104 protein-coding genes, 2 tRNA genes and 4 pseudogenes (2 of these 110 cut by a window edge) are annotated in these 114,283 nt (G+C 65.0%); 46 read left to right on the top strand and 64 right to left on the bottom strand.

Annotation, left to right across the window (positions count from 1 at the left end; all coding sequences use genetic code 11):
- Positions 1-465, bottom strand: the beginning of a protein-coding gene (locus TK49_RS10775) for a pyridoxal phosphate-dependent aminotransferase (RefSeq protein WP_045787846.1). 777 nt of this gene lie to the left of the window's left edge; only the first 465 of its 1,242 coding nucleotides appear in the window; it begins with the start codon at positions 463-465; the stop codon falls past the left edge of the window.
- Between the two features lie 290 nt (positions 466-755).
- Between TK49_RS10775 and TK49_RS10770 the strand changes: the two genes are divergently transcribed.
- From TK49_RS10770 to TK49_RS10715, 12 genes are all read left to right on the top strand, one after another.
- Positions 756-1,136, top strand: a complete 381-nt coding sequence (locus TK49_RS10770) for an Mth938-like domain-containing protein (RefSeq protein ID WP_045786685.1) — start codon at positions 756-758, stop codon at positions 1,134-1,136.
- Between the two features lie 4 nt (positions 1,137-1,140).
- Complete coding sequence (locus TK49_RS10765) at positions 1,141-2,811, top strand: glycosyltransferase family 39 protein (protein ID WP_045786684.1); 1,671 nt, start codon at positions 1,141-1,143, stop codon at positions 2,809-2,811.
- A gap of 112 nt (positions 2,812-2,923) precedes the next feature.
- On the top strand, positions 2,924-3,295 hold the full coding sequence (locus TK49_RS10760; RefSeq protein WP_045786683.1) for an SMR family transporter: 372 nt from the start codon (positions 2,924-2,926) through the stop codon (positions 3,293-3,295).
- Positions 3,296-3,324: 29 nt separating this feature from the next.
- Positions 3,325-4,482: a DegT/DnrJ/EryC1/StrS family aminotransferase gene (locus TK49_RS10755; protein WP_045786682.1), complete on the top strand. Its 1,158-nt coding sequence runs from the start codon at positions 3,325-3,327 to the stop codon at positions 4,480-4,482.
- A 7-nt stretch (positions 4,483-4,489) separates the two neighbouring features.
- Entirely contained in the window at positions 4,490-5,488 is a 999-nt protein-coding gene (locus TK49_RS10750) for a glycosyltransferase (protein WP_045786681.1), read from the top strand.
- Positions 5,485-6,414, top strand: a complete 930-nt coding sequence (locus tag TK49_RS10745) for a formyltransferase (RefSeq protein WP_045786680.1) — start codon at positions 5,485-5,487, stop codon at positions 6,412-6,414. The genes TK49_RS10750 and TK49_RS10745 overlap by 4 nt, the downstream gene beginning before the upstream one ends.
- A gap of 16 nt (positions 6,415-6,430) precedes the next feature.
- Complete coding sequence (locus TK49_RS10740; protein WP_052698604.1) at positions 6,431-7,489, top strand: bifunctional UDP-4-keto-pentose/UDP-xylose synthase; 1,059 nt, start codon at positions 6,431-6,433, stop codon at positions 7,487-7,489.
- 21 nt (positions 7,490-7,510) lie between these two features.
- The gene (locus tag TK49_RS10735; protein WP_045786679.1) at positions 7,511-8,404 is read left to right on the top strand and encodes a 4-deoxy-4-formamido-L-arabinose-phosphoundecaprenol deformylase; all 894 of its coding nucleotides are present in this window, start codon (positions 7,511-7,513) and stop codon (positions 8,402-8,404) included.
- A 94-nt stretch (positions 8,405-8,498) separates the two neighbouring features.
- Complete coding sequence (locus tag TK49_RS10730; RefSeq protein ID WP_045786678.1) at positions 8,499-8,963, top strand: peroxiredoxin; 465 nt, start codon at positions 8,499-8,501, stop codon at positions 8,961-8,963.
- A gap of 438 nt (positions 8,964-9,401) precedes the next feature.
- Positions 9,402-11,120: a PhoH family protein gene (locus TK49_RS10725; protein WP_045786677.1), complete on the top strand. Its 1,719-nt coding sequence runs from the start codon at positions 9,402-9,404 to the stop codon at positions 11,118-11,120.
- A gap of 119 nt (positions 11,121-11,239) precedes the next feature.
- Positions 11,240-11,665 carry a hypothetical protein gene (locus TK49_RS10720; protein ID WP_045786676.1) on the top strand — a complete coding sequence of 142 codons (426 nt, stop codon included), beginning with the start codon at positions 11,240-11,242 and terminating at the stop codon, positions 11,663-11,665.
- Positions 11,666-11,806: 141 nt separating this feature from the next.
- On the top strand, positions 11,807-12,556 hold the full coding sequence (locus TK49_RS10715) for a C40 family peptidase (RefSeq protein WP_045786675.1): 750 nt from the start codon (positions 11,807-11,809) through the stop codon (positions 12,554-12,556).
- Positions 12,557-12,625: 69 nt separating this feature from the next.
- Here TK49_RS10715 and TK49_RS10710 read toward each other — a convergent pair whose 3' ends face one another.
- The 9 genes from TK49_RS10710 to TK49_RS10670 form a co-directional block, all read right to left on the bottom strand.
- The gene (locus tag TK49_RS10710; RefSeq protein ID WP_045786674.1) at positions 12,626-13,636 is read right to left on the bottom strand and encodes an inorganic phosphate transporter; all 1,011 of its coding nucleotides are present in this window, start codon (positions 13,634-13,636) and stop codon (positions 12,626-12,628) included.
- Between the two features lie 14 nt (positions 13,637-13,650).
- Positions 13,651-14,277: a DUF47 domain-containing protein gene (locus TK49_RS10705; protein WP_045786673.1), complete on the bottom strand. Its 627-nt coding sequence runs from the start codon at positions 14,275-14,277 to the stop codon at positions 13,651-13,653.
- A 149-nt stretch (positions 14,278-14,426) separates the two neighbouring features.
- Positions 14,427-15,818 (bottom strand): replicative DNA helicase, encoded by a 1,392-nt coding sequence (locus tag TK49_RS10700; protein WP_045786672.1) that lies wholly within the window; start codon positions 15,816-15,818, stop codon positions 14,427-14,429.
- A gap of 142 nt (positions 15,819-15,960) precedes the next feature.
- A complete protein-coding gene (gene rplI / locus TK49_RS10695) occupies positions 15,961-16,413 on the bottom strand; it encodes a 50S ribosomal protein L9 (RefSeq protein ID WP_045786671.1) in 453 nt (150 codons plus the stop codon).
- A 24-nt stretch (positions 16,414-16,437) separates the two neighbouring features.
- Positions 16,438-16,716 (bottom strand): 30S ribosomal protein S18, encoded by a 279-nt coding sequence (gene rpsR, locus TK49_RS10690; RefSeq protein ID WP_180964250.1) that lies wholly within the window; start codon positions 16,714-16,716, stop codon positions 16,438-16,440.
- A 12-nt stretch (positions 16,717-16,728) separates the two neighbouring features.
- Positions 16,729-17,055 (bottom strand): primosomal replication protein N, encoded by a 327-nt coding sequence (priB, locus tag TK49_RS10685; protein WP_045786669.1) that lies wholly within the window; start codon positions 17,053-17,055, stop codon positions 16,729-16,731.
- A 41-nt stretch (positions 17,056-17,096) separates the two neighbouring features.
- A complete protein-coding gene (gene rpsF / locus TK49_RS10680; RefSeq protein WP_045786668.1) occupies positions 17,097-17,465 on the bottom strand; it encodes a 30S ribosomal protein S6 in 369 nt (122 codons plus the stop codon).
- A 93-nt stretch (positions 17,466-17,558) separates the two neighbouring features.
- On the bottom strand, positions 17,559-18,551 hold the full coding sequence (locus tag TK49_RS10675) for an asparaginase (RefSeq protein WP_045786667.1): 993 nt from the start codon (positions 18,549-18,551) through the stop codon (positions 17,559-17,561).
- A 139-nt stretch (positions 18,552-18,690) separates the two neighbouring features.
- Positions 18,691-19,467 carry a ferredoxin--NADP reductase gene (locus TK49_RS10670; protein WP_045787844.1) on the bottom strand — a complete coding sequence of 259 codons (777 nt, stop codon included), beginning with the start codon at positions 19,465-19,467 and terminating at the stop codon, positions 18,691-18,693.
- A gap of 243 nt (positions 19,468-19,710) precedes the next feature.
- On the opposite strand from TK49_RS10670, the gene lexA reads away from it, so the two are divergent.
- Positions 19,711-20,364 (top strand): transcriptional repressor LexA, encoded by a 654-nt coding sequence (lexA, locus tag TK49_RS10665; RefSeq protein WP_045786666.1) that lies wholly within the window; start codon positions 19,711-19,713, stop codon positions 20,362-20,364.
- A 136-nt stretch (positions 20,365-20,500) separates the two neighbouring features.
- Positions 20,501-20,686, top strand: a complete 186-nt coding sequence (locus TK49_RS10660; protein ID WP_045786665.1) for a hypothetical protein — start codon at positions 20,501-20,503, stop codon at positions 20,684-20,686.
- 309 nt (positions 20,687-20,995) lie between these two features.
- Here the strand turns inward: TK49_RS10660 and TK49_RS10655 are convergent, their stop codons facing one another.
- Entirely contained in the window at positions 20,996-21,307 is a 312-nt protein-coding gene (locus TK49_RS10655) for a cupin domain-containing protein (protein ID WP_045786664.1), read from the bottom strand.
- Positions 21,308-21,323: 16 nt separating this feature from the next.
- Positions 21,324-23,054, bottom strand: a complete 1,731-nt coding sequence (locus TK49_RS10650; protein ID WP_045786663.1) for a dipeptidase — start codon at positions 23,052-23,054, stop codon at positions 21,324-21,326.
- 134 nt (positions 23,055-23,188) lie between these two features.
- Between TK49_RS10650 and TK49_RS10645 the strand changes: the two genes are divergently transcribed.
- Positions 23,189-23,581 (top strand): nuclear transport factor 2 family protein, encoded by a 393-nt coding sequence (locus tag TK49_RS10645; protein WP_045786662.1) that lies wholly within the window; start codon positions 23,189-23,191, stop codon positions 23,579-23,581.
- 140 nt (positions 23,582-23,721) lie between these two features.
- Here the strand turns inward: TK49_RS10645 and TK49_RS24945 are convergent.
- Positions 23,722-23,826: pseudogene (locus TK49_RS24945) on the bottom strand (SDR family oxidoreductase); the annotation flags it as partial.
- Here TK49_RS24945 and TK49_RS10640 point away from each other — a divergent pair.
- Positions 23,824-24,081: pseudogene (locus TK49_RS10640) on the top strand (4-hydroxylaminobenzoate lyase); the annotation flags it as partial. The pseudogenes TK49_RS24945 and TK49_RS10640 sit on opposite strands and share 3 nt — an antisense overlap.
- A gap of 393 nt (positions 24,082-24,474) precedes the next feature.
- On the opposite strand, the gene TK49_RS10635 reads toward TK49_RS10640, so the two are convergent.
- The 3 genes from TK49_RS10635 to TK49_RS10625 form a co-directional block, all read right to left on the bottom strand.
- Positions 24,475-24,550, bottom strand: a tRNA-His gene (locus TK49_RS10635).
- Positions 24,551-24,636: 86 nt separating this feature from the next.
- Positions 24,637-25,671 (bottom strand): tRNA dihydrouridine(20/20a) synthase DusA, encoded by a 1,035-nt coding sequence (gene dusA / locus TK49_RS10630; RefSeq protein WP_082076306.1) that lies wholly within the window; start codon positions 25,669-25,671, stop codon positions 24,637-24,639.
- A gap of 42 nt (positions 25,672-25,713) precedes the next feature.
- Positions 25,714-26,823: an enoyl-CoA hydratase/isomerase family protein gene (locus TK49_RS10625; RefSeq protein WP_045786660.1), complete on the bottom strand. Its 1,110-nt coding sequence runs from the start codon at positions 26,821-26,823 to the stop codon at positions 25,714-25,716.
- 148 nt (positions 26,824-26,971) lie between these two features.
- Here TK49_RS10625 and TK49_RS10620 point away from each other — a divergent pair, with 148 nt between their 5' ends.
- Complete coding sequence (locus tag TK49_RS10620; RefSeq protein WP_045786659.1) at positions 26,972-27,886, top strand: sterol desaturase family protein; 915 nt, start codon at positions 26,972-26,974, stop codon at positions 27,884-27,886.
- A 56-nt stretch (positions 27,887-27,942) separates the two neighbouring features.
- Here TK49_RS10620 and typA read toward each other — a convergent pair whose 3' ends face one another.
- Positions 27,943-29,763: a translational GTPase TypA gene (gene typA / locus TK49_RS10615; RefSeq protein WP_045786658.1), complete on the bottom strand. Its 1,821-nt coding sequence runs from the start codon at positions 29,761-29,763 to the stop codon at positions 27,943-27,945.
- Positions 29,764-30,074: 311 nt separating this feature from the next.
- Between typA and TK49_RS10610 the strand changes: the two genes are divergently transcribed.
- The 4 genes from TK49_RS10610 to TK49_RS10595 are packed head-to-tail and all read left to right on the top strand — an operon-like array spanning position 30,075 to position 34,968.
- Entirely contained in the window at positions 30,075-30,524 is a 450-nt protein-coding gene (locus TK49_RS10610) for a MarR family winged helix-turn-helix transcriptional regulator (RefSeq protein WP_045787842.1), read from the top strand.
- 60 nt (positions 30,525-30,584) lie between these two features.
- Positions 30,585-32,096, top strand: coding sequence for an AdeC/AdeK/OprM family multidrug efflux complex outer membrane factor (locus TK49_RS10605; protein ID WP_045786657.1), 1,512 nt, complete (start codon positions 30,585-30,587; stop codon positions 32,094-32,096).
- Positions 32,097-32,145: 49 nt separating this feature from the next.
- The gene (locus tag TK49_RS10600) at positions 32,146-33,408 is read left to right on the top strand and encodes an HlyD/EmrA/EmrK family protein (protein ID WP_045786656.1); all 1,263 of its coding nucleotides are present in this window, start codon (positions 32,146-32,148) and stop codon (positions 33,406-33,408) included.
- 3 nt (positions 33,409-33,411) lie between these two features.
- Positions 33,412-34,968, top strand: a complete 1,557-nt coding sequence (locus TK49_RS10595) for a DHA2 family efflux MFS transporter permease subunit (protein ID WP_045786655.1) — start codon at positions 33,412-33,414, stop codon at positions 34,966-34,968.
- 62 nt (positions 34,969-35,030) lie between these two features.
- On the opposite strand, the gene truB is transcribed toward TK49_RS10595, so the two are convergent.
- The 8 genes from truB to TK49_RS10555 all read right to left on the bottom strand — a co-directional run bounded on the left by truB (position 35,031) and on the right by TK49_RS10555 (position 45,554).
- Complete coding sequence (gene truB / locus TK49_RS10590) at positions 35,031-35,975, bottom strand: tRNA pseudouridine(55) synthase TruB (RefSeq protein ID WP_045787841.1); 945 nt, start codon at positions 35,973-35,975, stop codon at positions 35,031-35,033.
- Positions 35,976-35,977: 2 nt separating this feature from the next.
- The gene (rbfA, locus tag TK49_RS10585) at positions 35,978-36,349 is read right to left on the bottom strand and encodes a 30S ribosome-binding factor RbfA (protein WP_045786654.1); all 372 of its coding nucleotides are present in this window, start codon (positions 36,347-36,349) and stop codon (positions 35,978-35,980) included.
- A gap of 128 nt (positions 36,350-36,477) precedes the next feature.
- Positions 36,478-39,366: a translation initiation factor IF-2 gene (gene infB / locus TK49_RS10580; protein WP_045786653.1), complete on the bottom strand. Its 2,889-nt coding sequence runs from the start codon at positions 39,364-39,366 to the stop codon at positions 36,478-36,480.
- 62 nt (positions 39,367-39,428) lie between these two features.
- On the bottom strand, positions 39,429-40,904 hold the full coding sequence (gene nusA, locus TK49_RS10575) for a transcription termination factor NusA (RefSeq protein WP_045786652.1): 1,476 nt from the start codon (positions 40,902-40,904) through the stop codon (positions 39,429-39,431).
- On the bottom strand, positions 40,901-41,389 hold the full coding sequence (gene rimP, locus TK49_RS10570; RefSeq protein WP_045786651.1) for a ribosome maturation factor RimP: 489 nt from the start codon (positions 41,387-41,389) through the stop codon (positions 40,901-40,903). The genes nusA and rimP overlap by 4 nt, the downstream gene beginning before the upstream one ends.
- A 212-nt stretch (positions 41,390-41,601) precedes the next feature.
- A complete protein-coding gene (locus TK49_RS10565) occupies positions 41,602-43,353 on the bottom strand; it encodes a pseudouridine synthase (protein ID WP_045786650.1) in 1,752 nt (583 codons plus the stop codon).
- 90 nt (positions 43,354-43,443) lie between these two features.
- On the bottom strand, positions 43,444-44,316 hold the full coding sequence (scpB, locus tag TK49_RS10560) for an SMC-Scp complex subunit ScpB (RefSeq protein ID WP_045787840.1): 873 nt from the start codon (positions 44,314-44,316) through the stop codon (positions 43,444-43,446).
- Positions 44,317-44,813: 497 nt separating this feature from the next.
- Positions 44,814-45,554, bottom strand: coding sequence for a sulfite exporter TauE/SafE family protein (locus TK49_RS10555; protein ID WP_045786649.1), 741 nt, complete (start codon positions 45,552-45,554; stop codon positions 44,814-44,816).
- A gap of 183 nt (positions 45,555-45,737) precedes the next feature.
- Between TK49_RS10555 and fnr the strand changes: the two genes are divergently transcribed.
- A complete protein-coding gene (fnr, locus tag TK49_RS10550; protein ID WP_082076305.1) occupies positions 45,738-46,466 on the top strand; it encodes a fumarate/nitrate reduction transcriptional regulator Fnr in 729 nt (242 codons plus the stop codon).
- A gap of 24 nt (positions 46,467-46,490) precedes the next feature.
- On the opposite strand, the gene TK49_RS10545 is transcribed toward fnr, so the two are convergent.
- From TK49_RS10545 to TK49_RS10505, 9 genes are all read right to left on the bottom strand, one after another.
- A complete protein-coding gene (locus TK49_RS10545) occupies positions 46,491-46,745 on the bottom strand; it encodes a hypothetical protein (protein WP_045786647.1) in 255 nt (84 codons plus the stop codon).
- Entirely contained in the window at positions 46,742-46,969 is a 228-nt protein-coding gene (locus TK49_RS10540) for a FixH family protein (protein WP_045786646.1), read from the bottom strand. The genes TK49_RS10545 and TK49_RS10540 overlap by 4 nt, the downstream gene beginning before the upstream one ends.
- Before the next feature lie 25 nt (positions 46,970-46,994).
- On the bottom strand, positions 46,995-48,458 hold the full coding sequence (gene ccoG, locus TK49_RS10535) for a cytochrome c oxidase accessory protein CcoG (protein ID WP_045786645.1): 1,464 nt from the start codon (positions 48,456-48,458) through the stop codon (positions 46,995-46,997).
- A complete protein-coding gene (gene ccoP / locus TK49_RS10530) occupies positions 48,455-49,378 on the bottom strand; it encodes a cytochrome-c oxidase, cbb3-type subunit III (RefSeq protein ID WP_045786644.1) in 924 nt (307 codons plus the stop codon). Before ccoP ends, ccoG begins: the two co-directional genes overlap by 4 nt.
- A 12-nt stretch (positions 49,379-49,390) precedes the next feature.
- Positions 49,391-49,573: a cbb3-type cytochrome oxidase subunit 3 gene (locus TK49_RS10525; protein WP_045786643.1), complete on the bottom strand. Its 183-nt coding sequence runs from the start codon at positions 49,571-49,573 to the stop codon at positions 49,391-49,393.
- A 3-nt stretch (positions 49,574-49,576) separates the two neighbouring features.
- Positions 49,577-50,254 (bottom strand): cytochrome-c oxidase, cbb3-type subunit II, encoded by a 678-nt coding sequence (ccoO, locus tag TK49_RS10520; protein ID WP_045786642.1) that lies wholly within the window; start codon positions 50,252-50,254, stop codon positions 49,577-49,579.
- Positions 50,255-50,264: 10 nt separating this feature from the next.
- On the bottom strand, positions 50,265-51,722 hold the full coding sequence (gene ccoN / locus TK49_RS10515) for a cytochrome-c oxidase, cbb3-type subunit I (RefSeq protein ID WP_045786641.1): 1,458 nt from the start codon (positions 51,720-51,722) through the stop codon (positions 50,265-50,267).
- A 95-nt stretch (positions 51,723-51,817) separates the two neighbouring features.
- The gene (ccoS, locus tag TK49_RS10510) at positions 51,818-51,997 is read right to left on the bottom strand and encodes a cbb3-type cytochrome oxidase assembly protein CcoS (protein ID WP_045786640.1); all 180 of its coding nucleotides are present in this window, start codon (positions 51,995-51,997) and stop codon (positions 51,818-51,820) included.
- Between the two features lie 8 nt (positions 51,998-52,005).
- On the bottom strand, positions 52,006-54,537 hold the full coding sequence (locus TK49_RS10505) for a heavy metal translocating P-type ATPase (protein ID WP_045787839.1): 2,532 nt from the start codon (positions 54,535-54,537) through the stop codon (positions 52,006-52,008).
- Between the two features lie 180 nt (positions 54,538-54,717).
- On the opposite strand from TK49_RS10505, the gene TK49_RS10500 reads away from it, so the two are divergent.
- Positions 54,718-55,557 (top strand): 2-phosphosulfolactate phosphatase, encoded by an 840-nt coding sequence (locus TK49_RS10500; protein WP_045786639.1) that lies wholly within the window; start codon positions 54,718-54,720, stop codon positions 55,555-55,557.
- Between the two features lie 29 nt (positions 55,558-55,586).
- Here the strand turns inward: TK49_RS10500 and zapE are convergent, their stop codons facing one another.
- The 9 genes from zapE to ugpB all read right to left on the bottom strand — a co-directional run bounded on the left by zapE (position 55,587) and on the right by ugpB (position 67,956).
- Positions 55,587-56,684 (bottom strand): cell division protein ZapE, encoded by a 1,098-nt coding sequence (zapE, locus tag TK49_RS10495; protein WP_045786638.1) that lies wholly within the window; start codon positions 56,682-56,684, stop codon positions 55,587-55,589.
- Between the two features lie 103 nt (positions 56,685-56,787).
- The gene (lpdA, locus tag TK49_RS10490) at positions 56,788-58,224 is read right to left on the bottom strand and encodes a dihydrolipoyl dehydrogenase (protein ID WP_045786637.1); all 1,437 of its coding nucleotides are present in this window, start codon (positions 58,222-58,224) and stop codon (positions 56,788-56,790) included.
- Positions 58,225-58,398: 174 nt separating this feature from the next.
- Positions 58,399-59,658, bottom strand: a complete 1,260-nt coding sequence (gene odhB / locus TK49_RS10485) for a 2-oxoglutarate dehydrogenase complex dihydrolipoyllysine-residue succinyltransferase (RefSeq protein WP_045786636.1) — start codon at positions 59,656-59,658, stop codon at positions 58,399-58,401.
- 137 nt (positions 59,659-59,795) lie between these two features.
- Entirely contained in the window at positions 59,796-62,660 is a 2,865-nt protein-coding gene (locus TK49_RS10480) for a 2-oxoglutarate dehydrogenase E1 component (protein ID WP_082062819.1), read from the bottom strand.
- A gap of 288 nt (positions 62,661-62,948) precedes the next feature.
- The gene (gene ugpQ / locus TK49_RS10475; RefSeq protein WP_045786635.1) at positions 62,949-63,707 is read right to left on the bottom strand and encodes a glycerophosphodiester phosphodiesterase; all 759 of its coding nucleotides are present in this window, start codon (positions 63,705-63,707) and stop codon (positions 62,949-62,951) included.
- Positions 63,704-64,801 (bottom strand): sn-glycerol-3-phosphate import ATP-binding protein UgpC, encoded by a 1,098-nt coding sequence (locus tag TK49_RS10470; RefSeq protein ID WP_045786634.1) that lies wholly within the window; start codon positions 64,799-64,801, stop codon positions 63,704-63,706. Before TK49_RS10470 ends, ugpQ begins: the two co-directional genes overlap by 4 nt.
- 18 nt (positions 64,802-64,819) lie before the next feature.
- A complete protein-coding gene (gene ugpE, locus TK49_RS10465; RefSeq protein ID WP_045786633.1) occupies positions 64,820-65,668 on the bottom strand; it encodes a sn-glycerol-3-phosphate ABC transporter permease UgpE in 849 nt (282 codons plus the stop codon).
- A 16-nt stretch (positions 65,669-65,684) separates the two neighbouring features.
- Complete coding sequence (gene ugpA / locus TK49_RS10460; RefSeq protein WP_045786632.1) at positions 65,685-66,566, bottom strand: sn-glycerol-3-phosphate ABC transporter permease UgpA; 882 nt, start codon at positions 66,564-66,566, stop codon at positions 65,685-65,687.
- A gap of 73 nt (positions 66,567-66,639) precedes the next feature.
- Entirely contained in the window at positions 66,640-67,956 is a 1,317-nt protein-coding gene (gene ugpB, locus TK49_RS10455; protein WP_045786631.1) for a sn-glycerol-3-phosphate ABC transporter substrate-binding protein UgpB, read from the bottom strand.
- A gap of 212 nt (positions 67,957-68,168) precedes the next feature.
- Here ugpB and TK49_RS10450 point away from each other — a divergent pair, with 212 nt between their 5' ends.
- Both TK49_RS10450 and TK49_RS10445 read left to right on the top strand, forming a co-directional pair.
- On the top strand, positions 68,169-69,062 hold the full coding sequence (locus TK49_RS10450) for an HAD family hydrolase (protein ID WP_045786630.1): 894 nt from the start codon (positions 68,169-68,171) through the stop codon (positions 69,060-69,062).
- A gap of 138 nt (positions 69,063-69,200) precedes the next feature.
- A complete protein-coding gene (locus tag TK49_RS10445) occupies positions 69,201-69,524 on the top strand; it encodes a hypothetical protein (RefSeq protein WP_045786629.1) in 324 nt (107 codons plus the stop codon).
- Positions 69,525-69,634: 110 nt separating this feature from the next.
- Here the strand turns inward: TK49_RS10445 and ntrC are convergent, their stop codons facing one another.
- The 4 genes from ntrC to TK49_RS10425 all read right to left on the bottom strand — a co-directional run bounded on the left by ntrC (position 69,635) and on the right by TK49_RS10425 (position 74,481).
- Complete coding sequence (ntrC, locus tag TK49_RS10440; RefSeq protein WP_045786628.1) at positions 69,635-71,137, bottom strand: nitrogen regulation protein NR(I); 1,503 nt, start codon at positions 71,135-71,137, stop codon at positions 69,635-69,637.
- A 49-nt stretch (positions 71,138-71,186) separates the two neighbouring features.
- On the bottom strand, positions 71,187-72,371 hold the full coding sequence (glnL, locus tag TK49_RS10435; RefSeq protein ID WP_045786627.1) for a nitrogen regulation protein NR(II): 1,185 nt from the start codon (positions 72,369-72,371) through the stop codon (positions 71,187-71,189).
- 4 nt (positions 72,372-72,375) lie between these two features.
- On the bottom strand, positions 72,376-72,891 hold the full coding sequence (locus TK49_RS10430; RefSeq protein ID WP_045786626.1) for a hypothetical protein: 516 nt from the start codon (positions 72,889-72,891) through the stop codon (positions 72,376-72,378).
- A 174-nt stretch (positions 72,892-73,065) separates the two neighbouring features.
- The gene (locus TK49_RS10425) at positions 73,066-74,481 is read right to left on the bottom strand and encodes a 3-hydroxylaminophenol mutase (protein ID WP_045786625.1); all 1,416 of its coding nucleotides are present in this window, start codon (positions 74,479-74,481) and stop codon (positions 73,066-73,068) included.
- Between the two features lie 470 nt (positions 74,482-74,951).
- Between TK49_RS10425 and TK49_RS10420 the strand changes: the two genes are divergently transcribed.
- The gene (locus TK49_RS10420) at positions 74,952-75,428 is read left to right on the top strand and encodes a rhodanese-like domain-containing protein (RefSeq protein ID WP_045786624.1); all 477 of its coding nucleotides are present in this window, start codon (positions 74,952-74,954) and stop codon (positions 75,426-75,428) included.
- A 16-nt stretch (positions 75,429-75,444) separates the two neighbouring features.
- On the opposite strand, the gene TK49_RS10415 is transcribed toward TK49_RS10420, so the two are convergent.
- From TK49_RS10415 to hrpA, 6 genes are all read right to left on the bottom strand, one after another.
- Positions 75,445-76,263 carry a competence/damage-inducible protein A gene (locus TK49_RS10415; RefSeq protein ID WP_045786623.1) on the bottom strand — a complete coding sequence of 273 codons (819 nt, stop codon included), beginning with the start codon at positions 76,261-76,263 and terminating at the stop codon, positions 75,445-75,447.
- A gap of 15 nt (positions 76,264-76,278) precedes the next feature.
- Positions 76,279-77,136, bottom strand: coding sequence for an EI24 domain-containing protein (locus tag TK49_RS10410; RefSeq protein WP_045786622.1), 858 nt, complete (start codon positions 77,134-77,136; stop codon positions 76,279-76,281).
- A 76-nt stretch (positions 77,137-77,212) separates the two neighbouring features.
- Entirely contained in the window at positions 77,213-78,187 is a 975-nt protein-coding gene (locus tag TK49_RS10405) for a sterol desaturase family protein (protein WP_045786621.1), read from the bottom strand.
- Between the two features lies 1 nt (position 78,188).
- Positions 78,189-79,010 carry a polysaccharide deacetylase family protein gene (locus TK49_RS10400; protein ID WP_045786620.1) on the bottom strand — a complete coding sequence of 274 codons (822 nt, stop codon included), beginning with the start codon at positions 79,008-79,010 and terminating at the stop codon, positions 78,189-78,191.
- A gap of 12 nt (positions 79,011-79,022) precedes the next feature.
- Positions 79,023-80,018 carry a YVTN family beta-propeller repeat protein gene (locus TK49_RS10395; RefSeq protein WP_045786619.1) on the bottom strand — a complete coding sequence of 332 codons (996 nt, stop codon included), beginning with the start codon at positions 80,016-80,018 and terminating at the stop codon, positions 79,023-79,025.
- Positions 80,019-80,134: 116 nt separating this feature from the next.
- Positions 80,135-84,103 carry an ATP-dependent RNA helicase HrpA gene (hrpA, locus tag TK49_RS10390; protein ID WP_045786618.1) on the bottom strand — a complete coding sequence of 1,323 codons (3,969 nt, stop codon included), beginning with the start codon at positions 84,101-84,103 and terminating at the stop codon, positions 80,135-80,137.
- A gap of 68 nt (positions 84,104-84,171) precedes the next feature.
- Here hrpA and argA point away from each other — a divergent pair, with 68 nt between their 5' ends.
- The 7 genes and pseudogenes from argA (at position 84,172) to TK49_RS10360 (ending at position 91,560) form a co-directional block, all read left to right on the top strand.
- A complete protein-coding gene (argA, locus tag TK49_RS10385; RefSeq protein ID WP_045786617.1) occupies positions 84,172-85,578 on the top strand; it encodes an amino-acid N-acetyltransferase in 1,407 nt (468 codons plus the stop codon).
- Positions 85,579-85,703: 125 nt separating this feature from the next.
- The gene (locus tag TK49_RS10380; protein ID WP_045786616.1) at positions 85,704-85,979 is read left to right on the top strand and encodes an oxidative damage protection protein; all 276 of its coding nucleotides are present in this window, start codon (positions 85,704-85,706) and stop codon (positions 85,977-85,979) included.
- Positions 85,980-86,092: 113 nt separating this feature from the next.
- Positions 86,093-87,073, top strand: a pseudogene (locus tag TK49_RS10375) (IS3 family transposase).
- 175 nt (positions 87,074-87,248) lie between these two features.
- On the top strand, positions 87,249-87,533 hold the full coding sequence (locus tag TK49_RS24140; protein WP_082076304.1) for a hypothetical protein: 285 nt from the start codon (positions 87,249-87,251) through the stop codon (positions 87,531-87,533).
- A 98-nt stretch (positions 87,534-87,631) separates the two neighbouring features.
- Positions 87,632-88,843 (top strand): DUF2863 family protein, encoded by a 1,212-nt coding sequence (locus TK49_RS10370; protein ID WP_045786615.1) that lies wholly within the window; start codon positions 87,632-87,634, stop codon positions 88,841-88,843.
- A 152-nt stretch (positions 88,844-88,995) separates the two neighbouring features.
- Positions 88,996-90,573 carry an ABC transporter substrate-binding protein gene (locus tag TK49_RS10365; RefSeq protein WP_045786614.1) on the top strand — a complete coding sequence of 526 codons (1,578 nt, stop codon included), beginning with the start codon at positions 88,996-88,998 and terminating at the stop codon, positions 90,571-90,573.
- A gap of 150 nt (positions 90,574-90,723) precedes the next feature.
- Complete coding sequence (locus tag TK49_RS10360) at positions 90,724-91,560, top strand: BspC domain-containing protein (RefSeq protein ID WP_045786613.1); 837 nt, start codon at positions 90,724-90,726, stop codon at positions 91,558-91,560.
- Between the two features lie 39 nt (positions 91,561-91,599).
- On the opposite strand, the gene TK49_RS10355 is transcribed toward TK49_RS10360, so the two are convergent.
- Positions 91,600-92,745 (bottom strand): M14 family metallopeptidase, encoded by a 1,146-nt coding sequence (locus TK49_RS10355; protein WP_045786612.1) that lies wholly within the window; start codon positions 92,743-92,745, stop codon positions 91,600-91,602.
- 14 nt (positions 92,746-92,759) lie between these two features.
- Positions 92,760-93,533, bottom strand: a complete 774-nt coding sequence (gene yaaA, locus TK49_RS10350) for a peroxide stress protein YaaA (protein ID WP_045787837.1) — start codon at positions 93,531-93,533, stop codon at positions 92,760-92,762.
- A gap of 37 nt (positions 93,534-93,570) precedes the next feature.
- Between yaaA and TK49_RS10345 the strand changes: the two genes are divergently transcribed.
- Both TK49_RS10345 and TK49_RS10340 read left to right on the top strand, forming a co-directional pair.
- Positions 93,571-94,068, top strand: coding sequence for a putative toxin-antitoxin system toxin component, PIN family (locus TK49_RS10345; protein ID WP_045786611.1), 498 nt, complete (start codon positions 93,571-93,573; stop codon positions 94,066-94,068).
- A gap of 25 nt (positions 94,069-94,093) precedes the next feature.
- Entirely contained in the window at positions 94,094-95,290 is a 1,197-nt protein-coding gene (locus tag TK49_RS10340) for a pyridoxal phosphate-dependent aminotransferase (protein ID WP_045786610.1), read from the top strand.
- Positions 95,291-95,305: 15 nt separating this feature from the next.
- Here TK49_RS10340 and TK49_RS10335 read toward each other — a convergent pair whose 3' ends face one another.
- Positions 95,306-95,959 (bottom strand): glutathione S-transferase, encoded by a 654-nt coding sequence (locus TK49_RS10335; RefSeq protein WP_045786609.1) that lies wholly within the window; start codon positions 95,957-95,959, stop codon positions 95,306-95,308.
- A 113-nt stretch (positions 95,960-96,072) separates the two neighbouring features.
- Between TK49_RS10335 and TK49_RS10330 the strand changes: the two genes are divergently transcribed.
- The 4 genes from TK49_RS10330 to TK49_RS10315 are packed head-to-tail and all read left to right on the top strand — an operon-like array spanning position 96,073 to position 100,251.
- Positions 96,073-97,581 (top strand): 3-hydroxyacyl-CoA dehydrogenase, encoded by a 1,509-nt coding sequence (locus TK49_RS10330; RefSeq protein WP_045786608.1) that lies wholly within the window; start codon positions 96,073-96,075, stop codon positions 97,579-97,581.
- Between the two features lie 26 nt (positions 97,582-97,607).
- Positions 97,608-98,387 carry an oxepin-CoA hydrolase, alternative type gene (locus TK49_RS10325; RefSeq protein ID WP_045786607.1) on the top strand — a complete coding sequence of 260 codons (780 nt, stop codon included), beginning with the start codon at positions 97,608-97,610 and terminating at the stop codon, positions 98,385-98,387.
- Positions 98,388-98,389: 2 nt separating this feature from the next.
- Positions 98,390-99,124: a histidine phosphatase family protein gene (locus TK49_RS10320; RefSeq protein ID WP_045786606.1), complete on the top strand. Its 735-nt coding sequence runs from the start codon at positions 98,390-98,392 to the stop codon at positions 99,122-99,124.
- 38 nt (positions 99,125-99,162) lie between these two features.
- Positions 99,163-100,251, top strand: a complete 1,089-nt coding sequence (locus TK49_RS10315; protein WP_045786605.1) for a phosphotransferase — start codon at positions 99,163-99,165, stop codon at positions 100,249-100,251.
- An 8-nt stretch (positions 100,252-100,259) separates the two neighbouring features.
- Here TK49_RS10315 and TK49_RS10310 read toward each other — a convergent pair whose 3' ends face one another.
- A complete protein-coding gene (locus TK49_RS10310) occupies positions 100,260-100,676 on the bottom strand; it encodes a VOC family protein (RefSeq protein WP_045786604.1) in 417 nt (138 codons plus the stop codon).
- 107 nt (positions 100,677-100,783) lie between these two features.
- Between TK49_RS10310 and TK49_RS10305 the strand changes: the two genes are divergently transcribed.
- A complete protein-coding gene (locus tag TK49_RS10305; RefSeq protein WP_045786603.1) occupies positions 100,784-101,752 on the top strand; it encodes a LysR family transcriptional regulator in 969 nt (322 codons plus the stop codon).
- On the opposite strand, the gene TK49_RS10300 is transcribed toward TK49_RS10305, so the two are convergent.
- Entirely contained in the window at positions 101,680-102,627 is a 948-nt protein-coding gene (locus TK49_RS10300) for a LysR family transcriptional regulator (protein ID WP_045787836.1), read from the bottom strand. The two genes, TK49_RS10305 and TK49_RS10300, sit on opposite strands and share 73 nt — an antisense overlap.
- A 67-nt stretch (positions 102,628-102,694) precedes the next feature.
- On the opposite strand from TK49_RS10300, the gene TK49_RS10295 reads away from it, so the two are divergent.
- From TK49_RS10295 to TK49_RS10275, 4 genes and pseudogenes are all read left to right on the top strand, one after another.
- Positions 102,695-103,135, top strand: coding sequence for a PaaI family thioesterase (locus tag TK49_RS10295; protein WP_045786602.1), 441 nt, complete (start codon positions 102,695-102,697; stop codon positions 103,133-103,135).
- Positions 103,136-103,213: 78 nt separating this feature from the next.
- A complete protein-coding gene (locus tag TK49_RS10290) occupies positions 103,214-104,473 on the top strand; it encodes an acyl-CoA dehydrogenase family protein (RefSeq protein ID WP_045786601.1) in 1,260 nt (419 codons plus the stop codon).
- Between the two features lie 169 nt (positions 104,474-104,642).
- Positions 104,643-105,335, top strand: a complete 693-nt coding sequence (locus tag TK49_RS10285) for a glutathione binding-like protein (RefSeq protein WP_045786600.1) — start codon at positions 104,643-104,645, stop codon at positions 105,333-105,335.
- A 114-nt stretch (positions 105,336-105,449) separates the two neighbouring features.
- Positions 105,450-106,432, top strand: a pseudogene (locus tag TK49_RS10275) (IS3 family transposase).
- Between the two features lie 62 nt (positions 106,433-106,494).
- On the opposite strand, the gene rpiA reads toward TK49_RS10275, so the two are convergent.
- Complete coding sequence (gene rpiA, locus TK49_RS10270) at positions 106,495-107,181, bottom strand: ribose-5-phosphate isomerase RpiA (RefSeq protein WP_045786598.1); 687 nt, start codon at positions 107,179-107,181, stop codon at positions 106,495-106,497.
- Positions 107,182-107,336: 155 nt separating this feature from the next.
- Here rpiA and tal point away from each other — a divergent pair, with 155 nt between their 5' ends.
- Positions 107,337-108,296 (top strand): transaldolase, encoded by a 960-nt coding sequence (tal, locus tag TK49_RS10265; RefSeq protein WP_045786597.1) that lies wholly within the window; start codon positions 107,337-107,339, stop codon positions 108,294-108,296.
- A 9-nt stretch (positions 108,297-108,305) separates the two neighbouring features.
- Here tal and TK49_RS10260 read toward each other — a convergent pair whose 3' ends face one another.
- Genes TK49_RS10260 through rnr form a run of 3 tightly spaced genes read right to left on the bottom strand, consistent with a single transcriptional unit; the run spans position 108,306 to position 112,435 of the window.
- Positions 108,306-109,055 carry an SIR2 family NAD-dependent protein deacylase gene (locus TK49_RS10260; RefSeq protein ID WP_045786596.1) on the bottom strand — a complete coding sequence of 250 codons (750 nt, stop codon included), beginning with the start codon at positions 109,053-109,055 and terminating at the stop codon, positions 108,306-108,308.
- A complete protein-coding gene (rlmB, locus tag TK49_RS10255; RefSeq protein ID WP_045786595.1) occupies positions 109,055-109,807 on the bottom strand; it encodes a 23S rRNA (guanosine(2251)-2'-O)-methyltransferase RlmB in 753 nt (250 codons plus the stop codon). Before rlmB ends, TK49_RS10260 begins: the two co-directional genes overlap by 1 nt.
- Before the next feature lie 39 nt (positions 109,808-109,846).
- The gene (gene rnr, locus TK49_RS10250) at positions 109,847-112,435 is read right to left on the bottom strand and encodes a ribonuclease R (protein WP_045786594.1); all 2,589 of its coding nucleotides are present in this window, start codon (positions 112,433-112,435) and stop codon (positions 109,847-109,849) included.
- 70 nt (positions 112,436-112,505) lie between these two features.
- Here rnr and TK49_RS10245 point away from each other — a divergent pair.
- A tRNA-Leu gene (locus TK49_RS10245) sits at positions 112,506-112,590 on the top strand.
- A gap of 368 nt (positions 112,591-112,958) precedes the next feature.
- Here TK49_RS10245 and TK49_RS10240 read toward each other — a convergent pair.
- Together TK49_RS10240 and TK49_RS10235 are read right to left on the bottom strand one after the other, a co-directional pair.
- Positions 112,959-113,531 carry a phosphoribosyltransferase gene (locus TK49_RS10240; RefSeq protein ID WP_045786593.1) on the bottom strand — a complete coding sequence of 191 codons (573 nt, stop codon included), beginning with the start codon at positions 113,529-113,531 and terminating at the stop codon, positions 112,959-112,961.
- A gap of 129 nt (positions 113,532-113,660) precedes the next feature.
- Positions 113,661-114,283 carry the end of an adenylosuccinate synthase gene (locus TK49_RS10235; RefSeq protein ID WP_045786592.1) on the bottom strand. The gene runs 718 nt beyond the window's last position, so the window shows 623 of its 1,341 coding nt (coding positions 719-1,341); the start codon falls outside the window, past its right edge; its stop codon occupies positions 113,661-113,663.

Genomic DNA, 114,283 nt, shown 5'->3' with positions numbered 1-114,283 from the left:
CATCCAGCCATTGGATTCGTCGCAGTAGTAGTGCACCGGCGTGCCGCCCGAGAGGCTCGTCACGGCGGTCCACAGCGGATAATCGGGAGCCGGCAGCAGCAGCTCGTCGCCCTCGTCGAGCAGCGCGTTGGTCGCCAGCGAGATCAGCTCGGACGCACCGTTGCCGAGATAGATGTCATCCAGCGTGACATTCTTGATGCCCTGCTCCTGCGTGTAGTGCATCACCGCCTTGCGCGCCGCGAAGATGCCCTTCGAATCCGAATAGCCTGCCGAATTCGGCAGGTTGCGGATCATGTCCTGCTGGATTTCTTCCGGAGCATCGAAGCCGAACGGGGCAAGGTTGCCGATGTTCAGCTTGATGATCTTGTGGCCCTCTTCCTCCATCTGCTTGGCCTTTTCGAGCACGGGGCCGCGAATGTCATAGCAGACGTTGTTGAGCTTGGCGGATTTTTGGATCGTTTTCACGGGCAAGGGACGATAAACGACGTCGAGCGGGCTTGGATTGCGACGGATCGGTGCAGCAAAGCGGCGACGGTGACACCGCCTGGCAGGAGAAAGCGCTGCGCTCTTCCTTGCCGGGCGTCGCTTGTGGCGCGGCGGGCAAAGGAGAGAAAAAGATATAATTTAGCCCATTATGACAGACTTCGGCGGGCATTTTTGCAACGCAGCGAGATCCGCCGGACAGTCCGAAACCGCGCCCTTGCCACCGTGTCGCCGCGTGCGCCGCAGCCATCGCGCCTGATGGGATTCCCGCCTTGAAGCTCCATTCGTCCGACCCGTCCGCCATTCTCAATACCGTCACCGCGTATGGCGACGGCTATATCGAAATCAACAAGGTGCGTTACACGCACTCCGTGCTGGTGATGCCCGAAGGCGCCATCGTGCCGTGGGACGTCGCGCGCTTTGAAGACCTGACGCCCGAACACTTCGCCCGCTTGCTCGAACTCGGCGCGGAGGTAGTGGTCTTCGGCACGGGAAGCCGGCTGCGCTTTCCCCACCCGCGACTCACTGCGCCGCTGACCGAGAAGCGTATCGGCGTGGAAGCGATGGACATGCAGGCCGCCGGCCGCACCTACAACATCCTGATGCTGGAAGGCCGCAAGGTGGCCGCGGCGCTGCTCATCGAAACCGCCTGAGCGCATGCCGATCGACCGCTCGACCAACGCGCCGGCCCTGCCCTGGCGCAACGCTTCCCTGTGGCTGCTCGCCACGGCACTGTTGGCCATCTGGCTCGGCACGCTGGGCTACCGCCACCTGATCCCCACCGACGAAGGCCGCTACGCCGAAATCGCCCGCGAGATGTTCACCTCCCGCGACTGGGTGACGATCCGCTACAACGGCCTCAAGTACTTCGAGAAACCGCCCCTGCAGATGTGGGGCACCGCGCTGGCCTACACGCTGTTCGGCGTTGGCGACTGGCAGGCGCGGCTGTTCACGGCGCTCTCGGGCATCGTCGGCATCGTCTTCACCATGCTGGCGGCGGCACGCTGGTGGGGCAAACGTGTGGCGGTCGTCAGCGGCCTGGTGCTCGTCAGCGCGCCGATGTGGAATGTGGGCGCGCATTTCAACTCGCTCGACATGGGCGTGGCCGGCTGCATGACGATGGCGCTGGCGGCGCTCCTCCTGGCCCAGCACCCGGACGCAAGCCGTGCCCAGCAGCGCGGATGGATGTGGGCGTGCTGGGCGTCCATGGCGCTGGCGGTGCTGAGCAAGGGGCTTATCGGCGTGGTGCTGCCCGGCTTCGTGCTTGTCGTCTATACGCTGGTCGCGCGGGACTGGGCGCTGTGGAAACGCCTGCATCTGGTGAGCGGCCTCGTCGTGTTCTGTGCCGTGGCAGCGCCCTGGTTTGTGCTGATCTCCGCTCGCAACCCGGAGTTCGCGTGGTTTTTCTTCGTGCACGAGCACTTCCAGCGCTTCACCTCGACTGTGCACAACCGCAATGCGCCGGTCTGGTATTTCGTGCCGCTGCTGCTGGCCGGCTTCCTGCCATGGCTTGCGCAGTTGCCCGGCGCCGCCAGGCTGACCTTCGCGCGCACCGAGACCGCGGCCAACGGCTTCCGCCCGACGCTCGTGCTTGGCCTGTGGGCGATCCTGATCTTCGTGTTCTTCAGCATTTCCGATTCGAAGCTGCCGGGCTACATCTTCCCGATCATCCCGGCGTTGGCGATGCTGGCTGCCCTGGTGCTCGAACACGCCAGCGAGCGTGCCTGGCGCTGGCAGCTCCGCGCTTTCCTGGCCTTGGCGCTGGTCGGGCTCGCCGCCAGCGGCTACGTGGCGACGATGTCGTCGGCGATGTATCCGAATGCGGTGTTCGCGCGGTTCGCGGTGTTCCTGGCCGTGGCGTTCGGGGCGGGCGCTGCGTTCACGTGGATCGCGTTGCGCCGGGCGAACGGGCGCTTTGAGAGCCTCGCCGCCTTTGCATGTGCGTGGTTCCTGACATTCACGGCGGCCACCCTCGGCCATGAAGCGTTCGGGCGCTCGATGTCGGGTATCGACCTCGTACCGGCCGTCAGACCGTGGCTCAAGCCGGATGTGCCGTTCTATGCGGTAGAGCGCCTGGACCATACAATGCCGTTCTACCTCGGCCGGCCGACCATCATGGTGCAGGAGCCTGACGAACTGGCCTTCGGCGTGCAGCAGGAGCCGGCCAAGTGGATTCCGACCACGGAGGCCTTCGTGGCCCGCTGGAAGGAGGGCGGCCAGGCCATCGCGATGATGGGCCCGGGCACGTATGACCGCCTGGCAGCCCAGGGCGTCCCGATGGTGCCGGTGGCCCGCGATGCCCGCCGCGTGATCGTTCGGCGCCAGTAGCGGGACCAAAGCGACGCGGCGAAAGAAGCGCGCAAGCGGAATTGTCGTAACATGCGGCCCGGCGGTGGGGTCTCGGGGAAGCCACCGCAGTCGGAACACTACAAAACAACCTATGAATCTGGTCACATTCGGGCTGATCCTGACAGGTGTCATGCTCAATGCCTGCGCTCAGCTCTTGCTCAAGGCGGGCGTCAACAATATCGGCCGCTTTGCGTTTTCGGCCGACAACATCGTGCCGATCGGCATCAAGCTTGCAACGCAGTGGCCCATCATCGGCGGGCTGTCGTGCTACGTGATCTCCGTGGTGGTGTGGATCCTCGGGCTCTCGCGCGTGGATGTGACCATTGCGTATCCGATGCTCTCGCTGGGCTACGTGGTCAATGCCTTCCTGGCGTGGTATCTGTTTGGCGAAGTGCTGTCGGTGCAGCGCCTGATCGGCATCGCCATCATCCTTGTCGGCGTTTTCGTGCTGGCTCGCTCATGAGCGGCGCGCGCCCAACCTTCTCTGCTGCCATGACGCAAACCAACGCCACCGAACTGCCTTTCCTGCCCTTCGTGCGTCCGACCATCGACGAGGCGACCATCGCCGCCGTCGCCGAGGTGCTGCGTTCGGGATGGATCACCTCGGGCCCCAAGGTTGCCGCCTTTGAAGCCGCACTGTCGGAGTACTTCGGCGGCCGCATCGTGCGGACGTTCGCCAATGGCACGGCCACGATGGAAGTCGCGCTGCGCATCGCAGGTATCGGCCCCGGGGATGAAGTCATCACCACGCCGATCTCGTGGGTCGCCACGTCGAACGTGGTGCTGACGGTCGGCGCCAAGCCGGTCTTCGTCGACGTGGACCCCGTCACGCGCAACATCGACCTGAGCAAGGTCGAAGCCGCCATCACGCCGCGCACGAAGGCGATCATCCCGGTGTACCTGTCCGGCCTGCCCGTCGACATGGACCGCCTGTACGACATCGCCCGCCGCCACAAGCTGCGCGTGGTGGAAGACGCCGCGCAGGCCATCGGCTCGCGCTGGGGCGACAAGCGCATCGGCGAGATCGGCGATCTCGTCAGCTTCAGCTTCCAGGCCAACAAGAACATCACGACCATCGAGGGTGGTGCGCTCGTCCTGAACACGCCCGAAGAAGCGGTGCTGGCCGAAAAGTACCGCCTGCAGGGCGTCGTGCGCACTGGCTTCGACGGCATGGAAGTCGACCTGGTGGGCGGCAAGTTCAACCTGACCGACGTGAACGCCGCCATCGGGCTGGGCCAGTTTGCGCAACTCGAAAACGTCACCGCGCGCCGCGCCGCGCTCGCCCGCCGTTACTTTGCCGCCATGCGCGCCGCCGACATCGAATCGTTCGGTGTCGAACTGCCGGTCGAGAATTTTACGAACACCAACTGGCACATGTTCCAGATCGTGCTCCCGCTCGATCGCCTGAAGGTCGATCGCGCCGGGTTCATGGCCGGCCTGAAGGCGCTGGGCATCGGCGCGGGCGTGCACTATCCGCCGATCCACCTGTTCAAGCTCTACCGCGAACTCGGCTGGAAGCCGGGCATGTTCCCGGTGGCCGAACGCATCGGCCGCGCCATCGTTACGCTGCCGATGTTTGCCGGCATGGAAGATTCCGACGTGGACCGCGTCGTCAACGCGGTCCGCCAACTTTGCGCCCAGTACCAATAATCCAATAATGAAGACACCTGCTCTCTCGGTTGTCATTCCTGTCTACAACGAAGAAGACGGGCTTGCCGCGCTGTTTGCGCGCCTGTACCCCGCGCTCGACGCACTCGGCATCTCGTATGAGGTGGTGTTTGTCAACGACGGCAGCCGCGACCGCTCCGCCGCCATGCTGGCCGAGCAATTCCGTGCGCGCCCCGACACGACGCGCGTCGTCCTGTTCAATGGCAACTATGGCCAGCACATGGCCATCCTGGCCGGCTTCGAACATGCGCGCGGCGAACGCGTCATCACGCTCGACGCCGACCTCCAGAATCCGCCTGAAGAAATCGGCCGCCTGGTCGAGAAGCTCGACGAAGGCTACGACTACGTCGGCACCATCCGCCGCAACCGCCAGGACAGCTGGTTCCGTCGTACCGCGTCGCGTGCCATGAACTCGCTGCGCGAGCGCATCACGCACATCAAGATGACCGACCAGGGCTGCATGCTGCGCGCGTACAGCCGCACCATCGTCGACACCATCAACCGCTGTCGCGAAGTCAACACGTTCATTCCGGCACTGGCCTACACGTTCAGCAAGAACCCGACGGAAATCGAAGTCGATCACGAGGAGCGGTTCGCGGGTGAATCGAAGTATTCGCTCTACAAGCTCGTACGCCTGAACTTCGACCTGGTGACGGGTTTCTCTGTGGTGCCGCTGCAGTGGTTTTCGGCGATCGGCATGCTGCTGTCGCTGGCCTCGGCCATCCTGTTCATCCTGCTGGTGGTACGGCGCTTCGTCCTTGGCGCGGAAGTCCAGGGTGTGTTCACCCTGTTCGCCATCACGTTCTTCCTGATCGGCGTGCTGCTGTTCGGCATCGGCCTGCTGGGCGAGTACATCGGCCGCATCTATCAGCAGGTGCGCGAGCGTCCGCGCTACCTTGTGCAGGGTGTGCTGGAAGACACGCCGCACCTGCACGAAGCCAGCGCGGCGGACCTGAAGGGCGGCGGCCCACAGCGAGGTGTGGCATGACCCGGCGTGCCGTCGTCTTTGCGTATCACAACGTCGGCGTGCGCTGCCTGCGCGTCCTGGCAGCGCGCGGCATCCGGGTCGAGCTCGTCGTCACGCACGAAGACAACGCGGCGGAGAACATCTGGTTCGGCAGTGTGCGCGCCACGGCGCAAGAGCTCGGCATCCCGTTCGTCACGCCGGACGACGCCCACGGTGAAGACCTGCACGCGCGCATCGCAGACATCGCGCCGGATTTCATCTTCTCGTTCTACTACCGGCACATGATCCCGATGCGCCTGTTGAGCCTGGCCAAACTTGGCGCGTTCAACATGCACGGTTCGCTGCTGCCCAAGTACCGCGGCCGCGTGCCGATCAACTGGGCGGTGCTCCACGGTGAAACCGAGACCGGCGCGACCCTGCACGAGATGGTCGAAAAGCCCGATGCCGGTTACATCGTCGACCAGACCGTCGTGCCGATCCTGCCGGACGACACCGCGCACGAAGTCTTCGAAAAAGCCACCGTTGCCGCCGAGCAGACGCTCTGGCGCGCCCTGCCCGCCATGATTGCCGGGCAGATTCCCAAGCACCCGAACGTGCTGGCCGAGGGCAGCTATTTCGGCGGCCGCAAGCCCGAAGACGGCCGCATCGACTGGTCCAGGCCGGCGCAGCAGGTCTACAACCTCATCCGGGCCGTCGCGCCGCCCTATCCTGGTGCATTCACGGACGTCGGCGGCGAGCGCTACGTCGTCGCGCGCGCCCGTCTGGCACATCAAATCTTTACGAATTTGCCGCCGGGCTTGCACGTCGTGGATAATGCGATGTTTGGCGTGTGCGGCGATGGAGCAGCCATCGCCATCCACGAGCTCTGGCGCGTGGACACCCAGGCTGCCGGCGGATCGTGCGCCGTGACTGCGCAGCAGCTCGCCAGCCAGCTTGCCCTCTCCTGATCTTGAGTTTGCCTTCATGAAAAAAGTACTGATCCTCGGCGTCAACGGCTTCATCGGCCACCACCTGTCCAAGCGCATCCTGGAGACCACCGACTGGGAGGTCTACGGCATGGACATGCAGACCGAGCGTCTGGGCGACCTGGTCAACCACCCGCGCATGCATTTCTTCGAGGGCGACATCACCATCAACAAGGAGTGGGTCGAGTATCACGTGAAGAAGTGCGACGTGATCCTGCCGCTCGTGGCCATCGCCACGCCGTCGACGTACGTGAAAGACCCGCTGCGCGTGTTCGAGCTGGACTTCGAAGCCAACCTGCCGATCGTTCGCTCGGCTGCCAAGTACGGCAAGCACCTCGTCTTCCCGTCGACCTCCGAGGTCTACGGCATGTGCAGCGATTCGGAATTCGATCCGGAAGCCTCGCCGCTGATCTACGGCCCCATCAACAAGCCGCGCTGGATCTACGCCTGCTCCAAGCAGCTGATGGACCGCGTGATCTGGGGTTACGGCATGGAAGGGCTGAACTTCACGCTGTTCCGTCCGTTCAACTGGATCGGCCCCGGCCTCGACTCGATCTACACCCCGAAGGAAGGTTCGTCGCGCGTGGTGACGCAATTCCTCGGCCACATCGTGCGCGGCGAGAACATCAAGCTTGTCGACGGCGGCAGCCAGAAGCGCGCCTTCACGTATATCGACGACGGCATCGACGCGCTGGTGCGCATCATCGCCAACAAGGACGGCGTGGCCTCGGGCAAGATCTACAACATCGGCAACCCGTCGAACAACTACTCGGTTCGCGAGCTGGCCAACATGATGCTCGAGCTGGCCGCCAACATCGACGAGTACAAAGACAGCGCCAAGCAGGTCCAGCTGGTGGAAACGACGTCCGGCGCCTACTACGGCAACGGCTACCAGGACGTGCAGAACCGCGTGCCGAAGATCGCCAACACCATGGAAGACCTCGGCTGGAAGCCGACGACCGTGATGAAGGACGCGCTGGCGAAGATCTTCGAAGCCTATCGCACGCACGTGGCCGAAGCACGCAGCCTGGTCGAAGAAGGCAACGGCAACAAGTAAGGCAATACCCGCGCAGGTTCAATGGCTCTCATCGTCCTCAAGATCGACGTCGACACCCTGCGCGGCACCCGCGAAGGCGTGCCCAATCTCGCGCGCATGCTGCGTGAGCACGAGGCGGGCGCGACCTTCCTCTTCAGCCTTGGCCCCGATCACACCGGCTGGGCGCTGCGCCGGGCGTTCCGCCCAGGCTTCCTCAAGAAGGTTTCGCGTACCTCCGTGGTGGAGCACTACGGCCTGCGCACGCTGATGTACGGCGTGCTGCTGCCCGGTCCTGACATCGGCCGCAAGGCTGCCGCCGAAATGCGCGCCATTGCCGAGGCAGGCTTCGAGGCCGGCATCCACACGTGGGACCACGTGCGCTGGCAAGACAACGTCCGCCAGCGCGACGCCGCGTGGACGGCCAACCAAATGCGCGCCGCACACGCACGCTTCGTGCAGATCTTCGGCAAGCCGCCCGTCACGCACGGCGCTGCCGGCTGGCAGATGAACAACCATGCCTTCCGCCAGATCGACGCCTGGGGCATGGCTTACGCCTCCGACGGCCGCGGCACGCATCCGTACATCCCGAGCGTCGGCGGTCAACCGCTGAACCACGTGCAGCTGCCAACCACGCTGCCCACACTGGATGAGCTGATCGGCGTGGACGGCCTGACGACGGACACCGTCGCGCGGCACATCCTGAACATGACCGAATCCGATCACGACCAGGTCTTTACCTTGCACGCCGAGCTTGAAGGACAGAAACTCGCCCCGATCTTCCGCGAGTTGCTGCGCGGCTGGCGCGCGCAGGGTCACAGGCTGGCTTCGATGGGCGACTACTATGCGACGCTGGATCGCAATACCCTGCCCGTGCAGCCCGTCACGTGGGGCGAGGTTGCCGGCCGCAGTGGCAGCCTGATCGTCCAGCCGACGTGAGCCCGCGCTGCCGCAAGCACGGCAGCCTACGGAGTTGTAGACGCGCCCGTCCGTGCGCCAGCAGTCTTTTTTCCGCGGTTTTCCGGATCACACCATGCCCGTCTCCCTCGACAAGCCCCTTCCCGATTTCTCCGCGCCCGCGACCAGCGGCGTCACCTTCTCGCCGGCTTCGCAGCGCGGCAAGATCGTCGTGCTGTATTTCTATCCGAAGGACAATACGCCCGGCTGCACGACCGAGGCGATGAACTTCCGCGACCAGTACGAGTTGTTCGAAGCCGCAGGCGCCGTGGTGTTTGGCATCTCTCGCGACAGCCTGAAGTCGCATGAGAACTTCAAGGCCAAGCTGGAACTGCCGTTTGAATTGATCTCCGACGCCGATGAAGCCGTATGCCATCTCTTCGACACCATCAAGATGAAGAAGATGTACGGCAAAGATGTGCGCGGCATCGAGCGCAGCACCTTCCTGATCGACGCCAAGGGCGTGCTGCGCCAGGAATGGCGCGGGGTTAGGGTGCCCAACCATGTGGAAGATGTGCTGACGGCGGTACGCGCCCTGTAAAAGGCGCTGCGGCAAGCGCCGGGCAGCGCACGCCCCGCTTGCCTTTCGCCACACTGTTTCATCCATTCGCGCTGTCGCCTCCACACCGGACGTCACATGTGACAGATTGCAAATCACAAAGGGTTCCGATACAGTCGGAACCGATGAGTACGAAATCCGGATGCCATTCCGATAGCCCACGACGGTACCGGCGGCCAAGTTGGCCGGATACCGCTTCAGCGTTTTTCCCGGCAGCCAGACTTGGGAGAACGTCTGAAACGTGCAGCCTGTTGTGGCGTTCATCCAGGCCGCCCCACCTCTCGCAGGTCATGGCGGCTTTTTTGTGGCCGTCATTCGCGCGGCGCTCCCGCATCCCCTCCCACGTTTCCCGCCAGCATCGCGCCGTGATCAACGGGCGTGGTGTTTTGTCGCTGTTCCACCCAGAGAGGTAATCGAAGCATGCCGCTGCCGACCATGCCCACCCAGCCAGCCCAGTTGCTTGACCCGGCTGAATTCAAGCCTTTCGGCAAAGCCGGAAAGCCCAAGGCGGGTCAGGAACCTCGAAAACCGGTGCCCGCACTCGAACGCGAAGCCTTGTCGGAAACCGGCCGTGCGCAGCCCAAACGCAACGTGACCCGCGCGCGTTCCGGCGAGGCATCGCCCATGGCAAAGGAAGAGTCGCGCGAACATGCCGGCATTCTTGCCAAGGCGGTCGACAAGGTCAGCGCCACGGGCGATTCGGCCGAAACCGCCGTGCGCCGCCGCACCCGCCGCGATGAAGGGCCGACCAAGCTGTTCGTGCTCGACACCAACGTGCTGATGCACGACCCCACCTCGCTGTTCCGCTTCGAAGAGCACGACGTCTATCTGCCGATGATGACGCTGGAAGAGCTCGACAACCACAAGAAGGGCATGAGCGAAGTGGCGCGCAACGCCCGGACGGTCAGCCGCACGCTCGACCAGCTCGTGGCCGGCACGGACGGCGTGATGGACGACGGTCTGCCGCTGGCCAAGCTCGGCAACCGCGATGCGCAGGGGCGCCTGTTCTTCCAGACACGCCTGAACGACATCAAGCTGCCCGACGGTCTGCCGCAAGGCAAGGCCGACAACCAGATCCTGGGCGTGGTGGCCGCGCTGCAGCAGCAGCGCCCCGACCGCAACGTCGTGCTGGTGTCCAAGGACATCAACATGCGGATCAAGGCGCGCGCGCTTGGCCTGCCGGCAGAGGATTATTTCAACGACCGCGTGCTGGAAGACACCGACCTGCTTTACAGCGGTGTCATGGCCTTGCCCGCCGATTTCTGGCAGAAGCACGGCAAGAACATCGAGAGCTGGCAGGACCCGAAGACCGGCACCACGTTCTATCGCCTGTCGGGCCCGCTCGTGCCCTCGTTCCTGGTCAACCAGTTCGTGTACCTGGAGCCCAACGACGGCAGCCTGCCCCTGTATGCACAGGTCAAGGAGCTCAACGGCAAGACCGCCGTGCTGCAGACGCTCAAGGATTTCACGCATCAGAAAAACAACGTCTGGGGGGTGACGGCGCGCAATCGCGAGCAGAACTTCGCGCTGAACCTGCTGATGCACCCGGAAGTCGATTTCGTGTCGCTGCTTGGCCAGGCGGGTACCGGCAAGACGCTGCTGGCCCTGGCCGCGGGCCTCGAGCAGGTGCTGGACCAGAAGCTTTACAACGAGATCATCATCACGCGCGCCACCGTGCCCGTGGGCGAAGACATCGGCTTCCTGCCCGGCACGGAGGAAGAGAAGATGCAGCCGTGGATGGGCGCCTTCGACGACAACCTCGAAGTGCTGCAGAAGTCGGACGACAACGCCGGTGAATGGGGTCGCGCAGCCACGCAGGAACTGATCCGTTCGCGGATCAAGGTCAAGAGCATGAACTTCATGCGCGGCCGCACGTTCGTCAACAAGTTCCTGATCATCGACGAGGCGCAGAATCTGACGCCCAAGCAGATGAAGACGCTGGTCACCCGCGCGGGCCCGGGCACCAAGATCGTGTGCCTAGGGAACATTGCGCAGATCGACACGCCGTATCTGACCGAAGGTTCGTCGGGCCTGACCTACGTGGTCGATCGCTTCAAGGGATGGAGCCATAGCGGGCACATCACGCTCGCGCGCGGCGAGCGCTCGCGACTGGCCGATCACGCCACTGACGTGCTGTAACCGTCACCACACGGCGAATCTGTCCGCCGCAAACCGTTGTGCCAAGGGGCCGCGCATGTGCGCGGCCCTTTTCTTGCTGCAGCGTCTAGGTCACTCCTTTCTTTTGACGGAGGCCCACGATGCCCATGCAGCGAAATCCGCACAACCGATCGCACTTCACCCTGACCTCGGCGGCGCTGGCGATGATGCTGTCCGCCGGCGCGTCCGTTGCGCTTGCCGGCAGCCAGACCCCGCAAACGGCTGGCCAGATCAGCTATGTCTGTGGCGGCGTTGCACAGGATGAACAGCAGGCGTTGAATGCCGAGGCACGCAATTACAACCTGTCCCTGCTCTTCACGCAGGGGCCGCGCGGCGAGTACCTTGCCGACGTCGACGTGAAACTCACGCGGCACGGCAAGGAGGTTGCAAGCTTCCGCGCCGATGGACCGCGCTGCCTGATCAAGGCCCCGCCGGCCAGCTACAACGTCATCGCCACATACGAAGGCACCACCAAGCGCGCAACCGTGCAGACCGGCAGTACGCGCAACGTCCAGCTGCGCTGGTAAAGCTTCCCGCAAAGCGCGACGCCATCGGGCCAGAATCCTGCGAGCCGCACCCCGCTTGGCGTTGCGCCTCGCCAACACGCCGTTTGGCTTTCCGACGCCGCACGCATAGCATGCGACCTATCCGGACTTTTCTGACGGCGCATGCTGACGCGGCACGGTTTTCACTCAGGCAATCTTCGACTGGCGGGCGCCGCCCTGCTGGCGCTGACGTGCCTGCTCTCTGCCTGTTCGTCGACGCCCTCCCGCCCCACCGCCTCGCGCGACATGGGGTTGCGCACGCGCGGCGCGCCTATCCAGGACCCGAGTGCCGGCCTGGAGGAAATCTCCATCGAGGCGATGGCCTTGGTAGGCACGCCGTACCGCTACGGCGGCAACACACCCGATAGCGGCTTCGATTGCAGTGGACTCGTGCGCTACGTGGTGCAACGCGCGGCCTCGGTGACGTTGCCCCGCACCGCCGCCGAGATGGGCCGGCGCGGCACGCCGCTGGACCGCAGTGAGGTCGCCTCGGGGGATCTCGTCTTCTTCAATACGACCGGCCAGCCGAACTCGCACGTCGGCATCTATGTCGGGCAGAACCGGTTTGTCCACGCGCCGGCCACGGGCGGCACGGTGCGTCTCGAAGACATGACGAAGTCCTACTGGGCGAGCCGCTACGCGGGGGCTCGCCGTGTGGTGGCGGCAGGCAACCTGCCCGATATCCCGGCCCCCGCTCCGACTGTCACGCCCAGCCCTGCGCCGGCCCCAGTGCGGCCAGTCGAGGAAGACCCGCTCGGCGCCCTGGCCCGCGCACGCAGCGCACAAGCGGACAGCTTGATGTCCACCCGTGCCCCCGCCGCTGCGACACCCGCCGTCGACGACGACCCCATCGCGCGGTTCGCAACCCAATAACGAATCGCTGGCTTCCATGCAAAACGCCCACCGTCTGGTGGGCGTTTCGTTGGGGTGCTGCAGACCCGCTTACAAGACGTGCTTGCCGATCCACCAGGCGATCGCAGCCATGAACGCCGAGGCGGGGATCGTCAGGATCCATGCCCACACGATGTTGCCTGCCACGCCCCAGCGCACGGCCGACGCCTTCTGCGCCGCGCCCACACCGACGATCGCACCCGTGATGGTATGCGTCGTCGATACCGGCACGCCCAGCGCGGAGGCGAAGAACAGCGTCAGCGCACCACCGGTTTCAGCGCAGAACCCCCCTACCGGCTTGAGCTTGGTGATTTTCTGACCCATCGTGCGCACGATGCGCCAGCCGCCGAGCAGCGTACCCAGGCCGATCGCCACGTAGCAGCAGACGATCACCCAGATCGGCGGCTCGTGCGTCGTCGCCGATGCATAACCGCCGGCAATGAGCAGCATCCAAATGATGCCGATGGTCTTCTGCGCGTCGTTACCGCCATGGCCGAGGCTGTACAGCGACGCCGACAGCAACTGCAGGCGCCGGAACCACCGGTCCACCTTGGACGGCGGCGTTCGGAAGAATAGCCATGACACCGCCACCATCAACAGCGAGCCGAGGATGAAACCCAGCAGCGGCGAAATGAGGATGAACGCGACCGTCTTGAGCAGCCCGCTTGCGACCAGGGAACCCGTGCCGGCCTTGGCCACGGCCGACCCGACCAGCCCGCCGATCAGCGCGTGCGACGAGCTCGACGGAATGCCGTAATACCACGTGATGATGTTCCACACGATGGCGCCCACAAGCGCGCCAAAAATGACGTAGTGATCCACGATCGCCGGGTCGATGGTGTCCCGCCCGACGGTGCTCGCCACCTTAAGGTGGAAGATGAAAATGGCGATCACGTTGCACGCGGCGGCCATGGCCACTGCCTGCTGCGGCTTGAGCACGCCCGTCGAGACCACCGTGGCGATAGAGTTGGCGGCATCGTGAAAGCCGTTCATGAAGTCGAACACGATGGCCAGCGCCACCAGCAGGACGACCACCCAGAGACTGATCTGAAGCGTATGCATGAGGCGTCGTCTCGTCAGGCGTTTTCGAGCACGATGCCTTCGATGATGTTGGCGACATCCTCGCAACAGTCGGTGATGCTCTCCAGCTGCTCATAGATGGCCTTGAGCTTGATGAGCAGCTTGATGTCGCTTTCTGTGCGGAACAGCTTGGCCATGGCGGCACGCATCACGCGGTCGGCCTCCGACTCGAGCCGATCGATCTCCTGCGCGATGGTCAGGATCTGGCGGCCGTTGTTCATGTCGCTGAGCAGCGCCACCGCCTTGCGGACTTCCTCGCAGCACGCCACGCAGATGCCCGCGAGCTGGCGGGCTTCATCCGTCACGTTGGTCACGTCGTACAGCGAGATCGTGAGCGACACGTCCTCCATCAGGTCGAGGATGTCGTCCATGGTGGTGATCAGCTTATGGATCTCGTCGCGGTCCAGCGGCGTAATGAACGTCTTGTGCAGCAGTTCCACCGTGTCATGCGTGATGCGGTCGGCCTTCTTCTCAAAGTTCTGCACATTGCGCGCATGCATTTCGGCATTGGGCAAGTCGTTGACCAACTCCTTGAGCGCGTGGGCCGCCTTGACGGCGCACTCTGCGTGCTGGTTGAAGTATTCGAAAAACTTGCCTTCGGTGGGCATGAAGCGACCGAACATGATGATCCTTGGAAACGGAAAAACGCAGGAGTCGTAGAAACAGCGCCAGTCGGGATCGCCGCTGGCGCTGTCATCAAAACGCAATATTTTACCGGAGCCAGCCGCGTGCCACGCGCGGCACGTTGTGGCAGGCCGACACGTCCGGCAGCTTACGTGTCGTTGTCAAAGAAGGCATTGCCTCCGGTGAAGTTGTCGAACTTCGTGTATTCACCCAGGAAGGTCAGCCGAACGGTACCGATCGGGCCGTTACGCTGCTTGCCGATAATGATTTCCGCCGTGCCCTTGTCCGGTGAATCGGGGTTGTACACCTGGTCACGATAGATGAACAGGATCACGTCGGCATCCTGTTCGATGGCGCCGGATTCACGCAAGTCCGACATCACCGGACGCTTGTTGGGACGCTGTTCCAGGCTTCGGTTCAGCTGCGACAGCGCAATCACCGGGCAATTGAGTTCCTTGGCCAAGCCCTTGAGCGAACGGGAAATTTCGGAGATTTCCGTCGCGCGGTTTTCGCCACCGCCGCCTGAGCCCGACATCAGTTGCAGGTAATCGATGATGATCAAGCCGAGCTGGCCGCACTGCCGTGCCAGCCGGCGCGAACGCGCGCGCAACTCCATCGGGTTGAGCGCTGGCGTTTCGTCGATGAAGAGCTGAGCATCGTTCATCTTCTGGATGGCGTGCGTCAGGCGCGGCCAGTCTTCGTCCAGCAGGCGCCCCGTGCGCAGACGGTGCTGATCCAGCCGGCCGACCGAACCCAGCATCCGCATGGCGAGCTGCGTGCCGGCCATTTCCATCGAGAACACCGCGACGGGCAAGCCCTGCTCCACGGCAACGTGTTCGCCGATGTTGAGCGAGAACGCGGTCTTACCCATCGACGGCCGGCCCGCGACGATGATGAGGTCGCCCGGCTGCATGCCGCTGGTCATGCGGTCCAGGTCGACGAACCCCGTCGGCACACCGGTGATGTCGTTCTGATTGTCGCGGTGATACAGCTCGTCGATGCGCTCGACGACCTGCGTAAGCAGCGGCTGGATTTCAAGAAAGCCCTTCTGCCCCCGTGCACCTTCTTCGGCAATCGCAAAGACCTTCGATTCGGCCTCGTCCAGCAGTTGGCGCACATCGCGGCCCTGCGGATTGAAGGCGCCCGCGGAAATCTCGTCGGCAATCGTCACCAGCTGGCGCAGCACGCCGCGGTCGCGGACGATCTCGGCATAGCGACGGATGTTGGCGGCACTCGGCGTGTTCTGCGCCAGTGCATTCAGGTACGCCAGGCCGCCTACCTCTTCCGCCTTGCCCGCGGCCTGCAGCTGCTCGTACACGGTGATTACGTCGGCCGGCTTGGCCTGCGAGATCAGCTTGCCGATGTGGTGAAAGATCAGCCGGTGGTCGTAGCGGTAGAAATCGTGCTCGTTGATGAAATCGGCAATGCGATCCCATGCGGCGTTATCCAGCAGCAACCCGCCGAGTACCGACTGTTCGGCCTCGATGGAATGCGGAGGCACCTTGAGGGAATCGAGCTGGGGATCGGAGGGCGCATTCATGGCGGGATTATAGCGGCGCTGCTCGGTCTTCAATCTGAACCCTCGATACAAAAGACAACAAAAAAAGGCAGAGACTTTCGTCCCTGCCTTCTTGACTCGCGCCAGCCAGTTACCCGGCCGTCACGAGGTACAGCGTACGTGCTTAGACAGCCTCGCCCAGCACCGACACGGTCACATCGACTGCCACATCGGTGTGCAGCGACACAACGACCGGGTGATCGCCAACGGTCTTCAGCGGACCGTTCGGCAGACGCACTTGACCCTTCTCGACCTTGAAGCCTTGCGCGTTCAGCGCCTCGGCGATGTCGTGGTTGGTGACGGAACCGAAGAGGCGACCATCCACACCTGCCTTTTGCGACAGTTGCAGCGTCAGGCCGTTGAGCTTCTCACCTTCGGCTTGTGCGGCGGCCAGCTTTTCAGCAGCCAGCTTTTCCAGCTCGGCGCGGCGGGCTTCGAATTCCTTGATGGCAGCTTCGGTAGCACGGCGGGCCTGCTTTTGCGGGATCAGGAAGTTACGGGCGTAACCGTCCTTCACGCGCACCACGTCGCCCAGGTTGCCAAGGTTGATGACCTTTTCCAGCAGAATGACTTGCATCGTTTGTTCTCCTTGTCCCGCCGATTACTTCTTGTGCTGATCGCTGTACGGCATCAGCGCAAGGAAACGCGCGCGCTTGATGGCCGTGTCGAGCTGGCGCTGGTAGTGAGCGCGCGTGCCGGTCAGGCGGGCCGGGGTGATCTTGCCGTTCTCGCCGATGAAGTCCTTCAGCGTTTCGACATCCTTGTAGTCGATCTGCTCAACGCCTGCCACCGTGAAGCGGCAGAACTTCTTGCGCTTGAACAGCGGGTTTTGCTGCTGGAAGCGCTTCTTGTTCTTCGCGTCGCGCTGCTTCTTGTTCATGAATGCCATGATTCAATCCTTTACGAATACGTTACATCCGGAGATGTGAAAGACCAGTGTCTTGCTGCTGCGGTGCTTGCGGGCCAGGAATCCGACGCAATCCAGGACAGTGCCTGGTGCAATGCGATCGACAACGGAAGCCACCTTGCCGGCCGCCAGCGCTTCGATCGAAAACTCGATCTGCCGCACTGTCTGCGCCTCCACCGCCGGCCCGCTATAGCTCAGCAGGCAATTGACGATGGGAACGCCGGCCGGGGTGTACCGCATGACCTCGCGCTCGACCAGCGTGGCGACGAGTTGCAGACGGTTGATGACGCTATTCCCCTGGATTCCGTCCATGGCCGCGGTGCGCGATCTAGATCACGCCGCACCGCGCGACATCAGGCGGCCTGTTCAGTTTGAGCGGCGGCCTTCTTGGCCTCTTCGCGCTGCACTTCCTTCATCATCGGCGACGGAGCCGTCTCAGCCTTCTTGGTCTGGACGATGAGGTGACGCAGCACGGCGTCGTTGAACTTGAATGCGTGCTCGAGCTCGGCCAGGGTTTCCTTGCCGCATTCGATGTTCATGCACACGTAGTGAGCCTTGGCGAGTTTCTGGATCATGTAGGCCAGTTGACGACGGCCCCAATCCTCGACGCGATGCACTTGACCGCCCTGCGCGGTGACCGTGCTCTTGTAGCGCTCGATCATCGCGGGCACTTGCTCGCTCTGGTCCGGATGGACGATGAAGACGATTTCGTAATGACGCATTGACGCTCCTTATGGATAAAGCCGCCCGGGCGTCACACTCCGGTGCGGCAAGGTTGAATAGCCTGCCATTATACGCAGACTCGGCGGATTTTTTCAATATCGATCAATGACTTGCTGCAGGGCGCCTGCTTCTTGCCCGATGCGGCCCGAGGCCAGAAGCAACGCGAGCAGCACACGTGCCTTGTACGGATTGAGCGAACCGCTCGACGCCCAGCCCTTTCCGTCGGGCTGCGCTGGCACCACGCCTGCGCCGGTGCGCGTCGACCGAACAACGAACACGCCCTGCTGGCTGGCCCGGTTGAGCGCCGCTTCGAGGTTCGCGTGGATGGAACCCGCGCCCGTTGCAGCAACCACGATGCCCTTCACGCCGGCGGCGACCAGCCCATCGACCAGGCGCGCATCGGGTTGGGCGTAGCTGGCAACCACCTCCACCCACGGCCACTGGCCGGCAGGCGGCATCGGCAAGACATCGGTGGCGGCAAGCGGGCGCGCAGACCGCTGAAACTGCACGTGCGAATCGAGCACGAAGCCCAGTGGGCCCATGTCGGGCGAAACGAAGGCCTCCACCGCGTACGTGTGCCCCTTCTGCACATCCCGCGCGGCGTGCACGCGCTGGTTGAGCGCCACCAGCACACCTTGCCCACGCGCGGCGGGACTGGCCGCCAGCCGCACCGCATTGAGCAGATTCAACGGACCGTCAGCGGAGAGCGAAGTCGAAGGCCGCATCGCGGCTGTCATGACGATGGGCGTATCGGTCTGCTGCGTCAGGTGCAGCAGCATCGCGGTTTCTTCGAGCGTATCGGTGCCATGCGTGACGACCACGCCGTCCACCCGTTCGACGTCGATCCAGTGCCGGATGCGCGAGACAAGCTTCTCCCACACGTCGAACGACACATCCTTGCTGTCGATCTGGGCGACCTGCTCGGCACGTATGTTGGCAATGCGCTCTAGGCCGAGCTTGCTCGCGGCCAGCAGTTGGTCGATGGGGACAGCGCCAGCGCGGTAGCGTGCGGCAGAGCCAGCGTCGTCAGCGGAACCGGCGATTGTGCCGCCGGTGGCGAGGATGGCAATGGTAGGCAGGGACATCGTTGCGGACATGCGTGGTGGGCAAGCCGCGCATTGTATCTGTCCGTCACGCCCTTGTTGACGGGGGATTGCCCTCGGCGAGGGCGGCCAAAAGAAAACGCCGGCACTCAGGCCGGCGTCTGCACGTGAAACACGCAGCTTACTTTTCGACGAAGGCGCGCTCGATCACGTAGTCGCCTGCTTCGCCCATGCGCGGCGAAATCTTGAAGCCGCGCGCATCGAGGAGCTTGCAGGTGTCTTCGAGCATGGCGGGGCTGCCGCAGATCATGGCACGGTCCACGGCAGGATCAAGCGGCGGCAGCCCGATGTCCGCCGAGAGCTTGCCGCTGTCGGCCAGATCGGTCAGGCGGCCCATGTTGCGGAACGGCTCGCGCGTGACGGTCGGGTAGTAGATCAGTTTTTCGCGTACCTGGTCGCCAAAGAACTCGTTGTTCGGCAGTTCGCTGGTGATGAAGTCGGCATAGGCCAGTTCGCTCACCTGGCGCACGCCGTGCAGCAGCACGACCTTTTCGAAGCGCTCGTAGGTTTCCGGATCCTGGATGATGCTCATGAACGGCGCCAGACCCGTGCCGGTGCCGAACAGGTACAGGTGCTTGCCGGGCAGCAGATCGTCCAGCACGAGCGTGCCGACCGGCTTCTTGCTGACGAGCACCTTGTCGCCCACCTTCAGGTGTTGCAGGCGGGAAGTCAGCGGGCCGTTCGGCACCTTGATGCTGAAGAACTCGAGATGCTCTTCGTAGTTCGGGCTGGCGATGCTGTACGCCCGCATCAGCGGCTTGCCCTCGACTTCCAGCCCGAGCATGACGAAGTGTCCGTTATGGAAGCGCAGTGCCTGGTCGCGCGTGGTCTTGAAGCTGAACAGCGAGTCGTTCCAGTGGTGGACGCTCAGAACGGTCTCTTGATTGAAAGCGGACATGGTGACGTTCGGGCCGGCCAATGAGGCTCTACGGCGGTGCAAAAATCGGTCAAGGCCTTGATTTTATGCGATTCTCCGCCGCCGCGCCTGCATGGATTGCGCATAAGCTTCTAACTGGCGGCACAGGTTTTGACCTGGATCAGGCGCGCTTCCGCACTCGCGCAACATGTTTCAACGAAATCACTTGCGCTTCCCACGCCACTGTATAAAATCACAGCACCTGTTCAGATATACAGTGCACCGATGGCCACCCTCACCGCCCGCCAGCAGCAGATTTTCGACTTGATCCGCCAGACGATCCAGCGCACCGGCTTTCCGCCTACACGCGCCGAGATCGCCGCGGAGTTCGGCTTCTCGTCGCCCAACGCGGCAGAAGAACACCTGCGGGCGCTGGCGCGCAAGGGGGTGATCGAACTCACGCCCGGCGCATCGCGCGGCATCCGCCTGCGCACGGCGGGCGACGAGGCCGGCCAGCACCAGTTTTCATTGCCGTCGATGGGCCTGATGCAGCTGACGCTTCCACTGGTCGGCCGCGTGGCCGCCGGCAGCCCGATCCTGGCGGCCGAGCATATCGACCGGCAATATCAGGTTGACCCGTCGCTGTTTTCCGCCCAGCCGGATTTCCTGCTCAAGGTGCGCGGCATGAGCATGCGCGACGCGGGCATCCTGGATGGCGACCTGCTGGCGGTACAGCGCGCCACGGAAGCCGCCAACGGCAAGATCGTCGTTGCCCGGCTGGGCGACGATGTCACGGTCAAGCGCTTCCAGCGCAAAGGCCGCCATGTCGAACTGATTGCCGAGAACCCGGATTTCGAACCGATCCACGTCGACCTGGATCGTGACGAATTCCACCTGGAGGGCTTGGCGGTCGGTCTGATCCGGCCTGCCGCCCCGTAACCCGACGGGCGCACGTCGCGACCTGAACTTCGGCGCCCACATTCTCCGTTGTTCCTCTCAACCCCGCAGGTGAGCCCCTGGCTCGCCAAGGCGGAGTTTTGCCGCCCGCTTTCCACCCGAACTCACGAGGTCTGCCATGCGACTCGGATCGATGTCCTCCCGCCGCCGCCCGGTGCATCCGGTGCCCTTTCGCCAAACCCAGGGCGTGCGTATCTATCAAGGGGAACAGCGCCGCACGATGGTAGGCAGCATGGCCGCCATCTGCCGCATGCTGGATGCCATTCCGGCAGCTTCGCGCGCAGCGGGCGCTGAAGGTTACTGAGCGATGGAATCCCGCCTTGGCAGCCGATCAGGGCATATCCCAATGCTGCCGCCGCAACTGATTTCATACACTGGCCGTGCCCTGAGGACAGGGCTTTCTTCAACTGATTTTCGGCCCGCCCTTTGAGCGGGCTGTTTTTTCAGGCCGCGTGTTGCCGCAGCGCCACATTCGCGGATGTTCCGTCAGCAAAACAGACGTTTACCCGGATTTTGTTTGGCGTGGGTGACAGTAGTATTGCCAGTGCCCTCAGGGGCAATTGAGATCGCTGAATTCGAAGCCCGCTGACTGCGGGCTTTTTTTTGCCCGCGGCTAGACGCTACCGGCAGTTTCCACGACGAGGATCCGCGCCGCGCCGCGCGGATGTGCGACGTGCTCGCATCCGACGCCGGCAAAGAAGATGTCGCCGACGGCCAGCGTAGCGACCTTCTCCTTGCCGGCCTCCCGGTAATGCATGTCGACGGTGCCGTCGAGCACCACGAAGACCTCCTCCCCGTCGTTCACGTGCCAGCGGTAAGGCTGATCCGTCCAATGCAGGCGCGTGGTGATGCCACCCATGTTGGCGATGTCCAGCGCGCCCCAGGCGCGATCGGCGGTGAATGACTTGGCGCGGATGATCTTCATGGCGATCGGCCGGTGCTTACTGCATCGACTGCAGGTTGCCGATACGCACGAGCATCTCGGTAAACATCTGCATGTCGAGGTCCAGGTCCGGCACTTCCTTGTACTCGTTGGCGTTGTGCGCGGTGTACTTCTTGCCCGGCATGGCCGGACCGAAGTTGATGGCATTCGGCATCAGCTTGGCGGTGGTGCTGCCCGCCGTCGGCACGGGCTTGGCGTCGAGGCCGGTGGTGTCGCCATAGATGTTGAGCAGCGTCGCCAGCCATGCGCCCTTCGGGTCGCGCGCCATCCAGTTGCCCTGGTCGTGCGTGATTTCAAGCGCGATGTGGTTGGCACTGGCCCAGGCGTTGATCTTGCCGGCAATCTCGCCGCGTAGCGCATCGGGCGTCTTGCCGCGCGGCATGCGTACGTTGGCGACGACCTCAACGCGGCCGTTCTTGTCGCCGATCACGTTGGGCGAGATGGTGAGCGGGCCCATGAAGTCGTCCTTGTAGGCCACGCCCATGGTGCTGCCGAGGTAATCGGTCCCGTAGAGATCGATGATGTAGCGCACCGCGTGGGCATACGCGTTGTCGGCCAGGCCGAGATCGCCTGAATTGAGGAACAACGCCAGGCGCGGCAGCGGGTTGACGCCCTCTTCCGGACGCGAGCCGTGAGCCGACGCTCCGGTGACCTTCACCACAACGGCATCCGCATTGCGCGTGATGTCGATGGAGAACTTGCCCTGGGCGGCCAGGCCGCTGACGAACGCGTCGCGCTTGGCTTCTAGCGCCGCGACGATCGCACCGAGATCGCCGCCCTTGAGCGTGGCGGTGGCCGTCTGCGGAACGGAGTTGGCCGACGCTGCGCCCGACATCGAAACGATGGCCGTGCGCGAGGCATCTCCGGCCTGCGCGGGGAATCCGACCTTCAGCGCGCCCGAGCCCTTTTCAGCCACCACGGCCGGGTACTTGCTGTCGAGGACGATGTTGTACGCGGGCAGTTGCGTGCGCTCACGGTAGTACTTCATGCCGTCGCCGCCGGTTTCCTCGGTGGTTTCGATCATCAGGCGAATGGTGCGGGCCAGCGGTACGCCGCTGTCCTTGACGGTCTTCATGGCATAGAGCGCGGCGGCAATCGAACCCTTGTCGTCAATCGTGCCGCGGCCGTACAGCAGGTTGCCGACACGCGTGACCTTGAACGGGTCGAGCTTGGTGCCGTCGCCGAGCACCCACTCCTCCGCCTTGGCGGGCACGACGTCGGCGTGCGTGAGGATGCCGAATTCGTCGGAGCCCGTGCCGGGCAGCGTCACCTCGAACACGCGGTTGTCGACGTTGCGATACTTCAGGCCGAAGTCCTGCGCCATGCCTTCGACCAGCTTGCCGAATGCGACGATGGCAGGGTTCTCGTGCTGCGGGATCTTGTCGTCGCGCACCGTCGGCAGGGCGACCATCTTCTCGATCGTGCCGATCACCGCCTGCTGGTTGTGCAGGCGGTTGTAAAGGCCGAGAAGCCGGCCGATGTTGACGAGGTCGTCGCCAGAGAGCGGCGCCTTCTTCTGGTACGCGGCCACGCTGCCCGCCACTTGCGGATCAGCCTTGGCGGCCGCGGCGAGGAAGCTGTTCAGGTCGGCCGACGCCTTGGATTGCTGGGCGGCGAGCAACGCATCGAGTTGCGGCTTCTGAAGCGTGGCGGCCAAGGCCCCGGCGCCGAACGTGAGGGACAGCGCGATGGTCAGGGCAGACAGGCCAATACGGGCAGGACGTTGCATCGAAACGGTTTCTGGAAAAGGCGAAGGCGCCATCATAGGGGCGAAGCGCACGGCATGCATTGTGCAGCGCGAAAAACACCGGCCGGGGCCCGCGCGCGTTATCGTTATGCTTGACGCTTTCCCAGGAGGCCTGCATGGAACCGTCTCTGGATACCGCCCCCGAGCTGCGCCACGTGCTCGAAGACCTGCGGCGGCGCGAGCCCATCTTCCACCGCCCGGAGTTCGGTACGCGTCGCGAAGATTTCGAGCGCATGACGACCGAAGACTTCTGGGAGGTCGGTGCCTCTGGGCAACGCTACAGCCGCAGCTATGTGCTAGGCGTGCTCGATGCCCGGCACGGGCACATCGGTGAGGACTTCTGGCAGACGCGCGATTTCCGCTGCCAGGAGATTGCGCCGGACAACTACTTGCTGACGTACACGCTGGTGCAGTCGAACCGCACCACACGGCGGGCGACGCTGTGGCGGCGTACGCAGGATGGATGGCAGGCGGTCTACCACCAGGGCACGGTGGTCGCCGACGTCTAGAGGCACGCGGCACGCAAACGCGGGCTTTTTTTCGGTGCATCACCGGCAGAGTTCAACCGACTGTGGCGTCGAAACTTTCACACCAGTTGCCGTACGACGCGTGGCCGCCCCAAGCCTTGAAGTGGCCCGCAGTCGGTCGATCAGAATGCCGCCTTGCCCACCGACGCGCCACCGTCAACGAACAACGTCTGGCGAGCGATAAAGCCGGCATCCTCTGACAAAAGAAATGCCACGGCCGCGACCACGGCGTCGACAGCCCGTTGTACAAGAACCTTGCGCGCCCCATCAAGCTGGGCGTGGAAGAAGGCTGGGCGGCCAACGTTGAAATAGCCGGCCCGAAATATCGCCGCGCAAGGCTCGTTTCGCCCGCTGAGGAAACACTCTTCTTCAGCGTGACCGCCGTGCTGATGAACCGCACCGGCAACACGCAGCGCAACCCGGAAGGCGCGTTCCGGGGTGACTACCACTCGCATCCTTATGGCGAGTTCAATCTCGTCGTGCAAACCGCCGGTTGGCTGAGTCAAACACCGACGCGCGCGTAGCATGTGCCAGACGTCGCGCGTCGTGGCCGGAGGCCGCTCTACAGTGGCTCGGGACCTATCCGCTTTCCGGTCGCCCTCGCTCGCGGCTGGACACAAGCACCAGCGCTTTCGGGCCTCCACGCTCGCACTTTCACGACGGTATCGACAACGGCTGGCTGGCGCTCGCGCCGGAACTGCGAAATGACCCTGTCGCACCGGCTATTCCGGAATCGCTTCGGCGACCACAACAGGAAGGGGACAATCAGGAGGCTCGCCGATGCTCTATTCCCATGGCGGGAATATTTCACGGGTTCGCGGCCCATAAAGAAAAACAGCGCCTTGTATAAGGCGCTGTTTCTTCAGGAAATTCGGTGGGGTGGCTGATGGGACTCGAACCCACGACGACCAGAATCACAATCTGGGACTCTACCAACTGAGCTACAGCCACCGTCGTCTAATCCGCCAGAACTGACTGACCGGCGAAAAACGCGATTATACAAACATTCTCCAGGCATGACTAGGGGGTGGCGCAATTTATGCGGCAACCGCCCCTTCGCCGGACTCCGCCCCGCGCCGCAGATGGCTGCGCGCCTCATCGAACAGCGCGTGGGCATCGGCCAGCGTCTTCACGCGGCCGAGCGCCTTGGCATCCGACAGCACGCGCCGCCAGCCGCGCGCACCGGCCACACCGCGGTACAGGCCGAGCATGTGCCGCACCGCTGCGCCGGCATAGCCACCCCGCTGCACCCAGCGGCCGACGTAGGCAATCATGGCGTCTTCGACATCGGCGCGCGTGAGCGCTTCGGTATCGGCGCCGTAGTAGCGCGCATCGAACGCGGCCATGAGGTACGGATGGTGATACGCCTCGCGGCCGATCATCACGCCGTCGACCTGCGCGAGATGCGCGTCGATCTGCTCCAGCGTCTGCACGCCGCCGTTGAGCAGGATTTCCAGGTGCGGGAAGTCGCGCTTGAGCTGGTAGACGACCTCGTAGCGCAGCGGCGGGATCTCGCGGTTCTCCTTCGGGCTCAGTCCCTTGAGGATGGCATTGCGCGCGTGGACGATGAAGGTCTCGCAGCCGGCTTCGGCGACCGTGCCGACGAAGTCGCGCACGAAGTCGTACGTCTCGATCGCATCGATGCCGATGCGGTGCTTGACCGTGACCGGTATCGACACCGCATCGCGCATCGCCTTCACGCCCTCGGCAACGAGCTTGGGCTCGGCCATCAGGCACGCACCGAACGCGCCGCGCTGCACCCGCTCGGACGGGCATCCGCAGTTGAGGTTGATCTCCTTGTAGCCCCACTGCTGGCCGAGGCGGGCGGCCTGAGCGAGGTCGTCCGGCTCGCTGCCGCCGAGCTGCAGCGCCACGGGGTGCTCCGCCTCGTCGAAATCGAGGTGGCGCGGCACATCACCGTGGAGCAGCGCGCCGGTGGTCACCATTTCCGTATAGAGCCAGGTGTGCTTTGAGATCTGGCGGTGGAAATAGCGGCAATGGCGATCGGTCCAGTCCATCATCGGAGCGACGGACAGTCGGCGCGGGTTCAACTCAGGGCGTTCAGCAGTCACAACAAGATCAGCGTTTCAACTCAGGCGCGCAGTTTACCGGTTCTAGTCCGACAGCCCCAACAAGGGATGCGCCTCGCGCCGCCACGGCGAGACGAAGAACGCCGCGACTTCGTCGTCGCGCACGCTGTCGATGCTGGCGTGCTTCCACTTGGGCGAGTGGTCCTTGTCGACGGCCAACGCGCGGATGCCTTCCACGCCATCGCCTTCGGCAAACACGTGAGTCATCATGTCGAGCTCGCGGCGCAGTTCGTCGGCCAGCGTGGTATGGCGGCCCCGGCGGATCAACTCCAGTGTCACGGCCATCATCAGCGGCGAGCGCTTGGCCATGTGGGCGGCCGTCTGCGCAGCCCATTCAGCATCGGGGCTGGCGGCCAGCGCGGCCAGGATGGCTTTGACGGTGCCCTGGCTGAAGCACGTGTCGATCGCTTCGCGATGGGGCACGATGACCGCGTGGGCGACGTCCGCCTCGGTGGCGACGTCGGTAAAACACGCTGCGACCTCGCCTGCGCTCGTCCAGTTGCCGTCGCGCAGGCGCTGCACGACGCTCGCAAGCGTCCCGGCCGGCACGTGGCAGTCGGCCAAGCCGATCGACAGCGCATCGGACGCCTGGATCACCTGCCCCGTCACGCCCAGGTATTCGCCCACGCTGCCCGGCACGCGCGCCAGGAACCATCCGCCACCCACGTCAGGGAACAGCCCGATGTTGGTTTCCGGCATGGCCATCTTCGTTCGCTCGGTGACCACGCGCAGCGAGGCCCCCTGCGAGATGCCCATGCCGCCGCCCATCACCACGCCGTCCATCAGCGCGATATAGGGCTTGGCATAGCGGAAGATGAGGTGGTTGAGGCGGTATTCCTCGGTAAAGAAGGTGACGAGTTGGGGGTCGCCGGCCGTGGCGGCGCGGTGGAAGAAGCGGATGTCACCCCCGGCGCACAGCGCCTTGCCGCCCTCGCCGCGCAGGATGACGGCATGGACTTCGGGATCATGCTGCCAGGCCAGCAGCGCGTGCGACATCGCGCGGATCATCTCCAGCGACAGCGCATTGAGCGCCTGCGGCCGGTTCAGCGTCAGCCAGCCGATGCCGCCGCGGACTTCGGCGATCACGTTCGGTTGCACATCGGACTGGGGCGCCTGGGAAACGGTGGATTCCATGTCTCTCGTGTTCTGTTTTGGGAATAACGGGACGCACTGTACACGAGCATGCCCGATTGCGAGGGAACGCTCTAACGGCCCCTCTTTTCCGACGAATCTGTTGGGCGTATACCTGCCGGTTGGAGACAACACACATCACAACAATCCCATGAACCCTGCCAATGGCGCCCCCGGCGCGTCCGGTTTCGACCCCGGCCTGATCCTGCTGGCGTTTGCCCCCGCCTTTCTGCTGACCATCGGCGCGGAGGCGTGGTATTGGCGCAAGCGCGATCCCTCCGTCTACAGCCTCAAGGACACCATTTCAAACGCCAGCCTCGCGCTCATGCACCAGGCGTCTGACGCGTTTTTCCTGTGGCTGATGATCAAGACGGTGTATGTGTGGACCTACAGCCATGGCCTGCGCGCCGTGCCCGAGACGTGGTGGTCGTTCGTGCTGCTTCTGCTGCTGCAGGATTTCCTGTACTACTTCTTCCACCGCGCGAGCCACCGCGTGCGATGGATGTGGGCCTCGCACGTGACGCACCACTCGTCGGAAGGGATGAACTTCTCGACGGCATTCCGCCAGAGCCTGACGTATCCGATTTCAGGCATGTGGCTGTTCTGGATTCCGCTCGCATGGATCGGCTTCACGCCCGATTGGGTGATCCTCGCCGTGGGGCTGAACCTGGCGTTCCAGTTCTTCGTGCATACACGGCTGGGCGCCCTTGATTCGCGCTACGCCGGCTTCTGGCGCCGACTGGGGCAGTACGTCAATACGCCGTCGGTGCATCGCGTGCACCACGCCAAGAACCCGCAGTACATCGACCGCAACTACGCCGGCGTGCTGACGATCTGGGACCGCATGTTCGGCAGCTTCGTCCCAGAGGAAGAGCCGCCCGCCTTCGGCATTACCCGACAGGTCCATACGCACAACCCGATCACCCTGACCTTTCACGAGTGGCGCGACATGTGGGCCGATGTGTTCCGCGATCGGGACATCCGCTACCTGTGGAAGCCGCCCGAGTGGCGCAGCCCGCGCAGCCAGCCCACGGCGATATTGCCGACCGCCGATTCGCATTCCTAGCGCAATAAAAAACGCCCCGGGTTCCGGGGCGTTTTTCTTGCCAGATCGACTGACGATCAGGCCGCTTCTTCGCGCGCAGCACGCTTGCGCTCATGCTCCTTCAGGTGGCGCTTGCGCAGGCGGATGCTCTTCGGCGTGATCTCGACCAGCTCGTCGTCGGCGATGAATTCGACCGCGTATTCCAGTGACATCTGGATCGGTGGCACCAGGCGCACGGCTTCGTCAGTGCCGGAGGCGCGCACGTTGGTCAGCTGCTTGCCCTTGATCGGGTTGACGACGAGGTCGTTGTCGCGGCTGTGGATACCGATGATCATGCCTTCGTACAACGCGTCGCCGGGCGACACGAACATGCGGCCGCGGTCCTGCAGCTTCCACAGTGCGTACGCCACCGCAGCACCGTCGTCCTGCGAGATCAGCACACCGTTGTGGCGCTCGCCGACGCCGCCTTCGCGGACCGGTGCGTACTCGTCAAAGATGTGGCTCATCAGGCCGGTGCCGCGCGTAAGCGTCAGGAATTCGCCCTGGAACCCGATCAGGCCGCGTGCCGGAATGCGGTATTCCAGGCGCGTGCGGCCCTTGCCGTCGGATTCCATGTTCAGCATTTCGCCCTTGCGTCGGCCGAGCTCTTCCATCACGCCGCCCTGGTGCGCGTCTTCAACGTCCACGGTCAGCAGCTCGAACGGCTCGCACTTCACACCGTCGATTTCCTTGAACACCACGCGCGGGCGCGACACGGCAAGCTCGTAGCCCTCGCGACGCATGTTTTCCAGCAGGATGGTCAGGTGCAGTTCGCCACGGCCGGACACTTCGAAGACCGTGTCGTCGCCCGTCTCCTTCACGCGCAGCGCGACGTTGGACTTGAGTTCGCGCTCCAGACGATCGCGCAACTGGCGGCTCGTCACGAACTTGCCTTCGCGGCCGGCCAGCGGCGAGGTGTTCACGCAGAAATTCATCGTGAGGGTCGGCTCGTCTACCTTCAGCATCGGCAGCGCGTCCGGTGCTTCGGGTGCGCACACCGTGCAGCCGATCCCGATGTCTTCAATGCCGTTGATCAGCACGATGTCGCCGGCTTCGGCTTCAGGCACGATCTCGCGCTCCAGGCCACGGAACTTCAGCACCTGGTTGATGCGGCCCTTGATCGGCGCACCTTCCGGGCCGAACTTGACCACCACATCCTGCAGCGGGCGCACACGGCCGCGCGTGATGCGGCCCACGCCGATCTTGCCGACATAGCTCGAATAATCGAGCGAGATGATCTGCAGCTGGAACGGGCCGTTCGGATCGTCGTCGCGCTGCGGCACCTTCTCGAGGATGGTCTCGAACAGCGGCTTCATGTCGCCGCTGCGCACGTCTTCGGTCAGGCCGGCATAGCCGTTCAGGCCCGAGGCGTACACGACCGGGAAGTCGAGCTGGTCGTCGTTCGCGCCGAGCTTGTCGAACAGGTCGAAGGTCTGGTTGATGACCCACTCCGGACGCGCGCCCGGGCGGTCGACCTTGTTGATCACGACGATCGGCTTCAGGCCCAGGGCCAGGGCCTTGCGCGTCACGAAACGCGTCTGCGGCATCGGCCCCTCCACGGCGTCGACCAGCAGCAGCACGCCATCGACCATCGACAGCACGCGCTCGACCTCGCCACCGAAGTCCGCGTGGCCCGGGGTGTCGACGATGTTGATGTGCGTGCCGTTGTACTCGACCGCGCAGTTCTTGGCCAGGATCGTGATGCCGCGCTCTTTTTCGATGTCGTTGGAGTCCATCACGCGCTCGGCGATCTGCTCGTTCTCGCGGAACGTACCGGACTGGCGGAGGAGCTGGTCGACCAGCGTGGTTTTGCCGTGGTCAACGTGGGCAATGATGGCGATGTTGCGAAGCGCGCGCATGGGATGTGAACTCGAAAAGACGTGGCGCGAGCCCGGAAATTCGCTCGCGGAATAACCTGACATTCTAGCATGCTGCAATGCGCAAGACGTGACACCCCCTGATGAATCTATGAGCCGATGTTGCCCGAGAGACGTTTCGCTCACTTATTATTTCCAAAACTGAAATCGCACATTCAGTACCTTGCCGTTTGCTGCATCGATTCGTATATTTGTCCCGACAATGATTGCACATACATAAGATGTCCGAACAGACAAGCCGCACCACCGAAACCCCTGCCGCTGGAGCCCTGTTCCGCGTGGAGGACTACCGCATGTGCGAAAGCGTGGGCTACCTCGTCGGGCGTGCCAAGACGGCACTCTCCATGGCGATCGAACAGGAAGTCGCGCAGATGGACGTGACGCACTCGCAGGCCAGCTGCCTGGTGCTGCTAGCCAACGGGCGCTGCCAGACGGCCACCGATCTGGGCCGCGAACTGAACACCGACATCGGCTCGCTCACCCGCATGCTCAGCCGCATGGAAAAGCGCGGCCTGATCGAGCGCGTGCGCAGCGAGTCCGACCGCCGCGTGGTTCACCTGGAAGTGACCGAGGCAGGGCGTGAGCTGGCCGACCGCATGCCGGCCATCTATACGCATGTGTTGAACCGGTTCTTTGCCGGATTCACGCAGGGCGACGTGGATACGCTGCGCACGCTGCTCAAGCGCATCCTCGATAACGGCGCCGGCGCCGAAGGCAGCCGCTCGCGCGCCAGCCAACACTGACGTCTGGAATCCGGATGCCCACGTTTTCGTCTCTCCCGATCGCTTGACCTATCAACCAACATGAACGCCTCGACCTCCGCCACCCAGGCACCTCCGCTCCCAGGCCGTCGGCCTGCGTGCAGCATGGCTGTGGCGCTTTCCGCCATCGCAGTGGCCGTGCTGGCCGGCTGCGCCAATCTCGGCAATTCGCACAGCACGCAGACCCTGACCTCCCCCGGGCAACTGGCCAGCACCCGGACACTTCCGTCGCAGGGCGGCCAATGGCCGTCGGTGAACTGGGTGGACCAGTTCAATGACCCGCAACTGCGCGCGTTGGTGGACGAGGCGATCAAGGACAACCCGAACCTGCAAGTGGCCTTCGCCCGCGTGCGCGCCTCGCGCGCCATGGCGGACGTGGTGCGCGGCAACCTGTACCCGAGCGTGGGCCTCGAGGCGGAATCCACGCGCCAGCGCCTGTCGGAGTACGACATGTTCGAAGGCACGCCGCTGGCCGGCCGCTGGTTCACGGAATCGAAGATCCAGCTCGGTGTGAGCTACGACCTCGACTTCTGGGGCAAGAACCGTTCCGCGCTGGAAGCCGCCCTGTCCGACGACAAAGCGATGGAGGCCGAAAGCCAGGCTGCGCGGCTGATGCTGTCCACCACCGTTGCGCGCACCTACGCCAAGCTGGCTGCGCTCTATGCACAGCGCGACGTGGCCGAACGCACCATCGCCCAGCGTAAGGACCTGACCTCGCTGGCCGGCCAGCGCCTGCGTGCGGGCCTCGATACACAGGTCGAAACGACGCAGGCCCGCGCCAACGTTGCAGCGGCGCAGACCGAACTCGAGCAGGTCGACGAACAGATCACGCTGGCGCGCAACCAGCTGGCCGCGCTCCTGGGCAAGGGCCCCGACCGCGGCCAGTCGATCACGCGCCCGACACTGCTGGCGCAACCCACGCCGCGGCTGCCGGACAACCTGACCATCGACCTCATCGGCCGCCGCCCGGATCTCGTGGCCGCGCGCTGGCGCGTCGAGGCGGCGTCCAAGGACATCGACGTGGCCAAGGCGGAGTTCCTGCCGGACATCAGCCTGACGGCGTTCCTCGGACTTGCATCCATCGCGCCCGAAAACCTGCTGCTCGGCGCGTCGCGTCAACTCGGCATCGGCCCGGCGCTGAAGCTGCCGATCTTCCAGGGCGGCAAGCTGCGCGCGAACCTGCGCGGCAAGTACGCCAGCTATGACGCGGCGGTCGCGAGCTACAACCAGACGCTGACCGAAGCCCTGCACGACACGGCCGACCAGATCACGGCGCTGCACAGCCTGGACTCGCAGATCGCCATCCAGCGCACGGCGCTCAGTGAGGCAGAACGTGCCTACAGCCTCGCACGCACGCGCTACAGCGCAGGCCTCGGCACGCAGCTGACCGTGCTCAACGCGGAGACGACCGTGCTGCAGCAGCGCAAGCTCGCGACCGACCTGCAGGCGCGCCGCCTGGACGCACAGATGGCCCTGATCAAGGCCCTGGGCGGCGGCTATACCGCCGAAGAACTGCCTGGCGCGAAGCGTGCACAGGCCACGTCGAACAGCTGACCCGGATTCCAGAACCCAACGTTCCAACGCATTCTTTCGAGCCAACATCATGAGTGACAACAAGCCCCAAGCCGCCCCGTCCGCTGCCCCCGCGCCGACGCCGGCGGCCGCCCCGAACGGCAATGGCAACGGAAAACGCAAGCGCATGCTGACCACGCTGGCCGCCGCACTGGTGGTGGCCGGTGTCGGCTACGGTCTCTACTGGGGCCTCTACGGCCGCTGGTTTGAGTCGACCGACGATGCGTACGTGCAAGGCAACGTGGTCCAAGTGACTCCGCAAGTGGCGGGTACCGTGGTGGCCATCCGCGCCGACGACACGCAACTCGTGACCGCCGGCCAGCCGCTGATCGAACTGGACCGCGCGGACGCACGCGTCGCCCTGGAGCAGGCCGAAGCCGCGCTTGCGCAGACGGTGCGCCAGGTGCGCACGCTGTATTCGAACACCAGCGCCTACACCGCCACGCTCGCCATGCGCGAAAGCGACCTCGCCAAGGCCAAGGATGACCTGGCACGCCGCAAGCAAATCGCCGGCACGGGCGCGGTCTCGCAAGAAGAGATCTCGCACGCGCAAACCGCCGTGCAGGCTGCGCAGGCTGCGCTCGAAGCCGCCAAGGAGCAGCTGCAGGGCAACCGCGTGCTGACCGAGCAGACCACGCTGGAGCGTCACCCGAACGTGCTGCAGGCCGCAGCCAAGGTGCGCGAGGCCTACCTCGCGTATGCGCGGACGAGCCTGCCCGCCTCGGTGACGGGCTATGTGGCCAAGCGCTCGGTGCAGGTCGGCCAGCGCGTCGCGCCGGGCACGCCGCTGATGGCGATCGTGCCGCTGGACCAGTTGTGGGTGGACGCGAACTTCAAGGAAGTGCAGGTGCGCCACATGCGCGTGGGCCAGCCGGTGGAACTGGTGGCCGACGTGTATGGCAGCAGCGTGACGTACCACGGCAAGGTGGTCGGCTTCTCGGCCGGCACGGGCTCGGCGTTCTCACTGCTGCCGGCACAGAACGCCACGGGCAACTGGATCAAGGTGGTGCAACGCCTGCCGGTGCGCGTGTCGCTCGATCCGAAGGAACTGAAAGAGCATCCGCTGCGCGTGGGCCTGTCGATGGAAGCCAAGGTCGATATCCACGACGAAGGCGGCCAGGCACTGGCTACCGCGGCGACGGCCTCTCCGCTGCAAACGACGGTGTACGACCAAGCCGGCAAGGAAGCCGACCAGGTCATCGCCAGCATCATCGCCGCCAACGCCGGCCGCGGCGCGGCAAGCACCGCACCGGCCGCCGCATCACGCACTTCGCAACCCGCACCCAAGGTCTGACGCATGGCAACCGCCGCGCCCAAGCCGCTACCGCCACTGACCGGCGCCAAACTGGCGATCGGTACGGTGGCGCTGTCACTGGCGACATTCATGAACGTGCTGGACTCGTCCATCGCCAACGTGTCGATCCCGGCCATCTCAGGCGACCTCGGCGTGGCTCCGAACCAGGGCACGTGGGTCATCACCTCGTTCGCGGTGGCCAACGCCATCTCGGTGCCGCTCACGGGGTGGCTGACGCAGCGTTTCGGGCAGGTGCGCCTGTTCGTCACGTCGATCATCCTGTTCGTACTGTCGTCGTGGGCGTGCGGTTTGGCGCCCAACATGGGCATGCTGATTGCCGCCCGGATCATCCAGGGCGCAGTGGCCGGCCCGATGATTCCGCTGTCGCAATCGCTGCTGCTGTCGACGTATCCGCCCGCGAAAAGCTCCATGGCGCTGGCGCTGTGGGGCATGACCACACTCGTTGCGCCAATCATGGGGCCGATCTTCGGCGGCTGGATCTCCGACAACATGACGTGGCCGTGGATCTTCTACATCAACATCCCCGTGGGGATCCTGGCCGCCTATGCGACCTGGGTCATCTACAAGGACCGCGAATCGCCCACGCGTTCCCTGCCGATCGACAAGATCGGTCTCGCGCTGCTCGTGCTGTGGGTGGGCTCGCTGCAACTGATGCTTGATCGCGGCAAAGAGCTGGACTGGTTCAACTCGACGGAGATCGTGCTGCTAACGGTCATCGCCGTCGTAGGCTTCGCGTTCTTCCTCGTCTGGGAGCTGACCGAAGATCATCCGGTGGTGGACCTGACGTTGTTCAAGGGCCGCAACTTCAGCGCCGGAGTGGTGGCGATCTCCGTGGCGTACGGGCTGTTCTTCGGCAACTTGGTGATCCTGCCGCTGTGGCTGCAGACCATCGTCGGCTACACCGCGACGGACGCGGGTCTGATCATGGCCCCGGTGGGCATCTTCGCCATCATCCTCTCGCCCGTGATCGGCAAGAACCTGCCGAAGATGGACGCCCGCTGGGTGGCAACCACCGCGTTCATGACCTTCGCGCTCGTGTTCTGGATGCGCTCGCACTTCACGACGCAGGTCGACACCTGGACGCTGATGATTCCGACGCTCATCCAGGGCGCGGCCATGGCGATGTTCTTCATCCCGCTCACGTCGATCATACTCTCGGGCCTGCCACCCGAGCGGATTCCGGCTGCATCGGGCCTGTCGAACTTCGTGCGGATCATGTTTGGCGGTATCGGCGCGTCGGTCTCGACCACGGTGTGGGACAACCGGTCTGCCCTGCACCACGCGCAGCTGGTCGAACATGCGAATCCGTACAACCCTGCCTATGCTTCGTCGATCAACCAGTACACGCAACTGGGCATGCCGAACCTGCAGGCCAACGGCGTGATCGAGCGGGTGATCTCGCAACAGGCCGCGATGCTCGGCGCCAACGATATCTTCTGGATCTCGGCGGTGCTGTTCATCGTGCTGATCGTCTTCATCTGGCTGACGAAGCCGGCGAAGTCGGCGGGCGGGGCAGAGGCTGCGGCCGGGGCACACTGAGGCGGCCATCGCGTCAACAAAAAAACCACGCAGCAACGCGTGGTTTTTTTGTCCGGATTCGCTCAGAGGTGCACCAGGCGTTCAGGGCGCAACACCCCGCCGCGCCACACCGCCACACCGAGCAGCGATGCAACCGCGCCATCGCGTACGCCATAGACGCGGACGTGATCGGCGTTCGGCAACGTCAAGTGCAAGGGCAGGCGCTGGCCATGCAGAAAACGGCGGCTCTGCTCAGCATCGAGTTCCAGGCGGGGCAGCGTTTGCAGCAACGCGTCCACCGGCGCCAACAAGGCGATGCGGGCGTCCTCCGTGGCAGCGTCCAGCGCTTCCAGCCTCACCGCACCGTCCAGCGTCAGCTCGCCTACCCGCGTACGGCGCAACGCAACGAGGTGCGCGCCGCAGCCCAGCGCCTCACCAATGTCTTCGCCGAGTGTGCGGATATAGGTGCCCTTGCTGCACGACACGCGCAAGGTGACCGTCGGCTCTGCGGCCTCCAGGTCCGTTGCGAGCACATCGATGGCATGAATCGTCACCCGGCGCGCGGCGCGGTCCACGGTCTGGCCGGCACGGGCGTATTCGTACAGCGGCTTACCGTCTTTCTTCAAGGCAGAGTGCATCGGCGGCACCTGGTCGATCTCACCGACAAAACCGGCGACGGCCGCCTGCAATTGCTCTGGCGTGACCGATACCGGGCGCTCACTCAGCACCTCGCCTTCCGCGTCAGCGGTGCTTGTCCTGATGCCGAGCCGCACGATGGTTTCATACGTCTTGTCGGCTTCGAGCAGATCCTGGGAAAACTTCGTCGCCTCGCCAAAGCACAGCGGTAGCAGGCCCGTGGCGAGCGGGTCCAGCGTTCCGGTATGCCCGGCCTTCTTGGCCCACAGCAGACGCTTGGCGCGCACGAGCGCATCGTTGCTCGACCAGCCGATCGGCTTGTCCAACAGGAGCACGCCATGCACGTCGCGGCGCGGCGGCTTCACCGGCTTGGGCGCGGGTTGCTCAGCCATCATCAGTCGTCTTTGGCTCGCGTGGCGTTGGCCTCGTCGATCAGGCGCGACATCTCGATCCCGCGCTCCACCGAGCCGTCAAAGTGGAAATGCAGCGTCGGCACCGTGTGGATGTGCAGACGCTTGAACAGCAGCGAGTGCAGATAACCGGCCTTCTCGTTCAGGATGGCGGCGGCGGCCTCGGGTTCGGCGCCCAGCACCGTGAAATAGACCTTGGCGTGCGCGTAGTCCGGCGTGAGCGTCACCGACTGCAGCGTCACCAGGCCCATCGCGGGGTTCTTGATTTCGCGCTGGATCAGTTCGGCCAGATCGCGCTGGATCTGGTCTGCGATGCGCACATTGCGGCCCGAGGCCGACCCGGATTTCTTCGGCATAGTGTGGTTCCTCACATGAGCGTGCCGGCATCATGGTCAGCCCGCCCCAAAAAACAAAACGGTGGCGCGGGACGCGCCCGGCCACCGTCGCAAATTCGTGCCGGACGCCATAGCGCCCGGCCACTGCATTACAGCGTACGCGCCACCTCGGTGATCTCGTAGATCTCGAGCTGATCGCCTTCCTTGACGTCGTTGAAGTTCTTGATCGACAGACCGCATTCAAAACCGGCCTTCACTTCCTTCACGTCGTCCTTGAAGCGCTTGAGCGAATCGAGCTCGCCCGAGAAGATGACCACGTTGTCGCGCAGCACACGCACCAGCGAGCTGCGCTTGACGATGCCATCGAGCACCATACAGCCGGCCACCGCACCGACCTTCGGCACATGGAAGACTTGGCGCACCTCGACGAGGCCCGTCGTTTCTTCCTTCTTCTCCGGCGAGAGCATGCCCGACATGGCCGCCTTCACCTCATCCACAGCGTCATAGATGATGTTGTAGTAGCGAATGTCGATGCCCTGATGCTCGGCCAGCTTGCGTGCACCCGCATCGGCGCGCGTGTTGAAGCCGATGATGACGGCCTTCGACGCGGTTGCCAGGTTGACGTCGGATTCGCTGATGCCGCCCACGCCGGCGTGCACGACCTGCACACGCACTTCGTCGGTCGACAGCTTCTGCAGCGAATGCACCAGTGCTTCCTGCGAACCCTGCACGTCGGCCTTGATGATCAGCGCAAGCGTCTTCACGTAGCCTTCGCTCATCTGCTCCAGCATGTTTTCCAGCTTGGCAGCCTGCTGGCGCGCCAGCTTCACGTCGCGGAACTTGCCCTGGCGGAACAGTGCGATTTCGCGTGCCTTGCGTTCGTCCGGCAGCACCAGCACTTCTTCGCCGGCACCCGGCACTTCCGACAGGCCCTGGATCTCCACCGGGATCGACGGACCGGCTTCCTTGGCCGGCTTGCCGTTCTCGTCAAGCATCGCACGCACGCGGCCATAGGCCGTGCCCGCCAATACGACGTCGCCCCGCTTGAGCGTGCCGCTCTGCACCAGCACGGTCGCGATCGGGCCCTTGCCCTTGTCGAGCTGGGCTTCGACCACCAGGCCCTTGGCCGGAGCATCCACCGGCGCCTTCAATTCCAGCACTTCGGCCTGCAGCAGCACGTTTTCCAGCAGGTCGTCGATGCCCTGGCCAGTCTTGGCCGACACCGCCACGAACGGCGAGTCACCGCCGTACTCTTCCGGAATCACGCTCTCGGCAACCAGTTCCTGCTTGACGCGGTCCGGGTTCGCTTCGGGCTTGTCCACCTTGGTGATCGCCACCACGATCGGCACGCCAGCGGCCTTCGCGTGGGAAATGGCTTCCTTCGTCTGAGGCATGACGCCGTCGTCGGCAGCCACGACCAGAATCACGATGTCGGTCGCCTTGGCACCGCGTGCACGCATGGCCGTGAAGGCCTCGTGACCCGGGGTGTCGAGGAAGGTGATGACGCCGCGCGGCGTTTCGACGTGGTACGCGCCGATATGCTGCGTGATGCCACCGGCTTCGCCCGCCGCCACCTTGGCGCGGCGGATGTAGTCGAGCAGCGAGGTCTTGCCGTGGTCGACGTGGCCCATCACGGTCACGACCGGCGGACGGGTCTGCGCCTCGGCATTCGTCTGCTCCTCAGCGCCCTCGATCAGCAGTGCTTCGGGGTCGTCCAGCTTGGCAGCAACCGCCTGATGGCCCATTTCCTCGACCACGATCATCGCGGTCTCCTGGTCCAGGACCTGGTTGATCGTGACCATCTGGCCGAGCTTCATCATCTGTTTGATGACCTCGGCGGCCTTCACCGACATCTTGTGCGCCAGATCGGCCACGGAGATGGTTTCCGGCACGTGCACTTCGCGCACCACCGGTTCCGTCGGTGCCTGGAAGGCGTTGCGATTGTCGTCGCCGTGACGGTTGCGGCCACCCTTGGAACCCGCACGCCAGCCGTCCACACCACCGCCGGTGTCGCCGCGCGTCTTCAGACCGCCGCGCTTGCCACCGCGGGAATCTTCCTGCCAACCCGACTTGCCGCGGCCACCCTTCTTGTCGCCGGACGGTGCGGCCGCAGGTGTAGATACCGGTGCAGCAGCCTTCTTGGCAGCGGGAGCGGTGCGCGCTTCGCCCGCCGGCTTAACCGGCTTGTGCAGCGTGCCCGATTGCTCGGCCTTCTTCGTTTCTTCGGCCTTGCGCTCGGCAGGCGTCTTCAGCACGCGCGCCGGCGCGTTCATCATTTCGCGAATGGCGCGCGCCTCGGCCTCGGCAGCTTCGCGGCGCTTGCGTGCAGCGTCCTCTTCAGCCTTGATCTTGTCGGCGGCAACGCGGGCCTCGTCGGCGGCCTTCTGCGCGGCTTCGCGCTCGCTCGCCAGACGTGCGGCGTCCTCCTCGGCCTTGCGGCGCGGGGCTTCGTCCGACGCTTCGGCTGCGGCGCGGGCGGCTGCAGCTTCTTCCTCCGCCTTCTTGGCGGCGAGTTCAGCCTGGCGCTTCTGCTCCGCTTCGGCAGCTTCCTGGCGCGCGCGACGCTCGGCCTCTTCGCGCTCCATCGCTTCCTGGCGCGCCTTGAGCTCGGCTTCCTGGCGGGCCAGCAACTCGGCCTGACGGCGTTGTTCTTCCTCGCGGCGCGCCATCTCTTCAGCATCGACCACCGGAGCAGCCGGTGCGGCTTCCGCGTCCGCGGCCGCCGAAGTCGGCTCATCACGCTTGACGAGCACGCGCTTCTTCTTGACTTCCACTTGCACGGTGCGTGTCTTGCCGGTGGCATCCGCCTGGCGGATCTCGCTGGTTTCGCGTTTCGTGATCGTGATCTTCTTGCGCGCGCCATCCTCGGCGCTGCCGTGTGCTCGCTTGAGATAGTCGAGCAGACGGGTCTTGTCCGATTCGGTGATGACGTCTTCCGGCGTCGCCTTTTGCACGCCCGCGGCCTGCAATTGTTCCAGCAGCGCCGATGCGCTACGGTTCAATTCGCCAGCGAGTTGGGCAACTGTTGTGCTTGCCATTCAAACCCTTTCGATGCTTGGTTTCAGTGAGGATTGCGATAAACGATCAACGTTTATGCGACTCACGAAAACCAGTGTTCACGCGCCTTCATGATCAGCGCCTTGGCCTGTTCTTCGTTGACGCCGGTCATTTCGACCAGTTCGTCTACGGCCAGCTCGGCCAAGTCGTCACGCGTCTGGATGTTCCCCTCGGCCAGCTTGCCGATCAGCTCCGGGGTCAGCCCCTCGAGGTCGCGCAGGTCTTGCGACACCTTCTCGACCTTTTCTTCCTTCGCCAGCTCCATCGTCAACAGCACGTCACGGGCGCGGTTGCGCAGCTCGTTGACGGTGTCTTCGTCGAACGCTTCGATTTCCAGCATTTCCTGCAGCGGCACGTAGGCAACTTCCTCGAGCGAGCTGAAGCCCTCTTCGATCAGGATGTCGGCCACTTCCTCGTCCACGTCGAGCTTGTCCATGAACAGCTTGCGGACCACGGAGCTTTCCTCGGCCTGCTTCTGTGCCGATTCGGCCGGCGTCATGATGTTGATCTGCCAGCCGGTCAGCTCGGACGCCAGGCGAACGTTCTGGCCACTGCGGCCAATGGCCACTGCGAGGTTTTCCTCGTCGACCACCACGTCCATGCTGTGCTTTTCTTCGTCAACGACGATGGACTGCACCTGCGCCGGCGCCAGCGCACCGATCACGAACTGCGCCGGGTCTTCCGACCACAGGACGATGTCCACAGCCTCGCCGCCGACTTCATTGCGCACAGCCGTCACGCGCGTACCGCGCACACCGACGCAGGTGCCGATCGGGTCGATGCGCTTGTCGTGCGCGACGACCGCGATTTTCGCACGCACGCCCGGGTCACGCGCAGCGGCCTTGATCTCGAGCAGGCCCTGTTCCATTTCAGGCACTTCGTTCTCGAAGAGCTTGATGAGGAACTCGGGGCACGTGCGCGAGAGCTCGATCTGAGGGCCGCGTGCGCTGCGGTCGACGTTCAGGATGTAGGCACGCACGCGGTCGCCGGTGCGCAGATTTTCCTTCGGGATCATCTGGTCGCGCGTCAGCAGCGCTTCGACGCGGCCGGATTCGACGATCAGGCCCTTCTTGTCGGCACGCTTGATGGTGCCGGTCATGATCTTCTCGCCGCGATCCAGGTAGTCGTTCAGGATCTGCTCGCGCTCCGCATCGCGGATGCGCTGCAGGATCACCTGCTTTGCCGCCTGGGCGCCAATGCGGCCAAACTCCACCGACTCGATCTGCTCTTCGATGAAGTCGTCGACATTGATATCCGGGTCCTGCTCCCGGGCTTCGAACAGCAGGATCTGCTTGTCCGGCTCCTGCAGCCCAGCATCGTCGGGAACGACGAGCCAGCGGCGGAAGGTTTCGTGTTCGCCCGACTCACGGTCGATCGCCACGCGCACATCCACGTCTTCTTCAAAGCGCTTCTTGGTCGCCGAAGCCAGTGCAGCTTCCAGCGCCCCGAACACCACATCCTTGTCGACGTTCTTTTCGCGCGCAAGCGCATCGACGAGCAACAGAACTTCGCGGCTCATTGCTTGTTCCCTTTGTTTCGATTTCCTTTGAAGTCCAGCACGGGCACGAGCCGGGCGCGGTCGAGTTCCGACAGCGTGAATTCCAGCAGCGCCGGGCCATCCTTGCCCTCGAATTCGAGGCCGATCCGTTCCTGGCCGGGCTCTCCCGTCGGAGCCTGAACGATTCCCGTGAAATTCTTCTGCCCACCCACCGGCAGGCGCAGCGTCACCTTGGCCTCGAGGCCTGCGAAACGCGTGAAGTCGGCCAGTGTGCGCAGCGGGCGGTCCAGCCCCGGCGAGGACACTTCGAGCCGCTCGTAGTTGACATTTTCAACTTCGAACACACGCGTGAGCTGATGGCTCACTTTTTCGCAATCTTCAATGACGATGCCGCGTTCCGCCTGATCGATATACACACGCAGCAACCCTGCCGGCGCGCGTTCCACTTCCACCAGCTCATAACCCATGGCGGCGAGGGTTTTCTCAATCAGATCAGTCAGATGCACGTTTTTCCTGAAGAATGTCCCGGTATTGCCAACCTGCCGAAGCAAAAAAAAAATGGGCGCAACGCCCATATCATTCGCCCATCTTCTGCAGGATGACCTTTGATTAGACTCGCATTGTACTGCGTCTTGTGGCAAAACGCAAAAGTTGCCCACCATGGCTGCTCGGGCGGGCGCCGTGGCGAATTCCGCACACAACGCCCTTCAACGCCATCTCAGCGCTTGCCGCCACGTTTGCCGCCGCGAGCCTTGTTGCCGTTCGGCATGCCGCCGCCTTTTCCGCCCGGGCGCTTGTTGCCTGGCACGCGGTTTCCGTCTCGCATCGCCCCGCCTGGGCCGCGCCCGTCCGGGCGGCCGCCCATGCGGGTGCGCGCAGTCAGCGTGGTGGGGCCGCCCACGTTGATGTAGCCCATCGAGGTCTGCATCGGATCAGGCTGCCGGGGGCTGGACTGCCGGCGTTGCGGCGGCAGCGCGCGGTTGCCGTTCTCGATCCCGAGGCCGCGCGACTGGAAGTTCGCTTCGCCGGTGAAGCCGGAAGACATCGGCCCCATCAGCACGGGCGCCGGCTGGCGGCGACGATTGCCCTGGCGGTTCTGCTCACCGGAGCCGGCCGCGGGCACCTTCATGCCTAGCGTGCTCATCAGCGTACGCACGTCCTCGGCCGGCACCTCCTGCCAGCGTCCCCGCTTGAGGCCGCGCGGCAGCACGAAGCTGCCGTAGCGCGTGCGGATCAGCCGCGACACCGTCAGGTTGACCGCCTCGAACATGCGCCGCACTTCGCGGTTGCGGCCTTCGGTCAAGGCGACGTGATACCAGTGGTTGACACCCTCGCCGCCGCCGTCAACACAGCGCAGGAAGTTCGCTTCGCCATCCTGCAGCTGGATGCCGTGAAGCAATTTCTGGCGGTCGGTTTCCGTCAGCTCACCAAGCGTGCGCACCGCGTATTCGCGCTCGACGCCGTACCGCGGGTGCATGAAACGGTTCGCAATATCGCCGGAGGTGGTGAAGATCAGCAGCCCTTCGGTGTTGAAATCCAGGCGACCAACGGCGACCCACTTGCCGGTCTTCATGCGCGGCAGCGCGTCGAACACGGTCGGACGGCCTTCCGGATCGGACTGGCTGACGATTTCGCCGGCCGGCTTGTGGTACAGCAGCACGCGCGGCGGCTTGTTGGGCAGCTTGCGCTGGATGAGCTTGCCGTTGACCCGCACCTGATCGGTCGGAAGGATACGCTGACCGATGTGCGCTGGAAGCCCGTTCACGGAAACACGGCCCTGCAGGATCAGGTCTTCCATGTCGCGGCGCGAGCCCAGGCCGGCATCCGCCAGGATCTTGTGCAGCTTGGGGGCGTCGTCCTCGGCGGTGAGCTCCCGGACCTTCGGGGGCTGCGGATTGCCGCCCGCGTCGGTCTCGGAGTCATACGCGCCCGAAATCACATACTGGAAGACATCCTCGGCGCCCTTGACACCCTTGGGGCCCTTGCCGCCGCGGTTCTGGTTCTGCGCTCCAGCCTTGCCCTGCGGCTTGCCGCTGCGGTTTTGACCCTTGGCGCGGCCGCCCGCGTTCTTGCCAGCCGCGCCCTCGGTACGCTCGGCGCCTTGCTGGCCATCGTTCTGGCGACGGCGGTTCTTGCCGAAGCGGCCCCGCGGGCCCCTGCGCTCGTCCTGGCCCTCGGCTGACGCAGGCTCGGGCTGCGCAGCGCCCTCTGCTGCCGCCACCTCAGCGGGGGCTTCCTTGGGTTTCCGCGTGCGCGGCGCGCGGCTCTTGCGCGGCTGCGCCGACTGGTCGGCATCGGGCGCAGCGGCAGCATCCGCCCCCTCACCTTCCGGGCGGCTGTCCTGCTGCTGGCGTCGCGAAGCGACAAGGTTGCGCAGACCGCGGCGCAGTCCCTTGCGACGAGGCGCGGACGATTCGGCGCCGTCGCTGCCTTCTTGTCGGGGCGGCTGCGCGTCGGCGTCGGCCGGCATACGTGTATCCATGGAATCTGGCTCGGTGCTCACAACGTCTTTCAAATTTGGGGGTTCAGGCCACGCGCCGACTGAGCGGCTGGCGCGGCATTAAGAGTGTTCGTTGGCGGGGGCCGAAGGTGCCTCCGCCATTGCCTTGTGTTCGTCGACCGGCGTGTCTTCATCGACTTCCGGCTCAGGTTGCGCTGCGGCGTCGGCCGGCATGGCCACATGGGCGGCCTCCGCTTCTGCCTGCGCTTCGGGCACCGCTTCGGCGACGGCCTGTTCCGCCTCGGCCACGCCCGACGATTCGGCCGCCTCGATCGCCTCGACCGCCGGGCCCGCGTTGGCGGCGCCGTCATCCGGCGCCCCGTTGACGAGCGCCGTCAGCTCGTCCACTGCAGCCGCGCCGCCCGCGCCACCGTCGAACTCGATGGCGCCTTGCTCCAGCAGACTGGCTTGCGCCTGGGCACGCGCATCTTCGAGCGGCGGCAGCTCGTCGAGCGAACGCAGGCCCAGGTCGTCGAGGAATTGCTTGGTGGTCGCGTACAGCGCCGGACGGCCAGGCACGTCACGATGGCCGATCACCTCGATCCAGCCGCGGTCTTCGATCTGCTTGATGACCTGCGTGTTGACCGTCACGCCGCGGATATCTTCGATGTCCCCCCTGGTAACGGGCTGGCGGTAAGCGATGATCGCCAGCGTTTCCATCACTGCACGCGAATACTTGGGCGGCTTTTCCGGATGCAGGCGATCAAGGTACACGCGCATCTCGGGGCGGCTCTGCAGGCGCCAGCCGGAGGCCAGCGCAACGAGCTCCACACCGCGATTCAGCCAGTCCTGTCGCAGTTCTTCGAGCAGCACGCGGATCGTGTCTGCCGAGACGTCCTCGTCGAAGAGCTTGCGCAAGTCATTGACTCGCAACGGGTCCTGCGCGCAGATCAGCGCGGTCTCGAGGACGATCTTCGCCTCTTGGGTATTCATCGGGTTGAGCGGCTCGTCATTGCTCGCGCGCGGCCGGTTGCCGTCACGCTTGAGGTTTGTCGTCCCACCGCGAAGCACGCGGCATTTCTGAATGCTGTTGCCCACCCGGGCCCGGCGCGCGAGGGCCAATGACGCCATTGGGCCTTGCACCGAAACGCAGTGGCTGTGCCCGCAAAATAGGGCCGGAGGAGCGAGTTGATCCGGTGCCGGTCAGGCACCACAAGGGCAATTTCTTCCGCCGCCGCGAGGGGCGGATACTGCGCCGGGCGGCCGCCAACGAAGAATGGCGGCTTGCCCGAATCGACTGTCCAGGGCGGCCTCTCGCGGCCTTTGCGCTGGATGGCATCGCTGGGCGCCGCGCTTGGCATTGTTGATGTGCGCGGCTGGCGAGTCGAATTGTTGTCGATTGTAGGGCAATTTCGCGCGGCGCCGCAACCACGAAGATCTTGAGCGCCCATCCCCTGCGCCGGATGGCGGTTGGCCCGTGCTTCAAACGGCTACAGCACAAGACAAAAGCCGTGTGAAGAAAGCATCTCGGGCAGCCACATCGCACGCGCAAGCCCCGCGAGGCCAAATGCGGCAATGGCGGCGGCGGCCAGGCGGCGCGCCCAGCGCCTGCGTGAGAACTCGCGTGCCCAGCCGGCCACGCCCGACATCAACAGCAGGTTGGGCAGTGTGCCGGCACCAAAGGCGAGCATGACGATCGCGCCCGACGCCGCGTTGCCAGCCAACAACGCTACAGCCAATGTGCCGTACACCATGCCGCAGGGCACGAGGCCCCATGCCAGGCCGGTGACGTAGCGCTGCACGAGCGGCGGTTGCCCGCGCAGCTTGGCACCCAAAGCTGCAGCCACGCCAGATACGCTGCCGGTCAGCCGGCCGAGCACGCGCTCGAGCCGCGAACTGCGCCACGCATCCCCGCCCGATCGCACAAGCAGCAGCAACCCGTAGGCAAGCAGCAATGCGCTGGCGAACGCAAACAGACCGCGCTGAATGGGCAGCCACTGCTGGCGCCAGACCGTTGCACCCATCGCTCCCATGGCCGCACCGAGCACGCCGTACATGGTCAATCGTCCGGCATGCATGACTGCCTGCTCAAACCACAGGCGGCGGCGCGAGACCACGCGCACCACCACGCCACGCTCTGCGGCCAGCGCGATACCACCGCACATCGCCACGCAATGCACGCCGCCCAGCAGGGCAATCAGGAAGACACTCGTGAGGACAGCCGCCGTCATTTTTCTGAGGTAATTTTGATATGGCGCAAGGTTGGTGTTTTACCGCGACAAATCCGCGGCAAATCGTGCGCTTTACGGAATGGGAGCTGCCCGATAACGGGGAGGCCGCCGCTATAATGGGCGCCAGTTGCGCCAAACGCATTACTCATCCCGACCTGCTGATAATCACAATCACTGCGCCCTGTGCTCACACGAATCGCCCTCTCCGACCAAGCCTCGCGTTGTTCCACCTGCGTTCTCGGGCAAATCTGCCTGCCGGTGGGAATGAGCTCGGATGACGTGCGCAAAATGGACGAACTCGTCGAAGAGCGCATCCGCATCAAGAAAGGACAGACGCTCTACACGCTCGGCGAGCCGCTCGAAGCGGTGTATGGCATCCGTTTCGGCACGCTCAAGACGCATGTGACGCTCGAAGACGGGCGGCACCAGATCACCGGTTTCCATCTGCCGGGCGAGATCGTCGGGCTGGACGGCATTGGCGAGATGCGGCACGTATCGGACGCCACGGCACTCGAAGACACCGAAGTGTGCGTCGTGCGTTACGACGACCTGCAACAGCTCTCGCGCCGACTGCCCTCGCTGCAGCATCAGTTCCTGCGCATCATGAGCAAGGAGATTTCGCAGGATCACCTGATGCTGCTGACACTCGGTTCCATGCGCGCGGAAGAACGGCTGGCGGCGTTCCTGCTGAACCTTTCCAAGCGCTCGGCGCAGCGCGGTTATTCTTCCACCGAGTTTGTGCTGCGCATGAGCCGCGAAGAGTTGGGCAGCTATCTGGGCTTGAAGCTCGAAACCGTGAGCCGGCTGTTCTCGCGCTTTGCCGAGGCCGGGCTCATCCAGATCCGCCAACGCCACGTCAAGCTGATCGACCTGGCAGGCCTGCGCCAGGTGATGAGCGGCCAGGCTGCCTAAGCTGCCACTCACCGCCCGCCCCTCTTACACGAGCGGGTGTTCATGCGCTTCGAGTTTGCCGATGCCCGGCGACACGTACAGCGTGAGCGCGCTCGACAATCCGCACAACAGCCAGAACACGAAGAACGACACGGTATAAACGGCCTCGTCTGATACCGTGATCTGCTCGCCAAAGAAGCTCAGGTCGGCCGGGTTCACGACCGCGAACACGACCAACTCGGCCAGCGCGGCGCACAGGAACGCCGGCCACAGGATCCACATCAGCAGCCGACGCTTCATCGAGCGCCTCCGCGAACGTCATGGACCGGCACCGCGACAGGCTTTTCGACGACGAGCCCGCGTCGCACCACGTTGTCGTGGATCACCGCATCCGGGTGCGATGCCGCCAGCCAGATGGTCACGCCGCAGCCGATCATGGCAACGAACGGGCCGGCCATCAGGAGCCACGGCCAGGGTTCGCGCCACCACGGCCGGGCGGACGAGGAAGATTGCGTTGCATGCATCGTTGCCTCCTGTTGAGATGCCGCCTCAGCGCGGCACGATGAAACTGGACGGCTCGCGCAGCACGAGGCTGTGGCTGTCATTGTCTGCGTGGATGACAAACTGAATCTTGTGTGAACCGGGAGCCGTGTCATCAGCCGGTCGGCGCACGCGCACCGGCAGCAGACGGTTGGCCGCGGGAGGCAGCACCAACGTGGTGGATTCCCCCCGAGCGCCCTGCACGTCGAGTTGCGGCAACCCTTCTGCGGCAATGGTCACGTGCAGCGGCTGCTCGGAAGCGTTCATCAATTGGAGGCGATAGACGTTCTCGATCTTGCCGCCATCCACTTCGCGCGCGAGCGCACCGCGATCGCGGATGACGTCCACCTTGAGCGGTTGACGCATGGCCAGCGCGGCAACAAAGCCGGCGACGAGCACCACCATGATGGTCGCGTACACCAGCACACGCGGGCGCAGCATGTACCGGCGAGCCTCCTTCGGGTTGAGCCCCTCGAGCATGGCCCGCTCAGACGTGTAGCGGATCAGGCCGCGCGGATAGCGCATCTTGTCCATGACCTGATCGCACGCGTCGATACAGGCACCACACCCGATGCACTCGTACTGCAAGCCCTGGCGGATGTCGATGCCGGTCGGACACACCTGCACGCAGATGCTGCAGTCAACGCACGAACCCAGGCCTTGCGCTGCAAAGTCGGCATTGCGCGAACGGCTGCCGCGCGGTTCGCCGCGCTGCGTGTCGTAGGTCACGACGTAGGTGTCGCGGTCGACCATCACGCTCTGGAAGCGTGCATACGGGCACATGTAGCGGCACACCTGCTCGCGCATAAAACCGGCATTGCCCCACGTGGCGAAGGCGTAGAACAGCATCCAGAACATTTGCCACGGCCCGAGCGAGAGCGTCCACACCTGCAGGCCCAGTTCGCGGATCGGCGTGAAGAAGCCGACGAAGGTGAAGCCCGTCCATAGCGCGATCAGCAGCCAGGCGGCGTGCTTGGCTGCCTTCAGGCGCAGCTTGCGCAGGCTCCAGCGCTCGCCGTCGAGCCGGATGCGGGCGAAGCGGTCGCCTTCGATGCGCCGCTCGATCCACATGAAGATTTCGGTGTAGACCGTCTGCGGACACGCATAACCGCAGAAGAGCCGCCCGGCCACCGCCGTAAACAGAAAGAGCCCCAGCGCGGACAGCACCAGCAGCACCGTCAGGTAGATCACGTCCTGCGGCCACAGCACGAGGCCGAACAGGTAGAACTTCCGTGCGCCCAGGTCGAACAGCACCGCTTGGCGGCCATTCCACTGGAACCACGGCAAGCCATAGAAGACGGCCTGCGTGGCGAGCACCAGCCAGACGCGCCAGCGGGCAAACGCCCCTGTCACCGCGCGCGGGTAGATCTTGCGCCTGACCTCATAGAGCATCTGCTCGGTCGGGCCTTCGTCTGCGCCCGCGGCTGCAGTGGCCGGCGCCATCGGGCGCCAGGCGGCTTCCCGATCGCTCATGGCCGTGCGCCCGCGCCCGTGTTCGACAGGCCCCACACGTAGGCGGCGAGCATGCGGATCTTTTCGGGGGACAGCAGGTTCTCGTGTGCCGGCATGGTGTTGCTGCGGCCCTTGAGGATGGTCTCGACGATGGTCGCTTCGGAACTGCCGTACAGCCACGTGCGGTCGGTCAGGTTGGGCGCGCCCAGTGCCTGGTTGCCCTTGCCGGTGGCCATGTGGCAGGCCGCGCAGACGGACTTGAACGTGGGCTCGCCGCGCGCTGCCTTGATCGGGTCGTACGACAGGCCCGAGAGCGAGCGCACATAGTTCGCCACATTCACCGCCTGGTTGGCATCGACCACACCAGCCAGCGACGGCATCGTGCCCTGCCGCCCCTTGGTGATCGTCGTCAGGATCGTGTCCGGATCGCCGCCGTACAGCCAGTCGTTGTCGGTCAGATTCGGGAAGCCCTTGGAGCCGCCGGCGTCGGAGCCGTGGCACTGCGCGCAGTTGTTCAGGAACAGGCGCTGGCCGATCTCGTGCGCCTGCGGGTCTGCGGCGATCTGCTTGATGTCCATGCTCGCGTAGCGCTCGTAGACGGGCCGTACCTGCGCATCGGCCGCGGCCCGATGCGCGGCCAGCTCGCCACGCGTGGAGAACCCGAGCACGCCGCCATAGGCACCGAGCCCTGGATAGAGGATCAGGTACGCCACGGCAAAGATGCACGACAGCAGGAACATCCACATCCACCAGCGCGGCAGCGGATTGTTCAGCTCGCGCAGGTCGCCGTCCCATACGTGACCGGTGTCGTCGCCCGCCTTCTGCCCCGGGGCGATCTGGATACGCCGCTGCGAGAACAGCAGCCACACGCACCACGCGATGCCCACCAGGGCTATCGCCGCGATGTAGTACCCCCAGAAATCGGAAATGAAGTCGCTCATGATTGGGTGTCCTTATTGACGCGGGTGCGACGCATCGATGCGCGCCCCGGCGACCTCAGCCTCATCAGGCAGCATGAAGGGCAGCATCGCCGATTCGGCATTGGCGGCGCGACGATGCGCCGAGAATGCCCACCAGGAGATGCCCACGAACAGCACCAGAAACACTGCCGTAGCGATTGCACTCAACATGGCCATGGTTTACTCCTTTGCCGCCACCGTGGACGGCGCGGCGGCTGCGGCCACATCGCCCACGTTGCGCAGTTCCACGCCGAGGCCCTGCAGATAGGCCACCACGGCGTCTTCCTCGGTCTTGCCGGCAAGCTGCTCGCGTGCACCGGCAATCTGCGCATCGGTGTACGGCACGCCAAGCTGGCGCAGCACATGCATCTTCGTTTCGATGTCGCGGTTGTCGAGCGGCGTCTTGGCAAGCCACGCGTACGACGGCATGTTCGACTCAGGCACCACCTCGCGCGGGTCGCGCAGGTGGATGCGATGCCAGTCGTCGGAATAGCGCTGGCCCACCCGCGCCAGATCCGGACCGGTACGCTTGGAGCCCCACAGGAACGGGTGATCGAACACCGATTCTCCGGCCAGCGAGTAGTGCCCGTAGCGCTCGGTCTCCGCACGCAGCGTGCGCACCTGCTGCGAGTGGCAGCCGACGCAGCCTTCGCGGATGTAGATGTCGCGCCCGGCCAGCCGCAGCGGCGAATACGGCGCGATGCCCTTGACCGGCTCGGTGGTCGAATGCTGGAAGAACAGCGGCACGATCTGCACGAGCCCGGCAATGCTGACGACGACGAGCGTCAGCGCGATCAGCAGACCGACGTTTTTCTCCAGTGTCTCGTGCGAGAAGAACTTCTTGGATGCGTTGCTCATGTTCGTCTCCTCACTGTGCCGCGACCAGCGGTGCCTGCGCGGGTTGAGGAATGGGTGCGTCGACCGCCTTGCTGCCCTGGATGGTCTTGAACACGTTGAAGGCCATCAGCAGCATGCCGCCGAGGAAGCACAGCCCCCCGAGCAAGCGGATCACGTAGAACGGATACGTTGCCTTCACCGCTTCGACAAAGCTGTAGGTGAGCGTACCGTCGGCCTCGGTGGCGCGCCACATCAGGCCCTGCATCACACCGGCAACCCACATGGCGGCGATGTAGAGCACCACGCCGATGGTCGCCACCCAGAAGTGCACTTCGATCAGGCGCGTGCTGTACATGCGCTGCTGGCCGAACAGGCGCGGAATCATGTAGTACATCGAGCCGATGGTGATCATCGCCACCCAGCCCAGCGCGCCGGAGTGCACGTGGCCGATGGTCCAGTCGGTGTAGTGCGACAGCGCGTTGACGGTCTTGATGGACATCATCGAGCCCTCGAACGTCGCCATGCCGTAGAACGACAGCGCCACCACCAGGAACTTGAGGATCGGATCGGTGCGCAGCTTGTGCCAGGCACCCGAGAGGGTCATGATCCCGTTGATCATGCCGCCCCACGACGGCGCCAGCAGAATCAGCGAGAACACCATGCCGAGCGATTGCGCCCAGTCCGGCAGCGCGGTGTACTGCAGGTGGTGCGGGCCTGCCCACATGTAGGTGAAGTTCAGCGCCCAGAAGTGCACGATCGACAGACGGTACGAATAGATCGGGCGCTCCGCCTGCTTGGGCACGAAGTAGTACATCATCCCGAGGAAGCTGGTGGTCAGGAAGAATCCCACCGCGTTGTGGCCGTACCACCACTGCACCATCGCGTCCTGCACGCCCGCATAGGCCGAATACGACTTCCACAGCGACACCGGCAGTTCTGCGTTGTTGACGATATGCAGCAGTGCAATCGTGATGATGTACGCGCCGAAGAACCAGTTCGCCACGTAGATGTGCTTGGTCTTGCGTTTGACGATGGTGCCGAAGAACACGATGGCATAGGCCACCCACACCACGGTGATGAGGATGTCGATGGGCCATTCCAGTTCGGCGTATTCCTTGGAACTGGTGATGCCCAGTGGCAGCGTGATGGCCGCTGCCAAGATCACCGCCTGCCAGCCCCAGAACGTGAACGCCGCGAGCTTGTCGGAAATCAGCCGCACCTGGCACGTGCGCTGCACGACGTAGTACGACGTGGCAAACAGCGCGCTGCCGCCAAACGCAAAGATGACGGCATTGGTATGCAGCGGACGCAGCCGGCCGTACGTCAGCCATGGCACGCCAAAATTCAGTTGCGGCCAGATCAACTGGGCCGCGATCAGCGCACCGACCGCCATCCCGACGATGCCCCACACGATCGTCATGATCGAGAACTGGCGCACTACGCGGTAATTGAAGGTCTGGGTGTGCCGCAACGCGCTGGACGATTCCATGCTTGCTCCCCAAGAGTGTTGGTGTAATACGACCATGTTAAGAAGCGGGCGGCCACCCGGCCTTGACGTGCATCAAGGCTGCGGGCCACGCGCTGTCAAGAAGTTCCATCTCGCGACACGGCGTCGCGCGCAGGCGTGTCGGGGTCGAGCAGGATCGATTCAGCGGGGGCCCGGAGGTCGTCGTACTGGCCGGAACCCACAGCCCACCACAGCGCACCGACGATCGCCGCCACCAGCATCAGCGAGAGCGGAATCAGCAGAAGCAGCGTTTCCATGAGCCCGCCTAAGCCGCGCGTGACAGGCGCCACGCGTTGAGCGCAACCAGTAGCGACGACACCGACATGCCGATGCCCGCAGCCAGCGGCGAGAGCCACCCGAGCGTGGCAAGCGGGATGCTGATCGCGTTGTAGGCGAACGCCCAGCCGAGGTTCTGGCGCACCACGCGCATGGTGCGGCGTCCGATCGATATGGCTTCACTGATGGCGACGAGGCGCGGCTCCGTCAGCACGGCGTCCGCGCCGGCCTGCGCGAGCGGCGCGCCCGAGCCGATCGCGATGGAGACCTGCGCCTGCGCGAGCAGCGGCGCATCGTTGATGCCGTCGCCCACGGCCAGCACGTGTGCGCCTCGCGCCTGCAGCCTGCGCACATAGGCACGCTTGTCTTCAGGGCTGGCACCGCCGACGGCATGGTCGATGCCAAGGCCGTTCGCCCACCACTGCACGGTTTGAGGCGAATCACCCGACACCAGATGCAGGCACAGCCCCTGCGCACGCAGCGCGTCGAGGCAGGCACGCGCATCGGCGCGCGGCACATCGGCCAGCGTGAAGCGCGCCAGCGGCAACCCGTCGCGGCCAAGCCAGACCGACGTGCACGCCGCATCGGGCGGTGCCTCCTGCATCGGCGGTTCGCAGCCATAGCGCAGCGAGCGCGGGGGCTCATCCGCATAACGCCGTGCCGCGAACGACCGCACACCCAAGCGCATCGTGCTGTCTCCGACACGGGCGTGGACGCCCTGTCCAGGCACGTTTGTCACTGCCGACACCTCGGGCTCGGCAGCCCATCCGGACGCGGCCGAGCGCAGCGATTGCGCGATCGGATGGTTTTCGGATTGCTCCATGGCCGCGGCTATCGCGAGGCACGATTCCGCATCGACGTCGGCGAAGGTCTCGATGCGCACCAGGCGCAGTCGGCCTTCGGTGAGCGTGCCTGTCTTGTCCAGCAGCACATCGGTGACGGCGGCGAGGTGTTCGATGGCGTGGCCGCGCGTGACCAGCACACCGCGCCGCGCCAGCGCTCCACTGGCTGCTGCCAGCGCAGAAGGCGTTGCCACCGACAGCGCACACGGACAACTCACCACCAGCACCGCCACCGTGACGGCAAACATGCGTGACGGGTCGATCCACCACCACGCCACTGCAGCCAACAGCGCCCAGCCGAGCACGACCGCCACAAAGCGCCCCGCTACCCGATCGGCGAGTTCCGCAATGCGCGGCTTGTCAGTCAACGCACGTTCGAGCAGATCGACAATCGCGGACAGGCGCGTCTGCGCTCCAACACGCCCCACGCGCACGCGAATGGCACTGGCCACGTTGTAGCTGCCGGCCAGCACCGTCGCACCGACATCGCGCGGTTGCGGCAGGCTTTCACCGGAGAGGAGCGATTCGTCGATCTCGGTAGCGCCCCGCTCAATGGCGCCGTCGGCCGGCAGGACTTCGCCGGCGCGCACTTCGACGCAATCGCCCGGCTGAAGCAGCGCCACCGGAATGGTCTCGAGGGCGCCTGTCGCCGCGTCGATCCGTCGGCACGTGGCCGGCAACTGGCGCACCAGCGCTTCGGCGCCGGACACTGCGCTCTGCCGGGCGCGCAGCTCGAGATAACGCGCCGCGAGCAGGAAGGCGACGAACATCGTCACCGAGTCGAAATACGTTTCACCGTGGCCGCGCACGGTGGCCAACACGCTCGCGCCAAAGGCGGCGCCGATGCCGAGCGCGACCGGCACATCCATGCCGACATGCGCGTGGCGGAGTTGCTGCCACGCACTGACGAACATCGGCCGCGCCGAAATCAGCATCACGGGCACCGTCAGCGCAAGGCTTGCCCACTGCATGAGGCGCGTCTGGCTAAGCGGAATATCGCTACCATGCAGATACACCGGCCACGCATACATCATCACCTGCATCATCCCGACCATGGCAATGCCCAGGCGGATCAGCAGGCTGCGGCGCTCACGGGCCTCGGCCGTGCGGCGCACCGAGGGCTGGTCCGGCCATGCCTCGTAACCGACGTCCGCAATGGCGGCAAACACGCTGGACAACTGCGTGGCGCCGGCATCGCAAACGATGCGCGCACGTTCCGTGGCGTAGTTCACGGTCACGTCACGCACGCCCTTCACCTGCGACAACGCACGCTCGATGAGCCAGACGCAGGCCGCGCAACGCATGCCGACCAGGACGAGAGCCAGTTCTTCCGTGCCATCAGCACGCGCACGCACGAAGCGTTCGCGCATGACCGGCAGATCATAGGTCGCCCACACGGCTTCGGCCTCGGTGCGGCGCTCGCCGTCGATCGGCTTGGCAAATGCGATGGGGCCGTCGTAGACGTGCCCCATGCCGGAGGCGTGCAGCGTCTGTGCGACGACCTGGCAGCCGGCGCAGCAGAAGTCGCGCCGCTGTCCGGCGATATCAGCGCGCAGCGGAGCCGCCCCTTCCAACGGCGCCGCACAGTGATAGCAAGCGACGCTCGAGGCCCCCGCAAGGCGAAGCGACCCTCCGCCATCGACCGGCAGGGAGGGGCTGGGGGCAAGGGTGGTCCTCATGATGAAGACCATGCTAGCGGGCCCCGGCGTGCTGGCCCTTGATGCGTATCAAGGCTTGTCGATTCAAGGCGTGGGAGCATTTGCGGCGATTACTGCACTCGCCGCGGCTGGTCACCCTCACGCAAGAATGAATCGGCGCCTATAGTAAAAAACTGCACCGGGCAAACAGGAGGGCGCGACGTGGCAACCGAATTCAGCCTGTACAACATCCACTGTGAATGGGGCGAGCACGGGGCCTCTGCCCTGGCGCCGCACTGCGACGCAGTCATCGTGGTCGACGTGCTGTCGTTCTGCACCTGTGTGGACGTCGCCGTGGCGCGCGGCGCACGTATCTATCCATACCCCTGGCGAGATGGCAGTGCAGAAACGTTTGCCCGGCGCGCCGGCGCCATGCTCGCGGGCAATAACCGGAGCCAGCCGGGCTATACGCTCTCGCCGGCGTCACTGCGTGGACTGCCGGCGGGCAGCAGCCTCGTCCTGCCGTCCCCCAACGGGGCAACGCTGGCGCTGGCCACGGGTTCCACGCCGACATTCGCGGGCTGCCTGCGCAATGCGCGCGCAGTGGCGGAAGCCGCTTCGCGCCTGGGCCGGCGCGTGGCGGTCGTCGCTTCGGGCGAGCGCTGGGCGGACGGCAGTCTGCGCCCAGCCCTTGAAGACTGGCTCGCAGCCGGGGCCATCGTGCATCACCTGTCGGAAACGGTGGCGGGCTTCCTGCCGCAGGCGCTGTCGCCCGAGGCGCTGGCGGCGCGCGCGATCTACCGTGAAGCATCGCAGACCGGCATGATCAAGACGTGGCTGCTCGATTCGGTGTCCGGCCGCGAACTGTGCGAACGCGGCTTTGCAGAAGACGTGACCATCGCTGCGCAGACCGACGTGAGCGACGTCGCGCCGATGCTCGTGGAAGGCGCATTCCGCAACGTAAACCGCAAGACCGAGCGCGCGCCGCAAGATTTCTTTGGCGCGAGCCTGCGCCCGGCCCCGGTGCCGCCGTCGCACCGCAATCCGCCGCTGCCGCACTGACCGGCCGGCACGCGGCGGCGGAGGTGCCGTCAGGTCAGTGACGTATCGATGTCGCGCCGCGGCGACTCGAGGTATTCGCGCGACTGCATCTCGATGATGCGCGAGACAGTGCGATGGAACTCGTGGGCCATCTGGCCCTCGGTGTACAGCTCGTCGGCGGGCACCTCGGCCGACATCAGCAGCTTGACCTTGTGGTCGTAGAACACGTCGATCAGCCAGGTGAAGCGGCGCGCCTCGGACGCCATGCGCGGCGTCATCTTCGGCACATCGGCCAGGATGACGGTGTGAAAGCGCGAGGCGATCTCCAGATAGTCGTTCTGCGAGCGCGGCCCGCCACACAGCGTGGCGAAATCGAACCACACCACGCCTCCCGCCTTGCGCTGGGCGCGGATTTCGCGATGTTCGATATGCAGTACCGGCGATTCGTCCGGCACTTCGGCCACGGCGGCAAACGCATCGCGCAGCGCCGAGTTGGCCTTGGCGCCCAGCGGGGTGTGATACGCCTGCACCTGCTCCATCGCGCGCTTGCGGTAGTCGACGCCGGCGTCGACGTTCAGGATGTCGAGCTTCTCCTGCAGCAGCGCAATCGCGGGCAGGACGCGTTCGCGGTGCAGCCCGTCGGGGTACAGCTGGTCAGGCCGATAGTTCGACGTCATCACGAACTGCACGCCGTTGGCGAACAACTGGTCCAGCAAGCGGTGCAGGATCATTGCATCGGCCACATCGCTGACGTGGAACTCATCGAAGCAGATCAGCCGGTACCGCTTTGCGATGCGGCGTGCGAGTTCGTCCAGTGGATCGGCGCGACCGCGCAGCTCCTCCAGCTGACGATGCACCTCGCGCATGAACTCGTGAAAGTGCAGCCGCGTCTTGCGCACCACGGGCACGCAGCTGTAGAACGCGTCCATCAGGAACGACTTGCCGCGCCCCACCCCGCCCCACATGTAGACGCCGCGCGGCAGGTCCGGACGCACCAGCATCTTGCGCAGGGCATTCGAGCGCCGAGCCTTGTAGGCGACCCATTCGTCGTAGCACTGCTGCAGGCGATCGACGGCACGCTGCTGCGCCTCGTCGGGCTGGTAGCCCCGTGCCTTCAGTTCCTGTCGGTAGGTTTCCTGGACGTTCATCTGCTTGAAAGTGCGTAGCGCCGGCCTTTTAGCGGCTCAAATGGACCGATGCCCGGCATCTTGTGGATGACCGGGCACCGTGTGCTCGCCTGGCGGCGTGCGATTACATGTTGAGCTGACGCTTGTCGACGGCCAGCGCGGCTTCGCGCATCACTTCCGACATCGACGGGTGCGGGTGGCAGATGCGGCCGATGTCTTCCGACGCAGCCTTGAACTCCATCGCCACCACAGCTTCGGCGATCAGGTCCGACGCGTTGGCGCCGATCACGTGCACGCCCAGGATCTCATCGGTCTTCGCATCGGCGATGACCTTGACGAAGCCATCGGATGCGCCCATGCCCAGCGCACGGCCGTTGGCCATGAACGGGAACTGGCCGGCCTTGATCTCGCGGCCCTCGGCCTTGAGCTGCTGCTCCGTCTTGCCGACCCATGCGATTTCCGGGTACGTGTAGATGACCCACGGAATGCAGTTGTAGTCGATGTGGGGCTTCTGGCCGACGATGCGCTCGGCGACCGCCACGCCTTCGTCTTCAGCCTTGTGCGCCAGCATCGGGCCGCGCACCACGTCACCGATCGCCCACACGTTGGGCAGCTTGGTCGCGCAGTGGTCGTCCACCTCGATGAAGCCGCGTTGGTCCGTCGCCAGGCCGATCGCTTCCAGACCCAGGTTGTCGGTGTTCGGCACGCGGCCGATCGAGACGATCAGCTTGTCGCACTCCAGCACCTGCGCAGCGCCGGCGGCGTCGGTGTAGTTGACCTTCACGCCCTTGGCGGAGGATTCGATCTCGCCAACCTTCACGCCGACGTTGATCTTCAGGCCCTGCTTGGTCAGCAGCTTGTTGGCTTCCTTGGCTACGGATTCGTCCGCCGCACCGAGGAAGCTCGGCAGCGCTTCGAGGATCGTCACTTCGGCACCCAGACGGCGCCACACCGAGCCCAGCTCCAGGCCGATCACGCCAGCGCCGATCACGCCCAGCTTCTTCGGCACTTCGGCAAACTTCAACGCGCCTTCGTTGTCGGCGATGGTCACGTTGTCCACCGGCACGTTCGGCAGGTGGCGCGCCTTCGAGCCCGTGGCGATGATCACGTGCTTGGCAGTCACGACTTCCGTGCCGGCCTTGCCCGCGATCTCGACCTGGTAGCCGGCGTCGGTCTTGCCGACGAACTTGCCGTAGCCCTTGAGCAGCGTCACCTTGTTCTTGCGGAACAGGAACTCGATGCCCTTGGTCATCTTGCCGACGATGTCGTCCTTGCGCTTGAGCATCTTGGCCACGTCGACCTTGACGCCGTCCACCGTGATGCCGTGGTCGGCCAGGTGGTGGTTCACGTTCTCGAATTCTTCGGACGAGGCCAGCAGCGCCTTGGACGGAATACAGCCCACGTTCAGGCACGTGCCGCCCAGACGCGGCTCGCTCTTCGGATCGTCATAGGCGTTGCCTTCGCAGCACGCCACGTTCAGGCCCAGCTGGCCAGCGCGGATGGCGGCGATGTAGCCGCCGGGGCCGGCGCCGATCACCAGCACGTCAAATTGTTTGCTCATGGAGAAATCCTTTGGTCCGTCGTTTCCACTCAAGCGGAAACGTCAACAATCGGTTTCAACCTGTTCACGTCCGTTGCGAGCGGCCCGAAGTTGATCCGAGACGTGCAACCGTACATGGGTACGGTGAACATCGCAGGTTCAAGATCGGGTCGCGCAACAGGACCGTGGGCAGGTTTACAGATCCAGCAGCAGGCGGGCCGGGTCTTCCAGCGCTTCCTTCATCGCCACCAGGCCCAGCACGGCTTCGCGGCCGTCGATGATGCGGTGGTCGTACGACATGGCGAGGTAGTTGATCGGACGGATCACGACCTGGCCGTTCTCGACCACCGGGCGCTCCTTGGTAGCGTGCACGCCCAGGATGGCCGATTGCGGCGGGTTGATGATCGGGGTGGAGAGCATCGAGCCGAACGTACCGCCGTTCGAGATCGAGAACGTGCCGCCGGTCAGGTCGTCCAGCGTCAGCTTGCCGTCCTTGGCCTTCTGGCCGAATTCGGCGATCTTCTTTTCGATGTCGGCCAGGCTCATCTGGTCGGCATTGCGCAGGATGGGCACCACCAGGCCGCGCGGCGAGCCGACCGCGATACCGATGTCGAAGTAGCCGTGGTAGACGATGTCGTTGCCGTCCACCGAGGCGTTGAGGATCGGGTACTTCTTCAGCGCGTGGACAGCCGCCTTCACGAAGAACGACATGAAGCCCAGCTTCACGCCGTGGGTCTTCTCGAACTGGTCCTTGAACTTGGCTCGCAGGTCCATCACCGGCTTCATGTTGACTTCGTTGAAGGTGGTGAGGATTGCGTTGGTCGACTGCGACTGGATCAGGCGCTCGGCAATACGGGCGCGCAGGCGGCTCATCGGCACGCGCTCTTCCGGACGGTCGCCCAGGGCAGCGAAGTCCACGGGCGCGGCCACTTGCTGCAGCGCCGGACGTGCGGCTTGCGGAGCCGCGGCAGCAGCCGGCTTGGCGCCACCGGCCACGGCACCCAGCACGTCGCCCTTGGTGATGCGGCCATCGCGGCCCGTGCCGGCCACCTGGCCAGCCGACAGGTTGTTCTCGGCCATCAGCTTGGCGGCCGACGGCATGGCCACGCCACCCGTGGCTGCGGCAGCCGGTGCCGGCGCAGCGGCGGCCGGAGCCGGTGCAGCTGCTGCAGGCGCCGGTGCGGCGGCGGCCGGGGCGGCAGCGCCAGCCTTGCCTTCGGTGTCGATCTTGGCCAGCAGCTGCTCCGACGTGACGGTCGCGCCGTCCGCCACCAGCACCTCGGCCAGCACGCCAGCGGCCGGCGCCGGCACTTCCAGCACGACCTTGTCGGTTTCGACTTCGATCAGGATTTCGTCCTGGGCCACGGCTTCGCCCGGCTTCTTCTTCCAGGAGATCAGCGTGCCTTCTTCAACGGACTCGGAAAACTGCGGGACCTTGACATCAACGATAGCCATTTCAGTGGTTCCTTGGATTCATGTGCGCGCGCTCGATTGCATTTGCGACGCGGCGCTTCTATTCGGTAAACGGTGAAATCGGGAGTGGAGATGCGCCAAGGTGACAGCCGAAGCTGCCGCCCTGGTGCGCGCGTCGCTTACTTGGTCAGCACGAAGCCCTTGAGCTTGGCGAATGCTGCGTCGATCAGCGCCTTCTGCTGCTCGTTGTGCTTCGCGTAGTACCCCACTGCCGGCGATGCAGAGGCCGGGCGGCCCGCGTAGCCCAGCTTCTGACCTTCTGTCATGTTTTCCATGATGTAGTGCTGCACGAAGAACCAGGCGCCCTGGTTCTGCGGCTCGTCCTGGCACCACACCACCTCGGTCAGGTTCGGGTATTTTTTCAGCTCAGCCGCGAACGCCTTGTGCGGGAACGGATAGAGCTGTTCCACGCGGATGATCGCGGTGTCGGTCAGGCCACGCTCCTTGCGGGCGTTGACGAGGTCGTAGTAGACCTTGCCCGAGCATGCGACCACGCGCTTGACCTTGGCCGCGTTCAGGTCTTCGGCCGTGTCGCCGATGACCGTCTCGAAGTGGCCCTTGGCCAGGTCCGACAGCGGCGAGACGGCATCCTTGCTGCGCAGCAGCGACTTCGGCGTCAGGATGATCAGCGGCTTGCGGAACAGGCGGATCATCTGGCGACGCAGCAGGTGGAAAATCTGCGCCGGCGTGGTCGGCTGCACCACTTGCATGTTGTGGTCTGCGCAGAGCTGCAGGTAGCGCTCCAGGCGCGCCGAGCTGTGCTCCGGGCCTTGGCCTTCATAGCCGTGCGGGAGCATCAGCGTCAGGCCCGAGGCGCGGCCCCACTTCACTTCACCCGACGAGATGAACTGGTCGATGACGACCTGCGCACCGTTGGCGAAGTCACCGAACTGGGCTTCCCAGATGACGAGTGCATTCGGCTCGGCCGTCGAGTAGCCGTACTCGAAGCCCATCACGGCTTCTTCGGACAGCACCGAGTCGATCACGGTGAACGGTGCCTGGTTGTCCGACACATTCTGCAGCGGGACGTACGTACCGGCATCCCAGCGCTCGCGGTTCTGGTCGTGCAGCACAGCGTGGCGGTGCGTGAACGTACCGCGGCCGGCATCCTGGCCGGTGATGCGCACCGGGTAGCCCGATGCCACCAGCGACGCAAAGGCGAGGTGTTCGCCCATGCCCCAGTCCAGCGGCAGCTCGCCCTTGCCCATCTTGGCGCGGTTGTTGACGACGTTCTCCACCAGCGGGTGCAGCTTGAACTGCTCGGGGATCGTGGTGATGCGCTCGGCCAGGCGCTTCAGCTCGGCCATCGGCACGGCGGTGTCGGCGGCATCCGTCCACTTGCGGTTCAGGAACGGCATCCAGTCCACGGCGAACTTGTTCTTGAAGTTCGACAGGACCGGGTCGACCGTGTGCTTGCCGGCGTCCATGGCGGCGCGGTATTCCTGCACCAGCGCGTCCGGCTCTTCCGGCTTCAGCGTGTTCTGCGTGACGAGCTTGTCTGCGTACAGCTTGCGCGTGCCGGGGTGCTGGCCGATCTTCTTGTACATCAGCGGCTGCGTCATTGCCGGCGTGTCCTGCTCGTTGTGGCCGAGCTTGCGGTAGCAGATGATGTCGACCGCCACGTCCTTCTTGAACTCAGTGCGGAAGTCGATGGCCAGTTGCATGGCCAGCACGACGGCTTCCGGATCGTCGCCGTTCACGTGCAGCACCGGCGCCTCGATCATCTTGACGACGTCGGTGCAGTACAGCGTCGAGCGCGAATCGCGCGGGTCCGACGTCGTGAAACCGATCTGGTTATTGATGACGATGTGGATCGTGCCGCCCGTGCCGTAACCGCGCGTCTGGGCGAGGTTCAGCGTTTCCATCACGACGCCTTGGCCGGCGAAGGCCGCGTCACCGTGCACCTGCACGGCCAGCACCTGCTCGCCGGTCTTGTCGCCGCGGCGCTCCTGGCGCGCCTTGACGGAGCCTTCCACGACAGGGTTGACGATTTCCAGGTGCGACGGGTTGAACGCCAGCGACAGGTGCACGGGGCCGCCCGGCGTGGTCACGTCGCTCGAGAAGCCCTTGTGGTACTTCACGTCGCCGGCCGGCAAGTCGTCCACGTGCTTGCCTTCGAATTCGGCAAACAGGTCGGCCGGCATCTTGCCGAGCGTGTTGACCAGCACGTTCAGACGGCCGCGGTGGGCCATGCCGATGACGATTTCCTGAACGCCCTTGGCACCGGCGTGCTGGATCAGTTCGTCCATCGCCGCGATGAAGCTCTCGCCGCCTTCGAGCGAGAAGCGCTTCTGGCCGACGTACTTGGTATGGAGGAAGCGCTCGAGGCCTTCGGCGGCCGTCAGGCGTTCCAGGATGTGCTTCTTCTTTTCAGCCGAGAAGGTCGGCTTGGAGCGGATCGACTCCAGGCGCTCCTGCCACCAGCGCTTCTGCGCCTGGTCGCTGATGTACATGAACTCGGCGCCAATGGAGCCGCAGTAGGTTTCGCGCAGGTTGTTGATCAGCTCGCGCAGGCTCATCGACTCCTTGCCGAAATACGTGTTGCTGGCATTGAAGATGATGTCCTGGTCGGCTTCGGTAAAGCCGTAGAAAGCGGGGTCGAGGTCCGGAACCGGCGGGCGCTCCTGGCGCTTGAGCGGATCCAGGTCGGCCCAGCGCAGGCCCACGTTGCGGTACGCGGCAACCAGCTGCGTCGCGGCCACGCGCTTGCGGCCCATGTCGGAGTCGGCAGAGGCGACGATCGTGCGGATCGGGCCTTGCTTGGCGCGCTCGGCAAACGACGTGATGATCGGGGCGTGGGGGATATCCCGGGCGTTCGAGCCGTCGACGGCGGGGACGTTCTGCAGCGCATCGAAATAGGCGCGCAGTGCCTCGCTAACGGACGTGGGATCTTGCAGATACGCTTCGTACTGGTCTTCAACGTAGGCGGCATTGCCACCGGACAGGTACGAGGTGTCCAGGTACTGCTTGTACAGCTCAGTCATGGGGCGCTCACTTTTCTCCGGGTCTGCCGGAGTTCAGCGGGTTCATCAACCTTCCGCGACACGGCTTGACCGGTTAGCGGATCGCAAACTTTGAATCGCCTGAAATCACCTGGTCGGACCGGATCTCGCGTGGCGGGAAGGAGGGACCGAGACAGCTTTTACAGACAAGTTGTGCGGGAAGGACCTAAGTCTTCACGGACAGGAAGCATAGCACGTTTATGATCAATATTCCGGTTCTTTGACGCGACAATGAAACGTTGCTTTATCGCGTCGAAAGCATGACTTTGATCACATTCCGGCCGGCGAGATGCGGTCCACCCAATCGGTGATCAATCCGTCCAGTCCGGCGCTCCACAGCCGCTGCGCGCGGTCGACGTCGTTGACGGTGTAGCAACAGACGCGGAAGCCTGCCGCGTGGGCCTGCGCGATGATCTCCGGCGTCAGTTCGCGGTGGTTGGCGTCGAGCGCCACGCAATCGAGGGCACGCAGGCGAGCCAGCCAATCCGCTGGCAGCTTGTCGAGCAGCAGCGCACGCGGCAGTTCCGGCGCGGCATCGCGCGCGGCGGCCAACGCCTCTTCCGAGAATGACGACAGCAGCGGCGGCACGTCCGCGCCCGCCCACAGCACGCGGGCATCGAGCGCAACCGCCGCCCCCGTGCGCCATTCCGCGCCCGGCACCGGCTTGATCTCGATGTTGGCGAGCAAGCCGTTGGCGCGCAGATAGCGTGCGATGGCCGCAAGCGTCGGCACCGGCTCGCCGGCGTAGGCAGCGCTATGCCAGCCGCCGGCGTCCAGCTGGACGATCTGGTCGAGCGTGAACGCATCGAGCCGGCCGGTGCCGCTGGTGGTGCGATCCAGCGTCGCGTCGTGCAACAGCACCGCAACGCCGTCGCCCGACAGCTTCACGTCGAACTCGAACATGCGGTAGCCGAAGGAGGCGCCGTGGCGGAACGCGGCCAGCGTGTTTTCCGGCGCGAGCTTGCCTGCGCCACGGTGCGCGATCGCGCGCGGATACGGCCAAGCCGGCAAGGGGCACACGTCGCTCATGCCAGGGCCTCGATGCGGCGCGTCGTCTGCGGGTCGAACCAGTGCAGGTGATCGGCCGAGGCCGTGATCGGCAGCTTGTCGCCTGCCTTCACCGTCGCGTGCGGTTCCAGGCGCACGACGATCGGGTGCCCGGCCAGGGAGCCGTACGCGAACGCATCGGCGCCCAGCGCTTCCACCACGCGCACATCGACGAAGGCGATGGCCTGATCCGCCGAGCATGGCTCGATATGCTCCGGACGCAGGCCCATCAGCGCACGCTCGGGCAGGTGCAAGCCCATCGGCAGGTGGCCCAGCGTTGCCGCGGCATCACCCTCCTTCGCGCCATCCACGCGGATCTGCGTGCCGCCGCCGGCATGGCGTGACACGGGCACCAGGTTCATCGGCGGCGAACCGATGAAGCCTGCCACGAACGTGCTCGCGGGGCGCGAATACACCTCCAGCGGCGTGCCGATCTGCTCGACGCGGCCAGCGTTGAGCACCATCATGCGGTCGGCCAGCGTCATGGCTTCGACCTGGTCGTGCGTGACGTACAGGCTGGTGGTGCGCAGGCGGCGGTGAAGCTCCTTGAGCTCCAGGCGCATCTGCACGCGCAGCTTGGCGTCGAGGTTGGAGAGTGGCTCGTCGAACAGAAACACCGCCGGCTCACGCACGATCGCACGGCCCATGGCCACACGCTGGCGCTGGCCGCCAGAGAGCTGCCGCGGCTTGCGATCGAGGAGCTTGCCAAGTTCGAGAATGCCCGCGGCCTGCTCCACACGGGCTTGAATATCGGCCTTGGGCAAGCCGCGGATCTTCAGCCCATATGCCATGTTGTCGAACACGCTCATGTGCGGATACAGCGCGTAGTTCTGGAACACCATCGCGATGTCGCGCTCGGCCGGTTCCAGTTCGTTGACCACGCGGTCGCCGATCCACACCTCGCCGCCGGTGATGGGCTCCAGGCCCGCCACCATGCGCAGGAGCGTGGACTTGCCGCAGCCCGAGGGGCCGACGATGACGATGAATTCACCATCGCCGATTTCCATGTCGATGCCGTGCACGACCTGGAGGTTGGCGTAGTGCTTCTGGACGTTGCGTAGAGACAGTTTTGCCATCTTGAGTCTTCGATTCTCTTATTTCTCGGTTTCCACCAGGCCCTTCACAAACCACCGCTGCATGCCGATCACCACGGCCGCAGGCGGCAGCATGGCGAGCATCACGACGGCCATTAGCAGGTTCCAGTCGGTGGCGGAATCGCCGGAGCGCGAGATCATCTGCGTCACGCCCAGCACGATCGGCGTCATGTTCTTTTCCGTCGTGATGAGCAGCGGCCAGAGGTACTGGTTCCAGCCGTAGATGAACTGGATCACGAACAGCGCCGCGATGCTCGTGCGCGAGAGCGGCAGGACCACGTCCCAGAAGAACTTGAGCGGGCCGGCGCCGTCGATGCGCGCGGCTTCTGCAAGCTCGTCCGGAATGGTGAGGAAGAACTGCCGGAACAGGAACGTGGCCGTCGCCGATGCGATGATCGGAATCGTCAGGCCGAAGTAGCTGTTCAGCATGCCGAGGTCGGACACGACCTTGTATGTCGGCAGGATGCGCACTTCCACCGGCAGCATCAGCGTGACGAAGATCAGCCAGAAGAAGGTCTTGCGCAGCGGAAAGCGGAAGTAGACGATCGCGAAGGCGGAGATGATGGAGATCGCGATCTTCCCGAGCGAGATGCCCAGCGCCATGATGAGGCTGTTCATCAGCATGGTGCCGACCGGCGTGGCGGAGTTGCCCATGCCGTGCGTGAGCACTTCGCTGTAGTTGTCGATGAGGTGCGGACCGGGAATCAGCGTCATCGGCGCCTGCAGCACGTCTTCGGCCGTCAGCGACGAGGCGACGAAGACCACATACACCGGAAACGCCACGACGATCACGCCCAGGATCAGCACGACGTGGGTGAGGAAGTCCAGGAATGGACGGCGTTCGATCATGAAGTGTGCCCTCCTTTCAGTATTGGACTTTGCGTTCAACGTAGCGGAACTGCACGATCGTCAGCACGATCACCAGCACCATCAGGATCACCGACTGCGCCGCCGAGCCACCGATGTCCAGCCCGCGCACGCCGTCCTGGTACACCTTGAAGACGAGCGTCTCGGTCGCCTTGAACGGGCCGCCCTGCGTGACCGAATCGATGATGGCGAAGGTATCGAAGAACGCATACACGACGTTTACGACCATCAGGAAGAACGTGGTCGGCGAGAGCAGCGGAAAGATGATCGACCAGAAGCGCCTCCATGGCCCGGCACCGTCGATGGCCGCTGCCTCGATCAGCGATTTGGGGATGCTCTGCAGCCCGGCCAGGAAGAACAGGAAGTTGTAGCTGATCTGCTTCCACGCCGCGATGATGACCACGAGCAGCAGCGCCTGGTTGCCGTTGAGCACGAAGTTCCAGTCCACGCCCATCTTGCGGATGACGAACGACACGATCCCCAGCGACGGGTTGAACAGGAAGCTCCAGAGCACGCCCGCCACGGCCGGCGCAATCGCATACGGCCAGATCAGCAGCGTCTTGTAGAACGTGGCCCCACGCAGCGCGCGGTCGGCAAAGTACGCCAGCGCCAGCGAGGTCCCGAGCCCGACCAGCGTCACGCCGATGGCAAACACCGCCGTGGTCTTGAACGAGCCGAGATAGTTCGGGTCGGCAATGAGGTCGTGGAAGTTCTCCAGCCCGACAAACTCGAGGTTGATGCCGAAGGCGTCCTGGCGCAGCAGCGACTGATACAGCGCCTGCCCTGCGGGCCAGAAGAAGAACACCAGGGTGATGACGATCTGCGGGGCCACCAGCGCATACGGCAGCCAGCGCGATCGGAAAACGACGCGTTTTTCCATGCGACATTCCAAAAACGCACCGCCGGCCTGCTGCTAGCAAGGCCGGCGGTTGACGACAAGCGCAGGGCTGCGCTTATTCCTTGACGGTCTTCTCGAAGCGGGCGAGCAGCTCGTTGCCGCGGGCAACGGCTGCGTCCAGCGCTTCCTTCGGCTGCTTCTTGCCGGCCCAGACGGCTTCCAGCTCCTCGTCGATCACCTGACGGATCTGAGGGAAGTTGCCCAAGCGGATGCCGCGCGACTTGTCGGTCGTCTTGACGATCATCTGTTTGACGGCTACGTCGGCGCCGGGATTCTTGTCGTAGTAGCCCGACTTCTTCGTCAGCTCATACGCTTCCAGCGTCACGGGCAGATAGCCCGTCGACTGGTGCCAGTCGGCTTGCACTTCCGGACGGGACAGGTACGTGAAGAATTTCGCCACGCCCTTGTACTCCTCGGCCTTGTGGCCGCCCATCACCCACAGCGAAGCGCCGCCGATGATCGTGTTCTGCGGGGCACCCGCCACGCCGGCTTCGTACGGAAGCGGCGCGGGGCTGAAGCTGAACTTGGCGTTCTTGCGGATGTTCGCCAGCGCCGCGGACGAACCCGTGTGCATGGCGCACTCGCCGGCGATGAACTTCGCCTTCGGCTCGTCCTTGCGGCCGGCGTAGGTGAAGTAGCCCTTCTTCTGCATGTCCAGCAGGTTCTCGATGTGCTTGATCTGCACCGGCCCGTTGAAGTTCAGGCGAGCCTTTGCACCACCAAAGCCGTTGTTCTCCGTGGCGAACGACACGTTGTGCCACGCCGAGAAGCTCTCCAGATGCACCCACGACTGCCAGTCCGTCGTGTAGCCGCAGGAGTAGCCGGCCGCCTTCAGCTTGGCTGCGTCGATGGCCACTTCCTGCCACGTTGCGGGCGGCTTGTTCGGGTCAAGGCCGGCCTTCTTGAAGGCGTCCTTGTTGTAATACATGATCGTCGTCGAGCTGTTGAACGGGAACGACAGCATCTCGCCCTTGCTCGACGTGTAATAACCCGCCACGGCCGGCACGTAGGCCTTCGGGTCGAACTTCTCGCCGGCGTCCTTCATGATCTTGGCGACCGGCACGATGGCGCCCTTGGCGTTCATCATCGTTGCGGTACCGACCTCGAACACCTGCAGGATGGCCGGTGCATTGCCGGCGCGGAAGGCCGCGATGCCCGCAGCCAGCGATTCATCGTACTGGCCCTTGTAGACCGGCACGACCTTGTAGTCGGACTGGCTCGCGTTGAACTTGTTGGCGATCTCATTCACCTTGTCGTTCAAGGCGCCTTCCATCGAATGCCACCACTGGATTTCCGTCACTGCGTACGCGCCTTGCGCAAACGTACACGCGGCCAGCACTGCCGCCGCCCCCGCAATCCTTTTGATCGTCATTGTTTCTCCTGTATTACGACGTTCTGGCGGGCTGCCTCGCTCCGCCCCACGGCGCGCCGACTCTAAACGAACGGTCGGACACTTTTATGACAGCGGGATGTTACGTCTCTTTCTGTCACAAAGACATCGGGAAATCCCTCCAAAGCTTGCCGACAAAGCGCCGTTAGAATGGATTGAAGGCAATCTTTCCCCGCTTTTTTTGCACTTGCAGCATGCTCGCTCCGCCCACCACACCTGCCGCCCCCGACTCGCCTGAAACCGCGCCGGTCCTTGCCGTACGGCGCGTTCCGCTACCGCTGCGCCAGCTTCCCGATGATGCACTGCGCAATATCGTCGGCGTCTTCACCGACGTGGACGGCACGCTGACAACGCGGGGCAAGCTCCCCGCGCTGACGTACTCCGCGCTCGAGCGACTGCACCGCGCCGGCATCAAGGTTGTACCTGTGACGGGGCGTTCGATCGCGTGGTGCGAGGTCATTGCGCGGCTGTGGCCCGTCGATGCGGTGATCGGCGAGAACGGCGCGTTCGCCATGCGCGTCGATTCGCGCGGGCACCTCGCCACCGATTTCGTCGACGATGCCCAGACGCGCGCACGCAATCTCGAGCGCATCCGCGAGGTGGGCGCGGAGATCCGGCGCGCGGTACCGGGCTCGGCGCTGGCGTCGGACCAGGCGTGGCATGCCGCGGATCTCGCCGTCGACCATGCGGAGCAAGTCCCGCCGCTGCCCCCGCACGCCGTGCAGCACATCGTCGACATCATGCGCACGCACGGCATGCATGCAACGGTGAGCTCGATCCACGTCAACGGCTGGTTCGGCAAGCACGACAAGCTCAGCGCCAGCGTGTCGCTCGCGCGCCGCGCATTCGGCATGGACCTGCACGTCGAGCGCGAACGCTGGGTGTTCGTGGGCGACTCGGCCAACGATGCGGCGATGTTCGAGTTCTTTCCGCTCTCCGTGGGCGTGGCCAACGTGGTCGACGTGATGGATCACCTGCCGATGCCGCCCGCCTACCTCACCGTGGCCGAAGGCGGCGGCGGTTTCGCTGAAGTGGCGGAGCGCATTCTTGCCGCGCGGCCGCCATCCCTGCCCGCGCCGCGCGCCTGACCACTCCTGCGTTCCCTGCCGCACGCGGCACGGTGCTTGCGCCGACATTGGGCGTTGCACCGCTTTGCATCACGTGACGGCCTCACAACGGTGCAGACGGCGGCAGCGCCCTTTCAACGTCCCGACAGGAGGTTCCCCATGCAAACCCAGGAACTGCGGCAGCGGTTCGAACACGCTGAGAACACCATCGCCGAACTCGCACGGACGTGCTCCACGCACCAGGACGTGCCACAGTCGCTGAAGCAGTCGATCCAGGAACTGGACCAGCAAGCCCGCGAGTGTCACTCGCGTGTGCAGGACGGCAACGAGCAGACGTTCATTGAGGCGGTCGACAAGCTCGAGGCCTGCTCCGACCGCGCCAAGATGGCCTGCCAGAACGCCAGCAACGTCGACCAGACCGTGCAGTCCGCGGTGATGCGCACGCACCAGGAACTCTCGCAGCTCAAGCACAGCCTGCATTGAGCGCCCGACGGCATTCACGCAAAAAAAGAGGCGGATTCCCTCATCGGAAATCCGCCCAATCCCAATCGCCAAGCTCGACGATATTCAGCGCAGCCGGCTTCGATGATGCTTCAGTCGAAGCCGAGCTCCTGCAACTTGCGTGTGATGGTGTTGCGCCCGATGCCCAGGCGCGTCGCGGCTTCAACGCGGCGGCCGCGCGTGACGCCAAGCGCCGCCTCCAGGATGGCCTTCTCGAAGCGGCGCGTGAGGAGATCCATCACGTCGGGCTGACCGGCCTCCAGCATGGCCTTGGCTTCGCCGGCCAAGGCGCGCTCCCAACCCGCCGTCGACGAGGCGCCCGCGGCGACGGTGGTCGTCAGCACGTCGCTGGCCGCAGTCGCGCCATACGGCTCGTGCGACGGCTCGCTGACGAAGACCGGCCGTGCCGCGCCCTCGCCCGTGGCAGGCAGCATCTGCGCGCTGCCGCGCACCAAGTCCGCCGGCAGGTCCTTGATCTCGATCATCTGCGCCGGCGCCATCACGGTCAGCCAGTTGCAGAGGTTTTCCAGCTGGCGCACGTTGCCCGGAAACGGCAGCGTCGCGATATGCGCCAGCGCCTCATCCGACATGCGCTTGGGCTCGACGCCCAGCTCCTTTGCGCTCTTCTGCAGAAAATGGCGCGCGAGCAGCGTGATGTCTTCCGGGCGCTCACGCAGGGCCGGCAGGCGCAGGCGGATCACGTTGAGGCGGTGGAACAAGTCCTCGCGGAACAGGCCGTCCTTGACGCGCGTCTCCAGGTTCTGGTGCGTGGCCGCGATGACGCGCACGTTGGCCTTGAGCGGATTGTGGCCGCCGACGCGATAGAAATGCCCGTCCGAGAGCACGCGCAGCAAGCGCGTCTGCAGGTCGAACGGCATGTCGCCGATTTCGTCGAGGAAGAGCGTGCCACCCTCCGCTTGCTCGAAGCGACCGCGGCGCATGGTCTGCGCGCCGGTAAAGGCGCCGCGCTCGTGGCCGAACAGCTCGGACTCGAGCAGGTCTTTCGGGATCGCGGCAGTGTTCAGCGCGATGAAGGGGCCGCTCGCCCGCGGGCTGTGCTTGTGCAGCGCGCGCGCCACCAGCTCCTTGCCCGTGCCCGATTCGCCGGTGATCAGCACGGTCACATTCGATTGCGACAGCCGGCCGATCGCCCGGAACACATCCTGCATGGCCGGCGCCTGGCCCAGGATCTCGGGTGCATCGCCGAGGCGGTCGTCGATCTCTTCCTCGCGCAGGCTTTCTTCCAGCGCGCGCCGGATGAGCTCGACCGCGCGGTCCACGTCGAACGGCTTGGCGAGGTATTCGAACGCCCCGCCCTGGAACGCTGCGACGGCGCTGTCCAGATCGGAATACGCCGTCATGATGATGACGGGCAGCCCCGGGTGCCTCGCGCGGATGGTCTGCAGCAGATCGAGCCCGGAGCCACCCGGCATGCGTACGTCGGAGATCAGGACTTGCGGCGTCTCTTCATCGAGCGCATTGAGCGCATCGCGCACGTTGGTGAAGCTGCGCGAGAGCAAGCTCTCACGCGCGAGCGCTTTTTCGAGGACCCAGCGGATGGATTGATCGTCGTCGACTATCCAGATTGGCTTCATGTGTTGGTTCGTCTGCTTGACTTCGTCTCGCCTGATCCCTCGCGCCGCTTCAATGCAGCGGCACGAGAATACGGAAATCGGTCTGCCCCGGCCTGCTCTCGCACTCGATCAGACCGTCGTGCTGCTGCACGAACGTCTGCGCGAGTGTCAGGCCCAGCCCGCTTCCGCCTTCCCGCCCCGACACCAGCGGAAAGAAAATGCGTTCGCGGATGTCGTCCGGGATACCAGGACCGTTGTCCACGACATGCAAGTCCAATGCCAGCTTGTAAAGCTGTTTTGCGATCGTGACTTTGCGGGCGACGCGCGTGCGCAGGATGATCTCCGCATCGCCCTGGGCCATGCGGGGACCAAGCGCATGCGCCGCGTTGTGGACGATGTTGAGCACGGCCTGGATGAGCTGCTCCTTGTCGCCGCGGAACTCCGGCAGGCTCGCGTCGTAGTCGCGCACGATACGCAGCCCTTGCGGAAACTCCGCCAGCACCACGGAGCGCACGCGCTCCAGCACCTCGTGGATGTTCACGTCGCCCACGATATGCGGGTGCCGGTGCGGCTCCAGCAAGCGGTCAACCAGCGTCTGCAGCCGGTCGGATTCCTTGATGATGACCTGCGTGTACTCGCGCAGTGAGCGCTCCGGCAGTTCGAACTCCAGCAGTTGCGCGGCCCCGCGGATGCCACCCAGCGGGTTCTTGATCTCGTGCGCGAGGTTGCGGATCAGTTCCTTGTTGGCGGATGACAGGTCCAGCAAGCGCTCCTCGCGTTCGCTGCGGATCTTCTGCTCGTTCGGCAGCAACTCCAGGAGCACCGCGCCCGGCGCAAAGTCGATCGCCCCGACCACGGCGTGCGCGTGCAGCGTCTCCTGGCCCAGGCGCTCGAGCGACACATCGCGGCGCTTGGCGTCGAACTGCCGCCCCGCCACGGTGGCGATCATCTCGGCCAGCTCGGACGGCTCCGCAAACAGCTCGTGCAGCGACATCTCCACCAGCTGGCGACGTGACACGGCCAGGGCAGCTTCCGCGGCGGGGTTGGCGTAGAAGATCGTCAGCGCCGGATGGCGGACGAAGAGGACGGGATTGGGCACCGCGTCGAGCCCGGGGTACGACGGGGGTGCGCCATGCGAAAACGGAATGGAGGGCAGCCCGTCGAGAGATTCGGGAACACCTGCCGACGGCGCGGAAGGCGTCGTCTGTTCCTGGACATCGCGGCGTGCCGCTTTGGGAATCAGTCGACGCGTCACTCAGCTACTCCTTTAGATTGCCCAGCTCCCGGCGGATCGAGTCGACATTCGCCTGGCTGCGTTCGATGTCACTCTTCAACTGCGCGGTGCGGTCCAGATATTTCTGGTAGTTGCGTTCGTTGCCCTGGCGCTCGGGCTGGCCGTTGTTGTATTCGGTCTTCAACGCCTGGAGCTTGCGCTCCTCTTCAGCCAATTCTGCTTCCAGCACCTGGCGGCGCTCGCCGTCACGCGCCTTCTGCGTGGCGCTGTCCACCCGCGGGAAACCGTTGCTCTGCGCCGGCGCCGGAGCGGCCCCGGCACTGCGCGGGCTGCGCGTCCCCGGCACGGTCACCACGTCGGGCAGCGCCAGTTTCCGGCACCCCTTGACGTTCCCGCTGTTGCGGTACTCCGGCACGCCGTTCGGGCCGGTGCACAGATAGACGTCATCGGCGTACGCGGGGGCCTGCGCGGACAGCGTGGCAAGCACCGCGGCAGCGGTGGCAAGCAGTCCGGATGCGATGCGTGAGGAAGGACGGAACATGAGTGGAACCTGGCTGAAACGTCGATCGGGCGCCGCTGTTCGGCAAACGCGGCGGACGCTCATTCTAGCCACAAAACCCCTCGCGCCAACAGAAAAGGGCGACCTGCGCCGCCCTTCTCCCTCAACGATGTCATGTCCTTGCCCCACGGTTGCATCGCATGGGGCAGCGGCACATTACAGCGAGTAGTACATCTCGAACTCAAGCGGGTGCGTCGTCATGCGGAAGCGCGTGACTTCTTCCATCTTGAGCTCGATGTAGGCGTCGAGCATGGCGTTGGAGAACACGCCGCCGCGGGTCAGGAACTCGCGATCCTTGTCCAGGTACTCGAGGGCCTGGTCCAGGCTCGAGCACACGGTCGGGATCTTTGCGTCTTCTTCCGGCGGCAGGTCGTACAGGTTCTTGTCGGCAGCTTCGCCCGGGTGGATCTTGTTCTGCACGCCGTCCAGACCGGCCATCAGCAGCGCAGCGAAGCCCAGGTACGGGTTCATCAGCGGATCCGGGAAGCGGGTCTCGATACGACGGCCCTTCGGGTTCGCCACGTACGGAATACGGATCGAAGCCGAGCGGTTACGCGCCGAGTAGGCCAGCTTGACCGGAGCCTCGAAGCCTGGCACCAGGCGCTTGTACGAGTTCGTGCCCGGGTTGGTGATGGCGTTCAGCGCGCGAGCGTGCTTGATGATGCCGCCGATGTAGTACAGCGCGAATTCCGACAGGCCTGCGTAGCCGTTGCCCGCGAACAGGTTCTGGCCGTCCTTCCACACCGACTGGTGAACGTGCATGCCCGAACCGTTGTCGCCCACGACCGGCTTCGGCATGAACGTAGCCGTCTTGCCGTAGGTGTGCGCGACGTTCTGGATCACGTACTTCTGCAGTTGCGTCCAGTCGGCGCGTTGCACCAGCGTGCTGAACTTCGTGCCGATTTCGTTCTGGCCCTGGCCAGCCACTTCGTGGTGGTGCACTTCAACCGGAATGCCCAGCGATTCCAGGATCAGGCACATTTCCGAACGCATGTCCTGGAACGTGTCGATCGGGGCAACCGGGAAGTAGCCGCCCTTCTTGCCCGGACGGTGGCCCGAGTTGCCGTGCTCGAACTCCTTGCCCGACGACCATGGTGCTTCTTCGGAATGGATCTTCACGAAGCAGCCTTGCATGTCGACGTTCCACGTCACGCCGTCGAAGATGAAGAATTCGGGTTCCGGACCGAAGTAGGCGGCGTCGCCCAGGCCGGAGCTCTTCAGGTAGGCTTCAGCGCGCTTGGCGATCGAGCGCGGATCGCGGTCGTAGCCCTTGCCGTCCGACGGTTCGATCACGTCGCAGGTCATCACCAGCGTCGGCTCTTCGTAGAACGGGTCGATGTGGGCGGTGCTGGCATCCGGCATCAGCAGCATGTCCGACGCTTCGATGCCCTTCCAGCCGGCGATCGACGAACCGTCGAAGGCGTGGCCGCTTTCGAACTTGTCTTCGCCGAAGTGCGAAACGGGGACCGAGACGTGCTGCTCCTTACCCTTGGTATCGGTGAAGCGGAAATCGACGAACTTGACGTCGTTTTCCTTCACGAGCTTCATCACGTCTGCAATGCTTTGGGACATGCCATTCTCCTGGTAGCGCGATAACGCAAATCATTGTGAGCCGGTTGTGTGACGGATCGCTGCCATATCGGCTGCAACTCGCGCTCACCCCCGAAACATCTTCTTTCTGGCAAGGTCGCCCGGCATGGCCCGACGCCCCTGAAAAAGACCGCGGGAATCTTAGCAGAAACCATGCCAATTTCCGTCCGCCGAGGGGCATGCGCTCCCGCAAACAGTGCAGGCCCGCAGGAGCCCAGGCCCGGGGCGGGAGAGTCGCGTTCCCGACCGGACCGCCCCGGCTCCGACGCCGCACCACGGTGAGCCGGCAGGCTGTCTGACCAGCATAGCCAATGCACGCAGGCGGTGCATAAAAACCGAATCAGCACTATTTGAGTGCGAGCGAACCATGATGGCACCATTACGGGGATTTTCGCCCGCGCCACAGGGGCCCAGCGCTAAAATGGTCGCTTTCCATTTCGCCGTCCGATGCCATGACAGCCACCACACTCACTCGCGAGTCCCTGCTGGAAGCCGCCGCCGCGCGCCGCCAGGCCGATCAGCTGCCGTATTTCGGGGCGCTGTCACCGCAGGAGACTGCTGCGCTCCTGGCTGCCGACCCGCAGGCCCGGCTGGTGGACGTGCGCACGCGCGCCGAGCTGGACTGGGTGGGCACGCCAGATGTTGCGCCGGGCCAGTTCGTGCATGTGGAGTGGAACCAGTATCCGGGCGGCGTGCGCAACCCGAACTTCCTGAACGCTCTGGAAGCGGCTGTACCGAAGGACGCACCCGTGCTGTTCCTGTGCCGCAGCGCTGCACGCTCCAAGCACGCCGCCGCCGCCGCTGCACAAGCGGGCTACACGCTGGCAATGGACGTACTGGAAGGCTTCGAAGGCGCGAAGGACAGTGAAGGCCACCGCAAGACCGTGGAAGGCTGGTGCTTCCGCGGCTTGCCGTGGCACGGCGCGTAAACCGGCTCGGGCCTGGTCAGGAGGCCGCTGCGGCGTCCGCCTCGAAGATCTCGCCGCCGAGCGCCAGCGCGCCTTCTCGCAGTACCGCGTAGGCGCGCGCCACGGCCTCGGGCGTCCCCTTTACCCCCAGGTCGATGTGCGAGCGGGCATAGCGCTCGCCGCGGGCCGCATCGCCGACGCTCGGCAGGCTGAAGACCTTCACGCCGTCGAACTCGGCTTCGATGCGCTCCATCAGCGGTGTCAGCCGCGACTCCGGCAGGCCGAACACCAGGAACGATCGCTCTTCGCGCGGCGCGCGGTGGAATTGGTCGGCGTAATACGTGTCGAGCACCCACTCCATCATCGGCCACGCCATCACCGGAAAGCCCGGCATGAAGTGGTGATGCGCCACAGAGAACCCGGGGATCTTGTTGTAGCTGTTCGGGATGATGCGCGCGCCCTTTGGAAACTCACCCATCTTGAAGCGATGCTGGTTTTCGGGCGTGGAGATATCCGCCTTGACGGGATCGCCGCCGGCCGTGTCGATGATGCGCTGGGTGATCAGTTCGCGCGCTTCGCTGTGCAGCTCCAGCGGCACGCCGAGCGCCGCGGCGGCGCATTGACGCGTGTGGTCGTCGGGCGTGGCACCGATGCCGCCGGTGCAGAACACCACGTCGTCGCTGGCGAACGTGCGCTTGAGCACGCTGGTGATGCGCGCGGGCTGGTCGCCAACGTACTCGGCCCACTCCAGTGCAAGGCCGCGCTCGCCAAGCACTTCGATCAGCTTGCGCAGGTGTTTGTCTTCGCGGCGGCCGGAGAGGATCTCGTCGCCGATGATGATCATGCCGAAAGCCATGTCAGTCCTTGTTGCTTAGTCGCGGGGCAGCTCAATGGTGTGCACGTCGATGACCGATGCCTCGACCCGGCGTGCAGGGGGTGCCTCTGCGCGCAACCGCGTGAGCGCGCGCAGGCAGAAGTGCCCGAACCAAAGCGCCGAAAAGATGAAGATCAGCACATACAGCCAGATGACCGCGATGGCGATGATCGGGAACAGCACGATCGTCACCACCGACGACACCCACAGCAGTGTCGGCGCCGAGCCCAGCATGCCGACCGCAATGCCGATGCCCAGCAGCGGCAGCCGGTAGCGCTGCATGATCGCTCGGCGCTCGTCTGCGCTGGCGTGGTCAGCCAGCGCGTCGTAGGTCATCAGCCGATACGTGAGCCAGCCCCAGAGCAAGGGCGGGATCAGGGCAAAGAACGGAGGGATCAGCCACAACGGCAGCGTAAGAATCGCCACCAGGATGAACACGGCCGTGCACAGCAGCGCATGCAGCACGCTACCCGCGATGGAGCCGCCCTTGCGCCGTTCGAGCTGCGGGTAGCTGCGATCGAGAAACCGCATGACCGAAGGCACCGACGTCACGCTCACAAAGACGAGGATCGACACGACGATCACCGGCACAAGCAACGTGATGACAAGCAGCGGTGCGACGGCCGACCACAGGCCCGTCATGCCGATGGCACTGAGGCCGCTCTTGATCCAGCCCATGAAGGCCCAGCTTTCGACGGCGCTCCGGGCCATGCCGTTCATGGCATCCCAGCCGAAATACAGAACGCCGCCCCACACCACCAGGGCCACGATAAACGGCAGCACGGTCAGGAACAGCATGCGCGGATGCAGTTGCGACAGCAGCGCGCGGCCAAACGAGCGAATCAGGTCGTTCATGCGGGAATCGGGGAATCTGCGAGCGGACAGCCTAGCACAGCGCGCCGACATGACGCGCGCGCTGCTTCGCTCGCACTTAGGCGCGGCCGAAGAGCCGCTTGATGCCCAGCCACTGCTGGCGCAGCACGCCGCGGCCGTAGTCGCGTGAGCGGCCTTGCGGCGCCGGAAGCTGATCGCGGATGCCGGTGGCGTGGTACTCCGGCGAGAAGACGGCGGTGCCGAACAGCATGTCCCACCACGGGAACAGCACGCCGAAGTTGCAGCCGCCCAGCACACCCGGCTTGCCGGGCACCTCGTGCCCCAGCCCGATGGCGTGGTGCAGCCGGTGGAAGCGCGGCGAGATCAGCAGCCGCTCGCCGAGCCAGCCAAAGTGCAAACGTACGTTGGCGTGCTGCAGGCTCTGCAGCAGTTGCGAGATGGCGACCAGCAGCACGTACTGCGAAGGCTCGACGCCGATGACCAGCGCCGCGATGGCAAACACCGCGCCGCGCAGCACGTCGTCGATGATGTGATTGCGGTCGTCCGACCACAGCGTCATCTGCCGCTGGCTGTGGTGCAGCGCATGCAGGCTCCACCACCAGTGGAACTTGTGCGATAGCCGGTGATACCAGTAGTCGAGCAGGTCGAACAGCACCAGATAGACCAGGAAGCTCACGATGGCGATGGACGTCACGCCCGGCCACCAGTCTTCCACGTTCAGGTGCGCCCAGCCCCAGAAACGCAGCTCGCCGTCCAGCGCATCGATGAGCGGCTGCAGCGTGAAGAACATCAGCAGCGGAAAAAAGCCGAGCCGGTGGAACAGCGTATAGATGACATCGGCGCGCACGGCCTTGCGATCGTGCATCGGCTCTACGGGACGCCAACGCTCCAGCGGACGAAAGACGAGCAGCAACACGGCGATCTGCAGGAGGCCCATCAGTAGCCACTCGGTGCCGGGGTAGGCATCCTCGACATAACCGCCGAGGCCGATGGCATAGGTGAGCGGCATCACGACATGCTGAAACAGCAGGTCCTGCGCTTGCGTGAAGGTGTCGGCAATCCAGTCGAACATGTCAGCGTGCCGCCGGGTGAGCGGCAAACCAGGCCTTGTACTGCGGATGATCGCGCAGGGTGGCAAAACAGAAACCCTTGCGCTCCAGGCCGGTGATCAGCGGCTCCAGATCGGCGGGCGCCCACGGGTCCTTGCGCGACCAGATGCCCAGGTGCGCCATCGTGATGTCGCCATCGCGCAGGCTCGCGAGCGCCTTGTCGAGCAAGGCCGCATTCGAATACCGCTCGGACGGCAGCTCGTCGCCGAGAAAGCCCGCCGGCGCCCATGCCACATGCGCAAAGCCGCATTGCTGGGCCCAGCGTTCCGTCGTCGCAGAAAGATGGCCGCCAGGCGCGCGCCACAGCGGGTCCATCGGCTGGCCGGTCATGGCCTTGAAGCGTTCGGCGCTGCGCTTGAGTTCGGCGCAGAATTCGGGCTCGCCCCAGACGACGCTGCGGCCGCCCTGCTCGCCGAACTGCGGGCGGAAGCGGACCTTGCCGGCGCCAGCCTCGCCCTTGTAGTAGACGTGATCGAAGGTGTGCGTACCGAAAGCGTGGCCGTCGGCCGCGAGCGATTTCCAGTACGGCACCCATCCGTCATCGAGCGTGCTGTCGCCGTGGATCGTCTTCTCGTTGGCAAGGAAGAACGTGGCGTGGACGCGGTGGCGGCGCAGCGTGTCGGCAATCAGCTGCGCCTGGCTCATGCTGCCCGTGTCGAACGTCAGGTACACCGTGCCCTTGCAGGCGCCGGCGTTGACCCCACCCGGCGCAGCCGTGGCGATCGCGCACAGGCTCAGCGCCGCTGCGGCAGCCACCGTACGCAGGATCGACAGGCCGGGCTTCATGATGACCACGCCTCAGATGAGCGGCGCGCGCGAACGGAAGTAGATGCCATGCGGCGAGCGGCCGACCTTGATCTCTTCCACCACCTTGCGGCTGGCAACGTCAACGATGGCCACGCGCTTGGCCCAGCGGCACGTCACCCAGAGCTGCTTGCCGTCGGCGGTGAGTTCCATGTCGTCGGGGCCTGGTGGCAGGCCGGTGATGTCGCCCACCTTGGTCAGCGTCTGCTGATCGACGATGCTGATCGTGCCTGACACGCGGTTCGACAGGAACAGATGGCGCTTGTCGCCCAGCGCGCGGAAGTTGTGTGCACCCTTGCCGGTCTGGATGCGCTTGACGCTGGTGCGGTTGCGCCAGTCAATGACTTCGACGTAGTCCGCGCCCGTCATGCCGACGAGCAGGTATTTCTGGTCGGTCGTGACCCACACGCCTGCGGGGGCCGAGCCGATGGTCATGCGCCACATCACGGTCTGCGTGGGCAGGTCGATGGCCATGACCTCGTTGGAATCCTGCAGCGTGATGAAGGCGATCTTGCTGTCGGCCGTGAACGCAATGTGGCTCGGCGTCTTGGCGGCGGGAATCTGCTTGGCGATGGTGAGCGCATGGCCGTCCCAGCGGTACACGTCGACCCGGTCCAGGCGGTTGCCGGTGGTCAGAAACCACTTCTGGTCGGGCGAGAAGCCGATCTGGTATGGGTCATCAATGCGCGGCACCCGCTGCTGAATCTTGCCCGTGATCGGGTCGAGGAACACCAGATCGTTGCCGACCGCGTTCGCCACGATCAGCGATTTCTCGTCTGGTGTCGCAATCAGGTGGTGCGGCTCCTTGCCGACGGGGAAGGTCTCCAGCACCTTGCGGGTGTCCTTGTCGATCAGGGTGACGCTGGCGTCTCCCGAATTGAGCACGGTGACGACTTCAGCACGCGCGGCATGCGTTGCCGCCAGGGCGGCGGCCGACAGGACAAGCGTGGAAAACCAGCGGGAGGCAAACGAGGCGCGCACAGCGGACATAACGAGAAGATTCAGCGACTTAGCCAGCCATTCTAACGCCGGCCCTCAGGCGGTCGCTGACACAAATCAAAAAAGAAAATGGGAACTTTCAGCGCGCAAGACAATGCACAGCCGGGCTACCGCTGCATCGACTCCCATACCTTCTGCAGCCGCTTGACCGACATCGGCACGGGCGTGCGCAATTCCTGCGCGAACAAGGCGATGCGCAACTCCTCCAGCATCCAGCGGAACTCTTCCATGCGCGGGTCGGTGCCGCCCTGCCCTTGCACGCGCAGCGCCTTCTCGGCGCGCTGGTATTGCTGGATGAGCGGGGCCATCTCGTGCATGCGCTGCGTGTCGCGCGTGGGATCCGCCTTGAGCTTGTCGATGCGCAGGGCGATGCCCTTGAGGTAGCGCGGAAAATGCGTCAGCTGCGCATACGGCGTCGCTTCGATGAAACGCTTGTGCATCAGCACCTTCAACTGCGCGTCGATGTCCGCATAGGCGGCGGCAAACGGTTTGGCGATCTGCAGCTTGCGCGGCAGGTGGGCGTACTCGGCCAGGATGGCGCCCACCAGCCGCGCAATCTCCTGCGCCAGCAGCGTAAGGCGTGCTCGGCTCTCGTCCTTGCGGGCGCCGAAACTGGCGTCATCGGTGGGCAGTGGGTCCTGCAGGCAGGCGCGCTCCAGCGTGGCGTCCAGGATCTGGTTACGCAGTTCATCCTGCGTGCCCAGGCTCATGAACTGGATCGCCATCTGCGACAGGCCGGGGATGTTCTTCTCCAGGTACTTCAACGGCTCGCGCAGCTGGATCGCAAAGAGCCGGCGCAGGCCCAGGCGGTGGATGCGTGCCGCCTCGGCGGGGTCGTCGAAGACTTCCACGTCGCAGTGATCGCCGGCGTCGACGAGTGCCGGGTAGCCGAACAGCGTCTGGTTGCCCTTGCGGATTTCGAGCAACTCCGGCAATGCCCCGAAATTCCACGTCGTGAGACCCGAATACAGCGCAGCGTTCGAGGGTGCGTCGCCCTTGCTGCTCTTGGCCGGCTTGGCACCATCCTGCGCGCCGGCCACGGCCGCGTCCTTGGCGGCGATCGACTGGAACGTCTGCTGCGCCCGCCCGCCCAGTTCCGCGCGCAGCTGGGCCAGGTTGCGGCCCATGTCGAGCTGGCGGCCGTGCTCGTCGATCACCTTGAAGTTCATGAAGTGATGCGCGGGCAGCGTTTCGAGCTTGAAGTCGGCACGCTTGAGCGGCGTGCCGGTCTGCTCGCGCACGTCGGCGATCAGGCGGTCCAGCAGATCGCCGTCGCCGAGCTTCACACGCGAGACGAATCCGGCCGCGTAATCGGGCAGCGGCACGCAATGGCGGCGCAGCTTCTGCGGCAGGCTCTTGAGCAGCAGGTGCACCTTCTCCTTGAGCATGCCGGGCACCAGCCATTCCGCCCGCTGCGCGGGCACCTGATTGAGCGCATACAGCGGCACCGTCAGCGTCACGCCGTCGCGCGGGCTGCCGGGCTCGAAGTGGTACGTCAGGCCCATGTCGATGCCGGCGATCGGCAGCGTCTTGGGGAACAGGTCGGTGGTGATGCCGGCCGCCTCGTGCCGCATCAGGTCATCGCGATTCAGGTACAGCAGCTTCGGGTTACCCTTGGCCGCCTCGGCATACCAGCGCTCGAACGAAACCGTGTGGTAGACGTCCGCCGGAATCTGGCTGTCGTAGAACGCGTAGATCAGTTCGTCGTCCACCAGCACGTCCTGCCGGCGGGACTTGTGCTCGAGATTCTCGATCTCGCGCACCAGGCGCTGGTTGTGCGCAAAGAAGGGCAGGCGCGTCTCGAATTCGCCATCGACGAGCGCCCGGCGGATGAACAGCTCGCGCGCCTCCTTCGGCTGCATCGGCCCGAAATGCACGCGGCGCTGCTGGTAGATCGGCAGGCCGTACAGCGTGCCGCGCTCGAAGGCCATCACCTGGCCGGCCTTCTTCTCCCAATGCGGATCGCTCCACGACACCTTCAGCAGGTGCGCGCCGACCTTCTCGACCCACTCCGGCTCAATGCGTGCGAGCGTGCGGCCGAACAGGCGGCTGGTCTCCACGAGCTCTCCCGCCACCACCCACTTGCCGGCCTTGCGTGCGATGGCCGAACCGGGCCACAGGAAGAACTTGATGCCGCGTGCGCCCAGGTATTCGCGGCCTTTGCCGTCGGCCTCTTCAATGCGCACGCCGATGTTGCCGAGCAAGCCCGTCAGCAGCGCCAGATGCAGTTGCTCGTACGTCGGCTCGGATTCGTTGAGCTTCCAGCCCTGCTCCGCCACCGTGGTGTGCAATTGCGAATGCACATCGCGCCATTCTCGCAGCCGTACGTGCGAGAGGAAATGCGCGCGGCAATTCTCCTGCAACTGCTTGTTCGATTTCTTGTGCGCGACCGCCTCTTCAAACCACTTCCACAACTTCACCCAACCGAGAAATTCAGACTTCTCGTCGGCAAACTCGCGGTGGGCCTGGTCGGCCTGCTGCTGCAACTCCTGCGGGCGCTCCCGCGGATCCTGCACCGACAACGCGCTCGCAATGATGAGCATTTCGCGCAGGCACTGGTGGTCGCGCCCGGCCAGAATCATCCGCGCGACACGCGGGTCCAGTGGCAGGCGGGCGATCTGCTTGCCCAGGGGGGTCAGCGCATTCTCGTCGTTGACGGCGCCGAGTTCCTGCAGGAGCTGGTAGCCATCCGCAATCGCCCGGCCCAGCGGCGGCTCGATGAACGGAAACTGCTCGACGTCGGTCAGCCGCAGCGCCTTCATGCGCAGGATCACCGACGCCAGCGACGAACGCAGGATCTCCGGATCGGTAAAGCGCGGCCGCGCGATGAAATCGGCCTCTTCATACAGACGGATGCACACGCCGTCGGCCACCCGGCCGCAACGGCCCGCGCGCTGGTTCGCCGCGGCCTGCGACACCGGCTCGATCTGCAATTGCTCGACCTTGTTCCGATACGAATAGCGCTTGACGCGCGCCAGCCCCGTATCGACGACATACCGAATGCCCGGCACCGTGAGCGACGTCTCCGCCACGTTGGTGGCCAGCACGATGCGCCGCGCGTTGGACGGGCGGAACACGCGTTCCTGCTCCTGCACCGACAGCCGCGCAAACAGCGGCAGGATCTCGGTATGCGCCGGATGGTGCTTGCGCAGCGCCTCGGCTGCTTCGCGGATCTCGCGCTCGCCGGGCAGGAAGATCAGCACGTCGCCGGGGCCTTCGCGGGCCAGTTCGTCCACCGCGTCGACGATGCCGTCATAGAGGTCGCGGTCCTTGTCATTCTCGTCGCGCTGAACGGGGCGATAGCGCACCTCGACAGGATACAGCCGGCCGCTGACCTCGATGACCGGCGCCGGCCCTTTCGGCCCCGCAAAGTGCTCGGCAAACCGCTGGGCGTCGATGGTCGCCGAGGTGATGATCACCTTCAGATCGGGCCGGCGCGGCAGCAACTGCTTCAGGTAGCCGAGCAGGAAGTCGATGTTGAGGCTGCGCTCGTGCGCCTCGTCGATGATGATCGTGTCGTACGCGCGCAGCAGCGGGTCGTTCTGCGTCTCGGCCAGCAGGATGCCGTCGGTCATCAGCTTGACCGACGCGCCCGCCGAGAGCGTGTCGTTGAAGCGCACCTGAAAGCCGACGTGCTCGCCCACCGGCGTGCCGATCTCCTGCGCGATGCGCTTGGCGGTCGACGTGGCGGCAATCCGTCTGGGCTGCGTATGGCCAATGAGCCCGGTGCCACCCGCCCCGATGCCTCGCCCGATCGACAGGCATATCTTGGGCAGCTGCGTGGTCTTGCCCGAGCCCGTCTCGCCGGAAACGATTACCACCTGGTGTTTGGCGATGGCCCCGGCGATTTCGTCGCGCCGGGCCGACACGGGCAGCGCTTCCGGAAACGTGATCGGCGGAACGGGATTGGCGCGTGCGCGGCGGGCCTCGAGGGCGGCTGCGAGCGCTTCCGGCGTCGGCGTGGGGCGGCGCGGGCGGCGGCCATCACCGCCCGGCTGGCGTGCAGGCCGGTCGGCGTCGTGGGGCTGCGGTCGGGAGGGTGCCGCAGAGCGCGGCCGGGCGTGGGAATCTGACATCGGCCGGGATTATAATCCGCGCATCTTTCCTGCACCGGCCGCGCTCTGCGCCTACCCTGCCCCCGCCCGTGACCGCTCGTTCCTCCGCCCCCGCCGCCGGCGTTCCGCCCAGTGTTTCGCTGGTCGCCCACACGCCAGCCCCCGACGTCGCCCCGATTGCACCCACGCCAGAACAGCAGCAGTTTGTCGACTGGCTGCGTGCCGTGGCGCCCTACATCCATGCGTTCCGCGACAAGACCTTCGTCATCGGATTTGGCGGCGAATTGGTCAAGGCCGGCATGCTGGGTTCGCTGGTCAACGACGTCGCCCTGCTGCACGCCATGGGCATGCGCATCGTGCTGGTGCACGGCTCGCGCCCGCAGGTGGAAGAGCAACTGGCGCTGCGCAACGTGCAGACGCAGTTTGTCGACGGCGTGCGCGTGACCGACAACGCGGCGCTTGAATCGGCCAAGGAGGCCTCGGGCGAACTGCGCCTGGATATCGAGGCGACTTTCAGCCAGGCGCTGCCCAACACGCCGATGGCCGGCGCGCGCATCTCGGTGGTGTCCGGCAATTTCGTGACGGCGCGGCCGGTCGGCATCGTCAACGGGGTGGACTTCCAGCACACCGGGCTCGTGCGCAAGATCGACGCCGATTCGATCCAGCAATCGCTGTCGAACCGCAAGATCGTGCTGCTCTCGCCGCTGGGCTTCTCGCCGACGGGGCAGGCGTTCAACCTGTCGATGGAAGACGTGGCCGCCAATACGGCCGCGGCGCTCAAGGCCGACAAGCTGATCTTCATCACTGAAGTGCAAGGCCTGGTGGACCGGGTGGGCAAGCTGCAGCAGGATCTGTCGATGGAGATGGCCATCGAGCGCCTGCGCGACGGCAGCCTGTCGCACGACGTGGCGTACTACCTGCAGCACATCGTCAAGGCCATGCGCGGGGGCGTGCGCCGCGCGCACCTGATTCCGTTCGCGCTGGACGGCAGCATCCTGCTGGAGCTCTTCCTGCACGATGGCGTGGGCAGCATGGTCTCGCACACCGACCTGGAATACCTGCGCGAAGCCACGCTGGACGACGTGGGCGGCATCGTGCAGCTGATCGAGCCGCTGGAAGCAGACGGCACACTCGTGCCGCGCGAGCGCCGCCTGCTCGAGCGCGACATCGCCAACTTCTCGGTCATCGAGCACGACGGCATCATCTTCGGCTGCGCGGCGCTGTATCCGTACCCGAAGGAAGGCGTGGGCGAAATGGCGTGCCTGACGGTGTCCCCCGACAGCCAGGGCACCGGCGACGGCGAACGCCTGCTCAAGCACATCGAGGCGCGCGCGCGCGCCATCGGCCTCAAGCACCTGTTCGTGCTCACCACGCGCACGGAACACTGGTTCCTCAAGCGCGGCTTCGTGCGCGCCAGCGTGGACGATCTCCCGGAAGACCGCCGCAAGCTGTACAACTGGCAGCGGCGCTCGATGGTGCTGATGAAGAAGCTCTGAGCCGCGGTATGTCCCCGAGCGGCGTGCCGGAATCGCAGGCGAACCGGCTGCGCGCCTTACAATAGCGGGATTCGCGCGCGCCCCATGGCGACGCATCCGCCACAAGAGTCAAAGAGAGGAACCCCATGGCCCGCATGGTCCACTGCGTCAAGCTCAACAAGGAAGCCGAAGGCCTCGACTTCCCGCCCCTGCCCGGCGAACTGGGCAAGAAGATCTGGCAAAGCGTGTCGAAGGAAGCCTGGGCCGGCTGGCTCAAGCACCAGACCATGCTCATCAACGAAAACCGCCTGAACATGGCGGATTCCCGCGCCCGCCAGTACCTGCTCAAGCAAACGGAAAAGTACTTCTTTGGTGAAGGCGCCGACCAGGCTTCCGGCTACGTGCCCCCGCCCTCGGCCTGATCCGCCCTGAAGAGCAGAAAAGCCGTTCAGTATGCGCTGAACGGCTTTTTTTGTTGGCTGACCCGTCCTGAATAAGGTTGACACTTTTTCCTGGTGGAGCAAGGAGAGTCAAGATGCAAGGGGCAAAGAAGCGAACGCAGCGGGACTACAGTCTGGCTTTTACGCTGTCGGTCGTGGAGCAGGTCGAAAGAGGCGAACTGAGCTACAAGCAGGCGCAGCAGCGGTACGCAATCCAGGGTCGCTCGACGGTGCTGTCCAAGGGCTGAGTGTCGAGCGGGCCTGCCGATACATCGGCATCAGCCGCCAGGCGTACTACAAGCGCTGCGCGCGCGAGCGCACCCGCAGCGCCCAGGTCGAGCAGGTCACCACGCTGGTGCGGCACGTGCGCCTGCGCCAGCCGCGCCTGGGTACGCGCAAGCTGCACCACCTGCTCGCGCCTGAACCGACGCAGGCGGGCATCGCACTCGGGCGTGACCGGTTGTTCGTCCTGCTGCGTGCCGCGCGCCTGCTGGTTCTCCAACAACGGGCGTATCACAAGACTACACAGCCACCACCGTTTCCGGCGGCACCCGAACCTGCTCAAGGAAGGTCCGAACCAAGTCGACCCCACAGGCCCGGAGCAGGTCTGGGTGACCGACATCACGTACTTGCCGACTGCAGGACGCTGCGCGTACCTGAGCCTGGTGACGGACGCGTACTCACGCAAGATCGTCGGCTACCACGTGCACGAGAGCCTGCATGCCGAGTCGGTCAGCCGAGCACTGAAGATGGCGCTCAAGACGCGCCAGACCAAGCAGCAGCTGGTGCACCACTCGGATCGCGGCATCCAATATTGCTCGAGCGAGTATCAGCGCATCCACAAACGGCACGGCCTGACATGCTCAATGACCGACGGCTACGACTGCTATCAGAACGCCCTGGCCGAGCGGGTCAACGGAATCCTCAAGGGCCAGTCCTTGCTCAGCCGCCCCGCCGATCTGCAGCAGGCCGAGCGCCTAGTGGCCCAGTCCGTGCACATCTACAACCATGAGCGGCCGCATCAGGCCCTGAAATACAAAACGCCCGATGCGGTGCATCGCGCGTCTAGTGGCTGAACTGAGTGTCAACCTATATCAGGACTTGACATTGGCCTATCAAACAAGGTGACGATGTCCCACCCGGCGCGCATGCTTTGGTACAGTGTGCCGATTAGGCCGCGCGGCATGATTGCCCCGCGGCGCCGAGGCCCCCTCCGCCGCCTGACCGTTTCCCTGCTGGAGTCCCGCACCCATGGCCCAAGTGGTACTTGCCCTCATCGTCGTGGCAGCCGCCGTCTTCTATATCCTGTTCAAGGCCCCCCAGACCGACGCGCAGACACCGGCTGCGGCCGCGCCCGCCGTAGCAGTTGCCCCTGTCCCAGCGCCGCCGCCCCTGGCGCCCCCCGCTGCATCCGCGGCCGAAGCACCGGCAGCACCGGCAAGTACGCCGGCTGCCTCGGAGCCGGCCGCCGCTTCGGCGCCCGCAGCGAGCGGCAACGTCGCAGCTGGCGCCTCGGTACCCACCGCCAAACCCTGACGTTTTCGTCGTAAGGGTTTCACCGATAGGCATCGTACGGTGGCGTCCGAGGGTAAAATAACGCCCCTTCATTCTTCCAACGACCGGTACGGCACAGCATGGCAGGATTCCGCTCCAAGGCCCCCCAACGTCTTTCCCCCGATGCAGAACGGCTTGTGGCCGACGCGCTTGCGCTCGACGCATCGGGCAGTCGCATCGAAGACGTGTATTGGGAACAACGGCTGTCCGAACGTCTTTCGCGGCTGCTCAAGAACGGCAGCCAGACGGCGCTCGACGCCGCACTCGATCATCTTTTCAAGCACAACGAAGAGGCTTCCGACGTGCTGGCCGAGCAGGCCGAAACGTTGGCCGAATCGGCGGTGGTGAGCTCAGGCGGCGTCGAGTATGACGCGCTGCTCATCGCGGCGCCCATCCTCGCGCATACGCGCTACGTCATTCCCTCCGGCGCCATCAAGCCGGAACTGGCGCAGACCCTGCAGGTGCACCTCCAGGCGCACGTGATGGCGTCGAACGCCCGCGTGGCGCTGGCGCCCTACCTGTACAGCATCGACCAGCTGCCGCGCACGCATTCCGATACCTTTGCGCTGACGCACAAACTGACCGCCTATGCGCTGTCGGGTCAGCCGCCCAAGGTCGATCTGCGCGACATGCCCGAAACCGCACCGATCCTTGCAGACCCGCGCTATCTGCTGGCCATCGTCGTGGCGCAGCACGGCCAGCCGCTGTTCCGCTGGCAGGAAGACGCCAAGGAACACCACGCCGAGCGCTCCGCATGCCTCGAGCAATGGCGCCAGCAAGTCACGCCGACCGTCTCCACCCTGATGCCCGGCTGCGAGTTCGAGCTGCTGCTGCCGGATGCGTTCTTCCTGTCGTGCCGCGAATCCGACAAGCGCATCCGCCCGCTCACGGTGCGCGCCGCGGTCAACTACCTGCAGGGCGCGCTCGACATGCCGGCCAACCGCTTCGGCGCGATCATCGGCGCATTTGGCGAGGAGCAGATCGAGGAATACCGCGTGGCCTTCACCGTGCGCGGCGAGAAAGACCTCATCTACGGCATTGTCTGGCCCGTCTATGGCCGCGATGGCGGTGCGACCGACCTGACTGCAGAGGGCGAACCGGGCAGCCCCCTTGAGCAGATCAGCGACGAACTGCGCGCATGCGGCATTGAAGACATCTTCCGCCACGGCCAGCTCTTCGAGCCCGAATACTGCGAAGACTGCGGCGCCCCGCTCTATGCAGACCGCGCGGCCGAGATCGTCCACGCAGAGATGCCCGAAGACGCACCGACGCAGCAGCCGCTGTTCCACTGAAGCCGATGCAAGCAAGCCACCTCCGGGTGGCTTTTTTTACGCCACGCCGGCTCATATGATTTGTCGGATTGCGCAGCACGCGCTTGCGCGGCCTGCGGCACAATGACGAACCCGCCACCTGGCATCACCGCCCGAACCCGAGGAGCTCCCCGATGGCCCATCGCCCCTTCATTCGCGCCCTGATCCGCGGCCTGGCCGCATGCGCACTGGCTGGCAACGCCGCTGCCGCCCTGGCCGACGATCTGCGCATCGGCCTGTCCGCCGACGTGACGTCCATGGACCCGCAGTGGAACAATGCAGGCCCGAACAACGCGATGGCGCTGCACGTCTTCGAGTCGCTGGTCTTCCTGGACAAGAACGGCCGCTACACGCCGGGCCTGGCCACGTCGTGGAAGCCCATCGACGCCAACACGTGGGAGATCAAGCTGCGCCCCAACGTGAAGTGGAGCGACGGCACGCCCTTCACCGGCGAAGACGTGAAAGCCTCGATCGAACGGCCGGCACGCCTGACCAACAGCCCGGGCCCGTTCACCAGCTATACGAAGTCGATCACCGACGTGCAGATCGTCGATCCGCTCACGGTGCGGCTGAAGGTGTCGATTCCGAATTACGCGAGCATCCCGAACGACCTCAACAGCCTGCCGATCCTTCCCAAGAGGGTGGCCAATGCTTCGCAGGCGGACTTTGACGCCGGCCGCGCGATGATCGGCACGGGGCCGTTCCTGTTCGATCACTTCACGCGCGGGCAGGAAATCGTGCTGAAGAAGAACCCGCACTACTGGGGCCGCGCGCCGCAGTGGGACAAGGTCACCTTCAAGATCATCACCGACAACGCTGCGCGCACGGCTGCCCTGCTTTCCGGGGACGTGGATGTCGTCGAGGCCGTGCCCGCTGCCGACGTGCCGCGCATCAAGCAGAACCCGAACTTCCACCTCGAGCAGCAGGTGTCGTGGCGTACCATCTTCTGGCAGATGGACCAGGGCCGCGACGTCTCGCCGTTCGTGACGGACAAGGCCGGCAAGCCGCTGACGAAGAACCCGTTCAAGGACCACCGCGTGCGGGAAGCGGTGGCGCTGGCCATCAATCGCGATGCCATCGTCAGCCGCGTGCTGGAGGGCCAGGGCGTGGTGGCGTCCAGCATTGTGTCGCCGCAGATCTTCGGCCACCCGGGAGGCAAACCGATTGCATACGACCCGGACCGCGCGAAGAAGCTGCTCGCCGAGGCCGGCTACCCCGACGGCTTCGGGCTCACGCTGCACGCCACCAACAACCGCTATCTGAACGACGCACAGGTCGCACAGACCACCGCCCAGCTGCTCACGCGCATCGGCATCCAGACCAAGGTCGAGACCCTGCCGGTGGCGGTGTACTTCTCACGCGCGCGCCAGGGCGAGTTCTCCTTCATGATGCTCGGCTGGGGTTCGGTGGCGGCGGATGTGGCGCTGCGCAGCATTCTCGGCACGCCTAATCCCCAGACCGGTTACGGGTCGTGGAACTGGGGCCGCTACAGCAATCCGGAACTGGACAAGCTGGTGCAGGCGTCGCTGTCCACCGTGTCGAGCGAGCAGGCGCACGAGCAAGCCGCCAAGACCGCCACGCGCTTCGCACAGCAGGACTACGCGATCATCCCGTCGCACCACCAGTTGGCCACGTGGGCAATGCGCAAGGGCATCCGGTATGAGGCGCGCACCGATGAGTGGTCGCTCGCGTGGCTGTTCACCAAGCAGTGATGGGGGCAGCGCAACGTCGTAACGCGCTGTTACAGCTAAATCGCCTCGAATGCCGCACTGGAGCGCATTCGGGTAAGCCGCAGGAACTTTCATCCCGGGCTTTCCTCTATCATGGCGTTTTTCCATGCCGACCCCCCTGTAACACTCGAGATGTTGCGACCCAAACTACTCTGTCTCGGCGTCGTCGCCCTGCTGGCCGCCTGCTCCAACCTGCAGACCGAACCGACCGACACGTCGGCACAGGCGACCGCCACCGCGACGCCGAGCACACCGGCCGTGCAAGCCAAGCCGGCCCCGCAGCCCGCACGCACCACGCCGCCCATCGTCTTCGACGCCTCTGACAGCGAGAGCACCACCACAGTGAACCTGCCGCCCAAGGACAAGATCAGCTTGTCCGAATACCGCGCGCAGACCCGCGACCGATTAATCAAATCCGAGAACGCCCGCCCCGATGTGGCCGACTGTGCCGCACACGCGAGCTGGATCATCCCGCGCTCGACGAACTTCGACCAGTTCCGCCTGCCGACCGGCGCCCTGTCCGAAGGGCAGGCCAAGGTTGAACCGTGGGACTCGCGCTTCTCGTCGAGCAAGCAAGGCGCGATCAAGGTCTCCAGCGTCGTGAGCTTCAGCGCCGCCGTCCACAAGCGCGGCACGGGCAGCGACCAGTGGGAGCCGGTCAAAGTCCGCTGCGGCTACGACGAAGGCATGATGCTCGCGTACGAGCTGCTCGATGCGAATGGCCAGCCGTTTGCCGCCCCGGCGGCCGCACCGTCGTCCACGACGGTGCGCACCCACTGCCGTCGCGGGCACCGCTGCACGAACGCTGCCGTGTCGCACGGCAAGTCTGCCGCCAAGGGCAAGGGCGCGGCAAAGTCCTCGGTCAAGGCCACCAAGGGCAGCACGGCCAAGACCAAGTCGACCACGGCCACGAAGTCCACTGCCAAGTCGGCTACCAAGAAAACGACGAAGAAGAAGTCGTCCAACTAAGCGCGTCGCGCCGCCCACCTGGCGGCGCCGCGCTGGTCTTCAGCCCAGATATTCGAGGATGGCCTGCAGCATGGCCGCGCCCAACGCGGCGCTGCGGGCGCCGTTCCAGCCGACGCGCGCGTCGGGCAGGTTGGCGTTGTCCTTGAACGGCATTTCGAGCGTCAGCGCCAGGCACCGGTACGTGTGGCCGATGTACTTGGAGGCGAGCTTGAGCGCGTCTTCGTTGTACTTGCTCGCCTCGTAGCCGTATTGCGTCTGGAAGTCGGGCGACGCGCGCAGGAACGCTGCGACAAAGCGGTCCTGGTCGGCACGCTGGGCATCGGTGAAGCCCGGCAGCATTTCACTGCCAGCCACGAATACGTAGGGGAGCGCCTCGTCGCCGTGGATATCGAAGAACAGGTCGACGCCGGTCTCCTCGATGGCCCGGCGCACGCACAGGACTTCAGGACTGCGCTCGGCGTCGGGCTCCATCCACTCCCGATTCAGGTTGGCGCCGGCCGCGTTGGTGCGCAGGTTGCCCAGCGCCGACCCGTCAGGGTTCATGTTCGGCACGATGTGAAACACGGCGCGCTCGGTGAGCAGTCGGCCCACTGAATCCCCGCCCCATACGCCCTGCCGCGTGAGGCGGGCGACCAGACCTTCCACGAACCACTCGGCCATCGTCTCGCCGGGATGCTGGCGGGCGATGATCCACACGTTCTTCTTGCCGGGCGCTGGCTCGCCGACGGTGATGCACGTCATGTCACGACCTTGCACCGTGCTGCCCAGGCGCTGCGTGCGCACGCCGGGCTTCGTTTGCGCCGCTGCCACCAGAGACAGGTGACGCTCATCGGAATACGGCTCGAAGTAGGCAAACCAGATGCTGTCGTGCTCGGGCGTCACCTCGATGGTCATGGTCCTGCCGTCATAGCGCGTCGGCACGCGGAACCAGTGTTCGCGGTCGTATGAGGCGACGGCCTGGTAGTCCTTCCAACCCGCCGCATAGGTGCATTCGCCCGCATTTTCGAACGCGAGCTGGCACGCCTGGCCCTGCACGCCCTGCAGGCGGAAGTGGAACCACTGCGTGAAATCCGCGTGCGAATCGCGGCGAATGCGCAGGCGGATGGCATCGGCGCGGGCGACATCGACGATTTCGATGGCGCCGCTGTCGAATACGCTGGAAATGTACGGTTGATTGGCAGTCATGTCGGATCCTGTCATCAGGTGGGCTTGCGGCGGAAGACCCAGCGCTCGTCGTCGGAATCGGCAGTGGCAAAGGCATAGCCGTCGACGTCGAACGCCTTGAGCTTGCGCGGATCGGTGATGCGGTGCTCGATCGCGTAACGCGCCATCAGGCCGCGCGCGCGCTTTGCGTAGAACGAGATGATCTTGTACTGGCCGTTCTTCCAGTCCTCAAACACCGGCGTGACGATGCGCGCCTTGAGCACCTTGGGCCGCACCACCTTGAAATACTCTTCCGACGCGAGATTGACGAGCACGGGATCGTCGTCGGCCTTGAACAGCTCGTTGAGGGCGAGCGTCACGTCGTCGCCCCAGAAAGCGTAGAGGTCCTTGCCGCGCGGGTTGGCCAGGCGCGTGCCCATTTCGAGGCGGTATGGCTGCATCCAGTCGAGCGGGCGCAGCACGCCATACAGGCCGGAGAGGATTCGCAGATGCTTCTGCGCAAATTGCAGATCGTCGGCCGACAGCGAATTCGCATCGAGCCCGCCGTACACGTCGCCATCGAAGGCCAGCGCGGCCTGCTTGCTGTTCTCGGCGGTGAATTCTGGCGACCAATCGGCATAGCGCGTGGCGTTGAGCACGGCCAGCGGGTCGGAAATGTGCATCAGCGTGCCGATCTGGGCGGGCGACAGCTTGCGAAGCACTTCGATGAGTTCTGCGGAGCGCGCGATGAAATCGGGCAGCGTGTGGGTCTTGATGCGCGGCGGCGTCTCGTAGTCGAGCGACTTGGCCGGCGAGAGGACGATGATCATGTCAGAATCGCGGTTCACAAGTCTTGAATTGTATCGAATGGCAGACGCTGCCGCCCTCGCTCCTTCGGCCCCCGCCCGCCCCTGCGCCGCGCCGCGCGTGGTGCTGGACTCCAACATCTGGGTCGACATTCTCGTCTTCGACGATGCGGTTGCGCGCCCCATTCGCGCGGCGCTGGAGGCAGGCCGCCTGGACGCCATCATCAGCCCGGCCTGCCGCGAGGAACTGCGACGCGTGCTCGGCTATCCGCAATTCGCGCACTACGCCGTCGATGCGCAGGCCGCGCTGGCCTGGGTCGATCGCGTCACGCGCCCGGTGGCAGACCCAGAGGAAGCGGCCCGCGCAAACGGCGAAACGTTCGTGCCGCGCTGCAAGGATCGCGACGACCAGAAATTCCTCGCGCTGGCCGATGCCGCAAGCGCCACGTATCTGGTCTCCAAGGACAAGGCCGTGCTTAAGCTCAAGCGGCGCATGGCCAAATATTGCGACGTGGCGGTGCTCCCGCCCAAGCAGTTTGTTTCGGAAGTCCAGTTGTAAGACAGTCCTCGCTCAAGCTGAAGTCATGACCACCGCTGCCGCACGCCCCGCTGAAACGCCCGCGCCCATCGCGTCCCTTCCCCCACTGCCCTCGCGGCTGCCGAATGTCGGCACGACCATCTTCACCGTGATGTCGGCGCTGGCTGCTGAAAAGCAGGCCGTCAACCTCGGCCAGGGCTTCCCGGATTTCGACTGCGACCCGCGCATCGTCGATGCGGTGTCCGATGCGATGCGCGCGGGCCTGAACCAATACCCGCCGATGACGGGCGTGCCCGCATTGCGTCAGGCCATCGCCGCGAAGGTCGCCAAGCTCTACGGCCACGCGTACGATGCCGACCGCGAGATCACCATCACCGCGGGCGCCACGCAGGCGCTGCTGACGACCGTGCTGTGCTGCGTGCATCCCGGCGATGAAGTCATCGTGTTCGAGCCGACATACGACAGTTACATCCCGTCGATCGAGCTGGCGGGCGGCAAGGTCGTGCCCATCACGCTGAACGCGCCGGACTTCCGCATCCCGTTCGACACGCTGGCCGCTGCGATCACACCGCGCACGCGCCTGATCATGCTGAACACGCCGCACAATCCGACAGGCACTGTGTGGCATGCGGACGATATGCGGAAGCTGGCGGAAATCCTCGCCCCGACCAACGTGCTGCTGCTCTCCGACGAGGTGTACGAGCACATGGTGTACGACGGCGTGCCGCATGCATCGGTGGCGCGCATTCCGGAGCTGGCGCGTCGCGCTTTCGTGGTGTCGAGCTTCGGCAAGACGTATCACGTGACGGGCTGGAAGGTTGGCTACGTGGCCGCGCCGGCCGCACTCATGGCGGAGTTCCGCAAGGTGCATCAGTTCAACGTGTTCACCGTCAACACGCCGGTGCAGCACGGGTTGGCGACCTACATGGCCGATCCGCGGCCGTATCTGGAGCTGCCCGCGTTCTACCAGCACAAGCGCGATCTGTTCCGTGCGGGTCTTGCGAAGACGCGATTCAAGCTGCTGCCATGCCAGGGCACGTATTTCCAGTGCGTGGACTACAGTGCCATCTCCGCTCTGCCGGAAGCAGAGTTCGCCACGTGGCTGACGAGCGAGATTGGCGTGGCGGCGATCCCCGTGTCGGCGTTCTATTCGCAGCCGCACGAATCAGGCGTGGTGCGGTTTTGCTTTGCCAAGAAAGACGAAACGCTCCAACTGGCGCTGGAGCGTCTATCGAAGGTGTAACGCCGCAACGGGCATTCAACGCTTGCTGGCGTAATACGCCAGCATCTGCTCCGTGTTGACCTTGCGGTCTGCGTTGACCTTCTGCACATTCGGGTTCTCGGTCATCTTCGCCAGGTACGGCTTCACGCCTTCGATCTGCGCGAGGAGGTCTTCGCCGTAGATGATCTTGCAGGCGGAGCTCACCAGCGGGAAATGCATGATGGCCGCGCAGTCGGCAATGGTGAACGTGTCGCCCGCCACATACGGCGCGAACTTGAACAGCTTGGCCGCCGCCGGAATGTTCTTCTGCAGCTGCTCGCGCGTTTTCGCCTTCAGGTTGTCGCTGATCTTGCCGCCGAAGAACGCTTCGGGATACAGCTGTCGCGCGACCAACTCCAGGTGCAGCTCGAGGAAGGTGACGACCTCGCGCACCTTGGCCGCCTTGAACGGGTCTGCCGGAATCAGCGGGCGCTGCGGATAGCGCGATTCCAGATAGTCGATGATGACCTGCGATTCGCACAGGCCCCCGTCTTCGCCCACCAGGTACGGCACCTTGTGCAGCGGCGAGATCTCGCCGTCGGTCTGGTCCGGCCAACGCAGCGATTCCTCGAACGGGAGGCCCTTCTCCATCAGCGCGAGCTTGACCTTGTTGTAGTAGTTGCTCGCAGAAAAACCGTATAGCGTCAGCATGTGAAGCAGTCTCCTTGGTGGATGGGTGCGGCCTGTCATGGTTGGCGCGGATGCCAAAAATCGCACGCTCGTGCTATTTTAGCCAGACTTCTTTCGATCGCAGCAGGTTTTCCATGCAGACTCTCGGGATTGTGGGCACCGGCGCCATGGGCCGTGGCATTGCGCAGATCGCGGCCCAGGCCAGGTTGCGCGTCAAGCTGTTCGACGCCAACCCGCAAGCCGTGGAAGCGGCGCGTACGGCACTGGCGGATACGCTCGCCAAGCTGGCCGCCAAGGGAAAGATGACGCCGGAGGAAGCCGACGCCACCGTCGCGCGGCTCGTTCCCGCCGCCGCCCTCACTGATCTGGCCGACTGCGATCTCGTGGTCGAGGCCATCGTCGAGAAGCTCGACGTCAAGCGTGACCTGTTCCGCCAGCTTGAAGACATCGTGCGCCCGGACGCGATCCTGGCATCAAACACGTCTTCGCTGTCCATCACCGCGATTGCCGCGGCATGCAAGCACCCGGAGCGCGTGGCGGGGTTCCACTTCTTCAATCCCGTGCCGCTGATGAAGGTGGTGGAAGTGATCGCCGGCCTGCGCAGCGCACCCGCCACCGGCGATGCCCTCGCCGCGCTGGCCAAGCGCATGGGCCACACGGCCGTGCGCTGCATCGACATGCCCGGCTTCATCGTCAACCACGCCGGCCGCGGCATGAACACCGAGGGCCTGCGCATCGCCCAGGAAAGTGTGGCCGGCTTTGCCGACATCGACGCCATCATGCGCGAGCAAGCCGGCTTTCGCATGGGGCCGTTCGAGCTGATGGACCTGACGGGGCTCGACGTTTCGCACCCCGTGATGGAATCGGTCTATCGCCAGTTCTATGACGAACCGCGTTATCGGCCGTCGCAGATGACCGCCGTGCGCTTGGCGGGCGGCATCCTCGGCCGCAAGACCGGCGAAGGCTTCTACCGATATCCCGACGGGCAGAAGCAGGTGCCTGCCGAAGCGCCCGCGCCGGCTGCGCGCCCGTCTTCCGTCTGGATCAGCCGCGCGCACGAGGCCGGCCACGCCGCCGCGCAACGCCTGATGCTGGACCTTGGCGTCACGCCCGAGGCTGGTGCCAAACCTTCAGCCGATGCCCTCATCATCGCCACGCCGCGCGGCCTCGATGCCACGGCATGCGTGGCGGCCGAAGGGCTCGACGCACGGCGCACCGTGGCGCTCGACACGCTCTACCCGTTTGCCGCCGCCAAGCGCCGCACGCTCATGACCACGCCCGCCACCGATGCGGCGTACCGCGATGCCGCGCACGGCCTGCTGGCTTCCGACGGCGTCCCCGTCACGGTGATCCGCGATTCGGGCGGCTTTGTCGCACAACGCATCGTCGCGTGCATCGTCAACATTGCGTGCGACATTGCGCAGCAGCGCATTGCCACGCCGGGCGACATCGACCTCGCCGTCACGCTGGGCCTGGGCTACCCCCAAGGGCCGCTGGCGCTGGGGGACACGCTCGGCACGACCGCCATCCTGGAGGTGCTGCAGAACCTCTACACGCTCTACGGCGACCCGCGTTACCGCCCGAGCCCGTGGCTGTTGCGTCGTGCGCGTCTGGGCATGTCGCTGCTTACGCCTGACGCCTGATTGCCGCTTACCCTCACGAGGCCACCATGACCGCGCAATTGCTCTCCAAGCGCATCGGCTCGACGCTGGTGCTGACGTTGTCCAATCCCGACGCGCGCAACGCGCTCGACCCGGTGATGTACACCACGTCGATGGAGGCGATGGACCGCGCCGCCAACGACAACGAGATCCGCGCCATCATCTTTACCGGCGCGGGCAACGCGTTCTGCGCGGGCGGCAACCTGAACCGCCTGCTGGAAAACCGCAGCAAGCCGAAGAGCGTGCAGGAAGAAGGCATCGACGCACTCAACCACTGGATCGAGACGATCCGCACGTTCCCGAAGCCGGTGATTGCCGCGGTGGAAGGCCCGGCAGCGGGCGCGGGTTTTTCGCTGGTGCTGGCGTGCGACTTTGCGGTGGCCGCGTCAGACGCGAAGTTCGTGATGGCCTATGTGAACGTGGCGCTCACGCCGGATGGCGGAGGCTCCTGGCATATCGCGCGCTTCCTGCCGCGCCCGCTGGCGAGCGAGATCATGATGCTCGGCAAGCCCGTGACCGCGGAACGGCTCGCGCATTTCGGCATCATCAATGAAGTCGTCAAACCCGGCGAGGCGCTCGACCATGCCCTGGTGCTGGCCGAGAAGCTTGCTGCGCAATCGCCGCATGCGGTCGGTCGCATCAAGGGCCTGATCGCCAATGCGGAAGACGCCTCGCTGCACGACCACCTGAGAGCCGAGCAGCACAGCTTTGTCGAAGCACTGCATCACACCGATGGCAACGAAGGTATCTCCGCCTTCCTGCAGAAGCGCAAACCACAATATCGCTGAGCATGGTCCCCTTCCCGACGCCCAAGCGCCGGCGCGTCTATCTGATGCGCCATGGCGCCGTGACGTACTTCGACGAGACCGGCCGCCCCGTGCCCTCGCCCGAGGCCGTACCGCTCAACGAACTCGGCCGCAGCCAGGCCACCGCTGCGGGGAAGATCCTTGCCGCGGAGAACATCGTCTTCGACCGCGTGATCGTCAGCGGCCTGCCGCGCACCGTGGAGACCGCGCAGCGCGTGCTGGCCGAGATGCCCGCGATGCAGGAACGCGGCATCGCGCTGGAGGCATGGCCCGAGCTGCAGGAAATCCGCGGCGGCAAGCTGGCGGAGATTCCCGAACATGAAGTCGCGCAAGCCTTCATCGGTGCGTTTGAAGGCACGGTGCATGAAGACCGTCGCTTCCTGAACGGCGAAAGCGTCGGTGAATTCCTCGACCGCGTGATCCCGGCCATCGCACGCCTGCGTGCCCTGCCCGACTGGGACACCATCCTGCTCGTGCTCCACGGCGGCACCAACCGCGCGATCCTCTCGCATGCCATCACGGGCGGCGAGCGGGTGTTCTTCGGCAACCTCGCGCAGACCGCCGGCTGCATCAACGTGCTCGACGTGGGCGACGCCCCAACCGACTGGGTGCTGCGCATGAGCAATTTCTCGCCGCCCTCGCCCGCACACCTCGGCTCGCGGCTGACGACGATGGAGGTACTGCTACAGCAGTACCTGCGCCATCGCCAGCCGACCTGATCTTTCCTCGACACACAACAAGATTCGGAGACACACCCATGGCACAAACGGAGCAGCAGGATTTCTCGGCCTTCGAAGGCACACGCCCGGTGGCGGAACAGCAGAAGTTCGACGTCGGCGCGCTCGAAGCGTGGATGCGCGAACATGTGCAGGGCTTTACCGGCCCGCTCAGCGTCGAGCAATTCAAGGGCGGCCAGTCGAACCCCACCTTCAAGCTGATCACCCCGTCGCGCACCTACGTCATGCGCGCCAAGCCCGGGCCGAAAGCAAAGCTGCTGCCGTCTGCACATGCCATCGAGCGCGAATACCGCGTGATGGACGCACTCGCCAAGACCGATGTGCCCGTCGCGAAGATGTACGCGCTGTGCGAAGACGAAGCCGTGATCGGCCGGGCGTTCTACATCATGGAGTTCGTGCAGGGCCGCGTGCTGTGGGACCAGGCCCTGCCCGGCATGGCGCCGGCCGAGCGCACCGCCATCTATGACGAGATGAACCGCGTCATCTCGGCGCTGCACACCGTGGACTACGCCGCCATCGGCCTGGCGGATTACGGCAAGCCAGGCAACTACTTCGCGCGCCAGATCGAACGCTGGAGCAAGCAGTACAAGCTGTCGGAAACCGAGTCGATTCCGGCGATGGACAACCTCATCGCCTGGCTGCCGCACCACGTGCCGCAAGAGGCACAGGAAGTGACCAGCATCGTTCACGGCGACTACCGGCTCGACAACCTGATCTTCCACCCGACCGAGCCGCGCGTGCTGGCCATCCTCGACTGGGAGCTGTCCACGCTGGGCCACCCGCTGGCCGATTTCAGCTACCACTGCATGAGCTGGCACATCGAGCCGGGGCAGTTCCGTGGCGTGGCCGGGCTGGACTTCGCCGCGTTGGGCATCCCCACAGAAGCCGACTACATCCGCCAATACGAACAACGCACCGGCCGCCGCATCACCGGCGACTGGAACTTCTACCTCGCCTACAACATGTTCCGCATTGCCGGCATCCTGCAGGGAATCATGAAGCGCGTGGTGGACGGCACGGCGTCTTCCGCGCAGGCGCTCGAAGCCGGCAAGCGCGCCCGGCCGATGGCCGAGCTGGGGTGGAAGTACGCCCAGCAGGCCGGCGCCTGACGCACGGCTCAGGCGTACCCGCGGGCCTCGTCCAACGGGCCGGACTGGCGGGCTTCCAGTTCCAGCATCACCGCGCCGGGCATCTGCACGAAGATCTGTACGGCGGTGCGCTCCGGGTGCCGGCGCACCTGATACGGCAGACCGCTCGCGCGCACCTTCGCGAGCACCGTCGATGCGTCCTGCTGCGTGCGGAAGCAGATGTGCGAGAACACCATCTCGGGGGCATCGCCCTCACGATCCACGAGGTGCACCAGCGCATCGTCGCCCTGGTACAGCCACGCCCCGGGAAACGGAAACGCCGGGCGCGGCCCAGGCTTCCAGCCAAGCACGTCTTCGAAGAACTTGAGGATGGGCGAATGGATCGACCCTGGGCCCGCCACGTGAAAGTTCACGTGGTCGAATGTCCAATCGCTGCCGGCTGTCATGGGATGCCTCCTTGCAATGACCGTAAATCGATCGCGGCCATTCTTTCATCAAACAAAAACAAGACAATCTGGCTATGCTTTGACGATTCTCCAAACGCGCTTTGACAATGATCGCCCTCGACGACCTGCGCCTGCTGGTGCGCATTGCTGATGCCGGCAACCTGTCCGCCGCAGCACGGCAGCTTGGCTGGCTGCCCGCCACCGCCAGCGCGGCGCTCAAGCGCGTGGAAACCGAACTCGGCGCACGCCTGTTCGAACGCACCACGCGCAGCATGCGCCCGACCGAGGCCGGTCAGCGCTATCTGGGGTATGCCAGGCAAGCCCTGGAGGCACTGGACGAAGGCGCGGAAAGCCTCGGCCAGGACCGCACCGAGCTCTCCGGCCCGATCCGCATTGCGGCCACATCCGACCTGGGCCGGCACATCCTGCGCCCTTGGCTCGACGCCTTCTGCGACGCACACCCTGGCGTGCGCATCACGCTCGTGCTCGGTGACCGGCTTGCCGACCTGATGCGCGAAGACCTCGACCTCGCGCTGCGCTACGGGCATCTGCAGGACTCGGCGCTGGTGCGGCGGCCAATGGCGATGCATCCACGCGTGATCGTCGGCGCGCCTTCGTATTTCAACCAGCACGGCCGTCCTGCGCACCCCAGTGATCTGGCCGACCACCGCTGCCTCATCATGCTGCGCAACGGCGAGCCCGTGACGCGCTGGCAGCTCACCCATGCAAGCGGCCCGGCTCCTGTCGATGTCCGTGGCGACTTTCAATGCGATGACGGCGCCGTCGTGCGCGATTGGGCCGTGGCCGGACGCGGGCTCGCATTCAAATCGTGGCTCGATGTGGCACAGGACGTGTACGCCGGCCGGCTGGAAGTCGCGCTGCCGGCCTGGAGCCACGCGCCCACGCCACTGCAGCTGGTCAGCCTCGCGCGCCGCCATCGCCCGGCGCGGCTGACCGCCTGTGCCGATTTTCTCGCGGCGCGCTTTGCCGAATTCAGCGCGCGTTATCCGTTCCCCTCGGCAAAAGCGGCGACGGCATCGTCCAGGGCCACTTCCGCCATCGCGGCGAAGACATGATCGCGTAGCCAGCGGCTGGCTGCGTCCTGGTCGCTGCTGGTGTGCCAGTACAGGTAGAGCTCCAGCGGCGGCACGTTGAACGGCAGCGGCAGCATGACGTTGCCATATGGCTCGTTGGCAATGCGCGCATACCGGACCGGCAGCGTGGCCAACAGGTCCGTGCAGCTCACCACGCGGCACGCAGCCGGATAGTGCTGGCAGCGCAGCCGCACACGGCGCTCGTGGCCCAGCCGGCGCAATTCCACATCTTCAAGGCCCGCCCCGCGCCGCCGTGACGACACATGCACGTGCTCGCATGCCAGATAGCGCTCCAGCGTGAGCGGCCCCTGCGTGACCGGGTGGCCGGGGCGCGCCAGCACCACCATCGGATCGTTCAGCAGCGGCGCATGCCGAATGGCGGGCGATGCGGGCAGCAGGATGTCGGCCGCTGCGTCGATCGTCCCGGCCAGCAGCTCCGCCTCCAGCTGGCGGCGGTCTCCACGCACGGTCGTCAGGTCGATGCGCGGGGCCTCCTTGGCGATGGCCGCCATGAGCGGCGGCAGCAGTGTCGCCTCCAGCGCGTCGCGCATCGACAGCGTGAAGCGGCGTTCACTGGTGGCCGGATCGAAGCGCGTGCCCTCGCGCAGGGTGCGCTCGAAACCCTGCAGCGCGGTGCGCACCTCGGCGATGAGCGTGCGGGCCAGCGGCGTCGGCACCATGCCTTGTCCGCGGCGCTCGAACAGCGCGTCGTCGAACAGCTCACGCAGCCGGCCCAGCGCGTGGCTGACCGCCGGCTGCGTCAGGTTGAGCGTACGCGCGGCCGCAGTGATGCCGCCTTCCGTATAGATGGCATCGAAGACGACGAACAGGTTCAGGTCGACGCGGGAAATATGCATGACATTGATGAACGGCAATCCACGAAATTCATTTTTCTTATTGTAGGCTAAGGCTTATGCTGGGCGCATGACGATTGCCCAGACCGCACCCACCGTCCCCGCCGGCTTTGAAACGCTGACCAGGCCCAGCCCCTTCCTGACGATGCTCGGGCCGGTGTATGCGCGTGGCATGGGCCCGTCGATGGTGATGGGCTTTCATGTGCTGGCACACCACCTGAACCGGCGCGGCATCCTGCACGGCGGAGTGGTCGCCTCGCTGGCCGACGCGGCGCTCGGGTATTGCCTGGCAGAGCCCGGCGAAGGCACCGGAGGCGCGCTGGCCATGTCCACAGCCAGCCTGACGGTGGATTTCATCGCCTCTGCCGGAGAAGGCGACTGGATCGAGATCACCCCGGAAGGGTTGCGCACGGGCAGCAAGCTGGCCTTTGCGCAGGCCCTTTTCCACTGCGGCGACCGGTTGGTTGCCCGCGCCAGTGCCGTGTTTGCAGTGCTCGGCGGGCGTGTCTGACGCATAGCCGAGCGTCTGGTCTGAACTGATTGATGGCTGCCCGTTCGAGGCGCTTGTTCGATGTACTGAGGAGACACCATGAATTTCGATTACACGCCCAAGGTCAAGGAAATGCAGGCACGCCTGCTCGAGTTCTTCGACCAGCACATCTACCCGAACGAGCACCGCTTCCACAAAGAAATCGAAGCCAACCGCCGTGCCGGCAACGCGTGGATTCCGACCAAGGTCATCGAAGAACTCAAGCCGCTGGCACGCAAGGCCGGGCTGTGGAACCTGTTCCTGCCGCGTTCGCCGCGCGCGCCCGAAGGGCTGTCGAACCTCGAATACGCGCCGCTGTGCGAAATCATGGGCCGGGTGCCCTGGGCGCCGGAAGTGTTCAACTGCTCCGCGCCTGACACCGGCAACATGGAAACGCTGGAGCGCTACGCGTCCGAAGAGCTGAAAGACCGCTGGCTGGAGCCACTGCTGCGTGGCGAGATCCGCTCGGCCTTCCTGATGACCGAGCCGGCCGTGGCCTCGTCGGACGCCACCAACATCGAATGCCGCATCGAACGTCAAGGCGACGAGTACGTCATCAACGGCCGCAAGTGGTGGTCGTCGGGCGCCGGCGACCCGCGCTGCGCCGTCTACATCGTCATGGGCAAGACCAACCCCGATGCCGGCCGCCACGAGCAGCAATCGATGATCGTGGTGCCCGCCAACACGCCCGGCATCACGGTCATGCGCCCGCTGAGCGTGTTCGGTTACGACGATGCACCGCACGGCCACATGGAAGTCGACCTCAAAGACGTGCGCGTGCCGGTGGGCAACATCCTGCTCGGTGAAGGCCGCGGCTTCGAGATCGCGCAGGGCCGCCTCGGCCCGGGCCGTATCCACCACTGCATGCGCAGCATCGGCGTGGCCGAGCGCGCGCTCGAACTGATGTGCAAGCGCTTGAGTTCCCGCATCGCATTCGGCAAGGCCATCGCGCAGCACAGCGTCTGGCACGAACGCATTGCCGAAGCCCGCTGCATGATCGAACAGGCCCGCCTGCTGACGCTGAAGGCCGCGTACATGATGGACACCGTCGGCAACAAGGTCGCCAAGGCCGAGATCGCGATGATCAAGGTCGTGGCCCCGAACATCGCCTGCCAGATCGTCGACTGGGCGATCCAGGCACACGGCGGCGGCGGCGTGTCGGGCGACTTCCCGCTGGCCTCAGCCTACGCACACCAGCGCACGCTGCGCCTGGCCGACGGCCCTGACGAAGTGCACCGCGCCGCCATCGCCAAGCTGGAACTGGCCAAGCATCTGCACCTGAAGGACGTTGTCGACATGCCCGTCACGCGCGGCGCCTGATACGCCGCACGGCCGTACCGTTCACTCCTTAACCCCGCCTTGAGCGGGGATTTTTTTGCCCTCTGCCCGGCGTCTGCGCGTTTCTGCGTTCTGTGCTGGAATGGAACACTTTGCGGGCTGCTGGTGGCCCGCACCTCTCTTCCCGGTCAGAAGCCAAGGAGCGAACTCGATGATCGACGTCTATAGCTGGGCCACGCCCAACGGGCACAAAGTGCACATCATGCTGGAAGAATGCGAGCTGCCTTACCGCGTTCACGGCATCAACATCGGCGCCGGCGACCAGTTCAAACCCGACTTCCTCAAGATCAGCCCCAACAACAAGATCCCGGCCATCGTCGATCAGGATGGCCCGGACGGCAAACCGATCTCGCTGTTCGAATCGGGCGCGATCCTGCTGTACCTCGCCGGCAAGACGGGCAAGTTCCTGCCCGACGACGTGCGCGGCAAATACGAAGTGCTGCAGTGGCTGATGTTCCAGATGGGCGGCGTCGGCCCGATGCTCGGCCAGGCGCACCACTTCCGCATCTACGCGCCCGAGAAGATCGAGTACGCGGTCAATCGGTATACGAACGAAGCCAAGCGGCTGTATGGCGTGATCGACAAGCGCCTGGGTGAATCGAAGTTCCTCGGCGGCGCGGATTACTCCATCGCCGACATTGCGACGTGGCCGTGGCTGCGCAGCTGGAAGAACCAGGGGATCGAGCTGTCGGATTATCCGAAGCTGCAGCGCTGGTTTGAAGCGATTGAAGAACGCCCCGCCGTACAGCGCGCGGTGAAGGTGCTCGCCAAGGAACGGCCGGCTGTGCAGGACGACAAAGCGAAGGAGATTCTCTTCGGGGCGACGCAGTACGAGCGGCGTTGATCTGGCGTTTTCCTTTTGCTGGAAGGGCTGCCTTGTTTGGTGGCCTTTTTTGTTTTTGTTGACCCGTCCTGAATAAGGTTGACACTTTTTCCTGGTGGAGCAAGGAGAGTCAAGATGCAAGGGGCAAAGAAGCGAACGCAGCGGGACTACAGTCTGGCTTTTACGCTGTCGGTCGTGGAGCAGGTCGAAAGAGGCGAACTGAGCTACAAGCAGGCGCAGCAGCGGTACGCAATCCAGGGTCGCTCGACGGTGCTGTCCAAGGGCTGAGTGTCGAGCGGGCCTGCCGATACATCGGCATCAGCCGCCAGGCGTACTACAAGCGCTGCGCGCGCGAGCGCACCCGCAGCGCCCAGGTCGAGCAGGTCACCACGCTGGTGCGGCACGTGCGCCTGCGCCAGCCGCGCCTGGGTACGCGCAAGCTGCACCACCTGCTCGCGCCTGAACCCACGCAGGCGGGCATCGCACTCGGGCGTGACCGGTTGTTCGTCCTGCTGCGTGCCGCGCGCCTGCTGGTTCCCCAACAACGGGCGTATCACAAGACTACACACAGCCACCACCGTTTCCGGCGGCACCCGAACCTGCTCAAGGAAGGTCCGAACCAAGTCGTCCCCACAGGCCCGGAGCAGTTCTGGGTGACCGACATCACGTACTTGCCGACTGCAGGACGCTGCGCGTACCTGAGCCTGGTGACGGACGCGTACTCACGCAAGATCGTCGGCTACCACGTGCACGAGAGCCTGCATGCCGAGTCGGTCAGCCGAGCACTGAAGATGGCGCTCAAGACGCGCCAGACCAAGCAGCAGCTGGTGCACCACTCGGATCGCGGCATCCAATATTGCTCGAGCGAGTATCAGCGCATCCACAAACGGCACGGCCTGACATGCTCGATGATCGACGGCTACGACTGCTGTCAGAACGCCCTGGCCGAGCGGGTCAATGGAATCCTCAAGGGCCAGTTCTTGCTCAGCCGCCCCGCCGATCTGCAGCAGGCCGAGCGCATAGTGGCCCAGTCCGTGCACATCTACAACCATGAGCGGCCGCATCAGGCCCTGAAATACAAAACGCCCGATGCGGTGCATCGCGCGTCTAGTGGCTGAACTGAGTGTCAACCTATATCAGGACTTGACAGGCTGCGCCGTGTCAGCGCTGCATGCGGGCCCTAGAAATCGCGGCGCTGCACGCCCGCTTCCGTACCGAGCAGCAGCACATTGGCGCCGCGCTTGGCGAACAGGCCGACCGTCACTACGCCCGGGATGTCGTTGACGGTGCATTCCAACGCCTTCGGATCGGCAATCCGCAGGCCTGCCACATCCAGGATCACATTGCCGTTGTCGGTCTTGTAGATCTGGCCTTCCTTGGTCATGCGCAGGCGCGGCTGGCCGCCCAGCGCCGCAAGCTGACGCGCAACGGCCGCACGTGCCATCGGCACCACCTCCACGGGCAGCGGGAACGCGCCCATCGTCTCGACGAGCTTGCTGCCGTCGGCGATGCAGACAAAGACATCGGCCACCGAAGCGACGATCTTCTCCCGCGTGAGCGCACCGCCACCGCCCTTGATCATCGCGCCGGAGGCATCGATTTCGTCCGCACCGTCCACATACACGGGAATAGCGTCGACCTCATTCAGATCGAGCACCGTGAACCCATGGCCCTGCAGGCGACGCGTCGAGGCCTCCGAGCTCGACACCGCGCCGGCAAAGCGCGCCTTGTGCGGTGCCATCGCATCGATGAACAGATTGGCCGTCGAACCCGTGCCGACACCCAGCACGGCGCCCGCGGGCACGTTGGCCAATACGTAATCTGCGGCGGCCTGCGCCACCAACGCTTTCAGTTCATCCTGCGTCATCGCAAATACCCCAAGAAACCGGTCCGGATCGGAAAACCCGGTAGTGTACCGGATCGCCTGGGCGGCCCTCCCCGGCTGGCGCAGCGAAACGTGCGGAGTACAATCGATTCATCCCTCCACCTCCAGTGCTTCGCTGGCATGCACTTCGTCGGATCATGAATCAGCTCGATCAACTTAAGCAGTTCACCACCGTCGTCGCCGACACGGGCGATTTCCAGGCCATGCGCGCCTACGCGCCGCACGACGCGACGACCAACCCGTCGCTGATCCTCAAGGCCGTGCAGAAGGCCGAATATCGTCCGTTGCTGGAGAAGGCCGTGCGCGATGCCCGCAGCGACAGCGTGGAAGACATCACCGATGCCGTGCTGGTGGCCTTCGGATGCGAGATCCTGTCGATCATCCCGGGCCGTGTGTCGACCGAGGTCGATGCGCGCCTGTCGTTCGACACCGAAGCCACGGTCGCAAAGGCCAAGCACCTGATCGCACTGTACGAAGCGCGCGGCGTGGCGCGCGAGCGCGTGCTGATCAAGATTGCGTCGACCTGGGAAGGCATCCGCGCGGCGGACCTGCTTCGCGCCGAAGGCATCCGCTGCAACATGACGCTGCTGTTCTCGCTCGCGCAGGCGGTGGCGTGCGCGGAAGCAGGCGTGCAACTCATCTCGCCCTTCGTCGGCCGCATCTACGACTGGTACAAGAAAGACGCCGGCGCCAACTGGGACCCGGTCGCCCAAGGCGGGGCAAACGACCCGGGCGTGCAATCCGTGCTGCGCATCTACAACTACTACAAGAAATTCGACTACCCGACCGAGGTGATGGGCGCCAGCTTCCGCAACACCTCGCAGATCATCGAACTGGCCGGCTGCGACCTGCTGACCATCAGCCCCGAGCTGCTCGCGCAACTGCAGCAATCGGATGCGCCGGTCGAGCGCAAGCTGTCGCCCGAACACGCCAACGCGGCCAACATCGCGCGTCTGCCGGCCGACGAGAAATCGTTCCGCTGGCATATGAACGCCGACGCGATGGCAACGGAAAAGCTCGCCGAGGGCATCCGCCTGTTTGCCGCGGACGCGATCAAGCTCGAAGCCCTGATTGAACCGCTGCGTGCGGCAGCGTAAGGAACCGGCTCAAGCCAGCATGGCGGGCAGGCACACGCCCGCCGGCTGGTGGATCACCAGATTGGCCGTCTCATCGAGGGCGCTCGGCTCGGGATTCACGACGATGACCTTGGCGCCGTGATCCTTCGCCAGCCCGGGCAACCCTGCCGCCGGATACACGAGGCCGGACGTCCCCACCACGAGGCATACGTCGCACGTGCTGGCCGCCTCTTCCGCACGGTAGTTCGCCACGAGCGGCAGCGGCTCGCCAAACCACACCACCCCCGGGCGCAGCATCGCACCGCACGTTGCGCAGCGCGGTGGCCTGCCAGGCTCAGCCGTGGCGATATCGCACTTGCCGCAGCCGCCCAGCCATTTGTCGGCGAACAGGTTGCCGTGCAGCTCGACCACACCGACGCTGCCCGCGCGCTGGTGCAGACCGTCCACGTTCTGCGTGACGAGCGTCACCGTCTTGCGCCTGGCCAGTGCGGCGATCGCCAAATGCGCGGGGTTCGGCTGCGCCTGCAGCACGCGCTCTCGCCGCTGCTGGTACCAGTCCCACACCATGCGCGGGTGCTTCCGGTACGCGGCCTCGGTCGCCAGGTCTTCCGGGTTGAAGCGGGACCACAGCCCGGTCAGCGCATCGCGAAAGGTGGGAACACCGGATTCCGCCGACACGCCCGCACCCGTCAGCACCATGACGTGTTGGGCCGCACCGATCCAGGCCTGCGCCTGGGCCAGCGCGGCCGCGTCGGGTGCGGCCGGCAAGTCTGCGCGCATCACTTCCTGGCAGATGCCGCCGCGCGCTGACGTACGGCCTCGAACAGGCACACGCCGCTGGCGACCGAGACGTTCAGGCTCTCCACGCTGCCCGCCATCGGGATGCTGACCAGCGTGTCGCACGTTTCGCGCGTGAGGCGACGCATGCCTTCGCCCTCGGCGCCCATCACGATCGCGATGGGGCCCTTGAAGTCCGCCTGGTAGAGATCCTGTTCAGCTTCGTCAGCCGTGCCGATCACCCACACGCCGCGCTCCTGCAGCTCGCGCAGCGTGCGCGCCAGGTTCGTCACGGTGATGTAGGGGACGGTCTCGGCAGCACCGCTCGCCACCTTGGCCACCGTAGCGTTGATGCCGACGCTGCGGTCCTTCGGCGCAATCACGGCATGGGCACCCGCCGCATCGGCCACGCGCAGGCACGCGCCGAGATTGTGCGGATCCGTCACGCCATCCAGCACGAGCAGCAGCGGCGTGCCTTCGATGCCGTCAAGCAGTTCATCGAGATTGAGCGCCAGCGACAGCGCCTCGGCCTTCGCCACCACGCCCTGGTGGCGATCGGTGCCGGCAATGCCGTGCAGACGATTGTTGTCTGCGGGAATCAGCCGCACGCCCGCAGCTTCCGCCGCCTTCAGGAAATCCTGCATGCGGCGGTCGCGGCGGTTGGCCTCGAAGTAGATTTCGTCGATCGACTTCGCGTCGTGGCGCAGCCGGGCAGTGACGGCGTGAAAGCCGATGAGGAGTTTGGATTTAGACATGGCGCGATTGTACCCGTCCGCCCTCACTCCCCGGCCGTTTTAGCGCCCCCTCGTCTTGCGCGCAGACTTGGCCGCGGCCTTGCGCGGCGCGGCGGTCTTGCCCTTGGACTTGGCGGGGCGTGCTGCCTGCTTCTTGCGCGCGGGCTTGGCATGCGCATGGCCCGGCGGCAACGCGCGTGCGCCCGGCTCGAATACCGGCTGCTCTTCGAACACGCGGTCGAGCGTCTCGTCAAACGACTCCTCGGGCTTGGCCGTCCCGCCCAGCAGCGCCGCGAGCTGGCGCGGCTTCTTGCGGCCAACCGGCGGCGCCGGCGTGGCCACGGCAGGCTGACGCGTCGCGACGCCTTCGGCCGCTCCCGTCACCTTGGCCGGGCGCAGCGCCTTGGTCGAAGGTTCCTGAATCAGACGGAAATCCATCTTGCGGGCATCGAGGTCCACACGCAGGAGTTGCACGCGCACGCGGTCTGTGAGCCGATAGCGGATGCCGGTCCGCTCGCCGCGCAGTTCGTTGCGTGCCTCGTCGTACTGGAAGTAGTCGCTGCCGAGTTCCGTCACGTGGACCAGGCCTTCCACATACAGCTCGTCGAGCTGCACGAAGATACCAAACGACGTGACGGCGCTGACGGTGCCCGAGAACTCGTTGCCGAGCTTGTCGCGCATGAAGTAGCACTTGAGCCATGCTTCCACATCGCGCGAAGCCTCGTCGGCGCGGCGCTCGTTGGCCGAGCAGTGGACGCCGAGCTCGTGCCAGATCGCCTCCGCTTTGGCCTTGTTCACGACGGCGGCCGGCATGCCCTTCTCGGCCTCGGCCTGCAGGCGGCGCGCCTTGGGCGAGAGCGCACTGTTCAGCTGCACGCCGGGCGCCAGCGACGGCACATAGCGCGTGTGATGCAGGATCGCCTTGATGGCACGGTGCACGAGCAAATCGGGGTAGCGCCGGATCGGACTGGTGAAGTGCGCGTAGGCCGGGTATGCCAGGCCAAAGTGGCCGATATTGTCCGGGCTGTAGACGGCCTGCTGCATCGAGCGCAGCAGCATGGTCTGCAGCATCGGCGCGTCGGGGCGCGCGGCGATCTTCTCCATCAGCTCCGCATAGTCGGCCGCCTCGGGCTTATCGCCGCCGCCGAGCGTCAGACCGCTCGTCTTCAGGAAGGCACGCAGCGCCTGCAGCTTTTCTTCCGTCGGACCCGCATGCACGCGGTACAGCGCAGAGTGCTTGTACTTCTCGAGCATTTCAGCGGCGCAGACGTTGGCCGTCAGCATGCACTCTTCGATCAGCCGGTGCGCGTCGTTGCGCGTGCGCGGCAGGATCTGCTCGATCTTGCCCTGCGCGTTGCAGACGATGTACGTCTCGGTCGTGTCGAAGTCGATCGCGCCACGCTCCCGTCGCGCCTTGAGCAGCGTCTGATACAGCTCGTACAGGTCTTGCAGATGCGGAACCAGCGGCGCCCTCTTGGCAGCCTCGGGGCCCTTCACGTTCGACAGGATCGACCAGACCTCGTTGTAGGTCAGGCGCGCCTTCGAATGCATCACCGCCGGATAGAACTGGAATGCCTTGATCTGCCCCTTGGCCGTGATGACCGCATCGCACACCATGCACAGGCGGTCGACCTCCGGGTTCAGCGAGCACAGGCCGTTGGAGAGCTTCTCGGGCAGCATCGGGATCACGCGGCGCGGGAAGTAGACCGAAGTCGCGCGGTCAATCGCATCGGCGTCCAGCGGATGCCCCGGCCGGACGTAATGCGACACGTCCGCAATCGCCACGATCAGGCGCCAGCCCTTGCCGCGGCCGATCTTGATGGGCTCTGCATAGACGGCATCGTCAAAGTCGCGCGCGTCTTCACCGTCGATGGTCACCAGCGGAACGTCGCGCAGGTCGATGCGGCCGGCCAGATCGGATTCGCGCACCACGTCGGGCAGTGCCTCTGCCTCGCGTTGCGCCGGCTCGGAGAATTCGTGCGGCACGCCGTACTTGCGCACGGCGATTTCGATCTCCATGCCCGGGTCGTCGATCTCGCCGAGCACCTCGACCACGCGGCCGATCGGCTGCACGTAGCGATCCGGATATTCCAGGATCTCAACGCTCACGACCTGGCCCACCTTGGCCTTGCCCTGCCCCTTGGGAGCGATCAGGATGTCGCGGCCCAGGCGTTTGTCTTCAGGCGCCACCACCAGCGTGCCGTTCTCGGAAAGCAGGCGGCCGATGATGCGCTTGTTCGCCCGCTGCAGGATCTCGACGATCTGGCCTTCGGAACGGCCACGGCGGTCGTAGCCAACGGCCCGCACGAGGGCGCGGTCACCGTGCATGGCCTTCTGCATCTCGCGCTCGGGCAGGAAGATGTCGGGCTCGCCATCGTCGCGAACGAAGAAGCCGTAGCCGTCGCGGTGGCCGATCACGCGGCCTTCGATGAAGTTGGGCTGGTGCGCCAGTTCGTAGTGTCCCTTGCGGTTGAGTTCGATCTGACCATCCCGCTCCATGGCGGTCAGACGCTTGATGAAGCCGTCGTGCTCCTTGCGCGTGACCGACAGCGCTTTGGCAATATCGGTGGCAGACAGCGGAGATCCCGACGTGCGCAGCACACCGAGGATTTCCTCGCGGCTCGGGATCGGATAAGTCGGTTGATTCAATTTCTTCTTCTAGAGTGTTGACAGGTTCGCTAAAACCCGTAATAATTGCAGCTTCGGTACACGCACACCGGCCCAGGTGGCGGAATTGGTAGACGCACTAGTTTCAGGTACTAGCGGGTAACTCCGTGGAGGTTCGAGTCCTCTCCTGGGCACCAGAGTTTAGGAACGGCGCAACGCAAGTTGCGCCGTTTTTCTTTTCCGAAGCCAGATCGTTGTTCAGTAGCTGACGCGGCATTCCGCGAAGGGCGAGAGGCATTGTGTCTCGGCTATCGTGCCGGGGCCCGGCCGGATGCACCGGTCTCAGCAGCCCCAGACGCTGGGTGGGTTCGACGCCTGGCGCATCGATCAAGGCACGCCACGCTTCAACTGACCGCGCACGCTGCAATTGGTGATACTGCAAAGCCAATCCGTGCGCGGGTTTCGAGCCAATGTTGCAGCCCGTGACGTGAGGTTACCGAAGTGGCACGCACGACGCAAGCCGCACAACCCTCCCGCTCCAACCTCACATCCACCGAATGCCGAATCAAACCGCGGGCGCCTCTCCATTGCCGGCCGTACGCGCCTTGCCGCGCTTGATCCAGGCGGCGAGGTTGTGTGGGCGCAGCGTGTCGTATTCCTCGAACGGCTGGTGGATCCACGGGTTGGTCGGCAGGAACTGCACGGCGTAATCCGGTTTGATCTTTGAGCATGCCTTGTGCCACAGCACGGCGGTACGCACCTCCGTCACCGCCGGATAACGCTCCTTCAGGTGACGCCCGACGCGCTCCAGCGTGACGCCAGAATCGACCAGGTCGTCGACCAGCAGCACGCGGCCGGACAATTCACCGCGCGTCATCGTGATGTACTGGGCAATGTCCAGGTCGCCCTGCTGCGTGCCCGCCGCCTCCCGATAGCTGCTCGTCGCCAGGATCGCCAGCGGCAGGTCGTAGATGCGCGAGAGCTGGTCGCCCACGCGCAACCCGCCACGTGCCAGGCACAGGATCTTGTCGAACTTCCAGCCCGATTCGTGCACGACCAGCGCCAGACGTTCAATCAGGCCATGGTAGTCATCCCAGGACACCCACAGGTGCGCGTCGTCGTTGATCGGCTGGTTCATCGTGTTCCTCTTCCTAACGTAAAGGCGGCGTGCATGCCGCTGTCGTGTTCTCTATGTTCAACAAAAGCGCGCCGCCCAATGCAAATTCGCCCGGCGAATCACCGGGCGAATCTGGACGGTACGCGCGCGTCAGTCCTTGTACGGATGACGCAGCAGGATGGTCTCGTCGCGATCGGGGCCCGTCGAGATCATGGCAATGGGAATGCCGGCCACTTCTTCGACGCGCTTCAGGTAGGCCTGCGCGGTTTCGGGCAGCGCGTTCCATTCCTTCAGGCCGAAGGTGGAGGTGTTCCAGCCCGGGAACTCTTCGTAGATCGGCTGGCAGCGCGCCACGGCGTCCGACCCGCGCGGGAGGATGTCGACCTCCTTGCCGTCGAGCGTGTAGCCGACACACAGCTTGATGGTTTCCAGGCCGTCGAGCACGTCGAGCTTGGTGATGCACAGGCCCGACACACCGTTGATCTGGATCGCGCGGCGCAGCGCAGCGGCATCGAGCCAGCCGGTGCGGCGCGGGCGGCCCGTGACGGAGCCGAACTCCTTGCCGACATTGGCCAGGCGCACGCCGATCGGGTCCTGACGCGCCGGGTTGTCAGCGTCATACAGTTCGCTCGGGAACGGGCCGGAGCCCACGCGCGTGCAGTACGCCTTTGTGATGCCAAGGATGTAATGCAGTTGGCCCGGACCCACGCCGGCGCCGGCAGCGGCGTTGCCCGCCACGCAGTTGCTCGAGGTGACGAACGGATACGTACCGT

It is taken from the genome of Ralstonia mannitolilytica (genome assembly GCF_000954135.1).
GTDB classification, from domain to species: domain Bacteria; phylum Pseudomonadota; class Gammaproteobacteria; order Burkholderiales; family Burkholderiaceae; genus Ralstonia; species Ralstonia mannitolilytica.
This window is presented reverse-complemented; position numbering and strand designations above follow the sequence as displayed.

Coding starts and splice junctions, on each gene's coding strand:
- TK49_RS10765 (WP_045786684.1), top strand. CDS start 1,141: ATGCCGATCGACCGCTCGACCAACGCGCCGGCCCTGCCCTGGCGCAAC.
- TK49_RS10760 (WP_045786683.1), top strand. CDS start 2,924: ATGAATCTGGTCACATTCGGGCTGATCCTGACAGGTGTCATGCTCAAT.
- TK49_RS10755 (WP_045786682.1), top strand. CDS start 3,325: ATGACGCAAACCAACGCCACCGAACTGCCTTTCCTGCCCTTCGTGCGT.
- TK49_RS10750 (WP_045786681.1), top strand. CDS start 4,490: ATGAAGACACCTGCTCTCTCGGTTGTCATTCCTGTCTACAACGAAGAA.
- TK49_RS10745 (WP_045786680.1), top strand. CDS start 5,485: ATGACCCGGCGTGCCGTCGTCTTTGCGTATCACAACGTCGGCGTGCGC.
- TK49_RS10740 (WP_052698604.1), top strand. CDS start 6,431: ATGAAAAAAGTACTGATCCTCGGCGTCAACGGCTTCATCGGCCACCAC.
- TK49_RS10735 (WP_045786679.1), top strand. CDS start 7,511: ATGGCTCTCATCGTCCTCAAGATCGACGTCGACACCCTGCGCGGCACC.
- TK49_RS10730 (WP_045786678.1), top strand. CDS start 8,499: ATGCCCGTCTCCCTCGACAAGCCCCTTCCCGATTTCTCCGCGCCCGCG.
- TK49_RS10725 (WP_045786677.1), top strand. CDS start 9,402: ATGCCGCTGCCGACCATGCCCACCCAGCCAGCCCAGTTGCTTGACCCG.
- TK49_RS10720 (WP_045786676.1), top strand. CDS start 11,240: ATGCCCATGCAGCGAAATCCGCACAACCGATCGCACTTCACCCTGACC.
- TK49_RS10715 (WP_045786675.1), top strand. CDS start 11,807: ATGCTGACGCGGCACGGTTTTCACTCAGGCAATCTTCGACTGGCGGGC.
- TK49_RS10710 (WP_045786674.1), bottom strand. CDS start 13,636: ATGCATACGCTTCAGATCAGTCTCTGGGTGGTCGTCCTGCTGGTGGCG.
- TK49_RS10705 (WP_045786673.1), bottom strand. CDS start 14,277: ATGTTCGGTCGCTTCATGCCCACCGAAGGCAAGTTTTTCGAATACTTC.
- TK49_RS10700 (WP_045786672.1), bottom strand. CDS start 15,818: ATGAATGCGCCCTCCGATCCCCAGCTCGATTCCCTCAAGGTGCCTCCG.
- rplI (WP_045786671.1), bottom strand. CDS start 16,413: ATGCAAGTCATTCTGCTGGAAAAGGTCATCAACCTTGGCAACCTGGGC.
- rpsR (WP_180964250.1), bottom strand. CDS start 16,716: ATGAACAAGAAGCAGCGCGACGCGAAGAACAAGAAGCGCTTCCAGCAG.
- priB (WP_045786669.1), bottom strand. CDS start 17,055: ATGGACGGAATCCAGGGGAATAGCGTCATCAACCGTCTGCAACTCGTC.
- rpsF (WP_045786668.1), bottom strand. CDS start 17,465: ATGCGTCATTACGAAATCGTCTTCATCGTCCATCCGGACCAGAGCGAG.
- TK49_RS10675 (WP_045786667.1), bottom strand. CDS start 18,551: ATGTCCCTGCCTACCATTGCCATCCTCGCCACCGGCGGCACAATCGCC.
- TK49_RS10670 (WP_045787844.1), bottom strand. CDS start 19,467: ATGTCCGCTTTCAATCAAGAGACCGTTCTGAGCGTCCACCACTGGAAC.
- lexA (WP_045786666.1), top strand. CDS start 19,711: ATGGCCACCCTCACCGCCCGCCAGCAGCAGATTTTCGACTTGATCCGC.
- TK49_RS10660 (WP_045786665.1), top strand. CDS start 20,501: ATGCGACTCGGATCGATGTCCTCCCGCCGCCGCCCGGTGCATCCGGTG.
- TK49_RS10655 (WP_045786664.1), bottom strand. CDS start 21,307: ATGAAGATCATCCGCGCCAAGTCATTCACCGCCGATCGCGCCTGGGGC.
- TK49_RS10650 (WP_045786663.1), bottom strand. CDS start 23,054: ATGCAACGTCCTGCCCGTATTGGCCTGTCTGCCCTGACCATCGCGCTG.
- TK49_RS10645 (WP_045786662.1), top strand. CDS start 23,189: ATGGAACCGTCTCTGGATACCGCCCCCGAGCTGCGCCACGTGCTCGAA.
- TK49_RS10625 (WP_045786660.1), bottom strand. CDS start 26,823: ATGGAATCCACCGTTTCCCAGGCGCCCCAGTCCGATGTGCAACCGAAC.
- TK49_RS10620 (WP_045786659.1), top strand. CDS start 26,972: ATGAACCCTGCCAATGGCGCCCCCGGCGCGTCCGGTTTCGACCCCGGC.
- typA (WP_045786658.1), bottom strand. CDS start 29,763: ATGCGCGCGCTTCGCAACATCGCCATCATTGCCCACGTTGACCACGGC.
- TK49_RS10610 (WP_045787842.1), top strand. CDS start 30,075: ATGTGCGAAAGCGTGGGCTACCTCGTCGGGCGTGCCAAGACGGCACTC.
- TK49_RS10605 (WP_045786657.1), top strand. CDS start 30,585: ATGAACGCCTCGACCTCCGCCACCCAGGCACCTCCGCTCCCAGGCCGT.
- TK49_RS10600 (WP_045786656.1), top strand. CDS start 32,146: ATGAGTGACAACAAGCCCCAAGCCGCCCCGTCCGCTGCCCCCGCGCCG.
- TK49_RS10595 (WP_045786655.1), top strand. CDS start 33,412: ATGGCAACCGCCGCGCCCAAGCCGCTACCGCCACTGACCGGCGCCAAA.
- truB (WP_045787841.1), bottom strand. CDS start 35,975: ATGGCTGAGCAACCCGCGCCCAAGCCGGTGAAGCCGCCGCGCCGCGAC.
- rbfA (WP_045786654.1), bottom strand. CDS start 36,349: ATGCCGAAGAAATCCGGGTCGGCCTCGGGCCGCAATGTGCGCATCGCA.
- infB (WP_045786653.1), bottom strand. CDS start 39,366: ATGGCAAGCACAACAGTTGCCCAACTCGCTGGCGAATTGAACCGTAGC.
- nusA (WP_045786652.1), bottom strand. CDS start 40,904: ATGAGCCGCGAAGTTCTGTTGCTCGTCGATGCGCTTGCGCGCGAAAAG.
- TK49_RS10565 (WP_045786650.1), bottom strand. CDS start 43,353: ATGCCGGCCGACGCCGACGCGCAGCCGCCCCGACAAGAAGGCAGCGAC.
- scpB (WP_045787840.1), bottom strand. CDS start 44,316: ATGAATACCCAAGAGGCGAAGATCGTCCTCGAGACCGCGCTGATCTGC.
- TK49_RS10555 (WP_045786649.1), bottom strand. CDS start 45,554: ATGACGGCGGCTGTCCTCACGAGTGTCTTCCTGATTGCCCTGCTGGGC.
- TK49_RS10545 (WP_045786647.1), bottom strand. CDS start 46,745: ATGAAGCGTCGGCTGCTGATGTGGATCCTGTGGCCGGCGTTCCTGTGC.
- TK49_RS10540 (WP_045786646.1), bottom strand. CDS start 46,969: ATGCATGCAACGCAATCTTCCTCGTCCGCCCGGCCGTGGTGGCGCGAA.
- ccoG (WP_045786645.1), bottom strand. CDS start 48,458: ATGAGCGATCGGGAAGCCGCCTGGCGCCCGATGGCGCCGGCCACTGCA.
- ccoP (WP_045786644.1), bottom strand. CDS start 49,378: ATGAGCGACTTCATTTCCGATTTCTGGGGGTACTACATCGCGGCGATA.
- TK49_RS10525 (WP_045786643.1), bottom strand. CDS start 49,573: ATGGCCATGTTGAGTGCAATCGCTACGGCAGTGTTTCTGGTGCTGTTC.
- ccoO (WP_045786642.1), bottom strand. CDS start 50,254: ATGAGCAACGCATCCAAGAAGTTCTTCTCGCACGAGACACTGGAGAAA.
- ccoN (WP_045786641.1), bottom strand. CDS start 51,722: ATGGAATCGTCCAGCGCGTTGCGGCACACCCAGACCTTCAATTACCGC.
- ccoS (WP_045786640.1), bottom strand. CDS start 51,997: ATGGAAACGCTGCTTCTGCTGATTCCGCTCTCGCTGATGCTGGTGGCG.
- TK49_RS10505 (WP_045787839.1), bottom strand. CDS start 54,537: ATGAGGACCACCCTTGCCCCCAGCCCCTCCCTGCCGGTCGATGGCGGA.
- zapE (WP_045786638.1), bottom strand. CDS start 56,684: ATGAACGTCCAGGAAACCTACCGACAGGAACTGAAGGCACGGGGCTAC.
- lpdA (WP_045786637.1), bottom strand. CDS start 58,224: ATGAGCAAACAATTTGACGTGCTGGTGATCGGCGCCGGCCCCGGCGGC.
- odhB (WP_045786636.1), bottom strand. CDS start 59,658: ATGGCTATCGTTGATGTCAAGGTCCCGCAGTTTTCCGAGTCCGTTGAA.
- TK49_RS10480 (WP_082062819.1), bottom strand. CDS start 62,660: ATGACTGAGCTGTACAAGCAGTACCTGGACACCTCGTACCTGTCCGGT.
- ugpQ (WP_045786635.1), bottom strand. CDS start 63,707: ATGAGCGACGTGTGCCCCTTGCCGGCTTGGCCGTATCCGCGCGCGATC.
- TK49_RS10470 (WP_045786634.1), bottom strand. CDS start 64,801: ATGGCAAAACTGTCTCTACGCAACGTCCAGAAGCACTACGCCAACCTC.
- ugpE (WP_045786633.1), bottom strand. CDS start 65,668: ATGATCGAACGCCGTCCATTCCTGGACTTCCTCACCCACGTCGTGCTG.
- ugpA (WP_045786632.1), bottom strand. CDS start 66,566: ATGGAAAAACGCGTCGTTTTCCGATCGCGCTGGCTGCCGTATGCGCTG.
- ugpB (WP_045786631.1), bottom strand. CDS start 67,956: ATGACGATCAAAAGGATTGCGGGGGCGGCGGCAGTGCTGGCCGCGTGT.
- TK49_RS10450 (WP_045786630.1), top strand. CDS start 68,169: ATGCTCGCTCCGCCCACCACACCTGCCGCCCCCGACTCGCCTGAAACC.
- TK49_RS10445 (WP_045786629.1), top strand. CDS start 69,201: ATGCAAACCCAGGAACTGCGGCAGCGGTTCGAACACGCTGAGAACACC.
- ntrC (WP_045786628.1), bottom strand. CDS start 71,137: ATGAAGCCAATCTGGATAGTCGACGACGATCAATCCATCCGCTGGGTC.
- TK49_RS10430 (WP_045786626.1), bottom strand. CDS start 72,891: ATGTTCCGTCCTTCCTCACGCATCGCATCCGGACTGCTTGCCACCGCT.
- TK49_RS10425 (WP_045786625.1), bottom strand. CDS start 74,481: ATGTCCCAAAGCATTGCAGACGTGATGAAGCTCGTGAAGGAAAACGAC.
- TK49_RS10420 (WP_045786624.1), top strand. CDS start 74,952: ATGACAGCCACCACACTCACTCGCGAGTCCCTGCTGGAAGCCGCCGCC.
- TK49_RS10415 (WP_045786623.1), bottom strand. CDS start 76,263: ATGGCTTTCGGCATGATCATCATCGGCGACGAGATCCTCTCCGGCCGC.
- TK49_RS10410 (WP_045786622.1), bottom strand. CDS start 77,136: ATGAACGACCTGATTCGCTCGTTTGGCCGCGCGCTGCTGTCGCAACTG.
- TK49_RS10405 (WP_045786621.1), bottom strand. CDS start 78,187: ATGTTCGACTGGATTGCCGACACCTTCACGCAAGCGCAGGACCTGCTG.
- TK49_RS10400 (WP_045786620.1), bottom strand. CDS start 79,010: ATGAAGCCCGGCCTGTCGATCCTGCGTACGGTGGCTGCCGCAGCGGCG.
- TK49_RS10395 (WP_045786619.1), bottom strand. CDS start 80,018: ATGTCCGCTGTGCGCGCCTCGTTTGCCTCCCGCTGGTTTTCCACGCTT.
- hrpA (WP_045786618.1), bottom strand. CDS start 84,103: ATGTCAGATTCCCACGCCCGGCCGCGCTCTGCGGCACCCTCCCGACCG.
- TK49_RS10380 (WP_045786616.1), top strand. CDS start 85,704: ATGGCCCGCATGGTCCACTGCGTCAAGCTCAACAAGGAAGCCGAAGGC.
- TK49_RS24140 (WP_082076304.1), top strand. CDS start 87,249: ATGGCCCAAGTGGTACTTGCCCTCATCGTCGTGGCAGCCGCCGTCTTC.
- TK49_RS10370 (WP_045786615.1), top strand. CDS start 87,632: ATGGCAGGATTCCGCTCCAAGGCCCCCCAACGTCTTTCCCCCGATGCA.
- TK49_RS10365 (WP_045786614.1), top strand. CDS start 88,996: ATGGCCCATCGCCCCTTCATTCGCGCCCTGATCCGCGGCCTGGCCGCA.
- TK49_RS10360 (WP_045786613.1), top strand. CDS start 90,724: ATGTTGCGACCCAAACTACTCTGTCTCGGCGTCGTCGCCCTGCTGGCC.
- TK49_RS10355 (WP_045786612.1), bottom strand. CDS start 92,745: ATGACTGCCAATCAACCGTACATTTCCAGCGTATTCGACAGCGGCGCC.
- yaaA (WP_045787837.1), bottom strand. CDS start 93,533: ATGATCATCGTCCTCTCGCCGGCCAAGTCGCTCGACTACGAGACGCCG.
- TK49_RS10345 (WP_045786611.1), top strand. CDS start 93,571: ATGGCAGACGCTGCCGCCCTCGCTCCTTCGGCCCCCGCCCGCCCCTGC.
- TK49_RS10340 (WP_045786610.1), top strand. CDS start 94,094: ATGACCACCGCTGCCGCACGCCCCGCTGAAACGCCCGCGCCCATCGCG.
- TK49_RS10335 (WP_045786609.1), bottom strand. CDS start 95,959: ATGCTGACGCTATACGGTTTTTCTGCGAGCAACTACTACAACAAGGTC.
- TK49_RS10330 (WP_045786608.1), top strand. CDS start 96,073: ATGCAGACTCTCGGGATTGTGGGCACCGGCGCCATGGGCCGTGGCATT.
- TK49_RS10325 (WP_045786607.1), top strand. CDS start 97,608: ATGACCGCGCAATTGCTCTCCAAGCGCATCGGCTCGACGCTGGTGCTG.
- TK49_RS10320 (WP_045786606.1), top strand. CDS start 98,390: ATGGTCCCCTTCCCGACGCCCAAGCGCCGGCGCGTCTATCTGATGCGC.
- TK49_RS10315 (WP_045786605.1), top strand. CDS start 99,163: ATGGCACAAACGGAGCAGCAGGATTTCTCGGCCTTCGAAGGCACACGC.
- TK49_RS10310 (WP_045786604.1), bottom strand. CDS start 100,676: ATGACAGCCGGCAGCGATTGGACATTCGACCACGTGAACTTTCACGTG.
- TK49_RS10305 (WP_045786603.1), top strand. CDS start 100,784: ATGATCGCCCTCGACGACCTGCGCCTGCTGGTGCGCATTGCTGATGCC.
- TK49_RS10300 (WP_045787836.1), bottom strand. CDS start 102,627: ATGCATATTTCCCGCGTCGACCTGAACCTGTTCGTCGTCTTCGATGCC.
- TK49_RS10295 (WP_045786602.1), top strand. CDS start 102,695: ATGACGATTGCCCAGACCGCACCCACCGTCCCCGCCGGCTTTGAAACG.
- TK49_RS10290 (WP_045786601.1), top strand. CDS start 103,214: ATGAATTTCGATTACACGCCCAAGGTCAAGGAAATGCAGGCACGCCTG.
- TK49_RS10285 (WP_045786600.1), top strand. CDS start 104,643: ATGATCGACGTCTATAGCTGGGCCACGCCCAACGGGCACAAAGTGCAC.
- rpiA (WP_045786598.1), bottom strand. CDS start 107,181: ATGACGCAGGATGAACTGAAAGCGTTGGTGGCGCAGGCCGCCGCAGAT.
- tal (WP_045786597.1), top strand. CDS start 107,337: ATGAATCAGCTCGATCAACTTAAGCAGTTCACCACCGTCGTCGCCGAC.
- TK49_RS10260 (WP_045786596.1), bottom strand. CDS start 109,055: ATGCGCGCAGACTTGCCGGCCGCACCCGACGCGGCCGCGCTGGCCCAG.
- rlmB (WP_045786595.1), bottom strand. CDS start 109,807: ATGTCTAAATCCAAACTCCTCATCGGCTTTCACGCCGTCACTGCCCGG.
- TK49_RS10240 (WP_045786593.1), bottom strand. CDS start 113,531: ATGAACCAGCCGATCAACGACGACGCGCACCTGTGGGTGTCCTGGGAT.